This is a genomic window from Veillonella parvula (genome assembly GCF_024461875.1).
GTDB classification, from domain to species: Bacteria; Bacillota; Negativicutes; order Veillonellales; family Veillonellaceae; genus Veillonella; species Veillonella parvula_I.
Map to the genome: position 1 here is coordinate 115,344 of NZ_JANGAL010000002.1, position 115,343 is coordinate 230,686.

General features: G+C 38.7%; 100 protein-coding genes, 1 pseudogene and 1 riboswitch (2 of these 102 cut by a window edge). Of the genes and pseudogenes, 23 read left to right on the forward strand and 78 right to left on the reverse strand.

Annotated elements, in window-relative coordinates:
* The 7 genes from NE668_RS04760 to NE668_RS04790 all read right to left on the reverse strand — a co-directional run.
* A protein-coding gene (locus NE668_RS04760) for an O-acetylhomoserine aminocarboxypropyltransferase/cysteine synthase family protein (protein ID WP_227037723.1) crosses the window boundary here: on the reverse strand, positions 1-429 show its beginning. The gene continues 843 nt to the left of window position 1, outside the view; only the first 429 of its 1,272 coding nucleotides appear in the window; it begins with the start codon at positions 427-429; the stop codon falls past the left edge of the window.
* Positions 430-718: 289 nt separating this feature from the next.
* Positions 719-1,678: a homoserine O-acetyltransferase MetA gene (gene metA / locus NE668_RS04765; protein ID WP_004697897.1), complete on the reverse strand. Its 960-nt coding sequence runs from the start codon at positions 1,676-1,678 to the stop codon at positions 719-721.
* 61 nt (positions 1,679-1,739) lie between these two features.
* Positions 1,740-2,924, reverse strand: coding sequence for a MalY/PatB family protein (locus NE668_RS04770; RefSeq protein WP_227037721.1), 1,185 nt, complete (start codon positions 2,922-2,924; stop codon positions 1,740-1,742).
* Between the two features lie 10 nt (positions 2,925-2,934).
* Entirely contained in the window at positions 2,935-4,068 is a 1,134-nt protein-coding gene (locus NE668_RS04775; protein ID WP_227037719.1) for a trans-sulfuration enzyme family protein, read from the reverse strand.
* Positions 4,069-4,220: 152 nt separating this feature from the next.
* Positions 4,221-4,724: an ECF transporter S component gene (locus NE668_RS04780; protein WP_227037718.1), complete on the reverse strand. Its 504-nt coding sequence runs from the start codon at positions 4,722-4,724 to the stop codon at positions 4,221-4,223.
* Between the two features lie 58 nt (positions 4,725-4,782).
* Positions 4,783-5,187 carry a PACE efflux transporter gene (locus NE668_RS04785; RefSeq protein ID WP_227037715.1) on the reverse strand — a complete coding sequence of 135 codons (405 nt, stop codon included), beginning with the start codon at positions 5,185-5,187 and terminating at the stop codon, positions 4,783-4,785.
* A 332-nt stretch (positions 5,188-5,519) separates the two neighbouring features.
* Positions 5,520-6,986 (reverse strand): DASS family sodium-coupled anion symporter, encoded by a 1,467-nt coding sequence (locus tag NE668_RS04790; RefSeq protein ID WP_105086923.1) that lies wholly within the window; start codon positions 6,984-6,986, stop codon positions 5,520-5,522.
* A gap of 208 nt (positions 6,987-7,194) precedes the next feature.
* On the opposite strand from NE668_RS04790, the pseudogene NE668_RS04795 reads away from it, so the two are divergent.
* A pseudogene (locus NE668_RS04795) lies at positions 7,195-7,416 on the forward strand (hypothetical protein); the annotation flags it as partial.
* A 59-nt stretch (positions 7,417-7,475) separates the two neighbouring features.
* On the opposite strand, the gene NE668_RS04800 reads toward NE668_RS04795, so the two are convergent.
* The 6 genes from NE668_RS04800 to NE668_RS04825 all read right to left on the reverse strand — a co-directional run bounded on the left by NE668_RS04800 (position 7,476) and on the right by NE668_RS04825 (position 12,884).
* Complete coding sequence (locus NE668_RS04800) at positions 7,476-7,685, reverse strand: hypothetical protein (RefSeq protein ID WP_012863840.1); 210 nt, start codon at positions 7,683-7,685, stop codon at positions 7,476-7,478.
* 312 nt (positions 7,686-7,997) lie between these two features.
* The gene (locus NE668_RS04805) at positions 7,998-8,822 is read right to left on the reverse strand and encodes a MetQ/NlpA family ABC transporter substrate-binding protein (protein ID WP_227037712.1); all 825 of its coding nucleotides are present in this window, start codon (positions 8,820-8,822) and stop codon (positions 7,998-8,000) included.
* A gap of 54 nt (positions 8,823-8,876) precedes the next feature.
* Entirely contained in the window at positions 8,877-9,548 is a 672-nt protein-coding gene (locus NE668_RS04810) for a methionine ABC transporter permease (protein ID WP_227037704.1), read from the reverse strand.
* A complete protein-coding gene (locus NE668_RS04815) occupies positions 9,548-10,570 on the reverse strand; it encodes a methionine ABC transporter ATP-binding protein (protein WP_227037701.1) in 1,023 nt (340 codons plus the stop codon). Before NE668_RS04815 ends, NE668_RS04810 begins: the two co-directional genes overlap by 1 nt.
* 255 nt (positions 10,571-10,825) lie before the next feature.
* Positions 10,826-11,692, reverse strand: a complete 867-nt coding sequence (locus tag NE668_RS04820; protein ID WP_227037700.1) for a DMT family transporter — start codon at positions 11,690-11,692, stop codon at positions 10,826-10,828.
* A gap of 319 nt (positions 11,693-12,011) precedes the next feature.
* Positions 12,012-12,884, reverse strand: coding sequence for a helix-turn-helix domain-containing protein (locus NE668_RS04825; RefSeq protein ID WP_227037698.1), 873 nt, complete (start codon positions 12,882-12,884; stop codon positions 12,012-12,014).
* 519 nt (positions 12,885-13,403) lie between these two features.
* On the opposite strand from NE668_RS04825, the gene pflB reads away from it, so the two are divergent.
* The 3 genes from pflB (at position 13,404) to pflA (ending at position 16,622) form a co-directional block, all read left to right on the forward strand.
* Positions 13,404-15,521 (forward strand): formate C-acetyltransferase, encoded by a 2,118-nt coding sequence (pflB, locus tag NE668_RS04830; RefSeq protein WP_227037696.1) that lies wholly within the window; start codon positions 13,404-13,406, stop codon positions 15,519-15,521.
* A gap of 75 nt (positions 15,522-15,596) precedes the next feature.
* A complete protein-coding gene (grcA3, locus tag NE668_RS04835) occupies positions 15,597-15,833 on the forward strand; it encodes an autonomous glycyl radical cofactor GrcA3 (RefSeq protein ID WP_004693956.1) in 237 nt (78 codons plus the stop codon).
* A gap of 12 nt (positions 15,834-15,845) precedes the next feature.
* Positions 15,846-16,622 (forward strand): pyruvate formate-lyase-activating protein, encoded by a 777-nt coding sequence (gene pflA, locus NE668_RS04840; protein WP_205112840.1) that lies wholly within the window; start codon positions 15,846-15,848, stop codon positions 16,620-16,622.
* Between the two features lie 121 nt (positions 16,623-16,743).
* On the opposite strand, the gene NE668_RS04845 is transcribed toward pflA, so the two are convergent.
* The gene (locus NE668_RS04845) at positions 16,744-18,639 is read right to left on the reverse strand and encodes a heavy metal translocating P-type ATPase (RefSeq protein ID WP_227037694.1); all 1,896 of its coding nucleotides are present in this window, start codon (positions 18,637-18,639) and stop codon (positions 16,744-16,746) included.
* A gap of 200 nt (positions 18,640-18,839) precedes the next feature.
* On the opposite strand from NE668_RS04845, the gene NE668_RS04850 reads away from it, so the two are divergent.
* Positions 18,840-19,403, forward strand: coding sequence for a TetR/AcrR family transcriptional regulator (locus NE668_RS04850; RefSeq protein WP_227037692.1), 564 nt, complete (start codon positions 18,840-18,842; stop codon positions 19,401-19,403).
* Between the two features lie 114 nt (positions 19,404-19,517).
* Here NE668_RS04850 and NE668_RS04855 read toward each other — a convergent pair whose 3' ends face one another.
* Positions 19,518-20,468, reverse strand: coding sequence for a 2-hydroxyacid dehydrogenase (locus NE668_RS04855; RefSeq protein ID WP_227037691.1), 951 nt, complete (start codon positions 20,466-20,468; stop codon positions 19,518-19,520).
* 385 nt (positions 20,469-20,853) lie between these two features.
* Here NE668_RS04855 and alr point away from each other — a divergent pair, with 385 nt between their 5' ends.
* A complete protein-coding gene (alr, locus tag NE668_RS04860) occupies positions 20,854-21,966 on the forward strand; it encodes an alanine racemase (protein WP_227037689.1) in 1,113 nt (370 codons plus the stop codon).
* Positions 21,967-22,367: 401 nt separating this feature from the next.
* Here the strand turns inward: alr and NE668_RS04865 are convergent, their stop codons facing one another.
* The 3 genes from NE668_RS04865 to NE668_RS04875 form a co-directional block, all read right to left on the reverse strand.
* Positions 22,368-22,646: a PepSY domain-containing protein gene (locus tag NE668_RS04865; RefSeq protein ID WP_004693966.1), complete on the reverse strand. Its 279-nt coding sequence runs from the start codon at positions 22,644-22,646 to the stop codon at positions 22,368-22,370.
* A 158-nt stretch (positions 22,647-22,804) separates the two neighbouring features.
* Entirely contained in the window at positions 22,805-23,425 is a 621-nt protein-coding gene (locus tag NE668_RS04870) for a hypothetical protein (protein WP_004693968.1), read from the reverse strand.
* Positions 23,426-23,941: 516 nt separating this feature from the next.
* On the reverse strand, positions 23,942-24,505 hold the full coding sequence (locus NE668_RS04875; protein ID WP_012863831.1) for a PepSY domain-containing protein: 564 nt from the start codon (positions 24,503-24,505) through the stop codon (positions 23,942-23,944).
* A 160-nt stretch (positions 24,506-24,665) separates the two neighbouring features.
* Between NE668_RS04875 and fliB the strand changes: the two genes are divergently transcribed.
* A complete protein-coding gene (gene fliB, locus NE668_RS04880) occupies positions 24,666-25,574 on the forward strand; it encodes a flagellin lysine-N-methylase (protein ID WP_012863830.1) in 909 nt (302 codons plus the stop codon).
* 51 nt (positions 25,575-25,625) lie between these two features.
* Here fliB and NE668_RS04885 read toward each other — a convergent pair whose 3' ends face one another.
* The 4 genes from NE668_RS04885 to NE668_RS04900 all read right to left on the reverse strand — a co-directional run bounded on the left by NE668_RS04885 (position 25,626) and on the right by NE668_RS04900 (position 29,188).
* Positions 25,626-26,255: a hypothetical protein gene (locus tag NE668_RS04885; protein WP_227037687.1), complete on the reverse strand. Its 630-nt coding sequence runs from the start codon at positions 26,253-26,255 to the stop codon at positions 25,626-25,628.
* Between the two features lie 72 nt (positions 26,256-26,327).
* Complete coding sequence (locus tag NE668_RS04890; protein ID WP_012863828.1) at positions 26,328-27,011, reverse strand: hypothetical protein; 684 nt, start codon at positions 27,009-27,011, stop codon at positions 26,328-26,330.
* A 238-nt stretch (positions 27,012-27,249) separates the two neighbouring features.
* Positions 27,250-27,921 (reverse strand): hypothetical protein, encoded by a 672-nt coding sequence (locus NE668_RS04895; protein ID WP_227037683.1) that lies wholly within the window; start codon positions 27,919-27,921, stop codon positions 27,250-27,252.
* 352 nt (positions 27,922-28,273) lie between these two features.
* Positions 28,274-29,188, reverse strand: a complete 915-nt coding sequence (locus tag NE668_RS04900; RefSeq protein ID WP_008603023.1) for a metal ABC transporter substrate-binding protein — start codon at positions 29,186-29,188, stop codon at positions 28,274-28,276.
* 147 nt (positions 29,189-29,335) lie between these two features.
* Between NE668_RS04900 and NE668_RS04905 the strand changes: the two genes are divergently transcribed.
* The 3 genes from NE668_RS04905 (at position 29,336) to NE668_RS04915 (ending at position 31,567) form a co-directional block, all read left to right on the forward strand.
* Positions 29,336-30,139 carry a metal ABC transporter ATP-binding protein gene (locus NE668_RS04905; RefSeq protein ID WP_256196013.1) on the forward strand — a complete coding sequence of 268 codons (804 nt, stop codon included), beginning with the start codon at positions 29,336-29,338 and terminating at the stop codon, positions 30,137-30,139.
* Positions 30,132-30,950: a metal ABC transporter permease gene (locus tag NE668_RS04910; RefSeq protein WP_195213494.1), complete on the forward strand. Its 819-nt coding sequence runs from the start codon at positions 30,132-30,134 to the stop codon at positions 30,948-30,950. Before NE668_RS04905 ends, NE668_RS04910 begins: the two co-directional genes overlap by 8 nt.
* 209 nt (positions 30,951-31,159) lie before the next feature.
* Positions 31,160-31,567 carry a Fur family transcriptional regulator gene (locus NE668_RS04915; RefSeq protein WP_227037671.1) on the forward strand — a complete coding sequence of 136 codons (408 nt, stop codon included), beginning with the start codon at positions 31,160-31,162 and terminating at the stop codon, positions 31,565-31,567.
* A gap of 105 nt (positions 31,568-31,672) precedes the next feature.
* On the opposite strand, the gene NE668_RS04920 is transcribed toward NE668_RS04915, so the two are convergent.
* From NE668_RS04920 to NE668_RS04935, 4 genes are all read right to left on the reverse strand, one after another.
* Positions 31,673-33,013, reverse strand: a complete 1,341-nt coding sequence (locus NE668_RS04920) for an anaerobic C4-dicarboxylate transporter (RefSeq protein WP_118091054.1) — start codon at positions 33,011-33,013, stop codon at positions 31,673-31,675.
* A gap of 188 nt (positions 33,014-33,201) precedes the next feature.
* Positions 33,202-34,590, reverse strand: coding sequence for an adenosylmethionine--8-amino-7-oxononanoate transaminase (gene bioA / locus NE668_RS04925; RefSeq protein ID WP_227037669.1), 1,389 nt, complete (start codon positions 34,588-34,590; stop codon positions 33,202-33,204).
* A gap of 184 nt (positions 34,591-34,774) precedes the next feature.
* A complete protein-coding gene (bioD, locus tag NE668_RS04930) occupies positions 34,775-35,527 on the reverse strand; it encodes a dethiobiotin synthase (RefSeq protein WP_227037667.1) in 753 nt (250 codons plus the stop codon).
* A 551-nt stretch (positions 35,528-36,078) separates the two neighbouring features.
* Positions 36,079-36,624: a beta-class carbonic anhydrase gene (locus NE668_RS04935; protein WP_004694000.1), complete on the reverse strand. Its 546-nt coding sequence runs from the start codon at positions 36,622-36,624 to the stop codon at positions 36,079-36,081.
* A gap of 347 nt (positions 36,625-36,971) precedes the next feature.
* Between NE668_RS04935 and NE668_RS04940 the strand changes: the two genes are divergently transcribed.
* On the forward strand, positions 36,972-38,012 hold the full coding sequence (locus tag NE668_RS04940) for a YeiH family protein (protein ID WP_004694002.1): 1,041 nt from the start codon (positions 36,972-36,974) through the stop codon (positions 38,010-38,012).
* Between the two features lie 135 nt (positions 38,013-38,147).
* Positions 38,148-38,762 (forward strand): LysE/ArgO family amino acid transporter, encoded by a 615-nt coding sequence (locus NE668_RS04945; RefSeq protein WP_004694005.1) that lies wholly within the window; start codon positions 38,148-38,150, stop codon positions 38,760-38,762.
* Between the two features lie 130 nt (positions 38,763-38,892).
* Here NE668_RS04945 and NE668_RS04950 read toward each other — a convergent pair whose 3' ends face one another.
* The 10 genes from NE668_RS04950 to NE668_RS04995 all read right to left on the reverse strand — a co-directional run bounded on the left by NE668_RS04950 (position 38,893) and on the right by NE668_RS04995 (position 51,705).
* Entirely contained in the window at positions 38,893-39,777 is an 885-nt protein-coding gene (locus NE668_RS04950) for a LysR family transcriptional regulator (protein WP_227037664.1), read from the reverse strand.
* A 204-nt stretch (positions 39,778-39,981) separates the two neighbouring features.
* Positions 39,982-41,178 carry an MFS transporter gene (locus NE668_RS04955; RefSeq protein ID WP_227037662.1) on the reverse strand — a complete coding sequence of 399 codons (1,197 nt, stop codon included), beginning with the start codon at positions 41,176-41,178 and terminating at the stop codon, positions 39,982-39,984.
* Positions 41,179-41,468: 290 nt separating this feature from the next.
* Positions 41,469-42,074, reverse strand: coding sequence for a hypothetical protein (locus NE668_RS04960; protein ID WP_012863818.1), 606 nt, complete (start codon positions 42,072-42,074; stop codon positions 41,469-41,471).
* Positions 42,075-42,212: 138 nt separating this feature from the next.
* Positions 42,213-43,484, reverse strand: coding sequence for a putative porin (locus NE668_RS04965; protein ID WP_227037658.1), 1,272 nt, complete (start codon positions 43,482-43,484; stop codon positions 42,213-42,215).
* A 251-nt stretch (positions 43,485-43,735) separates the two neighbouring features.
* Complete coding sequence (locus NE668_RS04970; protein WP_038125765.1) at positions 43,736-44,338, reverse strand: ferric reductase-like transmembrane domain-containing protein; 603 nt, start codon at positions 44,336-44,338, stop codon at positions 43,736-43,738.
* 323 nt (positions 44,339-44,661) lie between these two features.
* Positions 44,662-45,333: a respiratory nitrate reductase subunit gamma gene (gene narI, locus NE668_RS04975; protein WP_227037651.1), complete on the reverse strand. Its 672-nt coding sequence runs from the start codon at positions 45,331-45,333 to the stop codon at positions 44,662-44,664.
* Positions 45,330-45,854: a nitrate reductase molybdenum cofactor assembly chaperone gene (gene narJ, locus NE668_RS04980; protein WP_038125764.1), complete on the reverse strand. Its 525-nt coding sequence runs from the start codon at positions 45,852-45,854 to the stop codon at positions 45,330-45,332. The genes narI and narJ overlap by 4 nt, the downstream gene beginning before the upstream one ends.
* Positions 45,847-47,280, reverse strand: a complete 1,434-nt coding sequence (narH, locus tag NE668_RS04985; protein WP_012863815.1) for a nitrate reductase subunit beta — start codon at positions 47,278-47,280, stop codon at positions 45,847-45,849. The genes narJ and narH overlap by 8 nt, the downstream gene beginning before the upstream one ends.
* Positions 47,270-50,947, reverse strand: a complete 3,678-nt coding sequence (locus tag NE668_RS04990) for a nitrate reductase subunit alpha (protein WP_021147668.1) — start codon at positions 50,945-50,947, stop codon at positions 47,270-47,272. Before NE668_RS04990 ends, narH begins: the two co-directional genes overlap by 11 nt.
* Positions 50,948-51,018: 71 nt before the next feature.
* Positions 51,019-51,705, reverse strand: coding sequence for a Crp/Fnr family transcriptional regulator (locus tag NE668_RS04995; protein ID WP_227037888.1), 687 nt, complete (start codon positions 51,703-51,705; stop codon positions 51,019-51,021).
* 385 nt (positions 51,706-52,090) lie between these two features.
* Between NE668_RS04995 and NE668_RS05000 the strand changes: the two genes are divergently transcribed.
* Entirely contained in the window at positions 52,091-53,428 is a 1,338-nt protein-coding gene (locus NE668_RS05000) for an MFS transporter (RefSeq protein WP_077708020.1), read from the forward strand.
* A gap of 589 nt (positions 53,429-54,017) precedes the next feature.
* On the opposite strand, the gene hemQ is transcribed toward NE668_RS05000, so the two are convergent.
* From hemQ to NE668_RS05030, 6 genes are all read right to left on the reverse strand, one after another.
* Positions 54,018-54,749 carry a hydrogen peroxide-dependent heme synthase gene (gene hemQ / locus NE668_RS05005; RefSeq protein ID WP_077708019.1) on the reverse strand — a complete coding sequence of 244 codons (732 nt, stop codon included), beginning with the start codon at positions 54,747-54,749 and terminating at the stop codon, positions 54,018-54,020.
* 229 nt (positions 54,750-54,978) lie between these two features.
* Complete coding sequence (gene hemG, locus NE668_RS05010; protein ID WP_173014558.1) at positions 54,979-56,595, reverse strand: protoporphyrinogen oxidase; 1,617 nt, start codon at positions 56,593-56,595, stop codon at positions 54,979-54,981.
* The gene (locus NE668_RS05015; RefSeq protein ID WP_173014559.1) at positions 56,592-57,596 is read right to left on the reverse strand and encodes a ferrochelatase; all 1,005 of its coding nucleotides are present in this window, start codon (positions 57,594-57,596) and stop codon (positions 56,592-56,594) included. Before NE668_RS05015 ends, hemG begins: the two co-directional genes overlap by 4 nt.
* Before the next feature lie 4 nt (positions 57,597-57,600).
* Positions 57,601-58,644: a uroporphyrinogen decarboxylase gene (gene hemE, locus NE668_RS05020; protein WP_155086423.1), complete on the reverse strand. Its 1,044-nt coding sequence runs from the start codon at positions 58,642-58,644 to the stop codon at positions 57,601-57,603.
* 196 nt (positions 58,645-58,840) lie between these two features.
* On the reverse strand, positions 58,841-61,735 hold the full coding sequence (locus tag NE668_RS05025; RefSeq protein WP_155086424.1) for an ATP-binding protein: 2,895 nt from the start codon (positions 61,733-61,735) through the stop codon (positions 58,841-58,843).
* Positions 61,725-62,996, reverse strand: a complete 1,272-nt coding sequence (locus tag NE668_RS05030; RefSeq protein ID WP_155086425.1) for a metallophosphoesterase family protein — start codon at positions 62,994-62,996, stop codon at positions 61,725-61,727. Before NE668_RS05030 ends, NE668_RS05025 begins: the two co-directional genes overlap by 11 nt.
* Positions 62,997-63,323: 327 nt before the next feature.
* Here NE668_RS05030 and bioB point away from each other — a divergent pair, with 327 nt between their 5' ends.
* Positions 63,324-64,352 carry a biotin synthase BioB gene (gene bioB, locus NE668_RS05035; protein WP_060919357.1) on the forward strand — a complete coding sequence of 343 codons (1,029 nt, stop codon included), beginning with the start codon at positions 63,324-63,326 and terminating at the stop codon, positions 64,350-64,352.
* A 120-nt stretch (positions 64,353-64,472) separates the two neighbouring features.
* On the opposite strand, the gene NE668_RS05040 is transcribed toward bioB, so the two are convergent.
* Together NE668_RS05040 and NE668_RS05045 are read right to left on the reverse strand one after the other, a co-directional pair.
* A complete protein-coding gene (locus NE668_RS05040) occupies positions 64,473-64,835 on the reverse strand; it encodes a hypothetical protein (RefSeq protein ID WP_008603073.1) in 363 nt (120 codons plus the stop codon).
* Positions 64,836-65,277: 442 nt separating this feature from the next.
* A complete protein-coding gene (locus NE668_RS05045; protein ID WP_256196044.1) occupies positions 65,278-65,877 on the reverse strand; it encodes a TetR/AcrR family transcriptional regulator in 600 nt (199 codons plus the stop codon).
* Positions 65,878-66,038: 161 nt separating this feature from the next.
* Here NE668_RS05045 and NE668_RS05050 point away from each other — a divergent pair, with 161 nt between their 5' ends.
* A complete protein-coding gene (locus NE668_RS05050; protein WP_227037646.1) occupies positions 66,039-66,824 on the forward strand; it encodes an MBL fold metallo-hydrolase in 786 nt (261 codons plus the stop codon).
* Between the two features lie 167 nt (positions 66,825-66,991).
* On the opposite strand, the gene cooS is transcribed toward NE668_RS05050, so the two are convergent.
* The 6 genes from cooS to NE668_RS05080 all read right to left on the reverse strand — a co-directional run bounded on the left by cooS (position 66,992) and on the right by NE668_RS05080 (position 75,201).
* Positions 66,992-69,175, reverse strand: coding sequence for an anaerobic carbon-monoxide dehydrogenase catalytic subunit (cooS, locus tag NE668_RS05055; protein WP_227037645.1), 2,184 nt, complete (start codon positions 69,173-69,175; stop codon positions 66,992-66,994).
* Positions 69,176-69,591: 416 nt separating this feature from the next.
* Positions 69,592-70,497 carry a LysR family transcriptional regulator gene (locus tag NE668_RS05060; RefSeq protein WP_227037643.1) on the reverse strand — a complete coding sequence of 302 codons (906 nt, stop codon included), beginning with the start codon at positions 70,495-70,497 and terminating at the stop codon, positions 69,592-69,594.
* A gap of 242 nt (positions 70,498-70,739) precedes the next feature.
* On the reverse strand, positions 70,740-72,368 hold the full coding sequence (locus tag NE668_RS05065) for a phosphoenolpyruvate carboxykinase (ATP) (protein ID WP_105086888.1): 1,629 nt from the start codon (positions 72,366-72,368) through the stop codon (positions 70,740-70,742).
* A 251-nt stretch (positions 72,369-72,619) separates the two neighbouring features.
* The gene (locus NE668_RS05070) at positions 72,620-74,236 is read right to left on the reverse strand and encodes a PAS domain-containing protein (protein ID WP_227037641.1); all 1,617 of its coding nucleotides are present in this window, start codon (positions 74,234-74,236) and stop codon (positions 72,620-72,622) included.
* Between the two features lie 229 nt (positions 74,237-74,465).
* Complete coding sequence (locus tag NE668_RS05075; protein ID WP_004694054.1) at positions 74,466-74,813, reverse strand: energy transducer TonB; 348 nt, start codon at positions 74,811-74,813, stop codon at positions 74,466-74,468.
* A 10-nt stretch (positions 74,814-74,823) separates the two neighbouring features.
* The gene (locus tag NE668_RS05080) at positions 74,824-75,201 is read right to left on the reverse strand and encodes an energy transducer TonB (protein WP_120055772.1); all 378 of its coding nucleotides are present in this window, start codon (positions 75,199-75,201) and stop codon (positions 74,824-74,826) included.
* 463 nt (positions 75,202-75,664) lie between these two features.
* Here NE668_RS05080 and NE668_RS05085 point away from each other — a divergent pair, with 463 nt between their 5' ends.
* The 4 genes from NE668_RS05085 (at position 75,665) to NE668_RS05100 (ending at position 79,543) form a co-directional block, all read left to right on the forward strand.
* On the forward strand, positions 75,665-76,606 hold the full coding sequence (locus tag NE668_RS05085) for a metal ABC transporter solute-binding protein, Zn/Mn family (protein WP_227037639.1): 942 nt from the start codon (positions 75,665-75,667) through the stop codon (positions 76,604-76,606).
* Positions 76,607-76,752: 146 nt separating this feature from the next.
* Positions 76,753-77,484: a metal ABC transporter ATP-binding protein gene (locus tag NE668_RS05090; RefSeq protein WP_227037637.1), complete on the forward strand. Its 732-nt coding sequence runs from the start codon at positions 76,753-76,755 to the stop codon at positions 77,482-77,484.
* Entirely contained in the window at positions 77,481-78,446 is a 966-nt protein-coding gene (locus NE668_RS05095; protein WP_227037636.1) for a metal ABC transporter permease, read from the forward strand. Before NE668_RS05090 ends, NE668_RS05095 begins: the two co-directional genes overlap by 4 nt.
* Positions 78,443-79,543, forward strand: a complete 1,101-nt coding sequence (locus tag NE668_RS05100) for a metal ABC transporter permease (protein WP_227037634.1) — start codon at positions 78,443-78,445, stop codon at positions 79,541-79,543. Before NE668_RS05095 ends, NE668_RS05100 begins: the two co-directional genes overlap by 4 nt.
* Before the next feature lie 187 nt (positions 79,544-79,730).
* Here the strand turns inward: NE668_RS05100 and NE668_RS05105 are convergent, their stop codons facing one another.
* From NE668_RS05105 to xerA, 17 genes are all read right to left on the reverse strand, one after another.
* On the reverse strand, positions 79,731-80,510 hold the full coding sequence (locus NE668_RS05105; protein ID WP_227037632.1) for an ABC transporter ATP-binding protein: 780 nt from the start codon (positions 80,508-80,510) through the stop codon (positions 79,731-79,733).
* Positions 80,507-81,556, reverse strand: a complete 1,050-nt coding sequence (locus NE668_RS05110) for a FecCD family ABC transporter permease (protein WP_227037629.1) — start codon at positions 81,554-81,556, stop codon at positions 80,507-80,509. The genes NE668_RS05105 and NE668_RS05110 overlap by 4 nt, the downstream gene beginning before the upstream one ends.
* A 16-nt stretch (positions 81,557-81,572) precedes the next feature.
* A complete protein-coding gene (locus NE668_RS05115) occupies positions 81,573-82,745 on the reverse strand; it encodes an ABC transporter substrate-binding protein (protein ID WP_227037627.1) in 1,173 nt (390 codons plus the stop codon).
* Between the two features lie 103 nt (positions 82,746-82,848).
* Positions 82,849-84,021 (reverse strand): ABC transporter substrate-binding protein, encoded by a 1,173-nt coding sequence (locus NE668_RS05120; RefSeq protein ID WP_227037625.1) that lies wholly within the window; start codon positions 84,019-84,021, stop codon positions 82,849-82,851.
* A 202-nt stretch (positions 84,022-84,223) separates the two neighbouring features.
* Positions 84,224-84,412: riboswitch (cobalamin riboswitch) on the reverse strand.
* A gap of 198 nt (positions 84,413-84,610) precedes the next feature.
* Positions 84,611-85,099 (reverse strand): GNAT family N-acetyltransferase, encoded by a 489-nt coding sequence (locus NE668_RS05125; protein ID WP_227037622.1) that lies wholly within the window; start codon positions 85,097-85,099, stop codon positions 84,611-84,613.
* 101 nt (positions 85,100-85,200) lie between these two features.
* Complete coding sequence (locus tag NE668_RS05130) at positions 85,201-85,941, reverse strand: suppressor of fused domain protein (protein WP_227037620.1); 741 nt, start codon at positions 85,939-85,941, stop codon at positions 85,201-85,203.
* Positions 85,942-86,112: 171 nt separating this feature from the next.
* Positions 86,113-86,556 carry a GNAT family N-acetyltransferase gene (locus NE668_RS05135; protein ID WP_227037618.1) on the reverse strand — a complete coding sequence of 148 codons (444 nt, stop codon included), beginning with the start codon at positions 86,554-86,556 and terminating at the stop codon, positions 86,113-86,115.
* A 36-nt stretch (positions 86,557-86,592) separates the two neighbouring features.
* Positions 86,593-87,423 (reverse strand): class I SAM-dependent methyltransferase, encoded by an 831-nt coding sequence (locus NE668_RS05140; protein WP_227037617.1) that lies wholly within the window; start codon positions 87,421-87,423, stop codon positions 86,593-86,595.
* Positions 87,424-87,438: 15 nt separating this feature from the next.
* Positions 87,439-87,741, reverse strand: coding sequence for a hypothetical protein (locus NE668_RS05145; RefSeq protein ID WP_077707997.1), 303 nt, complete (start codon positions 87,739-87,741; stop codon positions 87,439-87,441).
* Between the two features lie 2 nt (positions 87,742-87,743).
* Entirely contained in the window at positions 87,744-88,067 is a 324-nt protein-coding gene (locus NE668_RS05150) for a hypothetical protein (RefSeq protein ID WP_227037615.1), read from the reverse strand.
* A gap of 8 nt (positions 88,068-88,075) precedes the next feature.
* A complete protein-coding gene (locus NE668_RS05155; RefSeq protein ID WP_227037614.1) occupies positions 88,076-88,486 on the reverse strand; it encodes a hypothetical protein in 411 nt (136 codons plus the stop codon).
* Between the two features lie 269 nt (positions 88,487-88,755).
* Positions 88,756-89,265, reverse strand: a complete 510-nt coding sequence (locus NE668_RS05160) for a hypothetical protein (RefSeq protein WP_227037612.1) — start codon at positions 89,263-89,265, stop codon at positions 88,756-88,758.
* 440 nt (positions 89,266-89,705) lie between these two features.
* Positions 89,706-90,809, reverse strand: a complete 1,104-nt coding sequence (locus tag NE668_RS05165; RefSeq protein ID WP_227037611.1) for a DUF3644 domain-containing protein — start codon at positions 90,807-90,809, stop codon at positions 89,706-89,708.
* A gap of 141 nt (positions 90,810-90,950) precedes the next feature.
* Positions 90,951-94,097 (reverse strand): type I restriction endonuclease subunit R, encoded by a 3,147-nt coding sequence (locus NE668_RS10405; RefSeq protein WP_227037609.1) that lies wholly within the window; start codon positions 94,095-94,097, stop codon positions 90,951-90,953.
* A 2-nt stretch (positions 94,098-94,099) separates the two neighbouring features.
* Positions 94,100-95,413 carry an FRG domain-containing protein gene (locus NE668_RS05175; protein ID WP_227037606.1) on the reverse strand — a complete coding sequence of 438 codons (1,314 nt, stop codon included), beginning with the start codon at positions 95,411-95,413 and terminating at the stop codon, positions 94,100-94,102.
* A gap of 41 nt (positions 95,414-95,454) precedes the next feature.
* Positions 95,455-96,591 (reverse strand): restriction endonuclease subunit S, encoded by a 1,137-nt coding sequence (locus NE668_RS05180; RefSeq protein WP_227037604.1) that lies wholly within the window; start codon positions 96,589-96,591, stop codon positions 95,455-95,457.
* 14 nt (positions 96,592-96,605) lie between these two features.
* Positions 96,606-97,589 carry a site-specific tyrosine recombinase/integron integrase gene (xerA, locus tag NE668_RS05185; protein WP_079653051.1) on the reverse strand — a complete coding sequence of 328 codons (984 nt, stop codon included), beginning with the start codon at positions 97,587-97,589 and terminating at the stop codon, positions 96,606-96,608.
* Positions 97,590-97,685: 96 nt separating this feature from the next.
* On the opposite strand from xerA, the gene NE668_RS05190 reads away from it, so the two are divergent.
* Positions 97,686-98,327, forward strand: a complete 642-nt coding sequence (locus tag NE668_RS05190) for a restriction endonuclease subunit S (protein WP_256196073.1) — start codon at positions 97,686-97,688, stop codon at positions 98,325-98,327.
* On the opposite strand, the gene NE668_RS05195 is transcribed toward NE668_RS05190, so the two are convergent.
* The 6 genes from NE668_RS05195 to NE668_RS05220 all read right to left on the reverse strand — a co-directional run bounded on the left by NE668_RS05195 (position 98,324) and on the right by NE668_RS05220 (position 105,003).
* On the reverse strand, positions 98,324-98,794 hold the full coding sequence (locus tag NE668_RS05195; protein ID WP_227037600.1) for a restriction endonuclease subunit S: 471 nt from the start codon (positions 98,792-98,794) through the stop codon (positions 98,324-98,326). The genes NE668_RS05190 and NE668_RS05195 overlap by 4 nt on opposite strands.
* Entirely contained in the window at positions 98,784-100,316 is a 1,533-nt protein-coding gene (locus NE668_RS05200; protein ID WP_227037598.1) for a type I restriction-modification system subunit M, read from the reverse strand. Before NE668_RS05200 ends, NE668_RS05195 begins: the two co-directional genes overlap by 11 nt.
* Before the next feature lie 323 nt (positions 100,317-100,639).
* A complete protein-coding gene (gene guaA / locus NE668_RS05205) occupies positions 100,640-102,175 on the reverse strand; it encodes a glutamine-hydrolyzing GMP synthase (RefSeq protein ID WP_227037597.1) in 1,536 nt (511 codons plus the stop codon).
* A gap of 195 nt (positions 102,176-102,370) precedes the next feature.
* Positions 102,371-102,568 (reverse strand): DUF362 domain-containing protein, encoded by a 198-nt coding sequence (locus NE668_RS05210; RefSeq protein WP_227037595.1) that lies wholly within the window; start codon positions 102,566-102,568, stop codon positions 102,371-102,373.
* 49 nt (positions 102,569-102,617) lie between these two features.
* Positions 102,618-103,775 (reverse strand): HAD hydrolase family protein, encoded by a 1,158-nt coding sequence (locus NE668_RS05215; protein WP_227037593.1) that lies wholly within the window; start codon positions 103,773-103,775, stop codon positions 102,618-102,620.
* A 43-nt stretch (positions 103,776-103,818) separates the two neighbouring features.
* The gene (locus NE668_RS05220; RefSeq protein WP_227037591.1) at positions 103,819-105,003 is read right to left on the reverse strand and encodes an amidohydrolase; all 1,185 of its coding nucleotides are present in this window, start codon (positions 105,001-105,003) and stop codon (positions 103,819-103,821) included.
* 191 nt (positions 105,004-105,194) lie between these two features.
* Between NE668_RS05220 and NE668_RS05225 the strand changes: the two genes are divergently transcribed.
* Both NE668_RS05225 and NE668_RS05230 read left to right on the forward strand, forming a co-directional pair.
* Complete coding sequence (locus NE668_RS05225) at positions 105,195-105,977, forward strand: basic amino acid ABC transporter substrate-binding protein (protein WP_004694101.1); 783 nt, start codon at positions 105,195-105,197, stop codon at positions 105,975-105,977.
* 311 nt (positions 105,978-106,288) lie between these two features.
* A complete protein-coding gene (locus NE668_RS05230) occupies positions 106,289-108,661 on the forward strand; it encodes a tetratricopeptide repeat protein (RefSeq protein ID WP_227037589.1) in 2,373 nt (790 codons plus the stop codon).
* Positions 108,662-108,743: 82 nt separating this feature from the next.
* On the opposite strand, the gene ileS is transcribed toward NE668_RS05230, so the two are convergent.
* The 5 genes from ileS to NE668_RS05255 form a co-directional block, all read right to left on the reverse strand.
* Positions 108,744-111,578: an isoleucine--tRNA ligase gene (gene ileS, locus NE668_RS05235; protein ID WP_227037587.1), complete on the reverse strand. Its 2,835-nt coding sequence runs from the start codon at positions 111,576-111,578 to the stop codon at positions 108,744-108,746.
* Between the two features lie 466 nt (positions 111,579-112,044).
* A complete protein-coding gene (locus NE668_RS05240) occupies positions 112,045-112,569 on the reverse strand; it encodes a DUF805 domain-containing protein (protein ID WP_024061335.1) in 525 nt (174 codons plus the stop codon).
* 139 nt (positions 112,570-112,708) lie between these two features.
* On the reverse strand, positions 112,709-113,344 hold the full coding sequence (locus tag NE668_RS05245) for a DUF805 domain-containing protein (protein WP_004697807.1): 636 nt from the start codon (positions 113,342-113,344) through the stop codon (positions 112,709-112,711).
* Positions 113,345-113,562: 218 nt separating this feature from the next.
* Entirely contained in the window at positions 113,563-114,132 is a 570-nt protein-coding gene (locus NE668_RS05250; protein ID WP_024061336.1) for a DUF805 domain-containing protein, read from the reverse strand.
* Positions 114,133-114,135: 3 nt separating this feature from the next.
* The gene (locus NE668_RS05255) at positions 114,136-115,023 is read right to left on the reverse strand and encodes a DUF805 domain-containing protein (protein ID WP_227037585.1); all 888 of its coding nucleotides are present in this window, start codon (positions 115,021-115,023) and stop codon (positions 114,136-114,138) included.
* Positions 115,024-115,186: 163 nt separating this feature from the next.
* Here NE668_RS05255 and NE668_RS05260 point away from each other — a divergent pair, with 163 nt between their 5' ends.
* Positions 115,187-115,343, forward strand: partial view of a hypothetical protein gene (locus tag NE668_RS05260; protein ID WP_221741456.1) — the 5' portion only. Its footprint extends 134 nt past the window's final position; the window shows 157 of its 291 coding nt (coding positions 1-157); its start codon is at positions 115,187-115,189; its stop codon lies off the right edge, out of view.

Sequence of the window (115,343 nt, forward strand, 5' to 3'; positions counted from 1 at the left end):
GATAGCTGCTTCAAATTCTTCCAAATGATCCGGATTTACGAATTTAGTTTGAATCCCCAAACGAGGCAATGTAGCAGTAAACAAATTATAAGTACCACCATACAATGTGGATGCAGCAACAATATTATCACCAGCATCTGCTACATTTAAAATAGAGTACGTAACCGCTGCAGAACCAGATGCTACTGCAATACCAGCAGCACCGCCTTCAAGTTGTGCAACACGAGCATCCAACACATCTGTAGTAGGATTACCAAGGCGAGAGTAAATACTACCAGGATTAGTCAATGCAAAACGACCCGCTGCTTCCTCAGCATCTTTAAATACGAAAGATGTAGTTTGATAAATCGGTACTGCACGAGAACCTGTTGGATCCACCGTATGACCAGCGTGTAATTGTAATGTTTCAAATCTGTATTGTTTACTCATTATAATAACTCCTTTATATTAACTATATTTTAAGTTCGTTCTTTATGCCTAGTATATTACTATGCTTTAAAAGTTATGTCTACTATTTTTTATATTCTTTTCTCCATAACTTTAAACTATGGTGGACAAAGGAGGATAAAAGCTTTTACCAAAACCGCTAAAGCGAACTAAGTCATTTATGAGAAATAAAATCCCCTAATTACTTTCAAAGAACTAGCTCCCTTGAGAGATGTTAGAAGTAATTAGGGGTACATAGTACTAACAATAGATTAGAAATAAGTACTTACGTTTAGATGTAAGCGCCTAAATTTTTATCCCGTTCAAATTTCATTTTTTGGATTTGTTCAATGATGTACGGTGTTTCTTGGTATACATAGTAGTTTAACCAGTTTGTAAATAAAAGTGTACTTACAGAGCGCCAGCGCACGATTGGACGTTGTTTCGGATCATTATCTGGGAAGTAGTTTTCAGGAACCGCAATATCCATACCTTTTTTGATATCCCGCACGTACTCACGGTTAAGTGTATCCCAATCGTATTCGGCATGACCAAATACAAAGATATGTTTATTATCTAAACTACGAACGATAGCGGCTCCTGTTGGTTCAGACCCAGCCAAGAGTTCCAAGTCACGATTTTCCTTAATTTGTTGCAACGAAACTGTGGTATGCCGTGAGTGTGGCATCCAAAACTTTTCATCAAATCCACGCATGAGCACTGGTCGATCATTATAAATATCGTGTTCGTAAACACCAAATAATTTCTCATCCATAATGGATTTATTAATACCAAAGTGATGATATAAGCCAGCTTGAGCACCCCAACAGATATAAAACGTAGAGTAAACGTGCTCTTCACCCCAATTCATGATTTCTACGAGTTCAGACCAATAGTCTACCTCTTCAAAAGGCATTAGCTCAACAGGAGCACCGGTAATAATCATACCATCAAAGAACTGGTCTTTTACTTCATCAAAGGTGCGGTAGAAGGTTTCTAAATATTGTTCATCTGTATTTTTAGCCTTACGAGATGCAGTATGCAACAATGTTAAATTAACTTGCAATGGGCTATTACTGAGAGCACGCAAAATTTGCGTTTCCGTCACTTCTTTAGTAGGCATCAAATTGACTAGCAAAATTTGCAAAGGTCGGATCTGTTGATTCTCCGCCCGTTCAGTATCCATAACGAAAATATTCTCTTGAGCTAATTTCGTAATGGCCGGTAAATTTTTTATTACTTTAATAGGCATAATATCACCTCTACACACTAAACAATTTGATAACCTAATCTAAATAATTTAACTAAGCTAGTTAAAAACCTCTCGCCTCATAGGCACGGCGCCAAGATTCGAGCCCTTCTTCTAATATTTTACGAGGACAAGCAACATTAATGCGTTCAAAGTCCTCCCCATCGATGCCAAACATAGAACCCGTATCGAGCCATAGCTTGGCATCATTAACGATCCATTCATCTCGCTCTTTAGGGCTCAGAGGCAATTGAGAACAATCTAGCCACATGAGATATGTCCCTTCAGGCCGATACACATGGATTTTTGGCATATATTTTGCTATATAGTCGATGGTGAATTGAATATTATCTTGAATATATTCTTTCAATTCATCAAGCCAAGGAGCCCCTACTTTGTAGGCCCCTTCACAGCCCACAATCCCCATCGTGTTCAATTGGCTATAACCAGCACGGTCGATTTCTTTGATGAAACGGCGGCGTAAGGAATCATTAGGAATGAAAATATTACTTACTTGTAAGCCTGCAATGTTAAAAGTCTTACTAGGCGCTGTACATACAACACAGTGTTCTGCATAACTTTCACCAAGGTCCGCAAATACCTTGTGCGTATGCCCTTTCCATACAAAATCCGCATGAATTTCATCGCTCACAATGAGCACATTATATTTAATACAAATATCGCCGAGGCGTTTCAGCTCGTCCTCAGTCCACACGCGTCCTACCGGATTATGGGGGTTACACAAGAGGAATAATGTTATATTCTCCTCAATGATTGCTCGCTCAATGCCTTCAAAGTCGATAGTATATCTCTCTTCGTCTTTGATGAGTGGCACATTGATAAGACGCCGATTGTTGTCATCAATAACCATACTAAATGGGTAGTACACTGGTTGGTTGATGAGCACGCCCTCACCTTCCTTGGTGAAAGCTCGAACCGCCATCGCCAAGGCAAATACTATACCTGGCGTTTTAACGAGCCATTTTTGTTCTGGAGTCCAATTGAAACGTGTAGCAAACCAATTTTTCAACACATCGAAATACTCATCATCAGACTCGGTATAACCAAATACGCCATGGTTTACGCGGTCTAATAAGATTTGCTTCAATTCAGGGGGAATTTCAAAATCCATATCCGCTACCCAGAATGGCAACACATCAGCTGGTTTACCGCGCTTAACAGCAAAATCATATTTTAAAGATTTCGTGTGCGTTCTATCTAAAATTTGATCAAAGTTATATTGTCCCATAGGAACTCCTTTATTTATTGAAAGCTTGTTCCAAGTCTGCAATCAAGTCTTCTGTATCTTCGATGCCTACAGATAAACGTAATAAACGACGTGTAATGCCTTTGCGTTCTGCATCTTCCGGTTTTAAGTCTGGATGTGTTTGCGTTACAGGGTATGTCAACAAGGATTCTGTACCACCAAGACTTTCAGCGAATTGAATAAGCTCAATCCCTTCTAATACTTGTTTAGCTGTTTCTTCGCTATCTACTTCAAAGGATAGCATGCCGCCAAAGCCAGTTGTTTGGGCCTTATTGATTTCATAACCAGGATGTTCTGGAAGGCCTGGGAACAAAACTTTAGTTACTTTTGGTTGTTCTTTTAGCCATTCAGCAAGAGCAATGGCATTCTTTTGATGTTGCTCCATGCGTAGAGCCAATGTTTTTACACCGCGAATGACGAGCCAGCTATCCATAGCAGATAAACATGCACCTACGGTTTTGTACGTTAAACGCAATTTTGCCGCGATTTCTTCGTCTTTTACAATAGTAAAACCAGAGATTACATCGTGATGACCACCAATAAATTTTGTACCACTATGAACGACAATATCGGCACCCAAGGTCAATGGCTTTTGGAAATATGGGCTCAAGAAGGTATTGTCGATGATCACTAGCGCATTACGTTCATGCGCCAACGCACAGAGTGCACGAATATCGGTTATTTCCATCATAGGATTTGTTGGAGTTTCAATATATACAGCCTTTGTATTCGGTTTGAAAGCCGCTTTCACTGCATCAAGATCAGAGGTACCTACATAAGTGAACTCGATGCCGTTTTGTTCGTAAATATTTGTGAACATACGGATAGAGCCACCATATAAATCATCGCCCAAGATGGTATGATCTCCAGGAGAGAATAGATGGAATATTGCGTCCACAGCTGCCATACCGGAGGAAAACGCCAATGCATCTATCCCCTCTTCAAGGTCCGCAATTAGTTGCTCCAAACGGTCGCGCGTTGGATTAGACTCGCGCGAATATTGATAACCTGTTGTATCACCCAACTTTGGATGAGAGAACGTACTAGACATATAAATTGCAGGGGAAATCGCGCCGGTATCATCCGGTTTACCACTGCCATGAACGCATTTTGTATTAAACTTCATTCCAATCAACTCCTCATATTTGTATACAATATGTTAATTATAAGAGTAGACAATGATTACGGTCAACAAAAATGGGCACTCATACGTCTTGAGTGCCCTTAAAAGGTCATATATATTTTGAATGGGTTGTCATAACTATAAGTTAAGTTCACCTAATATTTAGTGCGTTTTGTAATAAGTAATGCCAAAATTATACCTAATGATGAAGTTACCAATTGTGGCCAACTAGATACAAACAACATGGTATTTACAATCTTTGGTGGAAATTGGAATAAGGAGAAGAACAAGGAATACCCACCAAAGAGTACGCCGGCTTTTACCAAAGCCGCCACAATAATAAGTATAAGCTTTGGCTTATGTTGTAACCAATGTGCCACAAATACATACGCTGTCGTGCCAAGAGCCGTAATCAAAATGAACGGCGGTAGCGGTAACATACCTTGTAAATGCGCTACTACCGGAGCAATCCAAGCGATAACAAGACCATTCTTCCAACCATAGCGCCACGTCGCTAAAACAAATGTAGCAGATGTAATGGAACCGATGAGGAACATGCTCACTTGGTTTGGAATAAATGGAAACATAAGGCGCAAGCTTTGCGCCAATAAGGCAACGGCCAACAAGAGACCTGTGCCCGTAATAGATTTTGTAGACATAAGAACCTCCTACTATACGATATAGATTTTACAAGAGGTACCTACCTCACATTTAAAATTAAGCCTCTACAAAGTATAGACGTGCTCGATCATATACCCAATTATAAATATAAGTATAACCTAATATGACTAATGTCATCGTTATATCTGTAGCGAAGGCCATCCAAAAACTCATATGCATCATGTACATAATAATAGGCACTGTGGCAAGCATAAACAAACCTTCAAACAACACTGCATGAATTGTGCGGATTACAGGCCCTCGCGCTAATCGGTCACCTGGTACTAGTTTATCAAATATCCAGTTAAACACAAAATTCCAAACCATCGCCAACAAGGAAAAAATAATCATCAAGACCAAAGGCTGCCCCTCATGCGGAACAAACTGCATCACCAAACAGCCAATCAAAACACAGCCCAGCTCATATAAAACCGACTGTACAACACGCTCTGTAGCAGACATAATAATAAACTACCTCCATCAGAAAACTCAAAAAAAGATATTTACTATCATATCAATATTATATTATATTTATTTTCTTAGATTTGTCGAGTTCTGTCGAGTTTTGCCATTTTCGGATATAAAGGAAGCTACTCGTAGTGTTCTTTAAACTCGACTTGCTACTCCCGAAGTGACTATTGCCATTTTAAGATAAAAAGAAGCCGCATTGTATCTACTAAGCAACTTACCCACTTGAAGTGAGTATTGCCATTTTAAGATAGAAGAAGCCGCCATATGTCTGTCCAGCGACTTGCAGCGAATGGAGCGCAGAGAGACATATGGCGGCGGAAAGCCTATCCTAAAAGTGGCATTACGAACTGAATCCATGGAATCCCCACCACGATAAATATCGCAAGGTAGATAATCCCAAAGATAGCGCCTAATTTCCAGAATTCAGGCCCTTTGTTATAGCCACTAGCAAACCAGATTGGACTGTGACCAGTACCATATGGTGTAAGGATACCCATAATACCCATTGGTACTAAAAGAATTAACATAACTTGAGCTGGATCAACACCAGGAATTTGAAGAATTAGAGTAGCAAACAAGCCTACCATAGCTGTTACATAAGCAGTGCCAGAAGCAAAGAAGTAACGAAGTAAGCAAAATGCTAATAACAAGCCAAGAACTGCCATTGTAGGATCTAAAGAAACCAAAGAATCACCAGCAGATTTAGCAAGCCAGTCTAAGAAACCTACATTTTTAAGGCCAGAAGCCATAGGTACGAGTGTAGCAAACCAAGTCAAAACATTCCATGCTGGTTTGTTAGCAAGGAAGTCTTGCCATGTCATAATCTTAGTGAAAATCATCAAGATAATAACAATCAAAGCTGTTGTTGTAGGGTTTACTTTGAATGTAGAAGCACCAATCCACAACACAAGAGCCAACACGGAAATCAAGGCCATGAAAATTTCACTGCGTGTCATGGAACCTAATTTCTTATATTCATCCCTTGCCCATGCTGCAATTTCAGGGGACCCTTTTACCTCCGGTTTACAGAATACATAGGTCAATAATGGTGTGATGATAAATAGTATAATACCCACTGGCAAGAATGCTAGGAACCATGTGCCCCAGTTGGCAGCTACGATACCCGACTTTGCAGACAATTCAAGAGCCAATGGATTTGGCGCCGCACCAGTCAAGAAAATAGAGCTAGATACACAAGTTGTTGCCAATGCTACCCAGTTCAAATAGGAACCAATTTTACGAGGATTCTTATCGGGGTAAGAATCGAACATCGGACAAATACTAGATACAATTGGATAAATCGTACCACCAGAACGAGCCGCATTACTTGGAATAAATGGAGCCAACACAAGGTCAGTAATAGCAATAGCATACCCAAGGCCTAAAGAGGACTTTCCAAGCTTGGCTACGAGGAACAATGCAATACGTCGACCAAGACCAGAATTTTCATAACCGATACCGATCATAAATGCTGCGAATATCAACCACACGATAGCATTAGAGAAACCGCTAAGTCCCCAGCTGATAGCTTGGGCATCCGTAATAGCCTTTGCTACACCAGTTGCTTTGTCTATAATAGGTGCTGGACCAACCTTAAATAACATAGATACGGTAACAGCAATGATACCGATGAAAGCTGGTGGCATTGGTTCTAAAATCAACCCCACCACAAGGCCTGCAAAAATACTTACATAAATCCAAGAATTTGCGCTAAGACCTTCAGGAGCACCGATGAGCCATACAAGAATAGCTACTACAAGCGGTGCAAATAATTTCCAATTCAACTTCATTAAGAACACTCCTTACTAAAAATAAAACTGCAAAATTGCTAATACAGTATAGCAGAATTTTTTTAGTGAGAATATAATATTCGTCATAATACTTATTGATTAATACTAAACTTTTAGTAATAGTTTTTACTAGATATTTTTGGTTTTATACAATACAATATAAATATCGAAAATTATTAATTTAACTAAAATTACTGAAAGGATTTAAATGAAACCTTTTATACGCTATATAAAATCTTTATGGTTTCCAGTCATTATCGTATCAATTCTTTCGTTACTCACCGTGGCAGGCATATTATATATACCAACCTTAACGGCCACAATCATCAACGATGGCGTAGATATTCGCGACGTATCTCGTGAAAGCTTACACAACACGGTAGGCATGGTACTGCAAGATACTTGGATTTTTACCGGCACTATCACAGAACAAGGAACACACCACGAACTCATCAAACGCGGTGGTCACTATAAAGAACTATACGAAAACTATGTGGCAGGAATAAGTATATAAAATTCAGGATTGCCATTAACATCAATGTGAAGGGTTCCATATCCATCATTGATATCTTTCGTCATTTCATATATAGTAACCATAGAAGCAGAATTACTGGTCTGACTACCTGTACCTTTATGTACAGCAGCAGCAGTAATTCTGCTTTTTATTATAATATATAATTTCATATAAATTAAAATCATTAGGTGAAACCCTTATTTTATTCAAACCTTGTTCCGTAGTTAACCTAATAGCACCTAAATCAAACAAATCAAAATCATGTGACGACCCATGACACGCAGCTTGATAGTACTGATAATTATATTGTTTTTGAAGCTTGTCTAAATCTTTTTCGTTTAGTATACTATTGTTAATCATAAACTGATTAACACTCATTTGTCCGCTTGATTGGACGTTATTGACTGTTAATTGGTTTATTTTTTGTATTACCATACAATAGAATTATAGGAAAAAAGAACCACCGATAAGCTGCAACTTATCGGTGGTTCTCTTATTTATTCACCTTTTGGTACGAACCATAGGCCGTTATTATTTTTCTCCATGTAGTCTTTGAATTCTTGAGATTGGTAAGCTGCTACAATGTCTTTTGCCCATTGTGCATCTTTATTTTTCTCGTTAACTACTACTTGTAACAACCATTGTGGCAATACATCTTCGTTAGCCAACGCTGATTTTGGATCAATTTTTGCATTATAAATGATAGCACCGGTAATAACAATATAGTCGAAATCAGTACGTACAGAAGGAATTGTAAGAGATTTCATTTCAGTAAATTTAAGATGTTTAGGATTTTCAATGATATCAGCTTGTGTTACTGTTGCTAAATCTTTGTTAGGATCAAGTTTAATCCAACCGATTTTTTGCAACAATGCATAGGCACGAGCCATGTTAGATGCATCATTTGGTACTGCAATAGTATCACCATCTGCCACTTGGTCTAAAGAGGTTTTAGAACCGCTAAAGATACCTGCTGGCACCGTTGGAATTGGAGTCAACGCTACAAGATGACCATTTTGTTTTTCGTTGAAGTTTTTCATGTATGCTGTATGTTGTTCAACGTTGAAATCTACTTCACCATCGCTCAACACTTGGTCCGCTTGTACCAAATCAGACATATCTACACCTTTAAAGGTATAGCCTTGTTTTTCCAAAATTGGTTTTACACCTTTTTCAAATAGTTCAGAGTAAGGGCCTTGAGACTTACTATAGGATAATTCCTTTTTAGCACCATTATCGCTATTATTGGAACCGCAGCCTGCGATAAAAGCTACGCTAAATACTAATGCCGCGCCAAGGGCAAGAAGTTTTTTAAATTTCATAGTACATTCTCCTATACTTTCACAATCAATATAACCAAAATCTATTTCATCAAATTAGGAACGACGTGCACGACGTGCAAAGTAGTTACCTATTGTTTGAATAATTTGAACAAAAATAATTAAAATAAAAACGGTAAATAACATCAATGGGAAGTTCAACCGCTCATAACCATAGGTGAGAGCCAAATCGCCTACACCACCTGCACCAATAGCACCAGCCATAGCAGTAGCACCGATCAGACCTATGGTACCGGTCGTAATAGATAGAATAAGTGAGCCCTTTGCCTCTGGTAAAAGGAAATGCCAAATCACTTCAAAATGAGAAGCCCCCATCGATTGCGCAGCCTCGATAATGCCTTTATTAACCTCTAAAATAGAGTTTTCAAAGAGTCGAGCCAGATACGGCGCAATGAATATAACAAGCGGTACGATAGCCGCCGTTGTACCAACCCGAGTACCAACAATCATCTTAGTCAACGGTAAGATAAACACCATCAAGATGATAAATGGGACGGAACGCACAATATTAACAATTGTATTTGTAATGGTGTAAACAATGCTATTTTTAACAATACCATTAGGATTTGTTACCACTAGTGTAACTGCGATAATCAGCCCTAGTACGGTGCCAATGAATAGAGATAGGAACACCATGTATAATGTTTGTTCTGCAGCTAGTAATAACTGCGAACCTGGAACACCAAGTTCTTGCATGAAGAAGTCCATTATAGTGTCACCTCCTGCCATTCAATGCCTTGTGCTACAAGATACTCTTTCACCTTGCCTACTTCAATATCGTCGCCAATAAACTGAACAATAAAAATACCAAGTACTGTATGCTCTAGCTCTGTTACGGTAGCAAATAATACACTCGTTTCCAAATCAAAGGTTTTATTAATATGATATAAAACATTATCGGTCGTATTATTCCCTAAGAAATGCATCTTAAGAATCGTATATGGCCTTTTATCACAAGCCAATGTATGTTTCACTGTTGATGGAATTTCATCAGGAATAACGGTCCTAACAAATCGCTTCGTTGTTTCATGTTTAGGTTTACTAAACACCTCAAGTACAGAGCCACTCTCTATGAGCTTGCCATGCTCCATAACCACAACGCGATTACAAATTTTTTGAATTACATCAATCTCATGAGTGACGATAACCACCGTTACCCCTAGTTCCCGATTGACGCGCTCTAATAATTGAAGAATAGACTCTGTCGTATCTGGATCAAGAGCACTTGTTGCTTCATCACAAAGAAGAATTGAAGGATCTGTAGCCAACGCACGGGCAATACCAACACGTTGCTTTTGACCACCAGATAATTCGCCTGGATAGGCATTTGCTTTATCCCCTAAATCAACAAAGTCTAACAATGTTTTAACCTTGTTATCAATCTCTGATTTAGGGACCTTATTTAGAATCAAAGGAATCGCCACATTATCATATACAGACTTAGCATTCAACAAATTGAATTGTTGAAACACCATGCCGATGCGCTTACGCACCTTTCTGAGCTCGTTGAAACTTAAGCCATTGATATTCACACCATCTATTTCAACATGACCAGAGGTAGGTACCTCTAAAGCGTTAATCATGCGTAACAGTGTAGATTTACCAGCTCCACTGAAGCCAATTATGCCAAATATGTCGCCTTTTTCTATGGTAAAGTTTACATCGGATAATGCAGTAACCTTTTGCTTATTAACGTCAAACTCTTTCGTTACATTTCGTATAGCAATCACTGTACCGCCTCTTCCCCAATAATTAAGTAGGAATTAATTTTTGTTTAAAGCATATCTTTAAGGTATGTTTTAATTATGTATTTAGATTACTACAATTTATAAGGACTGTCAAACCAAAAAGAACCTCACCAATTAAAAGGTTGAGGTTCTTTTATTATATAGCTCTTATCTTATAAGTAAGGGTTTACATCCCTATTCATCTAATTATATATTTTTTACATCAAACCAAAGCGATTCAGACACTAACAAAATAACTTATCTATATTGATTAAAAAGGTATAAAGATCCTAGTATAATAGGCGCCCCTATATAGAGCCCCATATTAGGTATTTCTCCCAATAAAAATGCTGCTACAATAGCTGCCACTATGGGAGAGATATACATAAAATTAGTTACATCAGAAACCTTTTCAGCATGTTCCAAAGCAAAGCTCCAGAATACAAAGCCTAACGCACTAGATAGGAATGCTAAATAGGCCATGGCAAATTTTGCACTAATCGGTGCCACCACAATCATCTTAATAGCATGTTCCGCAAATGGCAATGCCATAATGGCACCTGTAAACATAGACCACATGGCGATAGTGATAGGCTTATAGCCTTTTAAACTAAGTCCACGATTAAGGATATTGTAAACCGCAAAGAGTGTCATTCCTAGCAAGGTCCATAATGCACCTGTAGGAATTGTAAGGGCTGAATTCCAAAGAATGATTATGGCTACACCTATAAATGCAGTTATGGTAAATAACCATCCTATGGGCCGTATTGTATCTTTATAAACAATCATGGCCATCAGTGCCGTCGTCATCGGAGTCAAGGCCATAATAATACTGGATGTGGCCGCTGGAATTGTGCGCAAACCTTCATTAAAAACAACTTGGTAAAGAAAATTCCCTGTAGCACCTAACAGAATATATAGTCCCCACTCACGCCATGTTGTCGGTATATGTAGCCCTTTTACAACACCGATTACCAGCATAAGTAAAGCGCCACCCATGACCCTTGCCACAGACAATGTCAACGAATCTACTGACTGTAATGCGATTTTACTGAAAGGAAATGCAGTAGCCCACACCGCAATTGTAGCAGAAGCACCTAAAAGTGCTTTCTTTCGATTTGTCATTAACATCCACCTTTCAATAGCATTCGCCTATACAATCTTATAATCCACTTTGATCCACGTATATTCTATCCAGATTATTTTTTATCTTGATTCATTCTACCAAGATCATGTTATCTACATGTATTATAGCTTAATAACACTACCTAATAGTACCATAATATACCCCTAACACTACAATAAATTAAATCATACTTTTTACTCCTATGAAGGGGATGATTTCTTCCTTATTGGTCCTACAAACTGTGTAACAAAGTCGTTGGAACAAGTAATAACGCTTTATGAAAACTATGTAGCAGATATGTCTATGTAGTTAATGCAACTATTCACTTAACTTGACTATTGTGAGTTCACTATTGATTCCATTAATTTCAATTTGATTTTCTGATTCAGACACAGAAAAATCATCTACAAGATTTCCACGATCTTCAAAGAGCAGTTTAGTGCGAATACCTTTTTTCACCGCTTTGAAAGCATACTCATGAGGGACATGCAGCCGAGATTTCGCCGATATCTGATTCACATCAATTCGCCCCGTATAATCCGCTACATATATCTCCATTGGGGAGTTGTTATCCAGCTCTATATGACTGTTACCGCCGGCAATATAAATTTTTTTAGCCGCTCCGTCTAGCTCAAACTTTTCACTAATAATATCAAATAGCTCTAGTTTTTCACAATGGGTCGCTAGCTCCGTATCTCCCATATATTTTTCAGGCAAATTTATAAAAATCGACAAATGTTCTTTTACAAGCTCTTCAGATAAGGATTTGGAACGATTTACATCCACATCGATACGCCTTTTGATATCATCGATTTTTACTTTCACCAGTTCCGTCAAATTTTCAATAGTATCACTGACCAGTTGAACCTTTATCTTCTCACCCTCTCCAGCTCTCATTTTTACACGATTAACAGATCCCAGTTTAATGTCGAAATGTTTTATCTCATCGATATCGTATTCTACGATGCTTTCATAAGGATATCGAGGTTTAACCGCTTCTTCTGAAAGCAATTCATCCACAGAGACATTGAATACAGCTGAAAGGGCCTTTAAATTTGAAATATCCGGCATTCCATTGCCCGATTCCCACTTTGTTATGGCCTGTCTCGACACATTAAGTGTTTCTGCTAATTTCCCCTGAGATAATTCAGATTGTTTTCTATACTCCCGTAATTTTTCATTAAAATTCATAATGTGACCTCCTATTTTAGGCAATATCAGTTACTCTTCAACAAGAGCTGCTCAGAGTATAGTATATGATGTCAGTGAAGAAAAGAAACGCTTGTTTTCCTGGCTGGCAACGTTCCGTAGCATTCCAATATGCGTGCATTTATAAAGACTTACAGGCTAATTCTGTACAAGATGTAAACGGCCTCCGAACAATACACAAATATAAACTATCCAATCATACTATTGAATAATCCGCCTTCATCCTCTTTAATGAAATTTTTATTTCCTTTATTAATATTGATATGCAATTTCATATTATTATATATACATTAAATGAAATCGTAAAAAGCAAAATCCCATATAAGCCTATATATACTGGTGTATTTAAACAATTTAGCTTATGGAAATTTATGAGATACTTCACAAAATTGCATAGTATGTATTGAAAATCTATATCATCTATTCATTGTAGAATTGCTACAAACATTGTACACTATAGGCATAGAAATCTATAGTTATATCCTTTTATGGAGGTGCAAAATGCAACATACTGCATGGAAAGATTTTAACACAGGTGTGTGGGATAAAGCCGTTGATGTACGCGACTTTATTCAAAGAAACTATATCCCCTATGAAGGGGACGATTCCTTCCTTGCTGGTCCTACAGAACGAACAACAAAATTGTGGGAACAAGTAATGAAGCTTTATGAAGAAGAACGTGAAAAAGGCGGCATGCTCGATGCTGATACTTCCGTGGCCACACACATTACTGCCCATGCGCCAGGATATATCGACAAAGAACTTGAAACAATCGTTGGTTTGCAAACTGACAAACCTTTAAAACGCGCTATGTTCCCATATGGTGGCTTGCGCACAGCAAAATCCGCTATTGAAGAATACGGCTTCAAAATGGATCCGCAAACAGAGGACTTTTTTAAGAAACATCGCAAAACTCATAATGATGGCGTATTTGATGTATATACTCCAGAAATGCGTGCTGCACGTACAGCTCACATTGTAACTGGTTTACCAGATGCGTATAGCCGTGGTCGTATTATCGGTGACTATCGTCGTATCGCTCTTTACGGTGTTGATTATCTTATTGAAGATAAAAAAGAACAATTTAGCATTACAATGGGTGACATGCTAGAAGATGTTATTCGCGACCGTGAGGAAATACAAGATCAAATTCGCTCTTTGAAAGAATTGAAAGAGATGGCAGCATCCTATGGCTATGATATTTCCAAACCAGCTAAAGATGTTCGTGAAGCTATGCAATGGATTTACTTCGGCTATCTTGGTGCTATTAAAGAGCAAAACGGTGCTGCTATGTCCATTGGTCGTAACTCCACATTCCTCGATATCTATGCGGAACGAGACCTTCGCAACGGCACATACACAGAGGAACAAATCCAAGAATTCGTAGACCATTTCATTATGAAATTGCGCATGGTTCGTTTCGCACGTATCCATGAATACAACAATTTATTCACAGGTGACCCTGTTTGGACCACTGAATCCATCGGTGGTATGGGTACTGACGGCCGTACATTGGTTTCCAAGATGTCCTTCCGTTACCTACATACATTGACTAATCTTGGTCCTGCTCCAGAACCAAACCTCACTGTATTGTGGTCCCCTCGTATGCCAATCGGCTTCCGCCGTTTCTGTGCGAAATTATCCATTGAAACATCTTCCATTCAATACGAAAATGACGAATTAATGCGTCCTAACTCTGGTGATGACTACGCCATCGCATGTTGCGTATCCCCAATGCGTATCGGTAAAGAAATGCAATTCTTTGGTGCTCGTTCCAACTTGGCGAAATGCTTGCTTTACGCTATCAACGGTGGCGTTGACGAAAAGTTGAAGAAACAAATTGGTCCTAAATACCGCCCTATCACTTCCGAATACTTAGAATTTGACGAAGTATGGGAAAAATTCGACGACATGATGGAATGGTTGGCAGGCGTATATGTAAATGCATTGAACATCATTCACTACATGCACGATAAATATGCTTATGAAAAACTAGAAATGGCATTGCATGACCGCAAGGTAACTCGTTGGTTTGCAACTGGTATCGCTGGTTTATCCGTAGTAGCAGACTCCTTATCCGCTATTAAATATGCTAAGGTAAAACCTATCCGTGACGAAAATGGCATCGCTGTTGATTTCGAAATCGAAGGTGACTTCCCTAAATATGGTAACGATGATGACCGTGTAGATAGCTTGGCAGCAAAGGTTGTTTCCACATTTATGAACAAGATTCGTAAACATCCTACATATCGTCAATCCATTCCTACTATGAGCTTGTTAACAATTACTTCCAACGTAGTATATGGTACAGCTACAGGTTCTACTCCAGATGGCCGTAAAGCTGGCGAAGCTTTCGCTCCTGGCGCGAACCCAATGCACGGTCGTGATTCTCACGGTGCCGTATCCTCGTTGGCATCCGTAGCTAAAATGCCATGGCGTGATTGCTCCGATGGTATTTCTAATACCTTCTCTATCATTCCGGACGCATTAGGTAAATCTGGTGAAACATTTGTTTCCGTCAGCGATTTTGATATTGAGTTAGATCCATCTCAATTACCTAACAGCAATACAAACTTCGCATGTAGCGAACCAAATGTTACTATAGAGGAAGATAAATAAAATCTTCCACAGTATCGAACTGCTTTCACCGGCACCGATACGAGTGTTAGTCTTGGTTGAAAGGAGGTTATACCCATGAGCAACCAACAAGTTGATAACTTGGTAGAGTTATTGGATGGTTATTCCCAAAAGGGCGGCCATCATTTGAACGTTAACGTGTTTACTCGTGAAACATTGTTAGACGCTCAAAAACATCCTGAGTTGTACCCTCAATTGACGATTCGTGTATCCGGTTATGCGGTGCACTTCAACAAATTGACAAAACAACAACAGGACGAAGTTATTTCCCGTACATTCCATCAACGTATCTAATCGAGGTTTCCTATGACTGGACGTATTCATTCGGTTGAAACGATGGGTACGGTTGATGGTCCAGGCATGCGCATGGTGGTATTTCTTCAAGGATGCCCCATGCGCTGTGCTTATTGCCATAATCCTGATACATGGGATGAAACTAGCGATAATGCTAAATTCATGACCGTAAAGGAATTATGGGACCAGTACGAACGTAACCGCCAATTTTATACTAATGGTGGTATCACCGTCACAGGTGGGGAAGCTCTTATGCAAATCGACTTTGTTATTGAGCTTTTCACATATTTCCGTGAAAGAAACGTCCATACCTGTTTAGATACAAGTGGAATTTGTTTTGACCCCCACCAAGAGGTGGCATACCGTAAATTACTCAGTGTAACTAGTCTCGTCATCCTAGACATTAAGGAAATCGATCCAGCCAAGCATTTATGGTTAACCGGTAAACCGTTAGAACCCATTCTCGGGTTTGCTCGATTGACGGCAGACGTGGAAGTTCCGATTTGGGTTCGTCACGTAGTAGTCCCTACGATTACAGATAATGCCGATCGTCACTATCGTCTAGGCTTTTTTCTAGGATCTCTGAAAAATTTACAAGCCGTTGATTGCTTACCTTATCACGTTATGGGTATTGCTAAATATAAGGAGTTAGGTATTCCCTATCGCCTAGAGGGCATCCCGGCTGCAACGAAAGATATTGCAGCTAAAGCGACAAGAACCGTGGTGGAAGGCATCAAGGCCTATAGACGCCATTGGTGGAGTCCCATCAAAACACAACAACAATCATAATCAAGTTTGAGGATAACTACCTCCCTTGATATATATAAATATATATACCAAGACTTGATCTATGATAGCCCTAATCAATAGAGAGCCGCCCCCATACAACCGGGGACGGCTCTTATTGCGTTTAAATAAACTTTCTATCATACAAACGGGCTGCAATGAGGACAACCAAACAGGACCCCACATTATGAACTAACGCACCGGTAGTAGGTGTCAAAACCTCAAGTAATGAGAGAATAATAGCGATACAGTTAATGGCCATTGATAAAGCAATACTAAATTTGATAGTTCTAATCGTAGCATCTGATAGTCGCTTAATATAAGGAATTTTGCTAAGATCTTCACTCATCAATGCAATATCAGCTGTTTCTATGGCAATATCACTACCGATACTCCCCATTGCAATACTCACATCAGCAGTCTTCATAGCCGGTGCATCATTAATTCCATCACCAACCATACAAACCTTGTGGTGTTTCCCTTGCAACGTTTCAATAATACTCACTTTTTCTCCAGGTAAAAGCTCCGCATGTATTTCAGAAATACCTGCTTTTTTTCCAATATATGTAGCCGTTTCTTTACTATCCCCCGTGAGAAGTACTGTTTTCATAGCTAGACGAGATACTGCAGACAACATATCTGCCGTATCTCGTCGCATTGTATCAGATAAAGCAATAACACCTATAATATGATCTTTATCTGCAATAATAATAGATACCTTTCCTTCACTTCGATATGTATTAACGTTTTGTTGAATCCTTTCATCAACAATAATATTATGTTCCTCAAGAAAACGTTCATGACCACAATATAATTTAACACCTTTTATTACGGCAATAATGCCCCTTCCTACGGACATTGTAAACAAAGTAGTATCAAGTATTTCTAAATCTTGATGTATGGCATGAGAAACGATAGCCTTGCCAATAGGATGCTCGCTCTTAGCCTCTGCAGATGCAGCTAATTGAAGAATATCGACCTCACTATAATCTGTATCAACGACCAAAATAGATTGAACCGATAACTGACCACGTGTTAATGTGCCGGTTTTATCAAATGCCATGGTATCTACTTTTCCCATAGTTTCAAGAATTTCACCAGATTTAATAATAACGCCATGTTTAGTAGCTTGACCAATAGCGGCCATAACCGCAGTAGGTGTAGCAAGCACCAATGCACAAGGACAAAATACTACCAACACAGTAACACCGACGATGATATTTCCAGTTACTAGATAGCCTATACATGCAATCATCAATGCAATAGGAACCAATCGACTAGCAACAATATCAGCTATACGCTGAATCGGAGCCTGTTTCTGTTCCGCATTTCTAATAAGCTGAATCATTTTTTGAATAGAACTATCTTCGCCCACTTTAGTAGCTATAATATCTATGGTACCAAAACAGTTAATAGTTCCACCAAATACATCATCATCAATTGTTTTATCAACAGGTATAGACTCTCCTGTCATAATGGATTGATCTACCGTTGTTTCACCGTTAATGATTCGCCCATCTACAGGTATTGTTTCGCCCGGAAGGATTCGCAAGTAATCACCACTTTGTATAGACTCTACGGAAATCATTATTTCTTTGTTATCTTTTATTTTACGACCCTTAACAGGTGCTAATGAAATTAACTTTTTTAACCCCTTTTTTGCTCGCTCGGTAGTTGCTTCTTCAAGGAGAGCGCCTAAAGCCATAATAAACGCTACCTCACCAGCCGCAAATATATCTCCGATGGCAATGGCTGCAAACATAGCCATGGAAATCAATAGAGCCGATGAGATTTTACTAATTCCCTTATTATATACGATCCTTCGAATAGATAAATACACAAGGGGAAAACCACAAATAATAACGGTAACCCAAGAAGGCTCAAAAGGGAATATATTTTGAAACGGACTCTGTCCACCAAACTCCTCTATCAAATGCGGAATCCCATCAAGCAGTAAAAATAGCCCTGCTAAAATCGTCATATATAAACCAGATAATATATCATGTATTCGATGTACCATACAGCAATCCCCTTATCAAACTTTCACTATCAATATGAATTGAATTATGACTATACTTACAGTACAATAATTACGATAGCGAACACTTTGTTCACTTTAATTGTATCAACCTATGGTTTTAATACAATATATAAAACATCATATATGTTCATTACGGAACATATATGATGTTTTGTACTAAAAGTATGACAGGAGTTAATATGGATCGTAGACAGAAAAGGACTCGTAAAGCTATATTTATAGCTTTTAACGAATTATTATCTAATAAAGCATATGACAAAATCACCGTTCAGGAAATCATTAGTGCCGCAGATATTGGACGCACCACATTTTATGCTCATTTCGACACAAAAGAGGCATTACTAGAAGCCCTCTGCGAAGACTTATTTTTACATATAAAAGATAGTATTAATCATTTACCTCATGCTCATGGGCTTTATCAACAAAATATTTCCCCAGTCTCAGTATTTGGTCATTTATTACAACATTTACAGCAAAATGAAAATAAAATCCTTGAACTACTAGCTAGTGATAATAACGAAATCTTTTTGCGCTATTTTAGAGATCATTTAAATGAGTTGGTACAAAGATATTTCATCAATCAAGACCGTAAAGCAAATACAAATCTACCGGATGACTTTATTATCAATCATATTTCAGGTAGTTTTGTTGAAATGGTGTTATGGTGGGTAAAAAACGGCATGAAAGAATCGCCTACAAAATTAGACAATTACTTCCATGCCGTTATAGAACCTATTATGTAATATTATAAACTACACTATATTGTAGATGTTCAAACACCGCTATAATATAGACCTTTATATTAAACCAAGGTGTAATAGTATAAATTATACTGTTATAAATCTTTATCGTAACTATTATGACACCACATTAATTGGTTCACCCTTAAAAAAAGCTTGTACATTATCTCGAATAATGCCTACCAAGCGTTGACGTGTTTCAAGGCCTTTCCAACCCATGTGCGGAGTAATGATGACATTATCTAACGTATATAAAGGGCTATCCTCTGCTGGAGGTTCTACCTCTTGTACATCAAGACCTGCCCCAGCGATACGTTTAGCTGCTAATGCTTCACAAAGGTCTGCTTCATTAATGAGAGGGCCACGACCAGTATTCACGATGACTGCATTAGGTTTCATCTTATTGATTTTTTCTTTATTAATAAGATGTTTAGTTTGATCATTCAATGGGCAATGCAATGTAATATAATCACTATTAGCCAATAATTCATCAAGGCTTACATAACGAATACCATCGCCATCAGCCTTTGGTGTGCGTGTATGAATCAAGATATTCATGCCAAGTGCTTTTGCTACTTTGATAACTTCCATTCCGATGTGACCAGCACCAACAACACCTAAGGTTTTGCCATTCACTTCTGTATGGCTCACTTGTAAATGTTTTGTAAAATTACTACGGTCACCCTTAGCAAGCATGCCAATTTGTTGCTGCATAGTAGATGCAAAATTGAGGATCATCATGATTACTGTATGTGCTACACGTTCCGTACTATAGGCTGGGATATTACATACGGTGATACCCTTAGCTTTCGCCGCGTTAAGGTCGATATTATTATAGCCTGTGCCGGCTTCTACGATGAGCTTTACTGTATCTGGGAATTGTGAAAGCAACTCAGCAGTAACAGGAATCTCTTTTGTAACTACCACGCGAGCCCCTTGAATGCGTTCGATAATCTCAGCATTTGTGCTATCATCATAAACCTGTACATCATTAGATAATATAGAGAAATCTAATGCATGGTCATAATTCATTTTACTTGCGTTTACCACTACTACACGTTCACTCATGAGAACCTCCTACATACATGTTGTATTCCATGTATCTTGTTTAATACATACCAACAACTCACAACCCTTTGCCTGTAAATTTATTTCTTACTTTCTAGTAAAGGTAAATAGCATATGAATTGAATAGCCTCAAATATATGTAATACTACTTCTATATAAATTATACTATTTTTTATATAATTTAATATTATGAATTAGTACTGTAAGTAACATATCTATTCATATCAATTAGTATACTTTCACAATTATTGTATATAATATATTCATAAATCCTATAAGATTCAAAGTAAAAATCATTTTTTTGTATATAACTTTCACAAAAGTATTGTGTAATTCCCCAAAAGTTATAAAATAAGAGTAATGTTATATAGAATTGAGGAATACCATGAGACCTACCTATTTGACCATAAATACAAGTCTCGTTCGCGAGAATTTGCGTAAAATTAAAGATAGTTTACCTGAATGGAGCACGTCCACTGCTGTCATCAAGGCAAATGGCTACGGCCACGGTAGCGTTATGATGGGCCGTATTGCTGTGGAGGAAGGTTACGAATCCTTAGCCGTTGCTATTCCAGAAGAATCCGTACCGCTTCGCAACGCAGGTATTATGGTACCTATTTATCTATTAGGACTCACAAGACCACAATCCTTTGAACTTGTAGCAGACACTAATTCGATTCCTGCCGTTTGTGAATCTACCGACTTAGAAGCACTCAATAAAGTAGCCGATAATCACGACATGATTATTCGCGTTGCTGTTGCCGTTGATACAGGCATGCATCGCATCGGTATCAAGCCTGAGGATGCCATTGAGTTTATCAAACGCATTGAGTCCTACGAAAATTTGGAAATAGACGGATTCTTCTCCCACATGAGCAATGCTGATGCGGCGGATCAATCACACGCCCATAGCCAAACGCAAAAATTTCATCGCATGGTAGATGAAATACGAGCATTCCGTCCAGAAGCAGATTACCGTTTCTCCCTCGCCAACAGTGCAGGTCTTTTATCTGTCAAAGATAGTCTATTTACAGATGCTCGTCCTGGTATTATTCAATACGGTATCATGCCATCTCTTGATGTGCCAAATCGATTGGGCTTAAAACCTGTTTTATCTTTCCATAGTGAAGTTGTTCATGTACAACATATCCCTGCTGGCGAAGGCATTGGATATGGATCTACCTATATCACAGCTGAGCCAATGACAATTGCTACTATCCCTGTAGGCTATGCGGATGGCTATCCTCGTAGTTTATCCAATCGGGGCACCGTACTGATTCATGGCACTCGTTGTCCCGTAGTAGGTCGTATTTGTATGGATCAATTCATGGTTTCTGTTCCAGATACAATCACGGTAAAGCCTGGCGATAAGGTGGTACTTCTAGGGTCTCAAGGTCATGAAAGCATTTCTGCTCTAGAAATTGCAGCCCTTGCTTCTACAATACCTTATGAAATCTTTTGTGGATTCTCAGAGCGCGTACCACGACAATATATTTAACCTATGTAAAATAAAGAAAGCCCGTATCACATGTAGAAGTCTACATGTGATACGGGCTTTCTTGCTCTCCTATACCCAGCGTGCTGTAAAGCAGTTACGTTCTTATTGTGAGAGAGAGTATATATACCAAGTATATAATCTTATGATTCGGAGGGAACCACAATTCATAAGGGGCCCTCTGAATGATAGACGGCATAGGAGAGAGTCAATGTTTATCTATCCAATCCAGAGGGCTGTGTGTAATTGTTTAATGTGTGTGTTGTTTATTGTGTGTTTTTGTGTGTTTTATGTGTTGTGTATGTGTGTGTAAGTGTACTTATGTTATGTGTGTATAGTTTTGAGTGCTTAGTGTTCGTTTTTGAAAGGGTTTACTTTACAGCGCTATAGAATAGGAGATCAACTTATTTTGCTACCGTCCCTGTTTTAGCATCCAATACAACGGATATCGGTTTATTTTGTGCATCATGGAACTCTATGGTATATAGTGATTTTCCATTTTGATTAGCAAGAGACCACGCATTAATACCAGTCGCTACCTTGCCAGACTGTACGAAAGCTGCATTAATTGCCACATGTGGAGGTATTACTGTTCCGGCATCAATAGCACTAGCTTCCATAGATGCATCATATGCTTTAGGAGTACCATCAGTTACATTACCAGTAGCCACATCTAGAGTCATAGAATGAGCACCACTAGTATTAAAACCAGCTACTTCATAGATGGCAGTTTTACCTTGAGTTTTGAAGGATACATTAGTGATTTTGGAGTTTCCAAATTTACTTTCGAATTGGTCAATTAAATAATTAGCACCAACTACGAAAATACTATTTTGGTCTACTACGCCTTCTTGCTGGTTGGTTGTGCTAGGTTGTGATTTTCTACTTTTAGAGTTTTTTTTTCCTCTTTAGTAGGCTCTTCTTTATCAGCTTTTTTTTCGTCTTTCACAACTTTTACTTTAGGCGCTTTATCTACTGCAGCTTTTTTAGTATTTTTAACTTCTTTACCATGCTTCGCTACAGAATCAGATTTTTTATCACCACTGCGTACTACTCTTGGTTCACTAGGAGCTTTAGCTACAGATGCGGTTTCAATAGAAGGGACCGCTGCTGCAGGATTTTCTGTACTAGGCACTACAGTTTCTTGAGCTACTGGTGTTTTAACATCTTGTGTAGCTGTTGGAACTGGTGTAGTATTACGAACTGCTGTACCTACTTGATTAGCTTCTGCTACAGGAGCTACCGGAGTTTTAGGTGCAACTGCAGTAGTAGCCACATCTGGAGCCACCGCTACAGTAGGAACTACTGGATCAGTAACTGGTTGTGCTGGAGTCGCTGTACTCGCTGTTTCTTGCGTAACAGGCATTGGAGTTACTGGTTCAGCTGCTGTTACAGCTACAGTGGCACCAAATACGCCAGCCACTGCTAAAGCAATACTACTTTTTAAAATAGATTTTTTCATATTGTCCTCCTTATTAATTCATATACATGCAACTTTACGCATGTATATTTCCAGTCAACTCAATATCATCATGTAAGTTCCAAAACATATATCTAGCATGGACTTGTAGATATATAGTTTGGAAATTTCAGATATAGTTGAGTTTGTCTTTCGACTGGTACACATACTATCGATAGTCTATGAAGTCAAAATGTAGAAGAACCATTAAATGCTTATTTTATAGTGAGTTTAGAATGAATTTATATATAATTCCTATGAAATCCTATGGGATTTACTTTATACTTAAAAATTCCATGAATAACATGTCAAAAGCCGTTTACCCCATATATAAGGGATAAACGGCTTTCAAAATACACGTATTGATATCTAAAAATTCACATTCATGAGCAAACTTTCACAAAAAATACTTCAATACTAGTTATTTTTTTAAGAAAAACAGTATTAATGTATTTAATTATTATATTCAGAATAAAATAACTAAGCACTATTAAGATATAATAACTAGTCAATCATATATTAGTCGTCAAATTTAACAGATAGCAATTTACCGTTCATTGCATCCATACGTACATGTACCTCTTTATTATCTTCTGTACCAAAGCTAACTTTGTACACGATTTTACCTTTATCATAGCGCACAGCCCATTCGTTGAGACTCACAGCTTTGCCTTTTGTTTGGGCATAAGCAAAGTTCACCACTGCTGCAGGAGGTAAAATTTCTCGTGGATCAAAAGATTTTTTCTTTAACGATTTATGGAAGTCCCCTTCGCGTTTTTCAAAGATTTGATTAGTAGCATAGATATACGTTAACTCATATTTGCCAGTTTCATCAAAACCTTCTACATCATACTTAATTTGACCTCCATCCGCATCAAAGGCGATTTCCGTAATTCCAGCATTTGGATGATTTTGGATAAAGGCATTTAATAAACCATTAGCACCTACAATTGCCGCATGGTTGCCATCAACAACTGCCACAGTTGGCTCTACAGCTACTAAAGGGGCTGCACTTGCATTTGGCATGCCAAATGCCGCTGCCAAGGCCAATACAAGGCTACCTTTTACAAAAAATGATCTCATTGGTTCCTCCATATCTCAAACAGTTATCATAACAATATATATACAATTATACACTAAATCAACACGGTTTATAATCTTTATTTATATAATTAGTGCATGTACCTGCACCCTATGATACAATGCACATAGATTCATTTTTGTAACTACATGTGAGCTAACTATGATTTCAATTTACCCCACTATATATCACGAATTTCAATGCAAGGCCAATCGATGCGAAAATACATGTTGTCAGCTGTGGACCATCGATATAGATGAACATACTGCTGAACGTTATCATTCCATGACAGGTTCTCTTGGTGAAAGTTTACAACAAGCCATCACGGTTGATGACGAAGGTAGTCATTTCGTATTTTCCAAAACACAACCTATGTGCCCCTTACTCAATGAAAATGGACTGTGTAAGGTTGTACTCGAATTGGGCGAAGAAGGACTTTGCGACACCTGCCATATGCATCCGCGCTTTTATAAATATATTGAAGACTTAGAGCTATGTGGAGTCGGTTTATCTTGTGAAGCCTCTGTTGAGTTATTAGCCCAAAATAAAACGGTAGACTCCCTCCTCTTTACAATTGAGGATGACGATAACGAATTTACTTCTGAGGAGCGATTAACACTTCAGAATGTATTTGAATTATTGGCCCTTGATCTAGATTCTAATCTATTCCAATATGCGCCAAATCCCACAAAACAGTCTTTCAAAGAATTATTAGACCTATATAAAAAAACGGAACCCATCGATGAAAATTGGACTGCACAGGTTAATACATTATCTAGTAAACTAGACCAACTCGCCGCATCCGTACAGACCTATATACAGCAAGAGGATATGAGCCTATTTAACAAAGTGTACCAATATATATTGTATCGCCAAATTGATATGCTATCAGACCATTCCTTGGAATCTATCTTAGCTTATGCAAAGGATGGTACTGACTATATACTTATGGCTAGCGCCTTAGAGGGGCAGCCCTTAAAGCAAATTGCAAGATGGTCACAACAAATCGAATACGACGAAGATAATGTGGCGCTATTATTACAATACTATGAAGCCCAACTTATAGAGTGAAAAAAACCGCAAGAATTTTATCTTGCGGTTTTTAGGTCTTATCACAATACATCATTTGATTAGGGTGTGAACAAAGCGGATCCATTGAGGTAATATGGAGACAGATAATAATGCTACAATAAACATAACAATATAGGTTTTAACGATACCTAATTCAACATAACGTCTCATTAATTGGGCTACAATAAATACAGCATAATATTGACTAAACATCGTAATAAGATACGCCATATCTCCAACATATTTTTGAAGGGATAGCGAGAAGAAAATAATCCCTAGTATATGAACTAATACTAAGACAACCGTGCGAAGTGCATTTGTATAAGCTATGCCATATATATAATTGCGCAGCACGCCGCTATACGTACCATGTCCACCCACTAAAATAAGTAAGCGCCATATGACGAATGAACCGATGATAATTTGAAAAATCAAGAATGTAGAACTTGCTAGAGTGCTAACTAAATCAAAATGAGTTAACCCAGTAATCCGTTTAATCCCAAGCAATGGAGATATAACTTTTACCATAAACGGTAAGCTATAGGTCATTATATATAATACAATAGTAGATACAACTAGATTCAGAATGGCTCTCGTATGAGATCCGTAATTGATAATATTTTGAAATGATTGTTCGCTAAGTTTGGTAAATAAATGTAATATATCCTTATACCATGTCATAAATGCTCCTTTTAGTTTAAAACTAGTAAAAAAGGACGAGTCATAGCTCATCCTAGATATATCATATGTATTTTATCGAGTCAACATATAAACCCATTCAAACACGTGTGCTACCAAAAGAGCAATCAACATTAGAATCAGACCTTCATAAGGGGTCCCATTAATACATGCTCCCGCAATACGTCCCATAGTTTGTAACAATAATACGGTACTTAAAATACATAGCACAATCATACAGAAGCCAATGATCGCTTGCAGTATTAATGGTACCGAAGTTAGAATCAGCATAATCCCTGCTGTAAAAGTAATCAGTGCCACAACAAGTTGAGCAAATGACATGATATGCAAAATACCGGTTGTAACAGTTCGAACATAGAATTTACGCTGTTGAGCAACCGCATAGACTATAATGATACATGCCATGAGAATTACTTTTCCGATTACCCATGCAAAGCGACCTATATTCCAAAATTCTCTAGGACTACCCATCTGTTCCAAAAAAAGTTGTATTTCATGTTGACCGACTGGAAGAGATAGCGATTCCCACCTTACCAATAACGAAGAATTACGTATAAACGCACGTATAGCATCTAAATATACGCCTTCACCTACAATAGTAAATTGATAGCATATAAGTGTTAATAGCAACATTCCTATGAGTTGCCCATAGGCAATATCAAAGTGATACATACGAGGATTATTCTCTTCAATAGGGTTTAATAAACGATAGATAAACTGCATTAAACCTACCATCATAAGTATCACCACCTTTTACACAATATACATACATAACATTCAAGTTTAAATACTATAACATACAACACACCAAAAGGAACTATAAAAAATAGTTCTTTTTCATTTTCCGTTCATCATTATAGCACAAAAGAGCCTATAAAAGAATGTGGTTTTACCATATTCTAATTGCGATTCCTTTAAAATATAAAAAAGGGGCTGTTTTGTTACAGCCCCCTTTCATATTTTTCATGTTATGTAATTATCTGGAAGTAGCAAGTGCTATCATTCCAATCAAGATACCTAAAACGATTATGGGAATTAAACTCGTAATAATAGAAATGCCAAAAGTTGCTAAACGGGATTTATTAATTTGGCGACTTAACAATGTTAAACATACCCAGAATGTATAGACTGCAAAAGCTATCGTTGCGAATATAATAATAATTATCCATACGATACCACCTACTGTAGAATCAGGATTAGATCCTAGTAGCAACAAAAATGGCAATGATAGTAATAGGAATCCAATGAAATATACTAGGCCCATAATCTGATTATAAGCTTGTTCATACCACATAATTTTTAACACAGACTCATATGTAGTATTGGCATCAAATTTATTAGCGACCCAAGAAAAAATAGCAGAATAAATAGCAATACCAATAAAAGCAAATAGCAAGCCAACCGCTAGACCTAATAAGCCGACCCCAGAAAGAGCAGCTGCACCAGTAAGTGCAACATTAAGTTTATCCACAAATATCATACTCAGAAGAGACGGTAGAATATTTGAAAATACGAATGACGTCAATGCCAAAGCTACTGTAGCATAGAACCCTTTGCGACAAGATCCATGCTCTACAATCTGTGGAATACCACGTTTAAAGGGAGCTACTATAAGCTGCCAAATATCTGAATACCATTTTGTTTCCATAAAACCTCCAAAACACCTATATTTCTCTAATTGTAACACAAACTATATTTAAACCGTCATGGACAACATTATACCTCCCACACCAAAGATGAAGGATACTATGTAAAAAGAAATACCCGTTATCCAAAGATTTAGACCAAATTGCTTATAGGTAACTTGCCCCTTCAAAATAATAATTATGGTCAAGCCCTTTCATCAGCAACCCCTGATTTATTAATGATAACCATATTAGGTCTCCTTTTTATTTAATCTGATAATATATATTATACTATATAATTCAAATTTTAAGACATTATTCTAACCTATTATAACGCAAAAAAGCAGCCCACTAGGGGCTGCCTTTTCGTTTATCTTATTGCAAAGATGCTGCAATTTTTGTAAGGTTTTCATCCATACGTTCTAAGTATGTTTTATTATCTTCGTTACTTTCGATAGTGTAAATTGTTTCTACCTTAGCTCCTACTTCTTGTGCCAAAGTTTTGGATACTTCTGGACTAGCCATTTCTTCTGCAAAGATAGTAGTGATATGGTTTTCTTTAGCGTATTCGATGAGTTTAGCCAATTGCGCTGCATTTGGTTCGCCTTCAGCAAATACATCTTCCACACTATTTTGTTCTAAACCAAAGTCACGGCATAGGTACGCAAACGCTGCATGGCCTGTAACAAAGTTTTTATGCGGAGCTTTAGCGAATTGCTCTTCATATTTTTTAATCATTGCATCTAATTTAGCAACGTATTCAGTATAATTCTTTTCATAATAATCCTTGTTTGCTGGGTCAACTTTTACAAGGGCATCCTTGATATTTTTCACTTCAATTTTAGCATTTTTCAAAGATAACCATGCATGAGGATCTTCTGCACCATGTTCTTTAATTTCTTCTGGATCAGTATTTTTAATAGCTTCAACGCCTTCAGTAGCTACAACAGATACGAGTTTATCATTCTTAGCTGCTTCGATAGCTTGTTTTGCCCAAGGCTCCATACCAAAACCGTTATACACAAACACTTGAGCTGTTGCCAATTGTTTCATATTTTCAGGTTTCAACTCGAAATCATGTGGTTCCACGCCATCTGGTATAATAGTAGATACCTCTACCTTGTCACCACCAATAGCCTTTGTAAACTCAGCCATTGCATTAAAGCTTGTTACCACTTGGATTTTTTTACCTGCTTGTTCCTTCTGTGCATTCGGTGCATCGTTGCCACAACCTGCAAATAAAGCAGCCATCATAATACCTACAACTAACAAAATCAGTTTCTTGATCATCGTAGTCCTCCTTTGTAAAAACCTGATCGCTATGCCTATACAGAATATAAACCATTCTTTAGTTGCAGTTGCGACTCAGTTGCATTTGTAATATAGTTATAGTATAAACTTACTTAGAATTTTGTCAATCAGAAATGTGGTTTTCATATGTTATCAATAGAACATCTTTATTTTTCCTATCAAGGTCAACCGCCTTATGTGTTAAATGACCTTAATTTACATATTCACAGTGGTGATTATATATCCATCGTTGGGGATAATGGGTGTGGTAAAAGTACCTTGCTCCGTCTCATTTTAGGTTTTCTTACCCCTGTAAAAGGCTCTATCAAGCGAAGCACCAATAATATTCGGTATGTGTCTCAAAAAAATGACTTCTCTCACGCAGGCTTTCCTATTACGGTAAAAGAAATCCTCGATTCCTACCGTAAACTTTTAAAGATTAAGGATAAACAGGAAGTCAATCGCGTATTAGAGCTTACCCATATGACGGAATTTAAAGACCGTCTCATCAGCAAACTTTCAGGTGGACAAGCTCAGCGTGTATCTATCGCCCGCGCCCTCATCGGTAAGCCTGACCTCATCATCCTCGATGAGCCTTCAACAGGTATCGATAGAAAAAGCCAAGAGGGCATCTATGCTCTACTTCGAAATTTGAACCAAGAGCACCATATTACGATTATCTCTGTTGAGCACAATATCGAAATGGCTCTCGCCAACTCTACCAATATCTACCATATTGCAAATGGTCAAGGTCACCTTTGCTCCCCTGAGCAATATGCTAGTGAAATCATGCACAGTACAGGTCGCAATCCAATAGATCACAAAAACTGCTCCTGTTTCACAGATGTAACAATAGAAGCTCAGGCTCAGGCTCAGGCTCAGGCTCAGGCTCAGGCTCAGGCTCAGGCTCAGGCCGATGATACCACAATTGAGGAGGTGCACCATGTTTAGTTATGATTTCATGCAAAATGCCTTCTTCGTAGCGATTTGTATTTCTCTTTTATGTCCATGTATTGGTATCTTCATGGTGCTACGCCGTTCCAGTATGATTGGGGACACCATGAGTCATGCATCTCTAGCAGGTATTACGCTAGGTTTATTGACGAATACTAATCCAATTTTAGGGGCTTTTATCTTTACTGCTATCTGTGGTGCACTCATCGAGTTCTTGCGAAAATATTTTTCACACCATCTCGATTTGATTCTTACTATAATCTTATCCCTCAGCATTGGTACAGCTATTACGCTTATTAGCTCAGGCAAACTAAAGGCTAACGCAAATGTATTCTTTTTTGGTAGCATCCTAACGGTAAACGCAACTGATATGATTAGTATTGCTGTGCTTACAATCTTATCTGTACTCACCTTATATTTCCTATACAACTCACTTCTTTACATCGCCTATGACGAAGAGGCCGCTCGTGTAGCAGGTGTTAAGGTAGATTTTATTAACTATATCTTTGCCATCTTAATGGCTGCAGCCGTATCAATTTCTATTAAAATTGTTGGTGTCCTCGTATTGAGTGCCATGATTGCGTTACCTGTAGCATCTGCATTACAATTAGAAAAAGGATTTAAAATAACTTTATTATGCTCCATTGGATTTAGCTTGCTCGCTATGATCATTGGACTCTTTGGATCCTACTTCCTTAACGTAGCTCCTGGTGGCTTCGTATCTCTAACATCGGTAGGTATTTTACTAGTAGTATTAGTCATTAAGAATATTCGAGCTATCATACGACGCATGCAGTTTAGCAAATAAACTAAAACAATCATTAATATGTTTAGATATAAACAACATAGCTAGTTAGAATAATATAGCTAGTTAGAATTGAATAATATAATTAGTTAAATAAAAAAATACAGCTAACTAAATCCGATAGTATATTTGATATATTATTAGCCATATAAATCATCTAACTATACAAGTGTATAACAGTTTTAGTATTAAAACAGAATCGAAAAAGAGTTATGAATACAACAGCTTGGCCGGAAGGCATAAAAAAGACCAAACAGCGCGAAGCCATTTGGTCTGTATTAACAACTACAGATAAACCTATTACAGCCCTTGAAATCGCAGAACGCTTAGGTAATGGTAGCACTACTTGGATGTCTACTATCTACCGTACACTTGAACTATTAGAAACTAAGGGTATCGTTACACGTACCACGCTCATGGGTAGTGAGATGGCATATTATGAAATTACCCCTCATACACATCGACACTATGCTGTATGTACGAGCTGTGGTGCCATGATACCGCTCCATACCTGTCCCGTCGTAGAAATGCCACAAGAACTTAACGATGCAGGATTTACTGTAACGGAACATCACCTTGAGATCGCAGGGATTTGTAAGAAGTGCAAAAACAAGAAGTAGAAAATAGACAACTAATGTTTAAACAACAAAAAGGACGCAACTGATAGTTACGTCCTTTTTAGTTTTAAAATATATTTTGTATTAACCTTATTTAGCTTTCACCAATTACAGCATCAACGGAGCCACTACGAAACCGAGTGCTACAGAAATGGCGATGGCAAGTACGCCTGGAATAAAGAACGGATGGTTAAATACAAGCTTACCGATTCGCGTAGAGCCCGTATCGTCCATTTGTACAGCCCCCAAAAGTGTTGGATATGTAGGCAATACGAAGAGTGCAGATACAGCTGCGAAGGATGCGATAATAATATAAACAGATCCTGTGTTCTCTGGTGTAATACCGAGAGCTAGAATTACAGCTGGTACCAAAGCTTGTGTAGTTGCCGCTTGGCTATACAACAATGTACTTGCAAAGAAGAAGGCTACCGCCAATAGGAACGGATATGCTGTTACCATGCTAGAAGCGAGTGCTTTAATTTCAGGAATATGACCTTTTACAAAGGTATCGCCCAACCATGCTACACCTAGTACGCAAACACAAGCAGATAAGCCAGATTTGAATGTACTTGTATTAACAAGTTCTGCTGTATCAAGCTTACAGAAGAATGTTATAGCAGCCGCAATAATCATCATAAATCCGATGATAGCATCGTTTCGACCAAAAATAACTGGTTTAATAATACCAATATTTTTGGAAATTGCTGTTGCGTAGAATACGATACAAATGATACCAATCAAGAAGATTAATACAGAAGTTTTTGCGCCTGGTTTTAAATGGAAATCAGTGCTTTTTTCACGAGGTGGCGTCACATGACCTGCCGCCAAACGTTCTTGATATACTGGATCAGAAGATAAATCATTATTCGCAAAGGTAGACATGATAAATGCCGTAATCATAACCCCTACGAATGTTGTGGAAATACAGATGGCAAGCAATGTAGGATAGTTAACACCATATGGTTCAAGGAACCCACTCATAGCAACTACTGCTGCCGATACAGGACTCGCTGTAATACCAATTTGGCTTGCTACAACGGCGATGGATAATGGCACAGATGGCTTAATGTTTTCACTTTTCGCCACCTCTACAATTACTGGAATCATAGAGAATGCTGTATGACCAGTACCCGCTAAAATAGTTAAGAAATACGTAACAGTTGGTGCTAAGTAGTTGATATGCTTAGGATTTTTACGCAAAATACTTTCAGCAATGCGCACTAAATAATCAAGACCGCCGGCTAACTGTAAAGCACAGATGGCTGCGATAGCAGACATGATAATCAGAATTACATCCCATGGAATCTGTCCCGGAAACATCCCCATACCAAGGCTTAACAACACAACCCCAAGGCCGCCAGCGTAACCGATGCCCATGCCGCCTAGGCGAACACCGAGGAAGATGGCACCAAATAAAATAATAACTTGCATAATTACATAAATGTCCATACGATGACCTCCTTTATACATATATAGTATCATAGATATGCTAAATAATCATCGAATTTTGGCAATGTATAGTCTATAGTTTAAAATATGACGAAATTTCGATATGCTATACCAAAAAAACTACACCCCATTGTCTTAAACTACTAACAAAAGACAATAGGTGTAGCTTTCCAATAATTAATTTAGCATTATAAAATAATTGGGCGCATATCTTCAAGTATCCCCTCTTCCTCAGTTGCACGTTGGATACTTTCACCCACAATATGAACCATATCCTCTAATTGTTCCACAGTGGATGCCAATGGAGGCATGAGAATAACCACGTCACCGATAGGACGACAGATAAGTCCTTGCTCACGGGCGAGGATTGCCACCTTAGCACCGACCGCATCATTCGGGCGATACGCTTCGTGAGTTGCCACATTTTTTTCAAGTTCAATACCTACGATGAGGCCTCGCTGACGAACCTCTTTAACATGCTTCAATGACTTAATAGGTTCTAAAGCCTTTGTGAAAGCTTCTACTTTAACAGGCAATTGTTCAATTACCTTTTCATCACGGAATACTTTCAAAGAAGCCAACGCAACGGCACAGGCCAAGGCATTACCGGTATAAGAGTGACCATGATAGAAGGTTTTCTTTTCTTCAAAAGTGCCGAGGAATGCATCGAATACGCGTTTTGTAGTCAATGTTGCTGCTAATGGAAGGTACCCACCAGTGATGCCTTTGGATAAGGTCATAAAATCTGGAGATACGCCTTCATGCTCGCAGGCAAAGAATTTACCAGTCCGACCAAAGCCTGTAGCCACTTCGTCGACGATGAGGAATACATCGTGTTGTTCTGTTAACTCACGAACACGTTTCAAATAGCCGTGAGGCATTACGAGCATACCCGCTGCTGCTTGCACCAATGGTTCCATAACAAGAGCTGTAATTTCATCGCCTTCTTCGTTAAGGATACGTTCCAATTCAGTCAACGACTCTTCAAAAGCTTTATCTCGATCTGCCAAATCTCTATACACACCAGGGCTTGGCAATGTTAATGGTTTAAATAATAGATTATGGAATACTTGGTGAAATAATTGAATACCACCTACGGATACCGTGCCTAATGTATCCCCATGATAGCCTGCATTGAGGGCGATAAACTTAGTTTTCTTAGTTTGGCCCACTTGCTGACGATATTGATATGCCATCTTAATGGCAACTTCGATAGCCGTACTACCATCATCGGACAAAAATACTTTATCGAGGCCTTCTGGAGCAAGTTCTACCAGTTCTTTACACAATTGTGCCGACGGAGGACTTACGAGGCCTAATAATGTGCTATGTGCAATTTTATCGATTTGATCCTTCAATGCTTGATTCAATACAGGATGGTTGTGACCGTGAATATTAACCCACAAGGAGGATACGCCATCGTAATACTTTTTACCGTTCTCATCGATGAGGTATACCCCCTCACCGCGCTCGATTACTACTGGCTCTTGCGCTAGCCAATCTTGCATTTGTGTAAATGGATGCCACACAAACTCGTGGTCCCATTGTGCTGCTTGTGAAAGCTGTTTTTCTGCCATTTCGTCACCTCATACTTACTAAGTTTTACAAACTATAACTCTCTATGACTATAATTAATGTAAGTTAAATTACTATATATAATGTAAGTTATATAACTATACATATCTAACTACGCTAAATTGATGTATATAATTTATGCTAAGTTTCTACCACTAATAAATAACGAATTATTCAATCTAAGCTTTATAGCCCTAAGACGATGTTCCATAATTCCTTAGAATCAATAAAAGAGCGAGCCCAACCAAGTTGAACCTTGTGAATATCCGGGCCTTGGTATGGCGGTACTACAGCTACTACAGGAACACCTGTGTAACGCTCCATATCTGCCACATTTGTTTTCAACAAGAACAGATCTACAGCTGTCGTATCATTTACGATAATAGCTTTCACCTCGATACCATGCAATTTAGCATATTCGCAAGTCAAAACGGCACGATTAATAGAACCAAGACGACCATCTGCTACGATAATAGCAGGTAATTTGATATCTTTCATAAAATCCGTGAAAGTTTTATCTCCATAAAGAGGGGTCGTAATACCGCCAGCACCTTCTACAAAGGTTATGTCATAGCGACTCACTACATCTAATGTATGTTCTACAAGGCCATCATAGTCAATCTCGATACCAGCCAATTCCGCTGCAAGGCGAGGAGAAAAATCACCGGCAATAGCATAAGGATTCACTTCATGACGACGAGATTCAGGAATACCTGCCGAGCGCATCAAATGTGTCGCATCTTTACTCTCAAGGCCGATATTATAATTATCCTCATCCATCGTCACACATTCAGGGAAAGGCACTGCACTAGAAGACACAGGTTTCACCATCCCAACAGCAAAGCCATCGTCTACAGCCATCGCCCCCAATAACCCGGTCACAAACGTCTTACCTACATCTGTATCTGTACCAATTATAGAAATACCTAACTGCTTCATACAAAGCTCCTCTCAAGCGAATACTTACTGCCGCATAGGTTAACTAATTTATATGATTAAGTTTACAATCTAATTACAATATACAGCGAAAAGGAATATATAGTCAACCTATTATTACGCTTAAGGTTTACCATAATAGGACTATATGGGACCCGAATACATTAGTGAGAGCCTAGTTAAAAATCACAGAACCTAGCTCATCGCTCCAAAGCGAGCTAAGTCGCTCTTTACTAGGTTCTGTGATTTTTATAGCTGTACTTATGTAATAGTCCCATATAGTCCTACCATCAACCTTAAATGCAAAAATAATAGGTTGGCTATATAGAGAGCGAGAAAAGGGAATGGCTAAGCCATTCCCTTTCTCTTTTGATACAGTGAATTTTGTTTTATTGATTTATGGATAGACTCGATGGGACGAGTTCACAAATACAGTTATAAAAAGAGTGATGATTAACCGATTAGCGACTTAGCTCGCTTCGGAGCGTAGAGGTTAGTCATCACTCTTTTTTACCTAAATGTAGTTATCTAACGGGGCTCCATCAAGGCCACCACTAAATCTCAATATAACGGAATTCGCCTGTATCAGGATCCATCATACCTCCATAGAAGCCCATTCCTTTTGGAAATAGTGGATGGTGGCGTAGGAAGTTAACTGTATAAATTACATTGTCTTCAGAGATATGGAATCGATCCATCCAGTCGATAAGGCCCGGTTCAATCATGCGAATAGCATCTTCACTGATACCTTTTGCTTTCATAGATTCCATGAATGTAGTAGCAGAAAAATCAATCATACCACAGTTTTCATGACCGATAATTAGCACATCTTCAATTTCCATACCATAGGTAGCAACGAGCAAGCTTTGCACGATGTTATCGATAGGTTGTGTTACACTATTGCCTGCAGTTTTGATGACAATTATCTCGCCTCGATTAAAGCCTAGTGCTTCTTCAAGCATACCTACTAAGCGGGTATCCATACAAGTTACGATGCCTAACTTTTTTGTAGGATGGCTTGTTAGCCCCGCCTTTGGTAGCTCAGGGTGTTGTTTCACATATTCTTTATTGGTTTCAATTATTTTTGTAATATCAATCATAAGGATCCTCACTTTATATACTCTATTTCCACCTGAAATAGATTCTATTCATTATATACACCTTATTCATCACAAAACAAGTTTAAATTTCAACTTATAAATTATTATTATGAATTTTACGATTATACAAAATCTTTAACTCAATAATATTAACTTTTATCTTATAATTTGTTTTTATTTATATCAATCATATAAAAACTTCAAAAATGCGATGAATATTCTGTATAATTCTGACATATATAGTAGATTTAAAAACCCTTCCTATGGTACTATTAACACTATAGAAAGCAAACGCCACATGATACCGCATATGACGTGAACTGTATGTACAGTAAGGAGGTTTTATAATGGGTATCAATCAAAAAACGTTGCCAGGCATTTTGCTCTGTGCCATTCTCGCTATTCCTTGTTGGCTACTAGGACAGCAATTTCATCTAGTAGGTAGTCCAATCTTTGCCATCATTTTAGGTATAATTATTGGTTCTATCTTTACCTCTTGGAAACGGGAAAAAACAGGTGCTGGCATTGGATTTACATCCAAAAAGATTTTACAGTGGGCCGTTATTTTGTTGGGCTTTGGTCTTAACATTACACAGATTCTACATGTAGGTTGGATTTCTTTACCTGTCATCATTTCTACCATCGCTACATCGTTAATCGTATCCTATGTTATTTATCGATTAACCCATATTGACTCTAACTCAGCTGTTCTCATCGGTGTTGGTTCATCCATTTGTGGTGGTTCCGCTATTGCTGCAGCGGCACCAGTTATTAAAGCAGAGGATCATGATATTGCACAAGCAATCTCTGTTGTATTCTTCTTCAATGTGGTAGCCGCCTTCGTATTCCCTCAATTAGGCGACGCCATTGGGCTCTCTAACATGGGCTTTGGATTGTTCGCTGGTACTGCAGTTAACGATACTTCTTCTGTAACAGCAACAGCTGCTGTATGGGATAGTATGAAAGGTACGGGCACTCAAGTTTTGGAATATGCTACTATCGTAAAGCTAACACGTACCCTAGCTATTATTCCTATATGTTTAGGCCTCGCTAGTTATCAAGTATACAAAGCCAAGAAAAATGCCTCTCAGACAGATGGTGCAAACGTTAGTATTGCTAAGATTTTCCCAAGATTCGTTTTATACTTTGTACTTTGCTCCCTTATTACAACAGCATTATCCTATGCTAATGTAGATATTCAATTCTTGAGTATCTTCAAAACAATTTCCAAATACTTTATTACAATGGCCATGGTAGCAATCGGCCTTAATACAAATATTGTAAAATTATTAAAATCCGGCGGCTCTGCCCTAGCCTTAGGCGCTTGTTGCTGGATTGCTATCTCCGCCGTAAGCCTTATGGCACAACATATGATAGGTTTATGGTAGAAAATATACATATATTGTATATTATGTTATAATTATATATGAATAGAATAGTAAGGACCCCTCCAGTAATGGAGGGGTTTCGTGCTACTATTCACCTTATTAGTACTTTATCATACCATAGTCAGGAGGGTTAATATGTACTTCTTACAAGGACTTCTTGTCGGTCTCGCTACGTTTGCCCCTGTTGGCATGCAAAACCTCTTCATTATTAATACGGCCTTGGTGCAACCTGTCCGTCGCATTATATTGACGCTAATCATACTAGCGTTTTTTGACATGAGTTTAAGTGCTGCCGCCTTCTATGGTATTGGTGCCGTTCTTGAAATGTGGCCACTCACAAAGCTCATAGTTCTCCTCTTTGGGGGCCTCCTCATTGTTTATATGGGCTTTAATATATTTAAAACTGAACCAGACATGCGCAATGTGGACACACATATTCCAATTAGAAAAATTATTGTCTCAGCCATTGCGGTATCATGGGGCAATCCTCAAGCCATTCTAGATGCGACAATGATGCTCGGTGCTTTTCAAGCTAATATTCCAAAAGAAAGCATCTACCACTTCTTCGCTGGTTTCTTAGTTATGACACCTATTTGGTTTGGTTCTCTAGCTACTACAATGCATCTACTAGCTAAAAAAATTAAAATTACTCATATGGCATGGATTAACCGTTTCTGTGGTTCGGTTCTCGTCATTTATGGTATCAAATTATGTATTGATGGCTTCATGATGTTAAGAGACTTTTTGTGAGGTTATACAAAGAAAAGTCTAAATCACTAATACCATCATAACTATATAAGAAAAATACAAATAGATGATGTACAGAAAAAGAAAAAAGTCGTTAGCAAGTTGCTAACGGCTTTTTCATTTATAATCTCATTTATAATTCTTCAAGTACTTGCCGGAACATATCTCTAAGAGCTACAATATACGAATTATTTTGATTTCGTTGCGATATAAAGTAGTAGTGGCGTTCCATAGGTTTACTATGATTCGTCAATACCTTACGTTCAATACCTGGCATAGGATCTGTTAAGTATTTAAAACAATCTAATAGTAATAGCCCTTGCTGCCCTGCAACCAAGTATCGTGCTTCTTCTAACGTGCGAGCATAAGCGAAAGCACCATTATAACCTATAGCTTTGCGATAATGTTCCTCTTCAGACAAGGTATATTTCCCGCGACACAATAAAATAAGTGGTAAATCATCGATATGCTTTAGTTCTACACAATCTTCATTAGTATATCCTTGTGGTACCTCTATAAATGTAGTGGATTTATCAATTAAATGACTTTCAAAATCATCAGATAAAATTTGCCATTGATCATTAAATACTACATCTACACGACGATCACTAAGCATGCCATATAGCTCTTCATGGCTGCCGCTGTACATACGAATATCTAAATTTTTATAACGCTTTGCCATGTGAATCACAGTTTGCTGCATAGCAATCCCACTATAACGGTTCAAATAGCCAATGCGCAAACTCACCCGTGCATCTGTACCAATGCGCGTCGTTTCTACCTTAATATCATGGAACCGTTCTAATAACTTCTTACCAGATCGATATAAATATTGTCCTGCTGGTGTTAGATGAAAGCTTCGTTTCTCTCGAACCATTAATTCAACACCAAGGCTATTTTCAAGAGCCTTGATTTGCTGAGATATAGCAGATTGAGATACATATTGCTCTGTTGCAGCTTGTGTAAAACTGTTATTATCTACTACACATACAAAATACTCTAATTGTTTTAATAACATAACGATGCACTCTCATCTCTCTTACGGATTAGACAAATCAATACCTTTGAAACATTTCGCAACATATAGCCCCATATTGGAGTTTGCTATACGTTTTCTCTACATAGTATCTTACATAGAATCTATAGTATCTATCGATTCTCTACATAGTACTAAATATATTTAACTATGTCTAAAACGGTGAAAGCAGATCAGCTATGATGATTAACTTTCACTGGGAATAACTAAACTACGATAAATAAACAGGGCCGCTACAAAGAATATAGCTGCTGTAGACCAAAAGACCGCCCCATACCCAAAGGCATGAGCAATCATGCCACTAAGGACAGGCCCCAATACATTTCCCATCATGGCTACACTGGACACTGCACCAAACACGATACCTCGGCGCTCAATAGGAACAGCCTTGGATATGAGCGTATTCGCAATCGGTGTAATAAAGCCCATGAAGAATCCTGCAATGGCACGGAATATACCAAGTCCCCATATGCTAGGCATTATATATTGAAGTATAAACAAAGTCCCTACAGCCCATGTAGCAGTAAAAACAATACGAGGCATGGTTAAACGTTCTGTTATCTTACCAATGGAGATTGAAGCTAAAGCACTAAACAAACCGGCGCCAAAGATGATTATACCAACAATAGTGGCTATAAACTCATCATTCATATGCATATAGTGCTTAATGTATAGTGGTAAAATGGGGCCAATGCCGGTAATACCAAAATTACATAGAAACAATAGCCCTACCAAGAGGCGAACACGAGGTATGACCAAAAAGGATTTAATTAGAGACAGCTGCGACTCTCTAGCATCTACCTTATGCTCAAACTGTAGATTAGGCATGAATAGATAAATCCCCAACATACAAAGCCCTGTTAAGGATGAGAACATAACAAATGGAGCGCGATAACCTAATAAGTCCGCTGCCAAACCACCCATGAGTGGTCCAAATACGAGGCCCATAACCATGGAAGCTTGGTATAAGCCCATTGCCCAAGGTACCTTATCCTCAGGGGTTACGAGAATAATAATAGCCAATCCTATTGGAACATAGCCCCCTACCACGCCTTGCAAGATACGTAACATCAATAACTGCCATGGTGTTTGTGTAAAAGCACAGGCGCCAACAGTCACCATCAGGGTAAACAAGATGAACATCATTACCTTACGCGGACCAAGCTGATTTGCCTTACGCGACCAATATGGTGCACTCAGTGCCACCATACAAGGCGTTACACCTGATACAAGGCCTGCCCACATGGCCGCTTCCCCTGGATCATGCAGGCCTAGCTCAGCTAAAAATAACGGAAGGAAGGATAATACACCGATAATTGTTATACCCCCACCAACCTGTATAGTACAGATTAGGTATATAATTCGTTTCCAAGAAGAATCCATAATATCCTTCTTTCCTATTTGAAATTACCTATAAAGGTAGTAATATACATATCGATATGAGCTAAAGTATACTATAATACAAAAAAATGTTTATAGAACAGATTTTTACTCTTACCTCAAAAGAATGCAATAGCATATATTTACATAAATCCATAGAATATATACTTATGATTCTATTGTATCGCAAACGACAAAAAAAGACCATCGCTTATACCCATAAGGGCCAGAGATGGTCTCTTTTATCATGTGGTTCCCCTACTTTTACTAAAGAAAGAGATGCCTACAATATATTATTTTTGTTTGAACATCCAATAAATATAGTAAATAACAAGCGCATAAGTTACTACGTCAAATACAGGCAAGAATGGTACCATTTTAGATAAACGGCCAAATCCATGAACATGGATATTTGCCGCAATAATGGCAATTAGATTCAAGCGATGAATCCAGATTGCTTTTTTACGGGATACAGATTTTGCCATATTGCCTACCCAAGGTGTTAAGTATAATACCGCAAAGATAAGAGCAATAAACATAGCCACAAGGGAGATATAACCGCCCCAGAAGCCTAAGAAGGATTTCAAAGCTTTCAAGAAGTATACATACCAGTGTGCACATACGAGAACAACACTAACAATACCTACAATGCGATGAACTTCAAACATTTCTTTTGGATTATATCGTTTGATAAACCATTTTGGTTTTGTTGCAATGTATGTTAATACAAGCCATGCCACATAAGGAATAAGTCCTAAGTGAACCTTCCAGTTGCCGAATGGTCTACCACCTGTTACATAACCATATTCCACCATACCCATAAATATTAGGGATAAAACTGCAATCCAAATTAAAATATGGTATTTACTCTTAAACTGTTTTTTTACAACTTCTGCCATAATAAACCTCTCTACGTCCTATACGATCTACAAGTATACATCTAGTTTGGCCTAATGTAGCATGCTAATAAAACACTCTCACCCTATAGCATTCTACTTAGAACTAATTACTGATTAAATTAGAATCCAATTATTACATTAGAATTTGAAGTTAAGATCCGCACGATAGTAATCATTTACGCGATTGCCTTCTTGTGTTTTAGCATTGAAACCGTAGTATGCATTAATGCCAATATTTTTCTCTGGTGCATAAGATGCGCCCAACTCCCACGCCTTATAACCTTCAAAACGCGTTGTTTTTTGTAAATCATTAGATTCGTATTTTTGTGTTTTGAAAATCGGTGCATTTTTAGCTTGATCGTAGTAATCTAAGCCTACTGCCCAAGAATTCTTTTTATCAATTTTGTAGTTGCCCCATTTAGCGCCTACATTCCAAATATCAGAATCACTCAAGCCTGATGCTTTAACCCACTCACCGTGAACATCAAGTTTACCTACATTATATTTCGCATTGAAGCCATATACATTATCAAAGTCATTATTTTTCTTGCCATTACCCATGCGTACATTCGCTGTACCTACATGAGCAAGCATACCACCAAAGCTAAAGTGATCATTTACAGCCACATTAGCATTCACAATGCCCACATCACCGTTATTTTCCTTGGAAACTTTTGCAAAACGGCCTGCTGTCATATAACCATAGCCACCATTTAATGTCACTTTTTTACCAAGCTTAGCTGTAGCACCAACACCATCAAAGTTGGAGTTATAAATGAGACCACCGCCAAATTTTTGAGTATAGCGCCCCGCATCGACCACAACATTTTTATCGAACTTGTGCTCTACGTATGCCAAATCCCAATTAGCTTGTGCCTCTTTAGAGCTATCACCTAGCTCGATAGAACCTGTAGTAATACGCGCTTTAACAGAGGTATTTTTATTAACCTTTGCATCGAGACCTAGACGTACACGAGCTGTGATCTTATCTTCGTAATCATAACCATCGCCACCCTCTTTACCGATGTAGTTGATACGAGCATCACCAGTAACTTTTACATTGCCTACGCGGTCTTCCAATTTAGCTACACGCACACCAAGTGTATTCAATTCATTGGAAAATTCATCCGCCAAGCGATTTAACATAGCTTGTTGTTCCGCATTTGCCCGATCTTGATTAGCCATGCCTTTCGCAATCATTTGGGCCATTTCATAACGCGTAATATTATTTTGCCCTTTGAAAGTACCATCAGGATATCCATTGATAATACCAGCTGTAGCCAATTGATCTACTGCTTGATAAGCCCAACTATCAGAAGGAACATCAGAAAATGGGTTAACAGCAAAAGCTGTAGCCACACCCATCATGGCAGCCACTGCAAAAGCACTGGTCATTTTACGTTTAATCATACTAAACCTCACACAATAAAAATAACAAGAATAAAAATGAATAGATAATGAATTTATGAACCTAATTATCATTATCATGTTTAACATACAGATAATAACAATTTTCATTATACGAGTAAAGGGAAAATGTATATCAATCTCATAATCATTTATGACTCAAACTGATAATATCCTATGTTAATTTACTAGAAACTATAAATGTAACGAAAAATCCCTTCTGCATGATACAGAAGGGATTCTAGTAATTCATATTATTTCTTTTTAAACATCAAGTAAATGCAGTAAAGAACGAGACCGTATGTAATGATATCAAACACTTGTAAGAATGGTACCATTTTAGAAATACGATTAAAACCATGAATATGGATATCTGCAGCAACAAGTGCTACAAGATTTAATCGATGTAACCAAATACCTACATTACGACCAGATGGTGTAACCTTTCTAAGTTTTGGAGTTAAGAACGCAAGGCCAGAGATTGTAGCAATACCAAAGGAGGTAAGAGCCACATATCCGCCCCACCAACCAAGGATGGATTTAGCCGCTTTACCAAAATAGAGATATAAATGGAATGCAATAACAGCTACAGTGGCAATACCTAATGCACGGTGTACCTTATACATGTCACCTAAATTATAGCGACTTGTAAACCATTTAGGGCGAGTCGCTAAATAGGTCATGATGATCCATACACACCATGGCACAAGACCCGTATACACTTTATAATTACCAAAGGCACGACCACCGGCCATGTAGCCCCACTCTAATAAACCGATCATAACTAAGGAGAAAATAGCAATCCATACAAAGATATGGTAAATACTTTTTTTCTGTTTTGTTTCAACTTGATTCATCATATACCTCTCGAAAATAATACCTAAAAAATTCAATCTATACGATATAGTTTATCATTTAAATCGAATTTTGTAGATTACTTATATTAGATACATAGTATATATTATAAGAATAATTCTAAATTAAAATACCTATTATAGTCATTCTAAGCTTATTACAATGAATAAATTTCTTCTCTACAGAGAATACATTGTAATCTACTAATATAGAATCGGTAAATAAAAGCCCCTCATAGTTGTGAGCATATGCTTTCACCACTACAAGGGGCCATAGATTAATGAATCCTATTATATATAGGCATACAAATTAATCATCATCCTAATTATTTTTGATCCCGTTTACGATATACGATGAACGGACGTGTTAAGTAGTTGAGTGGAACACTCAAGCAGTGTACCAAACGGCTGAATGGGAAAATAATAGCAACCACCATCCATGCCAACATGTGGAATTTAAACATGAATGGTACGCCTTCCATCAAGGATGGATCAGGCATAAAGGATAGTAAGCTACGGAACCATGGACCGATGGATACACGGTAATCAAAGAAGCCAGATGCATTAAGCAATGTACCAGCCATACCACTAAAGATAGCTAATGTTAAGAATAAATATAACCATTTATCAAGGCCAGATGTATTTACTTTCATAGCAGGTACAGTAAAGCGACGTTTCATCAAGAGCAAGAAACCAACGATGAAAATGATACCCGCTACAGCACCCATATATAATGCACCTTCATGGTACATATGGTCATTGATACCCATAGCTGCAGTCCAAGCTTTAGGTACTAATACACCTACTACGTGACCGCCGATAACGCATAGCAAACCAAAGTGAAACAATGGATTGGCAATACGCAATTGTTTTTTCTCTAAAAATTCACTTGATTTTGTAGTCCAGTTTCTTTCAAAGTAGAAGAAACGAACAAGTGTGCCTACGATTAAGAAGGTAAACGCAATATATGGCAAAGCGCCCCATAAAAATAGATTCATCGTGCACCGTCCTCCAATCCATTTGCAACCGACAATATGATATCAAATAAGAATGCATAGGTCAGTTTTGCTTCGATCAATCGATCCCTAATATATTCTAGCTTTGGTTTACAATAATCATATACTTCACGAGCCTTTTCAGGTTCGATAACTGCACATAACTCTAAAATAGCTGGAATATAGTCAGGCATCTCCTTTGGTAAATCATAGCCATTTTCTAGGAAGAAGGCTTTATATTTAACGAGTTCCTCTGCTTGTTCCCCTGTACCTTGCAATTCGTAAGTCGATAAGTACATCGTCGTATTACGGCTGAAGTCAAAGATACGTACGTATTGGTCTTCAAAGGCCTTACGATCCGTTTCTTCAATGTAATCAAAGAACTCTAGCAATCCTTGGCGAAGCTGAGGATGCTCAACAGAGTAAGTATCCTCTTTCCATTCACCAAGTTCATTGTACCAAGATTCATCTGGATACCGAAGCAAAAAAGAAGCAATGAGAGCTATTTTTTGTGCATCATCCATTATGGCAACCCCCTGTCGGGCATGCAAAACCACGATTGTGTTGCATTTCTAAGCGACCTTCGCGAGATACATTAACATCGGATGGGATAACAAAACGATCATTATATTTAGACAAGGCTAACAATTTGTACATAGCATACATTTGCTCTTCTGTAAGATCTACTTCATGAGCGATTGCTTCATCACCTGTTTCACGGCGACGCATGTATTCACGCATATCGAGAATGCGTTGTAATACACGAGCTAAAATATCTGTATTACCAGCAGTAAACATATTAGCTAAGTATTGTACAGGCACGCGCATTTCATGTGCATCTGGCAAGTATACATCAGATGTAACACGTTGTAAAATTGGGCTGAGCGGTGGCACATACCAAACCATTGGCAATGTGCGATACTCTGGATGCAATGGCAATGCAACGCCCCATTCTTTTACAAGCTTGTAAACAGGAGATTTTTTAGCTGCTTTCAAGAATGCTTCAGAGATACCTGCTTCGCGAGCGGCTTTAATAACCTCTGGATCATTAGGGTCCAAGATTAAATCTACTGTATTTTGGTAGATGTCTTGTTCATCCTTCGTAGCTGCCATTTCTTGAACTTTGTCCATATCGTATAAGACTACACCAACATAGCGCATACGACCTACACATGTTTCAGCGCATATTTGAGGCAGACCATTTTCCAAACGAGGATAACAGAATACACATTTTTCAGCTTTATTCGTTTCCCAGTTATAGAAGATTTTTTTGTATGGGCAAGATGGAACGCAATGTCTCCAACCGCGGCATACATCTTGGGAAACAAGTACAACACCATCTTCATCACGCTTGTAGATGGCACCGGATGGACATGCCGCTACACATGCAGGATTTAAACAGTGGTTACAAAGACGTGGTAAATAACGCATGAATACTTCTTCGTAGTCAAATACGATATCGTCACCCATCTTAGCCAAGTTCACATCTTCTCGTGCATGATGACCTCCAGCCAAATCATCATCCCAGTTAGGGCCCCATGTTACTTCCATTTTTTGCTTTGTTAGCAAGGAACGAGGACGTGCTACAGGTTGATTATTTTTACGACCGGTATGAATCAATGTTTCATAATCGTATGTCCAAGGTTCAAAGTAATCCGTAATTTCTGGTTGTTCTGGATGATAGAACAACTTCATCAATCGAGAGCCTTTAGAGCCTGTTGAAAGCGCCAAATTACCGCTTTTATCGAGAGTCCAGCCACCCTTCCATTTCTCTTGGTTTTCCCAATTACGTGGGTAACCCACGCCAGGGCGGGTTTCCACGTTATTAAAGTACATATATTCCGCGCCTTCGCGGTTCGTCCATGTATTTTTACAAGTAATAGAGCATGTATGACAGCCTAAACACTTGTCCAAATTTAGGACCATGGATACTTGAGCTTTAATCTTCAAGCCAATCCACCTCCTTCAATTTACGAGCCACAATTGTCATATCACGTTGGTTACCAGTTGGGCCATAGTAGTTAAAGCCATAGCTCAATTGACCATAACCGCCGATCATGTGTGTCGGCTTCATGTGAATATGAGTTGGCGCATTGTGTGTACCACCGCGACGATCTTTCTTAACTTGCGTACCAGGAACGTTGATGTGACGGTCTTGGGAGTGATGCATATAAGAAATGCCACGAGGAATACGTGGAGATACAACTGCACGAGCTGCAACTACACCATTTTTATTGAAAGCTTCTACCCAGTCGTTATCTTTAACACCAATTTCTGCTGCATCATCTTCGTTGAGCCAAATTGTTTGGCCACCACGGAATAATGTTAACATTTGTTGGCTATCAAAATACATACTATGTGTAGACCACTTATTATGTGGTGTTAAGTATTTCAATGTAATTTCTGGAATACCTTCTTGTTTATAATCACCTTGTACTGGTTTATATGATAATACAGGTTTATACAATGCCATAGCTTCGCCATAGTCGCGCATCATTTCATGATCACAATAGAACGATTGACGACCTGTTACAGTACGGAATGGTACCTTATCTTCTGTAGATGTTGTAAATGGAGAATAACGACGATTTTTATCGTTCTTACCAGTACTTGTTACAGAGCTAATGATAAAGCGTGGTTGACGAACCATGTCATCGAAAGTAATCTTTTCTTGTTCGCGACCTTTTGCATTCTTTTCAAGCCCAGAAAGACCTGTTTTTTCTTCCATCGCTTTCCAAGAACGAACCGCTAATTTACCATTTGTACAAGAAGATAATGTTAATACAACATTACAAGCTTCCTTACATTCGTAAATGCTTGGACGGCCATGAGAAATGAAGTCTGGATTATCAATCGTACCATTTTGACCATACAATGTTTGATATTCGTCAGATACATCCCACGCCAAACCGTGAGCACCCATTTTATTTTCGATATTAGGTCCTAAAGCAATGTATTTTTCAAAGATCTGACTGTAATCGCGTTTTACATGAACGAGGTTCGGCATTGTTTTACCAGGGATTGGTTCACATTCGCCTTTACTCCAATCAAGAACTTTACCTTCTGGTTGCGCTACTTCGCCTGGGCTATCATGGCCAAGTGGAGTAGCTACAATATCTTCATATTCTGTAAAGCCAGATTCTTTTGCTACGCGAGATACTGTTTCTGCAAGAGTGCGGAATGTATCCCAGTCAGATTTAGTTTCCCATGCGCAATCAACAGCTGCTTGGAATACATGTACATATGGATGCATGTCCGTAGAAGACAAGTCTTCTTTTTCATACCATGTAGCTGCGGGGAACACGATATCAGAATATAAACCTGTAGACGCCATACGGAAGTCGATATCAATTAAGAGATCAAGCTTACCCGCACCATCTGCTTCACGCCATTTAATTTCTTCTGGGCGTGTAGGAGCATCATCATCTTCCAATACGGCATTTTTTGTGCCTAATAAATGTTTCAAGAAGTATTCGTGGCCTTTAGAAGAAGAACCGATAAGGTTCGCACGCCATACAAACAAGTTACGTGGATGGTTTTCTTTAGCTGCTGGATCCTCTACACAGAATTGTAAATCTTTATTTTTCAAGGCTTGTGCCACATATTGGTTGATTTCCGCTTCTGTACTAGCACCGGCTGCACGAGCATCATTAATCAATTCTTGGCTACCTTTATTGAAAGTAGGATAGGATGGCAACCAACCTAAACGAGCTGCTAAGACGTTGTAATCCCCAGGATGACGATAGCGAGGTTTAGCCAATTTAGATACGCGGTCTGCCAAGTCGATGCAGTCAGAACGATATTGTTCTGTAGCAAAGTAGAACCAAGATGTACCATTTTGCAAACGAGGAGCCTTACTCCAGTCATTGGCAGTCATGATACCACCCCAACCTTCAACAGGACGAAGCTTTTCTTGACCTACGTAGTGGGCCCAACCACCGCCGTTAACACCTTCTGTACCACAGAACATGATAAGGTTCAAAATAGTACGGTAAATAACATCGGCATGGTACCAGTGGTTGATGCCACCGCCCATGATAATCATGGAACGACCTTTGGTTTTTTCAGCATTATCTGCAAATTCACGTGCTGTAGCAATAGCAATGTCCGCTTTTACGCCAGTGATTTTTTCTTGCCATGTAGGTGTATAAGGTGTGTCGTCAGTGTAAGCTGTCGCTACCTCACCACCGATACCGCGGTCAATACCGTAGTTAGCAAGAATGAGATCGTATACAGTAGTCACTTTCACAGGACCATCAACAGTTTGTACTGTAATAGTTGGAATAGCGCGTTCAATAATACCTTCGTGTTCTTCATCACCAAAGTACGGTAACTTAACAACAGTCACGTCTTCACGTTGATCAAATACGGACAAGCGAGGATCAATTTTAGCTCCTGTATCACGATTTTCAAGTCGTAAATTCCATTTTTGTGGGTTCGTGTGACGTTCACCCATTGTACCATTAGGTACAACGATTTCATTTGTTAATTCATCAATCAATACCATTTGGAAGTCAGCGCCTTCCTCTTGGCGACCTAAGTCCTTAGCATTCAAGAAACGGCCTGGTTGAACTGTGCCGTTGATATCTTCAACGCGTACAAGGAATGGCATATCTGTGAACTCTTTTGCATACTCTTTGAAGTATGGAGTTTCTTTGTCGATGTAATATTCTTTTAGGATAACGTGACCCATTGCCATTGCAAGAGCCGCATCGGTACCAGCTTTTACATTGAGCCATGCATCGGAAGAAGTTGTAGATTCCGCATAGTCAGGAGACACGGATACTACTTTAGTACCTTTATAACGAACCTCTGTCAAGAAGTGAGCATCTGGCGTACGGGTCAACGGTACATTAGAACCCCACGTCATGATGTAACCAGCATTATACCAGTCACCAGATTCAGGTGTATCAGTTTGTTCACCCCAAACTTGAGGGCTGGAAGGTGGCAAATCGGCATACCAGTCATAGAAGGACAATGGTGTGCCACCCATCAAGTTAAGGAAACGAGCCCCTGCTGCATAGGACAACATGGACATCGCAGGAATTACAGAGAAGCCTGCGTTGCGGTCAGGGCCATATGTTTTTGCTGTATATAGTAAGGATGCTGCAGTAATTTCTGTTGCTTCATCCCATGTGGAGCGCACAAAGCCACCCATACCACGGGCTGACTTATATTTTTTCGCTTTTTCAGGATCTTCTACGATAGATTTCCAAGCTTCGATTGGATTCTTAGCATGCTTCTTCGCTTCTCTCCAAAGCTCGACCAATTCGCCACGTACATAAGGATATTTTACGCGCAAAGGGCTATAAAGATACCAAGAGAATGTTGCACCACGAGGGCACCCACGTGGTTCATAATCTGGCATATCATCTGGTGTTTCAGGGTAGTCAATTGCTTGATTCTCCCAGGCTACAACACCGTTTTTAACATAAATATTCCAGCTACAAGAACCAGTACAGTTTACGCCATGCGTTGTGCGGACAACTTTATCGTAAGACCAACGGTCACGATAATAATTTTCCCATTCACGACCTCCATCTTCTGTGATTTGATGGCCGTTTGGAGATACTTCCTTCTTGCGAAGAAACTTAAACTTTTGAGACAACAAGCTCATCTCGTGTCCTCCTTCAAAACTACAAAAAAATCCCTTGTGCTAGATGTGCTAACACAAGGGAGAAAATCCTGTTATTCGATATTACTAATATTAGGGTCAATACTATCAACCTCTAAATCAAGTAATCCGATTAAAGCGTCAAAATCACAGATTACTAGATGGTGTTTGTCATAGGCTACATAGCCTAACTTACGTAACTCACTTAACATGCGATTTAAACTTTCTCTTGATGTGGCAGCAAACTCAGCCAATTCTTGATTTGTTAGGGCAATATCAATAAAGATACCATCCTCGCGCTTTACACCATAACTATTGGCTAAGCGCAACAAGGTAGAATAGAATGCTCCCTTCTTGCCGTAAAGTAGCAAGTCCCGGTATTTTGCCTGTTGACGACGCATATGTAAAGTGTAGATTTTCATCATTGCAATAGCCAATGAATGGTCTTTTGCAATAGCCCCTTCCAACACATCATAGCGTATACAATAAACAGAGCAATCCTCCCGAGCAATGGCGTTGAACACATATGTTCTAGTGTTCTCCTCATACAACGGAACCTCACCAATTACATTATTCGGCCCTACTAAACGCAACGCAAAAATGTGTCCGCTAGCTTCGAACTTCTTAATGCTCATTCTACCTTTTACTACTACGTAAAAGTATTCTGCCTTGTCCCCCTCACGGAAGAGAAAATCACCTTTTTTAAGATGTAGTTCCTCACCCGGCAAAGCAAGCAATTGGTTAATTAATTCTTGATCCATACCATTATCACTCCACAGTACTTTTATAACAAAATCCATTAGTTATACTAATCTATTTATAGTAAAAGTACGTATACTATATACTTTTTCGTATATATATGATTATTATAACTTATTAATTTCAGAATATGTGTGTTTTACATCACATTCACAAAAAAAAATACACTATATAATATATCTGTGATGTAAGACATTGAAAAATATTAATGCTACAATAATTATAACGCAGTTTTGTAAGTAAATCGAATGCTTTCTATGGAAATTCTTTAGATTTTACTATATATATATATATATATATATATATATATATATATATATATTATATATAATCTTATATATTTTTCTTGTCTACGTGTATAGTTGTTACAGTAAGGAGAAGTTCAAAATGAGCGAACTAAAAATGCCTCAAGTAGGGGCAAGCCGTAGCGAAATTGTGGCTAATTGGCAACCAGAAAATCCAGAATTTTGGGAAAAGTTTGGTAAAAAAATTGCTAAACAAAACCTGGTTATATCCACAATTGCATTAACCCTTTCATTCTGTGTATGGTATTTATGGGCAACCATTGCAGCACAACTAAATGGCGCTGGCTTTAACTTTACAACAGATCAATTATTTACATTAGCCGCATTACCAGGTCTTGTAGGTGCTACATTACGTTTCGTATATACCTACATGCCGGCCTTAATCGGTGGTAAGAACTGGACATTTATTTCCACACTTATTCTATTAGTTCCTGTTGTATGGCTTGGCTTTGCCGTTCAAGATACAACAACTTCTTATACGACATTCATGATCTTAACTGTCCTCATCGGTTTAGCGGGCGGCAACTTCTCGTCCTCCATGGCGTACATTGGCAACTTCTTCCCTAAATCCGAAAAAGGTACTGCTCTTGGTATCAACGGCGGCGTTGGTAACCTTGGTGTTTCTGTAATCTACTTCTTGGCTCCATTTGCTATGGGTTCTACTGCACTAGGTAGTGTATTTGGTGTAACACCAGCTATCATCAAAGGTAACGCAGTATACCTTGCCAATGCAGCTTTCATGTGGATCGTACCACTCGTTGTTATCCTTGCACTTATGACACGTTTCATGGATAACTTACCACTAGAAAAACCAAATCCTAAAAATCTTGTACAAATCTTTGGGAACAAACACACTTGGGCGTTTACATTACTTTATACATGTTCCTTCGGTGCTTTCTCTGGTTATGCAGCAGCACTTGGTCTATTAGTAGGTAAAGAATTCCCAGAAGTACCATTTGCTTCTATCGCATTCGTAGGTCCACTTGTAGCAGGTGCACTTCGCCCTGTAGGTGGTTGGTTAGCAGACAAAATTAACAGCGGTACAAAAGTTACCTTTGTAAGCCTTCTCGGTCTATGTGCAACAACAGCGCTAATTGCGGTTGGCGTAGATATGCACAACTTCCCATTCTTCTTTGCTATGTCCGTGTTGACATTCGTATGCTGTGGCTTCGCAACTGGTGCTACATTCCGTATGATTCCTCACGTATTTGGCAATCCATTGCTTTCCTCTTTAATTACAGGTTTCGTTGCTGCCGTAGCTGCATACGGTGCCTTCATTACACCTAAAATCTTCGGTTTTGTATATTCCATGTTTGGCAATATTCACCCAGCCTTTGCTGTATTACTTGCGTTCAACCTTGTAACTGTATCTGTGTGCTACTGGTTCTATGTGCGTAAAGGTGCAAACATGAACGTATAATTTTCTGGAACAGAAAATTTACGTTCACTGAACAGTACAACAAAATATAATTCACTTTTCTATACTAAGTGATAAAAGAAACCCCGCATCTCTCCTCCATACTTATCAGTTCTACGGCCTAGGGCCTTGACCTCGTAAGTCGGATCGATGCGGGGTTCTCTTTTATGAGAATATAGTTGCGAATGCGATACTCATATATTGTGAATTATATTTTACGAAGTATAGTGCGTATATTAACTTTTCTGTTCAAAATTATAGCCTTCATTTTGAGGGGAGAAAAATGGACTGTTAAGCAGTCCATTCATTCTAATTTGACGATATATATCTTTATCTCTATAATATAAATAGATAGTCAGACGAGTAGGAACGTCAGGCGCATCTCAAAAACAAAACATATAGGAAATGGCCTTTCTGTTTATCTAATTACACTGGGTAACGGAGGGCTATTTGCTTTTTGAGAGACCCAACCTCGCCGACTACCTTAAGAACATTATAAATCGAACGAATATACGATACAATAAGCAGTTATTTATCGATATATATGAATTAAATAATAACAAAAAGGGACTGCAACGCAGTCCCTTTTTTATTATCCAAAGATTTCTTCTAGTAGTGCATCATCGATGATGGTACCAACGTAGAAGTCGCTGAAGATACCATATTTTGCACTGGCAACTTCAAAGCGCATATCATATACAATTTTTTTGAATTGGATGTCGTCGTTGCTGAAAATGGTAATGCCCCATTCCCAGTCGTCTAGGCCACAGCCCCCAGTAGTGAATTCAGATAATACATCCAAGTATGTTTTACCAAGTTCACCATGAGCTTTCATCAAAGCACCGCGTTCTTGCGGTGGTAACATGAACCAATTGTCATCACCTTCGCGTTTTTTACTCATATTATAAAAACAGATATATTTATCGCGAGGTACATGAGGATATAATTTTTGATTAACCTCCTCTGTATCTAACTTGGCCTTAACATAGGTGCTTACTTCTGTTACAGAAGTATAAGAATAAGTTTGCACCAACACGCTTGCAATAGCTAAACGACGGAATTTACGTTCTACTTGAGCCAAGTATTCAAGGGATGGACCGAGAATCCATAAGATTAAATCCCCTTTTGCTCCATTACAATCATAGAATGCATAGCTACCTTCTTTAGCTTGATGTTTAGCTTCAAGGTCGGCTAAGAATGCTTTTAATTCATTGCGCGCTGCTGCTTTTTCATCCTCTGTGAAGCAGTTCCATGCGCTGAAATCCATGGCGAATACCATGTGTTGGCTATGCCAACCTTCTACTGTAGGGATTGCTTTTCCCATTATGATCACTCCTATCTATGGTGATTATATCAAAATAATAATGTATATCTATAATTACGGAAATCAAAAGACTCCACTTACTATTATAGCATATAGAGTCTTTTCAATTTAGTTTCTATTGAGATTTTTTATTAGTATATTCTTTAGTTAAGACTAAACTACTGCTTTTAGGCTGAGATAATCCTATGCCTCTTAATACTATACTAACTCTTTTAAGCAAGTCACTATCTTACTTGTCATTCACAAGTTTTTCTACGAGTTCTTTTGCTTGCTTTACACCATCAGGAATACCAATGCCATCAAATGGCGTACCGATGAGGTGTAAATTTGGATAATGTTCCGCCACATGTTCACGGACTGCTTTAATCCCTGCACGATGGCCTACATTATATTGCGGCATGCAGTGAATGAGACGATTTATACGTACCCATTCAGGTTTGACAGAAAAGCCCATGATATGTTGAATTTCTTTGACTGCCAATTCTGAAAGTTCCTCTTCGCTGAGTCGTTCTACCACATCATTACCAGGCTTACCGATGAAGACGCGCAACACTACCTTATCATCAGGCGTAGTTTGTGGCCATTTTTGATTAAGAATAGTACACGCTGTAAGAGGTGTATCTGTATTACGGGTAATAAGCAGACCCGATCCTTTTAAATCACCATCAAAAGTACTTTTATCAAAGGCCATAATAGCAATGGCGCAACTAGATTGCTCCATGGATCGCAAGAAATCAAAACCCGCATCATCCTTGAACCATTGAGTATATGTTGCCGGTGGTGTAGTGATAATCACATGATCTGCCGTAGATTGACAGCCACAAGAATCGTTACACGACTTCACTACATCGATTGCATATACACCATCAATATATCGAATATCAGAAACTAGCGCACCTGTATGCAAGTGTACATTACTAGGCATAGCCTTGACGATAGCAGTAATCACGCTTTCAAGTCCACCTGTCAATTGACGGAACATGCCGGATTGAGCAGCAGTACCCTTTCGACTTTCCATATCCGCTTGTGCCTTAGCAGACCGATGATTAGAACTAGTCTTTGTCACATGGCTAGAGCCGTTTACACTATTACTAGCAGCACTATCTTGACTAGTCTTAGCTTCGTGACTTTCAAATTGACGATCCGTCATGGTTCCTTTACCAGCTCGAGGCACATCACCTTCAGTAACAGCCCCTTTGGCGGCCTTAGAGACACCTGCTTTGGAGTGACTCATCTTAGCAGCCATCATACCTTTTACCATGTTCCCATATTTTTGTTCTACTTGAATAAAATGAGGGAATGTCGACAATAGGCTAATTTTATAAATATCGCCACCATAGATACCAGCTAATAGGGGTTCGATGAGTTTATCCATCATCTCTTGTCCTAAGTGGTATTTGAAGAAATGACCAATGGATACATCCCCATTTTCATCGAGTTGGTATGGTTTCTTAAAATAATCTAAGCCTGCACGCAATTTACCAGGCCAGGAAATGAGCGTTGCTTTCACAAAGGGCATCATTTCCGTAGGAATGCCCATGATGGAGCCGCCCGGAATTGGATGGATAGAGCCCTTATCATACACAAAGGCTTGACCTGTTTCATTAGACACAAGGGTATCCCCTAGCCCAAGATCATGCACGAGATCTGTCATTTCTGTTTTACGACCCAAATAGGAGTCAGGACCGAGTTCCACTACGAAGTCATCCACACATTGCGTTTGTATTTTCCCACCAAATCGTGGTGCTTGTTCGTAAAGAGTAATGGTCCATTCCGGCTTTGCATGACCTAAATAATAAGCCGCTGTTAGCCCTGTTAAGCCACCGCCCACAATTGTTACGTTCACGAATGAATCCTTTCTGTTATTGCACTCGCCATTGCTTGTAAAAATGTTTCATTACAATTTGGCATGGGTGCACGCATATATGTTGCGCCCTTTGCTTCAACGAGTTCTTTACACTCCACATCATTATCGTACAGTACCTCAACATGATTGCTTACAAATCCAAATGGTACAAAAGCAATGCGAGTAGCACCAGTTTGTAAAGCTTCATTGATTGCATCCTCTACAGTAGGGCCCAACCATTGGCCATGAGGAGCCGCACTTTGCCATGCCACAGTCCAGTTCGGTAATTTACAATATTCAGCAATCTCTTTAGCGCTTTCTTCTAACGCTAACGCGTACGAATCGCCACCATGATTATTAATGAGCGGTATACTGTGAGCACTAAAAATAGCGAATACATTTTTACCGTCCGCATCTAAGACTGTGCACTCTGATTTAGCACTATCTACATACGCTGATTTAACACTTTTCACACAATCAGCGTTAATACTATCTACACATTCTGATTTATCATTATTCACACACTTTGAAACTGCTTTTACCCAGTATTCCTTAAAAGTTGGTTGGTCCCACCAGGAACGAATAAAGTCGAATGTCACATTATCATAGTTTGAAATGGCTGCTTGCACTTGTTTTTCATAAGCTCCAGTACCGAGAGCGGTGAAGAATGGAGCTGTTACAATAGCGATAATATGCTCCACTCCTTGCTGGACTAAGCAGTCAACCGCATCTGCAATGGATGGTTTCATGTGTAAAAAACCAATAGCGGAAGGCATAGTTGGCAACAGAGTAAGCAATGCTTTATATTGGCACTCTGCCATAGTTTGAAGCTTAATATTTTCCCATTGACCGATTGTATCATAACGCTTAGTAAGATTTGTAATCTCTGCTTCCGTTGGTACACGGCCACGACGAATGCTCGTCATATAGGGTACTAAATCATCCTTACTTAAAGGGCTACCATAAGACAGGAATAATAATCCTTTTTTTTCTACTTTCACTAATTTACCTCTCTTGAGTCCAAATCTCACGACTACGTTCATGCACATAGTCCGTTAGCCAATGGAGTTTTTGAGGATCTGCCTCTGGGAATACGCCATGACCTAAATTAAAGATATGGCGCCCATAGCGAACGCCGTCGAGCAAGATGCGATCCACTTCGCGAGCCAATGTTTTTTCGTCCCCGAACAAATACGCCGGATCTAAGTTACCTTGTACCGTTTGTGTTACGCCGCGCTCGTTTGCCATAACGATGGAACTACGCCAATCAAGGGCAATGACATCTAAAGGCAAGTGAGACCAAATAGACACCAAATGATCCGTACCAACACCATTCATGGCCATTGGCAAATGAGGATATTTAGCTTTCACAGTCTTTATGATTCGTTCCATATGAGGGTAAATTCCTTGTTTATACTGGTCTGCATTAACAGCACCTACCCAAGAGTCAAAGATTTGAAGTGCATTAGCACCCGCTTCGGCTTGCATGGACAAGTACGCAATGGACATGTCCGCTAGTTTTGTCATCAATGCATTCCACATATCTGGAGCACCGATGAGCATACCGCGAGTCTTATTGTAATTCTTTGTTGGGCCCCCTTCGATAAGGTAGGACGCAATAGTAAACGGTGCCCCGCAGAAACCAATGAGCGGCACGTCGAGCATACCAGAAGTTAATAATGTAATCGTTTTCGCAATATAATCTACCTTTGTAGGATCAAAGGTTTCTAATTTATCCACATCAGCCATAGAGCGGATAGGCGTGCTAAATACAGGCCCCACACCAGCCTTGAGCTCTACATTTACATTCATAGCCACCATGGGGCTCATAATATCTTTGTAGAGAATCGCCGCATCGACGCCATATTCCTTAACAGGTAATTCCGTAACGCGAGCACATAGCTCAGGCTCTTTTGTAATTTCAAATAATGTATATTTTTCTTTGATTTTGCGATATTCCGCTTGGCTACGGCCAGCTTGACGCATATACCACACAGGCGTTACACCTGGGTTCTTCCCCTGGATCATGTCCAAATAAGCTGTGTTCAAGTACTCAACCCCTTTCATTCTAAATGTATACTAACACACTATGGTAACCAAAACAGTTACTTTAGTTACAATCACTTACATTATATATTCTTTAATAATCCCTAATAATCCCTGTGAAAGCATATGCCTCCACAGGGATTATTATTTCATTACCACTTTAATTTGACTGAGTCTTTAATTCAAGTCTGAAATTCATTTAGCTACGACTCAATCTATGGCAATCGATGCCCATAATAGATTGAGCCATATCATATACGGAGCGTTGACAAGTAAAGAGCCAAATCTGTTGATTTTTCCCAAGCTCAGCCAATAATTCTAAAGCACTACGTTGACGATTTTCGTCAAAGCGCACAAGAATATCGTCCAAGATAATCGGTAAGGACTCCACTTGATAAGAGAATACCTTAGCTAGGGCGAGACGCAAGGCCAAGTACACTTGATCAGCTAAGCCACTAGACCAAAATTTAAGTTCTAGTCGTTCCCCATTATTGTTGATAAGTGCTACCCCTTTATTGATGCCTAGAATATCAAGCGTATACCTCTCATCAGTTAGTCTTTCAACATAAGAGGATGCAAGTTCTAACATATGAGGTTGTTTTTCTTGTTCATATGATTGTTGAGCCTTATCCATACAATGGCTTATCAATACTTGCGTAGCCCAATCTTCGAGAGCAGACTCTAATTCACTTTGTAAAGCCTCTCGTTCTTGCAACATTTGGTGTTGTTCCTGGTCAGAACCAAGTGTACGCATGGCTTCAACGATTTGGCCGCGACGCTCGTACAAGGTAGCCAATTTATCTTCGATAGAGGCTATTTCACGCTCAGAATGAGCCAATTCATCCAACCAGTTATCCTTGTTGCCTTCACGCAAACGACGGTAGAACAAGTCTTTATTCTCCGCATCAGGAGCAAGCAAATCAAGCTGCACTTGACTTTGCTTGTAGATGGTTTGCCACTGTTTATATTGGTCCTCATCGATAAGATGTTGACGATACTCGTTGGAACTTTCCATACCCGCTTTATGGAGCAGTTCTTGTTGACGAAGGAGTAGCTCTTTTTCCTTACGATGCCAATTATCGTATTCATTGCGGAAGCTTTTACGTTGTGCTTCCTTTTGTTCCCATACAATCTTATTTTGTTGGAAGTTCTTATATTGGTTATAAATGCGTTTTAGCTCTGTTGGAGATACTGGCGCCTCTATCCCAAGGTTATACCACAAAGCCATCGCTTGGTCTTCAATAATACGTAGACCTTCTTTATGCTCCGCCAAACGCTTTTCATAGCCTTCTATGGTACGTAGTTGCTCATGATATTGATCATATTCATGTTTGAGGCCAAAGAAATCATCTTCATCGAGACTCTTAGCCGCCCCTTGTGGTAACCAGTTTTGCCATGCTGCGAGAGCTTCATCGTAAATGCCTTGTAATGTATGACCTTCTTGAATCCAACGTTCAAGATGTGCCACCCCTTCTAAGGATGGTACAGGACTCGCTGTAGGCGTAGCAGCCTTGATCAAAGCCTCTAGCTGATGCTCTACATCGGATTTACGGGAGGATAAAATTTGTAACTCATAGTTTAATTTAGACACTTCAGAGTTACCATTATGAAGCCTCCAGGTAGCATACCAGAATAGCCCCATAGATAGAATCAAGAAAATAAAACCACCTATAGTATATAATGCAGATTCAAGAACCAACAGGCCTGCTAATACTACCAATACAGCAATAACAGCACCTATACCACTAATGCGTTGTAGCCATTTTGGCAGAATTGTGGGCTGTGCGTCTGAACCATAACTATTCCGTCTAGCCTCTAGTCTAGCCTCTACTTGATCTATATCCATTAAAATACGATCTAATTCACGTTCTAAATATTCTTTTTTAGCTAATTCTTCTTCACTAAAGTTAGGTAAAGTTGCACCTTCAAGGTTCGCCGTCGGCACCTCATCGGTAGCCTCTGCAGGTTTGCGGTCTTGCCAATGTAAAAGTTGTTCTTTTGCGGTGCGCAAACGACTTGCCAAACGTTCTCCATCAAACCAATTGATGTCTTCTGCCATTGGCTCATCGTGACGCCACGCAGAATGTAAGGTGCGTGAAAACTCTAATTGTTCTCTAACCTTACGGATGTACGCATCGCCTTCTTCGCACTCACGGCGTAATTGCTCCCATTTAGCACCTTGTTGAATAAGGTCTTCAATATCTTGGCCGTAAGTTCCAAATGGGCTATCAGGACTAAAGTTGGCGGGCATCAATGCCGCTTCCTTTTCCTGCCATAATTGCATATTGTCACGAGCCCGTTTTATTTCTTCATCAAGACGTAGGAACTCATCACGACTCAAGGCGAGCTCACTATTATACTGCTGCATGTGCATACGCGCCTCTTCACTGCGACGATACGTATCCCACGCACGCAATACTACATCGATACCATCCCGATATTCCTTCCATTCTTTCAACTGATTTTGCAATTCCATTTCGGTTTGCTCCGTACTGTGAAAGACGGTTTGTAATTCCACATATTGCGCTTCATGCTCCGCCAACTGACTCAACTTTTGACGGTTTTCTTTAAGCTCATCCATCAATACATTGATGCGACGTTTACCATTCGAGGATGCTACAAGTAGGTCTGTAGCCCCTTTTTCAACATCCTTAACAGCTCCACCTAAGTGTTCTCCCCCTTCGGCGCCAAAGAATCGAGAACGAACCTCTACCTCTTGTAATACATCAAGGCCTTGTAGATCGTCTAATGTTAACGCAAATATGCGGTTATATGTTTTTTTATCGATGCCATGCCACCAATGTTGAGCCGGCTCTTCATGGATGGCAGGATGACCAGGGCTGTAAAAGTCTAACTGCTTACCCTTACGACCGATATAGTAACTTTCACCATTACGGTCCACATCAAGGGCCCCCGTCATAGGGCCATAAGCCTTATGAGTACCGCCAAATAACAAGGTGCGCATCCCTTCGAGCAAGGATGTTTTACCACTTTCATTAGGGCCATACATGAGTTGAACCCCATTGTCACCCGTGGTGAAAGACCAGTCGCGATACGGGCCAAATTCATCAAATCGTATACGTTTAATGTTCATCATTAGCCCCCATCAACACAGTAACACCTTCAATTTCACAACGTTTCAAAGCTCGTGCCAATAATTCATCACTCAATAAATCGGCATATGCGCCTAAGCGCTTAAATTCAGGACGATCAGCCATGATTTGACGCGCAATCTGTATCGCATCTCCATCTACCATATCGTCATAAGCACGCAAGTAATCACCTACTACATCTGTTAATAAACGTCGTTCAACTAGATTAATACTAGGTCGTGTATTAGAAATAATACGGTAAGGCATAACGAATATAGATTTGCCTTTCTCTTCATTTTGAGACTCTTGCAACCATAGTTTTCGAATCCCCTCTTGCGTACATAGGCGATGTAGAGGTCCCGTTCCTGACAAAACGAGGGATAGCAAGATATTTTTCTTATGTTGCTTTCGCAAGTTTTCTTTTTTACGCCGCAAAATCTCTAAGAAATCTGTTTCATTTTGCATGCCAGTAATATCGATTTTGATTTCCTCAAATCGAACAGCACAGGTGTCGATAAATCGCAAATCACAATGACCATTATGAGATACGGATACAAGATAACATCCTTTAGGTCCATGTTCTTTACGATGCAATCCTTGCGAATTACCCGCATAAACTACGAGAGGTTCCTCGCTAAGAACTTGAGATTTATGAATATGGCCCAATGCCCAATAATCCATGGCAGCCTCTGTTAAATCAGTTAAGTTACAAGGTCCTGTTACATTATGATTTTCAGAGCCTACACTAGAACCTACAGTACCATGCATGACAGCAAGGGAAAACTCATCCCGTTCAAAAGCTCTATATTGACGAGCATAGTTGTCGCTTTCATTACCATGACCACAACTAATGCCATATACGCCACCAATTTCTATATTATTAACGATGAGCGGGAAACGCTGTACCTGTTCGCTAGAAAATATATGGACATTATCTGGCATCTGCAGTTGCGCTTTCCAGCTTTCAGCAGGATCATGATTACCTTGTACCATATAAACATCAATACGATGCTCAGCCAAACGATACATGGCGCGCACAAAACGGACTTGAGCCTCTAAATTATGGTCTTCGCTATTATAAATATCCCCAGCTATTACGACAGCATGCACATGTTCTGTAATAGCAGTATCAATAATTTTATCTAAGGCTACATAGGTTGCTTCACTTACGGCGCGATCAACAGCATTGCTAATACCTGTAGCATATTGAAAGGGTGCCCCTAAATGCAGATCACCACAGTGTATAAATCGAAACGGCTGCATCTATATCCACTCCTCCATTAATATTTTTATTATAGTTATATATAGTAATTACAATAGTTTATTATACTACAAAACCTTAAAGATAAGTTAAAAATAACTATCATTTAGCATCAAAAAGATATAGTTAAACTAAACTTCTCTTAACTATTAATAAATATAAATTATAAGATAAGCTCAGATTCTTTCATCATAAGATATGAACCATAACATGTTATTATTTTTGTTAACCAATTCATGTATTAAGTTGACAATTTATACGTGAACGTTTACAATCAAATTGTCAATATATTATGTTTTTATTAAGTTAACAATTTACCGGAGGCTATTATGGCTTTGCCTATAGATCAACAACCATCCCAAGTGGGTACATACGAAAAAATTCTTACCATTGCAAACCGCATCATGAACGGCGGCGAAATTACAAAAGAAGAAGCAATCGAGCTGATTCATACTTCAGATGATGATACCATGATTCTACTCGCTATGGCTGATAAAATTCGCCAACATTTCAATGATAATTCTGTGGATGTATGTGCCATTGTTAATGCTCGGTCCGGCAAATGTCCTGAAAACTGTAAATTCTGTGCTCAATCCGCACACCATAACACAGGCGTTCAGGAGTATCCTTTCATGGATGAAGAAAGCATTCTCCAAGCAGCACGTAAAGCTAAAGAGGCTGGTGCAATTCGTTTTTCCATCGTAACAAGCGGTCGTAATACTAATAACCCTGATGAATTTAATCAAATCATCCATGTATTAGGCCGTATCAAAAATGAAATTGGCCTTGAAATCTGCTGTTCCCTTGGGTTGTTAACTTACGAACAAGCACTCAAATTAAAAGAAGTTGGCGTTACTCGATACCACTCCAATATCGAAACGGCACCTAGTCACTTCCCAGATATTTGTACTACACATTCCTACGAAGACAAAATGTTTACCATAGATAATGCACAAAAAGCAGGCATCCGTGTTTGCTCTGGCGGCATTCTTGGTCTTAACGAAACATTAGAACAACGCGTTGAAATGGCGTTCGAACTTAAACGTTTACATATTGACTCCGTGCCATTAAACATTTTGAATCCTGTTAAAGGGACTCCATTTGAAAGCAACGAAGCTTTACGTCCATTGGATATCTTACGTACCTTCGCTGTATTCCGTTTCATCTTGCCAAACGCATTGATACGGACTGCAGGTGGCCGCGAAGTAAATCTACGAGACTTACAAGCTTATGCTCTAAAAGGTGGCCTAAACGGTATCATGGTTGGTGGCTACTTAACTACTGGCGGTCGTTCACCTCAAGACGATCTCCAAATGATTCAAGACTTGGAGTTGACTCGCAATACAGCTCAAGTCTAAAAACCTCATATATACCATTCTCTACATCTAGAGGATGTAGTATATAAAATATTCCCTAATGCTTTATAAATATTTTACACATAAAAAGAACCATCTAGTTTGCTGTACTAGATGGTTCTTTTATTTCCATAATAAAATGTAAATGGCTTGACCATTTGTATTCCCTGCAATGGGCTCAGGATTCTCATTAAATTCTACATTCTCATACGGCGTCCCGTCTGACATGTACGCATCTACCTTCAATGTTTCCATGGTTCGATTATATCTACTGATATAAACTTTATATCGCAATTCGTCGCCACCCAGTTCATTAACTCGCAGCCACAAAAGCGCATCGTAATCACTCTTCTGTACACTGTCATTGTCAATAAATAATTGGTTTCCTGATGCATCTGGTCCAACATAGTACCAGTCCGTTGCGTTAGTAGTCCCCCCTATACTGAGTAGCCACAAAAGTGTTAATATGGTGAATATTTTACTCATATGACTGCCCCTCTCATGCTATCGAGCTGTATATTTTATAAAAGCTTAATGTAGATAAACCTTTATAAAATATACAACTTCTCCTTTATATAATACCAAAATTGTCCCATATTTATCAACAATAATTAAAATTAATTACCATGTTTTTTACAAATATAAGAAATTTAAAGAAATTTATTAAATTTCTTCATTTTTAACTCATTTACCATTCCTATAATGATAATGTCAAATGATAGATAGAGGTAACAATTCCCTGGTTGCCGTACGTGTATTTATCTCCCGACAAGTAATACTAACCCCAAACCTACTACTTGTTTAAATACATGTTTCATTTGATATTAATACTAACACTCCCCTTACATGAAAAAAGGACTCCCAATGGAGTCCTTTTTTCGTTGTCTAAAAAATTCATAGAATACTAAAACATAAGCGAGTTTGAATACTATTTACTTTGTAAACCACGATAAACGAGTTCAAAAATAATTTTCTGAGCTTCTAACCACTTATCGCTCTGAGACCACTTGTATTCTTTATTAATAGCGTATAGTCCATGTACTAAAAATACAAAAACGGATACACCCACATCAAATGAAATCCCAAGTGCTTCTGCCATAACGAGCCCTTGCCGATCTTTTTCACGCCGTATAATGCGTTGTAATACATATTCTGCAATTTGCTCATCTAGAAATAAAGGTAAATACTTTTTATGTCGTATAATACGCTGACATAACGGCAGTCTATCAAAAATAGAATCGTATGCTTCTCTCAATGACACAGAATCAGAAGCAGCTGATAAGGTTTTAGCTATAGTTTGTAAATTATTATTATCTACCATTCCCGGGTTTGAATAAGCGATTGCATCATCCACTAAATCATCAACAATTTCCATAATATTACTATAGTGTAAATAAAAAGTAGAACGAGTTATACCTGACGTTTTACACAACAATGTTACTGTTACAGACTCAAAAGAATGGTTCTCTAAACAACTAAGCAACCCTTCTTTTAACAACCTACGTGTCATTTCTTTTCGAGTTATCATAAAACCTCCAATATAGACACTTTTATACAATGTGTCTATTAATAAACATAGTGTTAATTATTGTTGAGACTAGTATAACAAAACAAGGTACACTAATTCTAGAGATTACAAATAATAATCTATTCAATTAAATCAATAATAATTCAATTAAGGAGATAACTATGACACAATATACTCACATTCGAAATGCAACGGGAAAACTAACAATAAAAAACACAACATTTCTTATTGATCCATTCTTAGCACCAAAAGATACTTATCCTGGCTTTGAAGGTACATTTAACTACCAACAGAGAATGCCTATGGTTGATTTACCTCTATCAATAGATGATCTATTAAGCGATATAACTGCAGTAGTAGTTACACATACACATCTCGATCATTGGGATGATACGGCAATTAATTCTATTCCAAAATCACTTCCTATTTTTGTACAAAATACAGCGGACAAAGAACTTATTACGTCACAAGGCTTTAATGATGTACGCATCATTTTTGAAAGTCTAGAGTTTAATGGTATCACATTGAGAAAAACAGGTGGCTCTCACGGCACTGTAGAAATGTATGCAAATCCAATTCTCGCACCATTAGCAGGCGATGCGATGGGAGTTATTTTTGAAGCACAGGACGAACCAACAGTTTACCTTGTAGGCGATACGGTGTGGACAAGCGATGTAGAGAAGGCCCTCCTTCGCTTCGACCCTAACGTTATTATTATGAATACAGGATATGCTCAAATTTTAGGCTTTGAAGATAGTATTATTATGGGTACAAAAGATATTGGCCGCATGGTGGTACGCAAACCAGAGGCTAAAATCATCGCTGTTCACATGGATACAGTTAATCATACAGCAATAAGCCGTAAGGATGTGCACAAATTTATCAAAGGCAACAACATTGAAAGCCATGTAGCAGTGCCTGAAGATGGTGAAACCATCACACTTTAATAGGTCTAAAACAATTAGTACATTATACTACGGCTAATACAAGACTAGTAAAAAATCTATCTACAAACAATAAAAAACACCCTCTTATTCTAATAGTCATAATAACTATAAGATCTATAGAGGGTGTTTTTATACTTAACTACAAATTATTTTTATCAAAAGATAAACTATTTTACTTCAGCCCAACCTAAAGCAGCACGTTTAGCATCGATATCAGCTAAGATTTTCTCAGCTACTTTAGCAGGATCAGTATTTACATACATAACAGAACCTAAGATATCCTTAGTGTCTTCTTTAAGCCATTTTGTAACGGCATCAGAGCCTTGTGTAGGTGGCTCAACACAGTGGTAAGAGTTAATCCCCATCAAGCGGAAGCCAAGGGATGCATCAATCCCCTTTTCATTAGACCATTCAGGGCTAGACATAGCAAATGGCAATTGTGGTAAATTAAGGCCGAGCTCTGCAGCAATACCACCGAAGATGCCGGAGGAACGTGCATTATCTACACATTCGCCCACATGCCATACTGGTGGTTGATCATCACCCAAGAACTCTTGCAATGCAGGGCTACATTTTTTGTTAGCATCTGTATTGCAATAGCCAAGCTTCATCAATGGGAAGGATGCACAACCGTTTGTAAGGATGATACAGCCATTTTTAATAAGTGTATCAACGATATCTACAGTTGCTTTTTCGTAGATAACGCGAGGGTTGGAACAACCTACTACGTTAACGATACCGCGAACTTTACCAGATTTTAATGCCTCTGCCAATGGTTTGAAGGAACCATAATGTTTAACAGTAGATTCTGGAGAGAAACCAACTTCTGCAGTAATTTCATATGGCGGAATGAATACAGGCATACCCTTGCGCAATTCATGAGCTTCAAGAGCACGATCCAAGATTTTACGAGCCAATTCTTTTGTTTCAGCCAAGTTAGTGTGATGATGGTCGTAGCCGATATGTTCTGCACCTGGTAAACGAGCTGCATCAGATGTAGTGATAACTTTTGTGTTGAAGCAACGTGCTACGTCCATAATAGCAGGGTAAACGTCTTGAACGTCAGCTACCCAGCAATCGAGTGCGCCAGTACCAAGTACAAGTTCTGCACCAATAGCATTACACAATGGAATAACATTTTCATAACGGTACATACTGGACAAACCAGAACAACAGATACCATAGAATTGGATACCTTTAGCGCCGATAGCTTTTGCTTTTTCTAAATATTCTTCAGATGCACCAATTGTACAAATTTGAGATACTAATGTTGGCAAGTGACCATGAACAGCAATGTTAACATACCCTTTTTTCAAGGCACCAATGTTAACTTTGGAAGTACGACGACCACCTTGCCCGAACAATGCGTCTGTTGCGATATCCGCTGCCACTACGCCAGTGAATGTGAAAGCAAGGCCACAACGTAAGAATTGCTTCATGTTGCTTTCCCAATCGCCATCTGTACCTACGCATGTACGATGATATGCATCGAAGGCTTCATTGTATGCAGAAATAGGTAAGATATCCAAGTTTTTCCAAACTTCGCGGCGTTCAGCAGGAGCCATCGCAGTAATTGTTTTATATTCACCAGGTAATGCACGGCTCAAATCTTCTAATAGAACATCTGCCAAGTCATTTGCCACTTCTTTTAAGGAACGGCCTTCTTCAGGGATATTGAAAGCTTTACATACAGTACGGATTTTTTCTTCCCCCAAAATTGGAATATCCAATTGATCATTAGCAGCCGCTTTCAAAGAAATCAAGATTTCACGAGCATGCGCACCATGTTGAGTCAAACCACCTGCAGCAGCACGTGTCATATTACGAGCTACGATAAGATCAGCATCGGCACCACAGACACCACGAGGACTCTTAGGTGTAATTTTACATGGACCCATGAAGCAGATACGGCAACATACACCGGCAATACCAAATGTACATTGTGGTTGTTGTTTATCAAAACGGTCAAATACTGTATCACAACCGATTTGCTCCATGCGAAGAATCATTTCGCGTACCGCAGGATCTGGTGTTTGTTCAATAACATCTTGTTTTGTAGGCCATGTTTTACGATACTCAGCAACGGCTTTCATATAGTCATTTACGCCATGTTCATGAGGTACCCCTGGTTCATGAGTGTGTGGCACCCATTTATCCGTCGGAAGAGCCTTTGCATGACTATGGTCGTGACCATGGTCATGATCGTGGTCATGTTGATGGTCGTGGTCGTGACCATGATGATCATGACCGCCACAGTGGCAATGATGTTCATGATTATGATTGTGACCATGTTCATGTTGTTCACCATAATTATGGTCATGGGTATTTTTGTTTTCCACATCTTTACTCATTTGAAACCTCCTAGGGACCTACATAGGCCAACCAATAATAACAAAAACATATGCTACTTTTAATTATATTTAAATCCACTACAATGATGGGTTTTAAATCCTATCTCCTAAATATGTTTTAAACTACTATAAGTATATTTTCTGAAAGGACATTTGTCAATTAAAATTTGAGAAATTTTTGACGCATATATATCAAAAAATACGATAAATACTATATTCATTAAATTCGATTCTTTCAGTTTCTTTTCATAAATAAAAAGAGACTAATGCCCGAACCTTACAGGAATTAGCCTCTATAATTTATTGATTAATTGATGTTGATGGATTTACGTATTAATTTATATATTAATTATTAATTCATTAAAATGCCCCGCCCTCCTCAGGATACGCCACCTAACTATCTTTATACCTATACATTACAAAAATTGCTGCATAATATGTGCTACTTCAGATAAATGGAAACGTTTTGCCCTATCAGACCTCGCCACAAGAACTAATTGGCGGAAGCAAAGTTTCGATGCAAGAGGATAGAATTTAACCTTATCGTCATCCCCCTTGCTATTGAGCGTGCTCGGCAAGAAGGTAATACCATAATCATCCTCTACCAAGGACCGGCATGAATCTAACGTTTCAGAGCCAATGACGGCTTTTGGCACAAAGGACTCTGCTTGGCATAGACGGTTAACCAACGTCCGCAATTTGAGACCTTCTCTTAGCAAAATAAATGGAAATGCTCCAAAGGGTGCAATTTTTCGAATTCCATCACTGGTCATGAGAGAATCTGCAATATCTATGGCCTTCTTGTTTTCCACACTAATGGCCAATAAAATCTGCTCATCTAAAACGGGATAACTTTCAAGGTCCTGAGAATAAATCGGCGTTGGGAATAATCCTACATCTACTAAACCATCACAAATTTGCTGTTCCAAGAAGTGAGATTCGCCCTCTACAACATGGAACTCCCAAGAAGGCTCTATCTGTTGAAAGCTTTTCAATGTTTTCCCGAGCATATGGTGTCCATAGAATTGAGACAAGCCGATACGCACATGATAGGCTACATCTGTGCCTTGATTAATGATAGATTGCGTTAAAGCCTCCGCCTTTAAAACTAACGGCATGCCCTCTTTTGCAATTTGTAACGCCGCAGCAGTTGGCACGACTTTTGTACGATCACGAACAAATAACGTAACTCCTAGCTCTGCTTCAATACGACGAATCCCCTGACTCAACGCTGGCTGAGAAATATATAATTTTTTAGATGCCTTTGAAAATGATGCCATCTCAACGATGGTACTAATATATTTAATATCTTTTATGTCCATATACGAGTCCTTATAACTATGTACATATACAAGTCTTATAATAAAACATTATTTCTATTATAACTATATATTACTAAAATATACGTTACATATACATGGGGAAAAATAAAAAATACCAAGAAATTTAGTGTCTTACAAACCTAAATTTCTTGGTATATCTTATAAGTTAAACGAACTATAGGATGCGGTAAAACCGCATGCTATTACAGCCCCATTCTATTACAGCCTTTTTAATTTTTAGATTACATTAAGGATTTAAGTACATCCAATACTTCTTGAGGTAATTCATTTTTATGACCTTTAAGTTTTTCTACATAATCATAACGGAACTCAAAAGCTTGGTGCAATTGGTGATGATACTCGCGCACTTCGAATGGAGGTTCAAAGCCAGGAACCTCTACATAGGAAAGATTTTCGTATTCACAGAATGGTTTAAATTCTAATGTACCTTCTACCAAACGCTCTAATAAATCAAGCGTAACTTCTTTAGGAATTTTATTTTCCAAGAAGAAGCCGGTGTTCATGATGTAGCATTCTACGCCACATTTGGAGAATAATTTTTTGTAGCTTTCATAATCACGAACCAATGGATATGTACGGAATGGATTTGCGTATGGTTCGATAACAAGCGCATTTGGATCGACGTGAGCATCAAGTTTTTCTGCTGTAGAACGACGAGTCGCAAGGGTTGCACCCATTGTAGAAGCCAATACAGGATCGGAAATCTTAAGGATTGGTGGCAATGTTTTATCTTTCATAAGCCATACAATCGCATTAACAGGTTCACCTACGTAGTTTACGCGGTTATCTGTCCAGAATTGAGATTTAATAGCACGTCCATTGCTGTTTCGCACATCTTCGGCCAGTACAACCTTACGGCCATCCTCATCCATCGTTACACCTACATTTTGTAGCGTCAACAAGAATTCGTTAGCAGGATGTTCCACAGGATAATCTTGCATTTTGTCAAAGTACGTAGGTTCAAGAGCAATAGAACTCAAATCCTCAGTATTGATGATATATGCATCGTCATGCAAGATAGAAATATCATAACGACCATCATGTTTTTCATGAGTCAATGTGGATTTACCGGAACCGGACAAACCGAATACACCAATAGTGTAAGATTTACCATCTTCAAGGTTGTAACGTTTCATGCCACCGTGGCAAGCAACATAGTCGAAGCGATTTGCCAAGGACCACGCAAGTGTAAGCGTACCTTTTTTATGCTCTCCAAAGTAGCGCATACCAAGAATCATAGCACAGTTATGAGCAGGGTCGAAAATAGCAAGACCGCCTGGATGACCTGGTACAACATAGTCAGGATCAGAGTAAATATAGATGTCGCCTTCTGGAATCTCTACACTGTCATTGTAGAATTCTTTTACAGCTGCATCAAAGAACTTGAAGTTCATGAGCCAAGAATACAAAATGGACGCGTGATCTTTTGGAATCATCAAATGAGCACGAGCTGTGAATTTTTTATCAAGACCAACGATAGATTCTGCAGAAATCCACTCTTTATTGCGGCTATCATACACAGCATCACGTGCAATATTCGCGAGTTCAACTTCATCGATGCCCTCGTCTCCAATAATACGACGAGCTTTAGCATAACGACCTGTAGTTTTACCATCATTTGTAACAAGGACCTTTGCATCAGCTGGCAAACCTTGTTCTAATGGTTTAAATACCGGCATATCGAGGACGATAACACCTGGCTCTTCAGAGGCTAGTTGATACGCTTGTGCCACAGATGTTACAGGAGTTACATTGTTCCCATAGAATGCAGTTTCAATTGTACTGCGCATCATAGAAAATAATGGGTTTGTTTTGATTTCACTTTGCTTCCAAACGCGTCTTGTCGACATAGTATCTAGATCCTCACCTTTTAATATTTAAGCAATTTCTCTTGTAAAAGTAATGTTGTATACGAAAACACTGCTTACGCAAATACTTTCATTATTTTCTATTTTACCCTGTTCAATCAAATTTGTATACATAAAACAGATGATTTATAGAAAATTAATGTATGTTTATTTTGAATTAGTGCAACACATTTGACTAGACAAAAGAGACGAGGTCCAAAGCCCTCGCCTCTTTTCAAGTTTTAAAAGTACAATTATTTCTTATCTTTATTGATAAATGCATCAATTTTACTAATTAGATCATCTACCTCAAAATCGCCGCGTTCTGCCATCATCTTGATTGTTGCCACCTTAGCCATTACTTTTACCATAGGTGTTTTTAATTTCTCAAACTTAGGATTTAAAGAAATCAAATGATCTACAATTTCTGGGCATTGTTTAATTAGATTAGATAATGTCGTTTTAGCATCGATATGGAATCGACCATCCGCATCAGTTGTTAATGGTTCTTCTTCTACCTCTTCTGCAGCCTCTTGAGCCAAGGATTTTTCTGTACCACCATCGCCTACAAAATCAGTTTTATCCCAAGTCAACAATGTACGGGAACCTTCGAGCTCACGGATATGAGTGCAGTCTTGCATCATTTCCAATACGCCACGGAATTTACCATTTTCATCGCGTACGGCTGTGTAAATAACATAGATGAACAAGCCTGGTTTATTGATCCAGAATTCTGCTTGGCTTTGCTCGCCAGAACGGAACTTCTCTACAATTTCCTCTACTATATGAACAGATTTCGCTGGGTGACAATTCTTCACCTCACGACCGATAACGTTCGCACTGCGAGGGAAAATACGATGTGGTGTATCACTATAGAACTTAACTAGTTCATTTTCATCTACATAGGATAAATCTACAGGAAGATGACGGAACAACAAATTAATTTGCTCTAATGTTAATTTGCCGGTGGCTACATCGAGAACTGCATCCTTACCAACGGGCGCACCTCCAACAGGGCCTACATATTTAGATAGCAAACCTGCTAAATCATTTAAGAATTCGTTAGATACAGCACCACCTTGAGCTGAATTATTACCATTCAATTGCGCCGCAGAATCATTAATACCTGGCACTACATATAAGCCTGGCGCATTGATGATGGCATAACCAATTTCATGGTCATTTTTACTCATCCGAACAAACTCTTCGTCACTCAACAATTTATAAGACGTTGGCAATAAGACTTCTAACTCTTTAGAATTCAAATCCCGTAATTTCGCCAAAGTTTCTGGCACAGACGCTAGGAATTCTTCATACTTATCTTCCCGAAGCAATGCATAGGATGCAGAGATAGCATCGCGCACAGCATCATCAAAGGTCCACATAATGCGCGTTGGGCGGTCAAAACCGTGGTCCTCAAGCATTGGATACAGTTGATTTTGCTTACGAGACAGATGTGTTCTCCACTCTGCTAAGGAATCAAAAACACCAAGCCACGGATTTTTGATAAACTTCTCTTGCTTTAATAATTCATCCGCTTCTAGAGCAACCTTCTCAACAGCGTTGATTTCTTCCAAGTATGCCCACAACGGATGGTTTTCAGGGTATTCATTTTCGGCACGTACTAAAACGCCGTCAAATAAATCTAAGAGATCATCCATTTTCTCTAGGATTTCTTCGTCCTTGTAAACACCTTTCAAGCTTTGCTCTGCATAGGCAAACTCATCAGGTGTACAAGTACCTAGTTTCTCTTTTAAAATGCGATTGCCCTCTTCTAAGGACAATTTACCATCTAAATAATCTTCTTTAATGGACACAATAATTCTGTAACGTTCATTGTTAATATCTAGCTTTTGTTTTAATGGATTCATATGCTTATACCTCCACGGGCTAATCTATAATTATATTTTTATTATACCATTTTGAAAGTAATTTTCAGTTGCTACAGATACAATTTTGATTTATTTTTAAAATTTACGAATCCAATGTTATGAAAGTGAATAACCTTACTTTATTTTTTAGAATATTTTAGCATACAAAAACTGCACTTCAAAAATTGTGTCCAATTTTTGGAGTGCAGTTCTGTATGAGTGCCTTTGATTAGTTTTTAAAATCAATATATTCAGTTTTAGAAGATGCTACAGGTTTACCATTAGAATCTGTGGCAGGACTAAATCTCCATTTAGAAATAGTATCAACAATGGCTGCATCAAGAGTACTAGAACCACTAGATGAGACAACTTCAACGTCTCCTACAGAACCATCTTCCTTGATGGTAAAACGTATATCTGCACCATGAGCAGCTTCACCATAGGCAGCGAGCAATGCTCGGTCAATAGGTGGTGTAGCTATAGCTACTGGTGGATCATATGGAGCTGCCAACACAGAAGCTACCATACTCATTACAAACAATGAGCTTAAGATAATACAACGCAACACTTTATTCATCATTTTCTCCTTATTTAGCTTTCACAGCTTGCTTAGGCAGAGTAATTGTCATCCCAATAATGGATTCGTGTGCCTTTTGATCTGTGCCAATAGCAGGGGTAAACTTCCACTGCAAAATTGCTTTTTTTACTGCTTCATCAACAGGAGCATATCCAGAAGAGCGCTCTACGAAAACATTTTTAACATTACCTTTTTTATCAATCAAGAAGCGTACGCGCATATCAGGCGCTACCGTAGCGGTTTGAGGGATTTCAGGCAACTCAGGTTTTACAATAGTAACCTCCCTTGGAGATTCTAAAAACTTCGCTGCATCAGCTGTATAATCACCTAACATGCCAAAAGATGCAACGAGTACTGCTGCAGCAGCGTATCGGAATAATTTATTCATAAGAAGCCTCCTTATTAACCTTTTATCTATGCATAATATCATACTAAATAAAGATGAATATTAAAAGAATAAATTCTTATTGATAAAATTTCTCATTTATGATATATTGAATTCAAGATAACTGTTCGAACTCACATATCTAGTTGATATGACAAAAAACTACACAAAGGAGGTTCATCATGAGACGTAGAAAGCGTATTCAAATGAAGGTCATGATGGTACTTGGTATCGTTGCCCTCATTGGGCCTAGCCATCTACAAGCACTTATTCCCTAGATTATTTTGACCTTAGCAGAAGACCGTATAACTGCCACTAGCCGCTACGTTAGTAGCGGCTATTTTTCCGTTTAGATTCAGAGAGATATTTTCCTTCTTCAAATTATTTCATTATTAGAACAAAATATTTCCCTCAAACAAAGTCATTAATGTTTTTAAATTTAGTATCTATAAAAAGGAGGCTTATTATGAAATTTAATCGAATTTTATTAGTCGTCGTATCATTAGCACTTATAGTATTTGCCCTTGCAGGCTGCGGAAAAGACACCGCGCAAGATAGTCAGAAAAAACTTAATGTCGTAGCTACAACGACGATGTTAACGGATTTAGTAAAAGAAATCGGCGGAGACCATGTAACCGTACAAGGTCTCATGGGACCTGGTGTAGACCCTCACCTATATCAAGCTAGTGCAGGCGATGTAACAGCTATGTCTAAGGCGGATGTTGTAGTATACAACGGCATTCACTTGGAAGGTAAAATGGGCTCCATTTTCGATAATCTAACAAAGCAAAATAAAGCGACCATCCGCGTATCTGATGCCATTGATCCAGCTACATTGCTCGACTTTGACGAAGAAGATGGTGTAAAAACAAAAGACCCTCATATTTGGTTTGACGTTGCTAACTGGAAACTGGCAGCAAAAGCAGTATACGAAGGTCTTGCTAAAGCCGATCCGGCTCATAAAGAAGATTACAAAAAACGCTATGACGCATATCTTACTAAATTAGATGAAACTGATGCGTACGTTAAAGCTCAAGCAGAGTCTATTCCGAAAGAATCTCGCGTACTCGTAACAGCTCACGATGCGTTCCAATACTTCGCTCGCGCGTACGGCTTTGAAGTAAAAGGTTTACAAGGTGTAAGTACTGCCACAGAAGCAGGTACACAAGATGTGAATAATCTAGTTCAATTCATTGTTGACCACAAAATCAAAGCTATCTTCGTAGAATCTTCTGTTCCGCATAAAACTATCGAGGCTGTTCAAGAAGCAGCTAAAGCTAAAGGCTGGAACGTTTCCATTGGTGGTGAATTATATTCTGACTCCCTCGGCTCCGAAGGAACTGAAGGTGGCACATATATCGGTATGGTAAAAGCTAATATCGATACAATTACCAAAGCACTTAAATAATCAATTGCTAGATTTTCTTAATTAAATAAGACAAATTAAATTTACGTATACTAACTTAAATTGACTTAAATTTACTTTGTTATTGTAAGTACATGTGCTACTAGCAATTCACAGCTAGTAGCACTCATTAATACAAGGAGGTTTCCATGGAATGGGCCGTTGAAGTTGAAGATATGACCGTAGCATATACGACAAAACCCGTATTATGGGACGTAGATATGAAGGTACCCATCGGTTCCTTAGCGGCCATTGTCGGCCCTAATGGCGCCGGTAAATCCACATTATTAAAGGCCATGCTCGGCCTACTAACAGTTATCTCAGGAAGTGTAAAATTTTATATTGATCACCACTTGGCAATGGACAAAAAGGATTACAAGAAAATCGCCTACGTCCCGCAAAGTGGTAGCGTAGACTGGGACTTTCCCACTACCGTACTAGATGTAGTACTCATGGGCCGTTATGGTCATCTAGGTTGGTTTAAGCGTCCTAGCAAAAAGGATAAGGAACTCGCCCTCTCCATGATTGAAAAAATGGGCATGAGCGACTATGTGGACAGACAAATTCGCCAGCTTTCAGGGGGACAACAACAACGCGTCTTCCTCGCAAGAGCTCTCGTCCAAGAGGCAGATATTTACCTCATGGACGAACCCTTTAAGGGCGTCGATAAAACCACAGAGCATGCTATTATTTCGCTTTTACAAGAAATGAAAGCTCGCGGCAAAACGGTTATCGTCGTCCACCACGATTTAAATACGGTGCCCCAATATTTCGATTGGGTAACGATGGTAAACAAACAAACTGTCGCCTATGGCCCTGTAGCAGATACGTTTACAGACGAAGCTATTGAGCGCACCTACGGCAAAGGGAGGATTGTATGACCATATTCCAATCCTATACGACGCAGATGGTACTGCTCGGCACGGCTCTATTAGGCCTCGCTAGCGGTATCGCTGGTACCTTTGCGGTACTTCGCAAAGAAAGCCTCATCGGTGATGGCCTATCTCATGCGGCACTACCCGGTGTGGTCATCGCCTTCTTGCTGACAGGCATCAAGGACATCGAAGTTCTCATCACAGGTGCTGCCCTATCCTCTATCACTGCGGCTTGGCTCATTACCATCACCGTAGAAAACAGCAAAATCAAATTTGATGGTGCTTTAGCCACTATACTCTCCGCCTTCTTTGGGCTCGGTATGGTATTGCTCACCTATGTACAAAGCTTAAACAATGCTGGTCAAGCGGGACTTTCAAAATTTATATTTGGACAGGCAGCCACCATATTAGCGCGCGACGTGTACATCACATCTGCAGCAGCGCTCATCATCATCGTGTTAACCGCATTATTCTGGAAGGAGTTAAAGCTTATCTCCTTCGATGTGGAATACGCCAAAACACTACAAATTCCCGTCACTTTCACCCTTATTTTATATCGTTCATTATTGATCATGACCATCATTATCGGAATTCAATCGGTAGGGGCTATCTTGATTAGCTCTCTCCTCATTGCACCCGCCGTTGGGGCAAGACAGTGGACGAATAAACTGGGCACCATGTGTATATTAGCAGGATTTTTCGGCATGATATCTGCCATCGGCGGTACTATCTGGAGTACATCGATTCCAAAATTACCGACAGGCCCAGCTATCATCGTCATTTTATCGATTCTCGTATTACTGAGTCTCATCTTTGCTCCTAACAGAGGTATGCTCTGGCAGTTCCGCAAAAATAGACAGTCAAAGCACGCATTATTGTTAGAAACCACAAGGGCTCCCAAATCCAAGGCACAGCAAAGTATTTACGTAGCAGAGGACGCACAACCTCGCATAGGAGGTGCCCCATGACAGTTCATACAGAGATATTGCTCATTGCCATTGCGGTATCCATCGCATGTGCCATCCCTGGGGTCTTCCTCGTATTGCGTCGCATGTCCATGATGGCCGATGCCATTACACACACCGTATTCCTCGGCATCGTGCTTGCTTTCTTTATGACGGAAGATTTAAACTCTCCATTTCTACTCGTCGGGGCTACCTTGGTTGGTGTAGGCACCGTATGGCTTACGGAAATGATACACAATACGGGGCTTGTCAACGAAGATGCGTCTATCGGCATCATCTTCCCTCTTCTATTCTCTATCGCCATCATTCTAGTCAGCCTATACAGTGGTAACGCTCATCTCGATGTAGATACCGCATTACTCGGCGAAATAGCCTTTGCCCCCTTTGATCGATGGATTGTGAACGGCACCGACTTGGGGCCTGTATCGCTATGGATTTCTCTAGGCGTGGCGCTCATCAATTTAATTTTAGTCATGCTGTTCTACAAAGAATTGCAATTATCTACCTTTGATCCCCTACTAGCGGGACTCTTCGGCTTTATGCCAGCCCTCATCCACTATGTACTCATGACCATGGTATCCCTCACCGTTGTGGCCTCGTTCCAAGCGGTAGGCGCCATTCTCGTTATCGGCCTCATGATTGGGCCTGCGGTCATCGCTTATTTATGGACGGACTCTGTGAAAGCCATGCTTACTAGCAGTATCATCATCGGTATTATCTGTGCCGTCGTCGGTACGGAAGTAGCTTTCACCATGGATGTATCCATCGCTGGTTCCATTGCAACCACCATCGGTATCGCACTAATTATCGCTGTTATTGCAACACCGAAGACAGGCTATATCGCCACATACCGCCGTCAACGTCACTTACGCCGCCATTATCGGGAAACGATGATGCTATGCCATATTTATACACATATGGATACACCTATCGCGCACGTTGAAAACGGCATTGGCACTATTCATGAGCATTTGAACTGGAGGCCTGATTATACTCATCAAGCTGCTTCACAGCTAAAGAAACAAGGTCTATTATATGTGACAAATGGACACTACGTGCTTACTGATAAGGGTATAGCACAGGTTAAAGAGATTATTTAAATACAATACCAATACTTTTCCCAACAAAAAGAAGCTGAAATCAATGCTGCTCTGCAAAGATTTCAGCCTCTTTTATTTTTAACTAATTATTTTATAGCCTATTAATATAACTGGATTCACGTCAATGACTATCTATAATAAATAGTTCCAACACTATAATAGATCAGTGCAATCACAAAGAATCCTATTAATTAATAATAGCTTCTAATGGAATTACATGAGGTAGCCCATTGTCATCCATATAAATTTTCGTTTTAACACGGTATACATCTTCCATCATGGCTTCTGTAAAGATGTCTTTCGGCGCCCCTTGAGCGTATACTGTACCCTCTTTAAGCACGATGATTTCATCTGCGAACATAGCCGCCAGATCAAGATGATGCAATGTTACGAGCGTTGTAAAATCATTTTCTTGAGTCAGATTTCTTAGCAATGTTAACAAGTCAAATTGCTTGTGCAAATCTAAAGCACTTGTCGGTTCATCAAGAATTAGGATTTTAGGTTCTTTTACAAGGGCTTGCGCCATGAACACAAGTTGGCGTTGACCACCGCTGAGCTCCATGATGCTGCGCGATGCAAAGCGCTGTAAGTTCAACCGTTCCAATACCTCTTGTGTGGCTGCAATATCCTCATCACTTACGCGGAAGGACATGGACCCCATGCGCCCTAGCATAACGACTTCAAAAACAGATAGATTGACTTTACAGTCATTATCTTGAGACAAATAGCTCACTGTACTACTAAAATCCTTTGTAGAATATTGAGATACAGGTTTACCATTAACGGAAATCTCGCCCTTGCCTTTCAAGATACCCATAATTGTTTTTAAAAGTGTAGATTTACCAGCACCGTTAGTACCAATGAGAGCCGTTAGTTTACCAGTTTGAGCAGTAAAATCAACGCTCTTTAGTATTTGTCCGTCTTCCGTGGAGGAATAGCCAAAGGTTAGATTATGAACTTCAATCATTTGAAATAGCTCCTTTTCCTAGTTAATACCAACGAGAAGAAGAACGGTACGCCGATGATTGCCGTCACAATACCGATTGGGAACATCGCCCCTGGAACTAGCATCTTACTAACGATAGATGCTAGTGACAAAATCGCCATGCCACACACTGCTGACAGTGGTAAGAAATAACGTTGATCCTCACCAACGAGCATACGTGCAATATGTGGACCTACAATACCAATAAAACCAATGGTTCCCACGAAGGAAACGGCAACGGCAGTGATAATAGAAATGAAAACAAACACTTTTACCCGTAAACTTTCAACATTAACACCTAAACCAGAAGCCTTTTCATCGCCTAATTTCAGCGCCGTCAAACGCCAAGACTCACGCATCATAAGAGGAAGCATGATAGCTAGTACGATGAGAACGATAGAGATATTTATCCAGTTAGCCTTCGCTAAACTACCCATCGTCCAGAATACGATGTTTTGAAGTGCCTCAGGAGATGCCATGTATTGCATCAAAGATTGAAGCGCTTGGAACAAGAACATCATGCCGATACCAGCGAGAATCATCGTTTCAGAGGAAAAATTCTTAATCTTATTGATGGAATAGATAAAGAAACTCGTCAAACTAGCAAATACAAAGGCGCCAAATGGAACCATAAAGACACCTAAAAACTCTAATGCACTAGCGCCTACAACAACCATAAGAGATGCACCGAAGCCAGCCCCTGCGGATATACCAAGTGTATACGGGCTAGATAACGGGTTATCAAGGATAGTCTGCATGCCAGCGCCAGCAATGCCCAAAGAAGCACCCACGAGCAATGCCATAATGGCCGTCGGTAAGCGAATCGACCAAATGATGACATAAGCGTTTTTGGAAACCTCTGCTGGGTCTGTCAAGGCGAGCCACACATCACTCAAGGTGAGTGATGCAGGGCCCACAATAATATCGGTAACAAAACTTACCGTACAAATGATCAGACCGATGATAATAAACAACAGCTTTTTATAACTTTGCTTCTTATAATCGTACTGATTGTTAACTTCAGTCACTATGCAAAACCCCTTTTTAATTCATATGCATAAACCAAACGCCACCGTAAGAGAACGGAAGGAATTTTTCATAGAATTCCTTAAGTGTGCCTTCTGGATCTACATCTGCAAACTCTTCAGGATAGAATGTTTTAGCTAAATATTCGAATACCGCCACATCATATACTTCACGAGGTAAACCATGATGAGTAGAGTACACTTTTTTGTCTTGTACTGCTTTCAATTCAGGCCAGCCTTGACGTTCTGTGGTGAAAGCTTTCAACAACTCTTGAGATTTGGCTTCGTTTGTATCGAAACCTAAACGCATGGAAGTTGGTTTCTTAGGCCAGTACGAGCCAATAATCATGATGATATCTGGGTTTTTATCCAAAATAAACTCTGGGTTAACTGGACCGGCCTTTTGAACTACATCTTTTGTAATAAGGTCGCCACCAACTTGAGTTGCTAATGCGCCCCATGCTACGTTTGCACTATACGCAAAACCTAAACCTTCTGGACCTTCGTTGCCTGTTTCAATATAAACAGTTGGTTTTGGTTTATTGATTTTACTAATGCGATCCATAACTCTATTTAAGCGATCAGTGTAGAACTTACTGATTTCTGCAGCACGTTCTTCTTTCCCCAATGCTTTACCGATAGCTTCGATAGATTTTTGGTGATTCTCAAGCTTTTCAGCATGGTAGTCGATATAGATAGTAGGAATACCAGCTGCATCGATTTTAGGTTTGTAATCAGCTTCGTATTGCTCTTTAAAGAACAATGGCATGAAGATAACATCTGGGTTCAAAGAGATAACCTTTTCAACATCAAATGTTTTGTCATTTACATTACCGATGAGAGGAATTTTTTCCAATTCTGGAACATCCGCTTTGTAGTGATCCCACATATCTGTACGCAATTTGCTCAAATATGGGTCCATACCAACAATGGTCTTAGCTACATCTTTGCCTTGCAACGCAGCCATAGTCAAGAAAGCACCACCGGAAGCACTCAATTGTACTACTACGCGTTCAGCCGGTTTTTTCAATGTCACCTTTTGACCAGTTACATCTGTAATCTCAATTTGTTTGCCAGATTGTGCCGCATCCTTTTTCGTATCTGCTGGACCACCACAAGCTGTCATAATCATGCTCACAACTAGCAGCAGCACCGTGGCAAGATAGGCCATAAACTTCTTTTTCTTAACCATAGAATACCTCGATTCAAAATTCAAAACTCAATACATTCTAATAAACACAATGTACGACAGCATTTATATAGTTTTACTCCATCAACTCCTTCTACACACACTCTTAATTCATATGCATAAACCAGATACCACTATAAGAGTATGGCAAGAATTTGTCATAGAACTCTTTCAGTGTAGCTTCTGGATCTACATCTTTAAACTCTTCAGGATAGAAGGTTTTTGCTAAATATTCAAAGACGGCTGCATCAAAGACTTCACGTGGAAGACCGTGGTGCGCAGAGTAAACTTGTTTATTTTCAACAGCTTTTAATTCGCTCCAACCTTGACGTTCTGTGGTGAAAGCTTTCAACAACGCTTGAGACGATGCTTCGGTTGCTTCAAAACCTAAACGCATAGAGGTTGGTTTCTTAGGCCAGTAAGAACCCATAATCATGATGATATCCGGATTCTTTTCAAGTATAAACTCTGGATTAATAGGAGATGTTTTCTTAATAACATCCTTGGTGATTACATCACCACCAGCCATAGTAGCTAATGCCCCCCAAGAGTAATTACTACTAAAAGAATTACCAAATTCTTCCGGGCCATTGATACCAACTTCAATATAAACAGTTGGTTTTGGCTTGTTAATTTTACTAACACGGTCAAGAACTCTTGTCACGCGATCCGTATAGAACTTGCTAATTTCTGCAGCTCGTTCTTCTTTACCCAAAGCCTTACCGATGGCTTCAATGGATTTCTGATGACTTTCCAATTTTTCTGCATGGTAGTCTATGTAAATAGTCTGGATACCAGCAGCATCCATTTTTGGTTTTGCATCAGACTCGTACTGATCTTTCAAATCTACAGGAATAAAAATAACATCTGGATTTAATGCCACAACTTGCTCAGCATTAAATGTTTTATCACCGATAGTACCAACTACTGGAATCTTAGCTAACTCAGGCATTTCAGCAGTAAAGTGCTTCCACATATCCGCTCTGTAATCCTGTAAGGATGTATCCATACCGGCAATAACCTTCGGCGTATCCTTACCCATAAGTGCAGAAATCGTAAAGAATGGACCACCGGCACCACTCCATTGTAAGACAACTCTCTCTGCTGGCTTTTTCAGTGTTACCGTACGACCTGTTACGTCTGTGATTTCGATTGGCTTATTCATCTGAGACGCATCTTTCTTCGTCTCACTAGGACCTCCACATGCAGCGATGAGCATACTAACAATTAGGAGGAAAACCGTGGCTAAATACGCCATAAACTTCTTTTGTTTGAACATAAGTACCTCTCTTCTCTCAACTAAAACTATCACTATAAGTGCACATAAAAAGCCCGTTTCCCCACGAGGAGGAAACGGGCTGTCATCTCAGTTAGACTAACTACCACGCCTAATAAGCTAGCATATAGTATGAGCTTTCAACTATGCATAGCTAGTATAAATTCATCTATATCAATCCCCATCCCTGTCTCTCGCAGGTCAATTGGCAATTGTTAATTAGGCAGTTCTCCTGGCTCCAGTTTAACGTTACTTTGCGCCTTCCCAAAAACTTCAGTGACCGAGAGCATTTCACCCTCTATGCAAAGTACCTCGCTGTTACAGTGGCGTGACCGCTTTGGCTTGTACCAAATTCTCTATTAAGTCAATAGACACCTAACCCAATCATATGTGATTTTTCTCATCGTAGCATGAGGGGTATACAGTGTCAATAAACATATAGGGGTACGGCTATTCTTGTAAAATCTACACGTTTCAGCAAAAAAAAGCTAAAACTCAACCACTAAGCGGAGTTTTAGCTTCTCATTAGGACAATCTGTAGAAATGTCCTTCAAATTCTATAATTTCTTTTTATCGATTAATAACTTTTCCTCTACAATTCAAGGCGCATTTGGTACCATTTGGCACCGCCATGATCCGATGTAGACGCCCCTTCATTTACAAAACCAAACTTGGCATAATAGTGAATCTTTTCTTCCTTACAGGTTAGAATTACGCCCTTTCGGTTTTCCTCTCTAGCCAGTTCTATGAAAGCCTCTATCAACTGACCACCAACACCACGATTGCGGTATTCAGGTATCGTATTTAGACCAAAAATCATTTGCCATGCACCATTAGGGTTATGCAAAGAAGCATCGCTAAACATCTCATCTGTTAAGATTTCATCATCCGTTACGAAACCATCGATAAAACCAATAGGTGTATCGCCGTCAAAGGCAATTAAAAACTGACTCGCATAATGGTCTAATCGTTCCTTAAAAGCCTCACGAGGCGCAGCCTCTGCCGGAGGGAAACAAGTTTCTTCTATATGTGTCACTAAATCTAAATCAGCGGTTGTCGCTTTTCGTATTAATATCTTCATGTCCTTATTATCTTTCTTTATCTCTCTACTATTTACTCGTATATTTCGGAACATTCCGATACCGCTTTATCAATTTATTTCAATAATATTACTACTAGTTACTATTCAGCACCATTATACTCAAGAACTGGACTTCTATTATAAGACGTCACATCAGTACCCAACAGCTTATATAATTCTTGTACTGTCATCTTTTTGTCTTTTACAGCAAGTAATTCTTCGTTAGTCACACCGATGAACTCTACAAATTCTAATTTCCCATTAGGAGTGTCAAGAGGCTGCAATTTAGTATCAGGAATCGTAATAAAGCCAACGATATTAGATCTATTATTAGAATCTATCCCCTCTGTTTGGCCACTGTAAATATATTCATAAGGTTTAAAAATTTCTCCAGCGGTAAAAGTAAATTTTGCAATTTGTTGTAATAAACCACAAACACTTCTGATTTCATCATCGTTGGCACTGGCTTTATCTAAGCGATAAGTAAACTCCATACCGTAACCGCTGATTGTAGGATCTTCGCTATCCTTTTCATACAACTCCGACAAACCATATGTTACAAAGTGCCAATTATCTTTATCATCATACACACTGATTCCATCAAGAGGGCTATCACCACCAAGCCGCCAGCTAATCAATGTTCCAAAATGCATGGGATCTGTTTGACCAGGATATACACGTTCACATTCTGCAGTAATTGCATCCCACCCAATAGTACAAGGATCCAGTTCATCATCCAATAAATCAGAATTTTGCTCGACAGACTTTGCAGCATCTACGCTCGTATGAGAATCAAGAGATTCTTTATTAGAAGAAAAAAGATTTTTTAACCAGGAAAACATACTTATAATACCTCTCACTCTATACAATAGACACACAATGTATTAATTTACTCATTTAAGTATATAATATATAAATAACAAAGGCTACACATTGATTACTAATGTCCCCATTTAATTCATAAACTATATCATTAAATCGGCACCTTAATCATGTGTAGCCTTTGTCTCTATTTACTTTTTCGTATATTTAGGTACATTACGATATTGCATTGGTAAGGAATTTTCCTTTACCTTAAATCCATGCTTCTCGTAAAATGCTGCATTCTTGCTATCACCAATCATAACATTGATGTACAAATACGATTTGTAAGCGTCTTTCACCATTTCAAGCAAGTGCCCTGCAATACCTCGGCCCCGATAATCAGGATGAACTAGCACATAATTGATGAAACACACAAGTTCACTATCGTCCATGACACGAATAAGACCTATTAAACGATCGCCATCCCAAGCAGAAATCACACGAGATGAATTCATCAAAGCCTTGTACAGTCGGTCTGGATACTTGCCTACCACCCAGCGAACAGAAAGAAATAACTCTGCTACCTGCTGAGGGGTAAAGTTTTTTTCTTCGGTATAGGTAATCGCCCTATCGCCCTTAACGATATTAATCATGCTACTGCCTTTTCTAATCTATTTATCAACTATATCTTAGGTGTGTGACACAACTTCCTTAGGATTCCACCAGATTATAGCAGACCGAGAGGAAATCAAGCATTTATTGTCCTTAGATTTGGCTATGATTTCTTTCTTGATTTGTTTCTCTGCTGCTGGCGTTAAATCTCCATAGTACTGTTCGTATATGATTTTTCGGCACTCGATTTCGTCATCTACAGTACGTTCACATCTATAATCAATGATGCTTACATTAGGTGAGCGCCCTTGTGAAAGCAACATATTATACAGAATTTGAAACTCTTGTACATCAGATTTACTAGCTTCCCGAGGATTCTTCCAATCAGGAATGCCAGCCACGATTGCACAATAGCCTTTAGAATATTGTTCCATTTGTAAAAGCCGAGGCCACACATCAGGGAACATCCAAAGCACAAGAGATATGGTTACCAGATCAAATCGAAAATCTGGAGAGCCATCTTGGGGTAAGTCCTGCACCAATTCTTCAATGATGTTAATGTTCTCAACGTTTACTTCTTTGGCATTTTCTTTAAGGACTGCCACCATGCCCTTTGATGGCTCAATAGCAGTAACAGATTTAATATGTTGAGCAAAAGGAATTGTGAAAGAACCTGGACCAGCACCTATGTCTAACATGCTAGAATCAGGTGTTAAGACACTACTTAAAGCCGCATACACTTTCCGTCCAAAGTCGTAGTCATTGCTTTTACGCATAAGAGAAAAATCATTAGCCCGCTTGTCCCAATACTCTAATAATGGATTCGCCCGAATCCCTTTCTCACGATCATAATAACTTTGTTTCCACATTTCATTCCAGAACGAAAAATCTGTAACCTGCGGTGCCATACGAAACCTCCTGACTTAGTCTAAATTCCTCATTTCTCGGATAAACTCTTCTGCCTCTTGCAGATTCTTAGGGAACTCAAAATAAATACATTGCTCATGTCCACAATAAGGATTACGGAAATCATATCCACTTAATAATAAATACTCTATAATCTTCCACTCTTTGTCATTAGATTTTTTAGGGGCTTTGAACTTCTCGTTCACAAAGTACATCTTGCCTTTGCATGTAGGGCAGGTTTTATTCCTGTTAAATAGTTCATAATTTGTGCCCTCCGACAAGGAGATCCGACAATTTACACATACATTTTTATAACCCATAGTTATTTACTCCCATACGATTTATGTTGAAAGATTTCTTTTACAATCCCTTCACCAACAATATTTCCGCCTTCCATGATAAAGAATTCAGTACCTGCTTGTATAGCAGAATAATCTACAGTTTCATATACTGGTAAAGCGTTAGCTTGAATTGGTTTATCAAAGATGACATCTTCACCATCAATAAAATTGATACCAAGATATTCCTCAGTACCTTTTATAACAAAATGAGGATAGTACATTCCATTATTTAAATTCGGTGGAGTTCTCCTCTTCTTGCTGAAGAAAGTAACTGTACAGCAAATCGTAAAATCTAAATCGCTCATTTCAGGCCTCATTCAACTACATATACCATATCACCTTTAAAGTATATGTTCATTATACAATGTACGGGATTTCCTTCGGTCCATAACCATCCCTGGAATACAGCGTGTCCCCAATTATAGGTCTCCGTAATGACCTCAAATTCACTATCACTATAATCCTGTTGATACTGAGGTAACTCAATTCTTTTACCTGTGAAAGCATCTAATATTGTAGTATTAAATACGAAAATTTCAAAAAAATCTATATCGCACGTCTCAAACACAACTTGAGCCTTATGAGTTTGCTCAATACCGTTTTCGTAGGAAAAAATATAATCAAATGTAAAGATTAAATCATCGTCTACGTATTCTATTTTCTGTACCCTTGCATCGTGAAGAGAATATTTGGAATGATTGCCAAAAGATTTTGTCGTTTTCATAGGACCTCTATTTTCAAACAACTATTTAAGCCAAAATCTATAACTTAAAATCAGTATACCAATTTTGGGTGACAATATGAAAGCTAATAAATATCATAATCTATTGGCTTAATTATTAAACTAGGCAATAACAATTTCTTTTGGATTCCACCAGATTATGGCCTCCCGAGAGGAAACCAAACATTTATTATCCTTTGTTCATTCCAAGAAGTAAAATCAAGTGATTGTTGTGCCATGGGAAACCTCCTGATTTAGTATATCTAAATATCTTAGCTAAAAACCTCTTTATATAATGCTATCACATTTTTTGCATATTTCGTTGCCTTAGGAATATATATTCTTTTATAGTAATCAGCTAATATGTCTTGATGATTCTTCAAGAGGTCAAATTCAATTATATACAAACCAATACTCGTTATAGAGTATTTTCCTATTTCAATTACAGTTGATTCATCATCTTCAGACAGTTCTTCACCTATAGAAAACTCACCATCAGGTTGTTCCTCAATAGTATCATCGTTATATTGCCAAAACTTCTTAGTCCAAACGATAATATCTTTTCTATGTTCTTCTATCATTTGATTGTAAAACTGCAACATCGCTTTTTCTGAAAGCACCTTACAATTAAACCCTTCTAGTAAGAAATATCTCTGTTTCAATCGATATTTTAGTTCTTCTACTTCAACACTTTGTAAATCTTGATTAAAGTTGTCGACACCTAGTTCTTTTATAATATCTAAATATATATCACTATCTAAAAATTCTTTGATGGTTTTCATACATTTATTTCCTTAACAATACTGTCAGTTTCCATGATATGTAACTCTGTATTTTTTATACTAAACAAAGACAGCACACTTCATTATTTAAATTATGTGGAGTCCTTTTCTTTTTACAAAAAAAGATAATTATGCAACTAATAATTAAATATAGAGCTCAATTAATGCGAGCCAATTTCATTAATCAATACTCCTTTTTAATTTCTATTGTATCACGTGATGCATAACCCATATAAAAAATCGAGGTGATACCATATGGTATCACCCCAATAACTCATAGAGATAATATATATTTCATATAATTCCACTTAAATTATTAATGAAGAATAACTCCTTAGTAGACAAATTATATATTACTTTATTAACACATCCTAAAAACTAACAAATATTTGACCTAGCAACATACTAGTAATTCTAAAATAATTAACTAAATCTTATAATTATGATTCCACAATATAATCTGAAATGTTAATCCCACTCTTACACTTACTATGTATATTCTCCTTATTAAATCCATGATTTTCAATTAGGTCAGAAAGCAACTCTACCCACTCAATTGTATATAGATAATCATTATGTGGCTCATCGTAGATACAATATTCTATTCTTGTATCAAACTTTGATTTTGAATCAGAATCAGGCCTAACATTAAATGCCTTCCATAAAGACGTATGATTATTCAAATTAATCTCGATTCCCGTTTTGTCTTTAATAGCATGTATAACAGCTTTGGGTCTCAACAGATTAGCATTTGACACAGGTTGCTTTATTATTTTATCTTTTATTATTGCCGTTAATTTTTCATACTTTTCTCGATCCTCTTCCATAAGACTATTCCAATTAACAAATTCAATTGATAGCTCAGAACGATTCGTATTACTCACCTTAGGTATTTGTAATAGTTTTACACTATATTCTTGACTATTATAAATTTCATCCGAGAGATGTGTCTTGTATTTATCAATATATTTTTTAATATCCTTCATATCTTTAGAAAGTAATTCTCTTTGTGCTTTTAATTGCTCTGAAGCTCTAAGATGAGAAAACTGAAGCGCATATGCTAAACTTGTATTCAAAGAATATTCTTCTCCAAAAAGAGAAACTATTAAATTTTCATAATTATAAAGCAAAGATTGGCACTCACCAAAAAGTAATATATCAAGAGTAGTAGAATCCCAATGACGATGCTCTATTTTATTTCTTATCCCTATAAAAAATTTTAAATTTGCAATAGTTGCCTTTGTTAATTTATTTCTCCTAGATATACTTTGATATTTTTTTATACATTCTGTTAACTCCCAAGCCTTTTTCTCACCATCAACCAGCTTATATCTTCCATTTCTTTCTTTATAGAAATAGCGTTCTCCGATTATAACTTGAAAATATGCATGAAATAATTTTGTCCAAGCTATGATCATTAAAATAATATAGTTTTCAATTCTAAACTGAGTGCGTGGCCTATTATATGTTTCCACCGCAGTAAAAGCGCTATTTAAAGAACTTTCTAAAATCGTCTTTGCTTTTCCTTGTCTAAGAGTAATCATAGAATAACTCCCACTCTAATTAATGAACTATTACAGTAAACGGTTTACTCACTTACTATAGATGCGTTTTGTCAAAAATATAAAGCCTTAGAATTACAACATCCACTCCATAAATATTCTCTCTATTATCACAGTGCATCCTTAATTATATTTCCCTATATCATCAGCAACCATAGATAGTCGTTCGTCTGTGGGCATTGGATAGGAATAAACCTTATGTTCTTCTTCCATATCATAATTATCCGTCCATAGCTCGCATTGTGTTATTACAGTCTGAACCGCATCATCCATACCTTCTGGAGGGTATTTGTGCTTTTTCAAAAGTTTTTTAATGATCATACGCATTTTGGCTCTTGCTGATTCACGTTTTTGCCAATCTATGGTTCTATTTTTACGCAGAGTCTCAGCCAATTCTTTCGTTATCGAGATTAACTCTTCATTTTCGTAGAAATCTTTAATAGCCTGTGGTTTTACCAATGCATCATAAAAGGCTAACTCATCTGCAGTTAGGCCAAGTTTTTTCCCTTCTTCTCTATCAGCTGCGATTTGTTTTGCTAGTTTTAGCATCTCTGCAATAACTTCTTCATTTGTTAACATCCCATTTAAATAAGCATTGAGAGAGCGTTGCATAATTTCACTAAATTTCTCAGACTTAACTACATTTGTTCTACGATAAACAGAGACTTGATTAGAAATTAATCTCTTCAACAATTCAATTGCAAGATTCTTTTCCTTCATATTAGCAACATCTTGTAAGAATTTAGGATCAAATAAAGAGAACTCTTCTTTAATGTCAGAGAATAAATTAATTACACCATCACTCTTAATACTATGTTTTAAAAGTTCGTTTATTCTTGCATTCATCTCTGGTAATGAAATCTTTTTACCAACACCAGTATTAGTAAGTCTCAAAATAAGTACACGAACGGCTTCAAAAAATGCTGCTTCAAATCTATCATCTTCATTAACTAACGAAGAACAAAGAGAGAGTGCTTGATGAAGCATAAGGGCTTCTTTTACAAATACCTCCTTATCCTCTGACCGCTCTTTATCCATAATGAAATTCACTGCACCACTAATAGTTTTAGCTCTTTCAAGATCCGTACCACTTTTAAATTTAGAATAATCATATCCATGGAATATATCACGGCATATAGACAATTTCTCTAAGAATTTAGGATATGCCACCATAGAAACATCCGTATCACCATAATTTTTTTTATCACGAGATGTATAATCGTTCATCGCCTGCTTCAAAGCAGTAGCAATACCCACATAATCAACAATAAGCCCGCCTTCTTTATCTCGGAATACACGATTAACACGAGCAATTGCTTGCATTAGATTATGTCCAGTCATAGGCTTGTAAATATACATAGTCGCAAGAGAAGGAACATCAAAACCTGTCAGCCACATATCAACAACTATAGCAATCTTTAAAGGACTTTTATTATCCTTAAATTTCTTAGCGAGCTCGTTTTTATGATGCTTATTGCCAATAATTTGTCGCCACTCTTCTGGATCATTATTACCAGAAGTCATAACTACAGCAACTTTTTCGTCCCAATTTGGTCGAAGCTCTAAAATACGTTTATAGATTTTCATAGCAATAGAGCGAGAATATGCAACAATCATTGCCTTACCGGTAAGTAAATATTCCCTATTATTTTCATAGTGATCAAGAATATCATGCACAAGAGAATCTAGAGTATTATCATTACCAAGAATGGCTTCCATCTGTCCTAGCTCATGTTTGCTTTTCTCTATAACTTCACTATCTGCATTCAAAGACATCAAATCATATTCAGCGTCAATCAACCTCAATGTAGCTTGATCAAGATTCAATCTGATAACACGACTTTCATAGTAAACAGGTCGTGTTGCACCATCTTCAACAGACTGCGTCATATCATAGATATCGATATAATCACCAAAGACCTCCCGCGTACTACGGTCTTTTGAAGAAATAGGTGTTCCTGTAAAACCAATATATGTAGCATTAGGCAATGTATTACGAATAAGTCTGGCTGTACCAATAACACGTTTTGCTACTTCCTCACCATATTCATTCTTTGTAATCTTAATTTTTTCAGCAAGTCCATATTGCCCTCTATGTGCTTCATCCGCCATAACTATAATATTATGACGCTCAGATAGAGGTTCATCCGATTCCTCAAACTTTTGCATCGTAGTGAAAATAATACCGTTTGCCTGTCTCCCAGCAAGTAAGGTTTTAAGATTTTCTCTACTTTCTGCTTGTAACGGCTCTTGTCGTAAAAAGTCTTTACACTTTACAAACTGACTATAGAGTTGATCATCAAGATCATTTCGGTCAGTAAGCACAACAATAGTAGGGCTATCTAGGGCCTCCTGCAACAAATGGGCATAGAATACCATTGAAAGAGACTTACCACTACCTTGAGTATGCCAAAAAACTCCACCCTTACCATCAGTAACAGTAGCGTGCTTAGTCGATTCAATAGCCTTTTTTACTGCAAAATATTGATGATATCCAGCAAGGATTTTGTAGCTATTTACTCCTTCATTCGAGAAACAAATAAAGTTCTTAATAATATCAAGTAATCGTTCTTTTGGGAATATTCCCTCAAAGAATGTATCAAACTGTGCATATTGGGTATTCTCATAATTACCATCTTTTGTTTTCCACTCCATAAAACGGTCTTCACCTGAAGTAATTGTACCCGCTTTAGAAATCAACTGATCACTCATAACACAAATAGCATTATAAATGAACATTGATGGAATCTCTTGCATATAGTTGCGAAGTTGTCTATATGCCTCGGAAGCATCTGTTTCTTCACGCGAAGGAGACTTAAGTTCCATTAATACTATTGGCAGACCATTTAGAAATAGAATAAGATCAGGGCGTTTATTGCTGTTCTCAATGAAAGTCCATTGGTTAGCTACAACAAATGAATTATTTTCAGGGTTCTTATAATCCACAAGATAAACAATTGAAGAACGTTCTTCTCCATCAACAAAATATCTTACAGGAATACCATTCTGTAAGTAGTCCATAAAGATTGCATTCTTCTGTACAAGCTCCCCATTTTCAAAGTTTTTAAGTTTAAATAATGCATCCTGAATCGCATCATTAGTTGCACCATGATTTATACGATATAAAGACTCAATTAAAACTTCTTCATAGAAAGGACTATAAAAATCTCTTTCTATATCTGGGCCATATACATATTCATACTCTAAATCATTTTGAAATAATTCAATTAATGATTTTTCATAATCTTCCTCTCGGAAAAAATTTAGCACTACTAATCACTCCCTTTTAATAGTTTAATCCCCGTTTCTATTACATTGTTACATATATAATCAGCATCCTTCTTAGCCTGTTCTTTATTTAAACCATTATCTATCAATACTCTTTGAATTCGTATTTTAAATTTACTTATTATTGATCCTTGACAGTTCCAATCAACAATCGACGTCCACAACTCAATCACTTTCCAAAGTTCATCTATATCAAAGCTATACATCTCATTCAGCGCTTTAATTACTTCAAGCTTAAATTCTTCATTATCCAATATATTCTCAATTATATTACCACCACTTATTTTTGAGTTCTCTAGTATATCATGATAGTTAAACTTTATAAACTCCGATGAAGGTATTTTTAGTGCATTCTTCTTATTTTTTATATAACTTAAATGATGTTCTAACTCAGGAAATAACGTTGCCTCATTTATATTATAAGTATCCAGTTCATCTAATATCCTAGCTTTATTCTCCCCTAAAATATAAAAAAAACGTCTATCAAACTCATCTCTTAAATCTTTATAACCTTTTTCTATTGTAGATGTTTTGATAGACTCGGTATAACTAAAATTGAAACAACTTACTAATAGAAATAGCCCACATTGTCTAGTTAATCTTTCATTCGTATATGGAGGGATAACCACATAATTATTCTGAACAATATCTATAAACTCTTTATAATAATCTTCTGACCGCCATTTTTCACCTAGACTTTTGGATATAACATTATTTTCTTCAAGCTTTCCCAATACAGACTCAACTGTATTATCCTTTGATAAATCCATTTTAGACAACGCTGATATTACTTTTATCTCTACTCCATTTGTGTGTGTAGGATAGCTTTTGTTAAAAAATACGACACCATTCGCCTCTTGTACCTTGCTATCTTGCTCCTTATCATCTTCTTTACTCAAATCGTCTAATAGACCTTTATAGTACACCTCACCGTATGGTTCACAAGCAAAAAATAAGGCTACCAATGGATTAGTAGTTAAATCCAATAGTCTTGTACACATACCATAATGCTGATATTTGGTCATGATTTCAAAGTCATTATTTATAGATTTAAATTCATGCGGTACTTTTAGCAAAGGGACCTGCATTAACGTATGCTCAACACTTAAAGAATAATCCCTAAATATACTAGGTTTAATATCCCAAAAATCAGTCTTTTGACCTCTAAAGAATAATTCCTCATTACTTCCAGATAAATCATCTTTTATCTTATTTACTTCATCAATAAAAGAACTTACAGAAGTTATCTCTATTCCATAGTTTTCCATTTCATCTTTATTAAATATTCTTTCTTCCATATTTACGACTCCTTCTGTAATATAAACAATAATTTAGCGGCTTAGAGGTCGATATCGGATACATCAAGTTCGCCGGACATAAGCTGTGGTAGCAGACTATCTCGGGTATTTGCAAGAGTCTCGTTTTCAAACTCATTAGCTTGTATTGTTTCGGTAAGTGTCTTGAAAATTGGCATGTATTGAGCAAAAGTTTCGTTGTTATATATGAATTCGAATTTTGCAAGATCATTCATTACGATATAAGGAATTGCAGATCCTCGTGTTCCGCCCATAATTTTCTTACTTAATTCTAACTTGACGAACCAATAAAGCGGGAAGATATAGTCTGGATTGATATTATCAAGCAATGTACAAGCATATGTTCGCTGGTAGAGATCAAACCTTCCGCTATAAAAACGCGTGCGACCTGCGTATGCTCCATTACCTGAAACTATTATGGCATTGCCGTCATATATGTAACTATCAATCTGCAGAGCATCAGGAGCGCAAGTAAAAAATTTATACTGGCCGCCGTCAACAGATGCATTGGCATTCTTCTTTCCGGTAAAGATTGAGCAATACTCATCAAGGGTAGCTATTTTCCCTTGTGTCCCTGATTTAGGAGAAAAGAATTCCTGATAAAGAGCATCCGCTTGTTGCTCTAAATTATTGTTTATTCTCTCATTTTCTTCGATTTTATCATCAATAGAGCCAAGCATAGATGATATTCTCTCTTGTACTTTCTTATCTGTTGGAACAGAAACAACAATATTTTTCATTGTGTTTCCTGATACTTCTTTGAATGTTGTTCCGCTTCCCATACCTTCGATTTTGTCTTTGTTATATTTGAGCAAATAATACAAGAACAACGGATTAGTATTTTCATTTGAAATAACACTCTTAAATCCCTGATTGGTACATACATCATTTGCAGCAATAGCCACATATCCTATTGGTGCCCTTGAAGAAAACAACACCGTATTCTTCGGTAACAACTGTGTAGAACAGCTTCTCAATCCTGCTTCGGTAATGTTTCTTTCGCCATGCTGAATATATCGACCACTGAATGTAGATAAATCTTTAGGTGTTATCCAAGCAATAGTTCCATTTTCATAATTCTCAGGTTTCTTCGTCGAAGGAGTTGCACCACCAACAACCGTTCCAATGTCAGATATTTTACATTCAATCCATTCAGCCATAATCGCTATCCTCTCTATCCAATATATTTTCGATGAGCAATCTTAACATTGCTCTGTTTGACCATTGCGTACTGCAAGGTCGTATCTATTTTCCTATGCCCCAAGAGCTGTTGCAATTGCTCAATAGGCATTCCTTTATCTATTGCCATTGTTGCAAGCGTACGCCTGAACTTATGCGGATGCACTTTTTGTAACCCTAATTGCTTTCCAAATTCACGCAAACGAACCTCAACTCCACCAATTTTCAGCCTTTCGTGTGGCGATTTCAACGACACAAACAGAGCCGGATTATCGTCCGTTCTGCTTCCTAAGTAATTCTGCAAATGTATCTTTGTTCTTGCATCAAAGTAAACAACCCTTTCTTTACTGCCCTTACCGAAAACAATACATTCTCTCTCATTGAAATCAATATCATTGCGGTTAAGTAGCACCATTTCTCCTACACGCATACCAGTAGAAGCAAGCATATCTATCATTGCCAAGTCCCTCGGCTCGGTACAGTTATCTCTCATAAGTTCCAATGCTTCGTCAGAGTATGTTTCTTTAATATTCGTGCCTGTTTTGACCTTATGTATTCGCCTGACAGGACTTTTCAGTATATAGTCCTCATCTTCCAACCACGAGAAGAAACTTGAAAGAATACGGCGTATATTGTCTATTGTAACTTTACTTGACTTTTTCTTTTCCTGATACTCTGTCAGGTATCCTCTTATATCATCTGTAACTATATGTTTGACATCTTTTTGGAGTTCATTAAGCATAGCTTCAATAGTAGCTTTGTAGTACTTAAGAGATTTTTCAGAACAGCCCTCTATTCGCTTTGCCGATAAGAACAGTTCTACAAAGTTCTGCTCCGAAATTTTTTCTTGTTGCTTGTTTTCTGTTACCTCGTACCTTACGAGGGTGTATTGTAACACCTCTTGCAACCTTTCGCTTTGTGCATTGTTCAAGTACGGTAACATTCCTTGAACAACATCTTTGATTAAATCTTGTTTCACAGTCAATCCTCCTTTATTTATTCTTAGAGAACGACTATGGGGCGGAAGTCCCCCGATATTAACTTCTGCCACCCACAGAAGTTATGGGTATGTTATATGCTAAACAATAATTTACAGGAGCAGGCACAAACACTTTACACCAACATGTTTATTCATAATGCCTCCGATCAGTGGGCTGAAGGAGCCCTTTCTGATGTAGCAGACATAACGATGGGACAGTCTCCTAAAGGCGATACCTATAATGAGGATGGCATCGGTACCGTTTTCTTCCAAGGAAGAGGAGAATTCGGATTCAGATTCCCGACACGGCGTCTATTCACAACTGATCCCAAGCGCATAGCTCAATCAAACGATGTTCTTATGAGTGTTCGCGCGCCTGTCGGTGATCTTAATGTTGCTTATGAACCTTGTTGCATAGGTCGTGGTCTTGGCGCAATCCGTTCGAAGGACAATCATCAGTCTTTCGTGTTATATACAGTTTTCTCTCTGAGAGAGAAACTGGATATGTTTAATGGCGAGGGTACCGTTTTCGGCTCCATCAACCGGGATGCACTTAATTCGATGCCGATTATCATTCCTACAAAGGGTGAAATGGATCGGTTTGAAGAAATTGTAGCACCTATGGATGCCGCCATACGCAATAACTATGAGGAAATATGCCGTCTTGAAGCTATCCGTGACAGTTTACTTCCTCGGCTGATGTCCGGCGAATTGGATGTCTCCGACCTTGACCTTTAGGCTGCTAAATTATTGTTTATCGCATTGTTCAATTCGATTTTTCTATCTATCGGATTAAGACAAGAAAGCACTATCTCCTGTTCTTCTATAGACGGAATATCAAATTCAAGCCTGTTAAGAGTTTCTGTCCTCAGACTTGGAATGGTTGTTCCCTCATTATAGTTGTTTAAGTCTATAAGGGACATAACATAATATAGGTATTTGGGAATTACAATGTCCACATCGATAATAGTATAAAAAAGCGTATCAACTGTCCAAAATGGATGCTCCACATATTTAACCTTTCCGATTGTCCCTTTTCTTCCAATTAAAACGGATGGCTTATCATAAAGCGCTGTTGTCGCATATCCCATTAATCCTCCCGTACCATAAATAGGAATATTTCCATCCTCCGAAAGAACTTTTTTCTGATTTTTCCCATATTTAATTGTCGCCAATTTTGAAAGAGCGTACCTTTTAAATTTCATAACCAATCGCCCCCAATTTCTTCCTGATCTCCTCTTCCAGTTCATGAGATTTCTCAAACATATCCGAAAGCTCTGAAGTCAGTCTTGTCATCTTTTCCTCAAAAGGCTCTCCGTCATCTTCTTGTTCCTCAATACCTACATATCGTCCTGGAGTTAAGATATAATCTTGCTTTGCAATATCTTCTATTGTGGCAATCGCCGAAAATCCTTTTTTTTCTTCCAGTATTCCATTTTGGAAATCCTCAAAGGTTTTTGCTAATAAGTCAATATCTCCAAGACTTCCATCTTCCTGTATCCCTTCTGTAAAATCTCTATGTTTTCTATCAACCATATATCCCATTTTTCTAGCATCAATAAATAGAGTCTTTCCCTTTTGCTTTTTATTTTTAGTAATGAACCACAAGGTTACAGGAATTGTTACACTATAAAATAACTGTGTAGGCAAAGCTACTATACCTTCAACAAGATCATCTTCTATAATCTTTCTCCTTATTTCTCCTTCTCCGGAAGATTGAGAAGATAAGGCTCCATTAGCAAGCACCAATCCAATTTTTCCATTTGGTGCTAAATGATGTATCATATGCTGTATCCATGCATAGTTTGCATTCCCAGATGGTGGTGTTCCATATTTCCACCTTACATCATCTTTTAATTTATCCGCTCCCCAATTTGAAAGATTAAATGGTGGATTCGCCATAATAAAATCTGATTTTAATGTTTTATGAATATCGTTGAAAAATGTATCTGCATGATAGGAACCAAAATTGGCATCAATTCCTCTTATAGCCATATTCATTTTCGCCATCTTCCATGTATCTGCATTAGATTCCTGTCCATAAACAGAAATATTACCTCTATTGTCACTATGAGATTGTACAAACTTTTCACTTTGCACAAACATACCGCCACTGCCACAGCAAGGATCATATACACGGCAATTATTAAACGGCTTTAAAATAGCAACAATAGTCTTAACAATACTTGATGGTGTATAAAATTCACCACCTTTAGTTCCCTCATAGGCTGCAAACTGAGCGATACAATATTCATAAGTTCTTCCAAGTAAATCTTTACTTGCCTCAGTTCCATCCATTTTTACTTCGTTAGTAAATAAGTCAACGACTTCCCCCAATACTCTTTTATCCAAATCAGGGCTGGCATAGTTCTTAGGCAAAACATTTTTTAAACTCGCATTTTCTTTTTCGATTGCCCTCATTGCTTCATCAATTACTGTACCAATTTCAGGTGTGTGTGCAGCAGAAGAAATCTTGCTCCAACGAGCTTCTTCTGGAACAAAGAAAATATTTTCTTCTGCATATGCATCTCTATCATTTTCAAATCCGTCGCCTTCTTTTATAAGCTCTTCATAGCGTTTCTCAAAAGCAGTTGATATATAACGAAGAAATATTAACCCTACAATTACTTTTCGATATTCTGCAGCAGGAATATGCCCCCAAAGGACACAAGCCGCATCCCATATTTGTTTTTCAAACCCAATATCTGTATTATTTTTTGCTGCCATAACTTATATACCATCCTCATTAAAACTTACAAATCAAGATTATTTACATGAAATCCGTATAATCTAGTAAATATAATATAAATCCTAATATTTTTTATTATAACATCTTAGATAATTAGAACACATCATTAATTCATTTATTTTTCATAGTAATAACAAATAAATATATTGCTTTTACCATTTTAATCACTAATACAAAATTTCTATTATCATATAAAATACATATTTTGAAGACCTATAAAAAAATCATCCAAAGAAAGACTCTTTGGATGACTAAATTATATTATGTATTTTTATATATTACCTATATTAAGCAAATCATCTTATTCCCACTCAATTGTAGCAGGTGGTTTAGATGTAATATCGTACACGATACGGTTGATGTGTTGTACTTCGTTTACGATACGACGGGAGATTGTGTCCAATACATCGTAAGGGATGCGCGCCCAGTCAGCAGTCATGAAGTCTGTTGTCGTTACGCCACGCAATGCCAATGTGTAGTCGTATGTACGGAAGTCACCCATAACGCCTACGGTACGTGTAGATGTTAATACTGCAAAATATTGGTTGATGCTGCGATCAAGGCCAGCTTTTGCAATTTCATCACGGAAGATGTAGTCCGCATCACGCAAGATGTCGAGTTTGTCTTTCGTAATTTCGCCCATTACGCGAATAGCAAGACCAGGACCTGGGAATGGTTGACGCCATACGAGGTAGTCAGCCAAACCTAATTCAGAACCAAGTTCACGTACTTCGTCTTTGAAGAGATTGCGCAATGGTTCGATAAGGCCTTTGAAGTCTACCACTGCTGGCAGGCCGCCAACATTATGGTGAGATTTGATAACTTCTGCTTCGCCAGTACCGGACTCGATAACGTCAGGATAGATTGTACCTTGTGCCAAGAAGTCAACGGAACCGATTTTACGGCCTTCATCTTCGAATACGCGGATGAATTCTTCACCAATAGCTTTACGTTTCGCTTCTGGATCTTCAAGACCAGCCAATTTATCTAAGAAACGTTTTTCCGCATCGACGCGGATGAAATGCATGCCGGAATCTTTGAAAGCTGCCTCAACTTCGTCACCTTCGTTTTTACGCATTAAACCATGGTCAACGAAAATACAAGTCAATTGGTCGCCTACAGCTTTAGAGATAAGAGCTGCCGCAACGGAGCTGTCTACACCGCCGGACAAAGCCAATAATACTTTGCCGTCACCAACGGTTTTGCGGATGTCTTCAATAGCAGATTTCGCATAGTTTGCCATTGTCCATCTGCCTGTGAAGCCACACACTTCGTACAGGAAGTTGTGAAGCATTTCTTTGCCATGTTCAGTGTGCAACACTTCTGCATGGTATTGCATAGCATATAGTTTACGTTCTTTATTTTGCATGGATGCAACAGGGCAATCCTTAGTATGTGCTACGATTTCAAAGCCTTCAGGAACTTTTGCTACATAGTCAACATGGGACATCCAAACAACTTGGTCTTCTTCCAAGCCTTTGAACAATGGAGATGTGGTGTCCACTTTAGTAGGTGTTTTACCAAATTCACGGTTGTCCGCAGATTTAACTTCGCCACCCAATGTATGCGCCATAAATTGCATACCATAGCACATGCCAAGAATAGGAATACCAAGTTCAAAAATCTCTTTCTCAATTTTGGGGGAATTTTCTTCATACACGCTGTTAGGACCACCTGTGAAGATGATACCTTGCGGTTTTAATTCCTTAATTTTCTCCAGCGCTTTGTTGTATGGATATACTTCGCAGTATACGTGATTTTCACGAACACGGCGCGCGATCAATTGGTTATATTGACCACCAAAGTCAACAACAATTACAAATTCCTTGTTTTCCATGCCTTCCTCCATATGCATCTATTTGTGAAAGTATATTCACTATTTGTTATGCCCATACATTTCTGTACTGGGACGCGTTTTTCCGAGCCAAACGCTAATTTTTCATTACATTTTATTATACCATAGGAAGTATAACGACTCCATATATTCCGTATGTAAGTTATAAATAACTTTTTAATGTTCGGATTTTAGTTGTCACTCTTTAGGGGCCTCGCGTTTATGCATTTTCACGGCCCCTACAGGACAGATCGAATAACAATCACCACAGCCAATACAGCCTTTCCCGATATTAAATCGAGTCTTACCTTCGGTGATGCATTGAACAGGACAATCCTCAGCGCAAGCGCCACATTTAACACAAGTGTCATCAATATTAAATTTTAGATTTCCCATTATACATCACCTCCTATGTACTGTTTATCTATGCCAAACTTAACATTATCTACTTTGACTTTTTCTTATTTAACTCATTATTATATGCAATAGCCGAGTAAATAGCTTTTGCCACGCCTTGGTGGTTATTATCTGTCGTTTCGTATCGTGCCGCTTCTTTAATGTTCGGCTTGCTATTGCCCATCGCTACGCCTGCACCCGCAAAGCGTAACATAGATAGATCATTTTCGCTATCCCCCAGTGTCATCACCTCATCAGGACTTAAACCCCAGTGTTTTGCCAAGGCTTCTACGGCAGTGCCTTTTGTAGTATGAGGCAATACAAATTCTAGATTGCCTTCACTAGAGAGCAATACATCATAGAAACGTTCACGGCCTGTACCGTCGTGAGATAGCCCTTGGTATTCATCTCGTAAGTCTTGCAAGATGCGCTGACGCATCGGTTCATCTCCGTAGAAGATTTGAATCTTCTCAGGCCCTTCGTCTAAGGATTCCATATGAGCTAGCAAATCACATACCATTGTCCGCGTAGCCAAGATAAATGGACGAATATTAGGTCTAAAGAAGAAATTAGACTGCTCTATTTCACATTCAGACATGTTTATTTTTACTGCTTCGTTGCCTTCCGCTAATGCATAGTGAGCATAAGTTGCTCCTGGCAGACGAGTGTCCCCTATACTAGAAATCTGATTTTTAGTATTAGACAGATGATTATCCATTATGCCATGTAACGTCTTTTTATTACTGTTACTTCGTTCACAAGCGCACGCCCCTAAACGTTCAGGTGTAATACATCTAGACGGCGGATACATACCAAAGATTTGGTCTTTCACATAGGCCTCTACATACACGCCGTAGGTTAATAGTTTGCGCAACAAATGTAGTGCTTGTTCTTTATCAAAATTTACGTGGAATAGACTGCGGTTTTCATCCTTGTCCATCACGTAAGCACCATTGGTGCACATAAAATAGCGCAAGCAAGGCAGTTTTTCGATGACATCATTCATCTCATTCCAAGCACGGCCAGAAGCAATGGCTACCCGAATCCCACTTTCACGAGCTGCACGAATCGCCTCAATGGCATCCTCAGGAATCGCCTTTGCATCGTTTACCAATGTGCCGTCTACATCAGATGCGATGAATCGAATGCGCTTATCTCCAACTAGACCTATATAATTTTTTATAGTTAATGTTTCTTTTGAGGTCATACTGCCTCCCTTATGGTATCTAACAAATCAATAAGCTCAAGCATTACCCTATGGATGCGTTAAATTCGGCTACAATTTCTTCTAAGACTGTTGGGTCCTCAACTAATCGCAATAAGGAGCCCCCTATAATAGTAGCACCATCAATGATAGTTTGTTCAATGGTAGGCTCTAACATGGCAGCGGCAAATTCTTTAGAATGGCACACCTTTGGCTCGCCAGCGAGGCGCAATTTAGGATGGAGTGCCGCACATTGATAGCTTACATTACCAATATCTGAACTACCTCCGAGGGCTGCCGGACCAGGTTCAAAATCGAGACCCATGTCGGCCATTACCTCTTCGATAAGCTTTGTGCCACGGTGGTTTTGGTTCATATCATCATACGGATTGCCATAAAACTCTACATCCACAGTTGTACCTGTACAAAGGGCAGCCCCTTCAAAGATTTTTTTGATCTGCTCAGATAAACGATTTAAGTAATCCCGCTCTGTGTGACGCACGGTGACCTCTAATTCACCGAAGGCAGGAATCACATTGGATGCGGTACCTCCAGCAATGATCCACGTGCCTATGCGCGTTTCAGGGCGTACTTGTTGACGCATCATATCCATAGCATGGATAGCGAGTTGCACACCATTTACCGCGTTGATGCCATTCCAAGGCTCGCCGGCTGCATGAGCCGGTTTACCGTAATACTTAGCACGGAAACAATCGAGTGCCAAGAATTGTGAGTTAGGGCGTGTTTCCTCGCCGTCGAGATGAACCATTATGGCAAAATCGTATTCTTTGAATACCCCTGTATTGCACATATCTACCTTACACCCCATCGCTTCTTCGTCTGGTGTGCCGATAATATCGATGTCCATGTTGAAAGCTACGCCCTCTTCTTGCATTTTATGCAGTGTCAATGCAGCCAATACACTCATAGAACCACTGGCGGAATGACCACACGCATGGCCTACCTCAGGGAGTGCATCATATTCACAAAGTATCGCTAAGCGACCTTTTGGATGATCTACTTTTACGGCAGACGCCTTGAAGGCAGTCGGCAAATTACAGAATTCATAGGTTACGTCCATACCATATTTTTCGAGAACAGCACCAATGGTTTTGACAGACTCGAATTCTTGACTGGAAATCTCAGGGTTTTTAGCTAATGTATAATTCACCGCAAAAGCATCTGGGGCGAAGCTTTTACAAAGATCGGAAAATGTATGCATAAGGTTCATAGCGCCTCCAATAGATATAATCAAAAATGTGTGCAAATCGATGGATTTAAACAATGTTAAATGAAATCCATTTTTAAATATGAAACTCATGTACTCTTAATTATACAATGTTATTGCCTATTGGTGTAAAATTCCGTACAATATAAACAGAAATGTATAAATCATGTATATGGATGTTTAAGGAGGATACTATGTTTAAGTTCAAAAAATTGACAGCCATCGCCCTCGTAGCGGTAGCAGCAATGGGTTTATTGGCTGGTTGTGGCAACGACAAACCTAAAATGACACAACAAGAAGGTGTATTGCGTGTAGGTTCTGAAACTACATTCCCACCATTCGAATTCACTGAAGGCGACAAATACGTTGGTTTCGACGTTGATTTGTCCGAAGCAATTGCTAAAAAACTTGGTTTAAAAATGGAATTCAAATCCATGGGCTTCGATGCTTTGATTCCAGCAGTTCAATCTGGTGATATCGACATGATCGCAGCAGGCATCAATGCTACACCTGAACGTGAAAAAGCATTGGACTTCTCCGATGTATACTTCGACCAAGGCGGTTTCATCACAGTTGTTCGTAAAGACAACACAACAATCCACAACATGGATGAATTAGCAGGTAAAACTGTAGGCGCTCAAATCGGTACAATCCCGGTTGAAATGGCTCAAAAAATTCCTGGTACAACAGTAAAACAAATCGATTCTAATGCTAATATCTTCATGGAATTGAAAGCTGGTACAATCGACGGTGCTATCATCGATAATGCAGTTGCTATGTACTACCTCAAACAAGGTGCTGATCAAGACCTTAAACTTGTAGGCGAACCTACTAAAGCTGAAGGTACAGTTCTTGGCGTGAAAAAAGGCAACAAAGCTTTACAAGAAGCTGTTAACAAAGCTCTTAAAGAACTTAAAGAAGACGGCACTTACCAAAAAATCTACAACAAATGGTTCGGCGATTACAACAAAAAATAATATGTATTCCTAAGAACTAGGATACATAATAACCCCTCTGAAAGATTGCAGACATCACATAAAATTTGTGACAGCAGATTTTCTTCAGAGGGGATTTTTTTATCATTTGAATCCAATACATGCTGAAGGCTCTGTATTATGCATAGATATAAATTAGAAATAGGCTAGTATATTGTGAGAACAGGTAATCGATAGCAGTATGATATCAATAGAGAACATGCAGATATACTAGTATTTTCTCTTTTACGGTACCTCGCGTTCGTTATATAATAAATATGTATTTACTGTATACATGTATAAAAGGAGGCCTAATGGCACAGTACTTTACGGAACGCCTGCAAAAGGTCTTCCACATGATTTTTACATCCTACAATCAAAAAATGGCTCAAGAAGGCTTACGTCAATTGGAGCTCATCGTCAATAATCAGCAAAATCCAAGTCAACTAAAAGATAGAGCCTTACGAAACGACAAGACAAGCCGTCTTGAAAGTGATATAGACACTAAAGAGGACGCTCTCAAGATAGCCAATGACCCAGAGGCTCGAGAGCTAGGTGACGCCTATGCACTCTTGGCACGCGTCTATGCAGGGCCTCGCTTTACCTGGGAAGAGTCTAACTTTCCAGAGGATAATATGCGCACCTATCAGTGCTTGCATGATAGCATTCGCCGCTGTAGCCCTATCGGCACATTACAAGCTTTGCGCATTAAAGGCTCCATTACGCCTACCGTAGAGAAGGATATGCAAATTTCCTTCGACGAAGCATTTCGCATTGTCTATGATTACGCAAACCAAGGCGATGCCTATTGCCAATATGTTATAGGCAATGTCTTTTTCTGGCGTGATGATAATCGCATCAGCTCCGCTGAGACTATGCTAACACCTCCGCCTATGAGTTGGACTAAACGCATTCAAAGAAGCCTTACAGCAAACTCTGTGCAGGATCGCATCGCCGCTTTGCAAGGCACTGTGCCAGATGAAACATTACAAGAAAATGCATCTAACCTTGCGAAAGAGTGGTTTAACAAGGCCCTCGACAACGGTCTTGCTATGTTCCAAGGGAACTTGCGCAATATCTATATCGATGAAGCCGATTTCAGCAATGCGCGCCGTGTCGCTAGGACTGCGGCCGAACTTGGCAACCCTGCCATGATGTTATATACAGGCCTCGACTGCCATGAAAATGGTAAATTCGAGGATGCTTTCACATGGTTCACTAAAGGTGCCGCCTTAGGTCAATCTGAAAGTATCGCAGAATTAGCGGATTATTACTATCATTTCTATGATGCTAAAGTGTTACGTTCTACGATTCCCTACGATCCGGTAAAGGCTATTGGCCTCTACCGCCGTGCGGCAACAAAACAGTTTAGTGATGCAGGATATACCGCCTTACAGGCAGCCTTTGGCTACATCTTTCACATAGGCCACCTGCCTCTCGACTGGGGACTCATTGCAGATTTAACACATATGGCGGCTACAAAAGATCGCTTCATATTTGCCTTGCCCTATATCGGATACATGCGAATCCACGGTTTAGGGGTAACGAAAAACATACGCTTTGGTGTGCAATCATTACTACGTGTCTTAGACGAGGAACAACGAGCCTTTGAAGAGGAGAATCGCGTTCTTTTCTACGATATTACACGCGCTTTAACACGCGTTGCCTTAGGTTATGCCTACGAAAAAGGCTATGTAACTGGCAAACCAGATTTAGATCAAGCCGTATCCTATTACGAGCAATCCCATCAATATATCTTATCTCATAAAACCAATTTAGATCCGGAGCTAAAAGATATTCCTATCGATGATGAAGCAGAAGAACGCTTAGCCGCCTTTGAGGAGATCGATGGTCATTGGCAGTACAAAGAAGGTATTACTGAGTCAACTACTACGGTGCGTCCTGCACCTACCAACTGGCCTCAAAATGCGGCCCGCTTATCTGTAATCATGGACGACTTCCTATGGGATACAACCTTGTACGACTGGCAAACCATTGAAACCGCCTTAGAGTCACAGGAAGAAATGAAGCTCAGCTTTTACAATCATTTCCTATCCGTTCCAGATACATTGCGCAATATCTTTAAGGTCGATGTAAAACGGATGCTACGAGATCACTATCAAATAAGGCTACATGGTTATGATCCATCAGAAGGACACGAAATTATCTACAAGTCCATTTACGACAAAGAGAATACCATAAGCCTATTGAAAGAGCTTTACGATAATCATCAAGTGCCTAGCATCGAGGGTAATTGGACTATCGAAAAGAACGAAGAAAAGCCAACCTGGCATTACGTGCTCGATGTGGATCAACAGCCGTTTTTGCTAGAGGAATACGATGATGCAAACGCTATGATTCAAGCTGCATTACAAGGATTAAAAGAGAAAAAGTACGAACAAATTAATATTCGTACCCATGACTTTGTGGGCCCATCCTATTTCATTTTCAAAGGCAATCAGTCGGCCCCATTTAGGGTGCAGCTCTATCTAAAAGAGTCCGCCCGTCATACCATCGATGACGATGGAAACCAACAAGACATGCCTGGTAAGACCTACTTATTTGAACAATATGTGGGAAACGAAGTGTCCTTAAACTATTGGATTCAAAAAACGATAAATACCTTGGAAATCCCTGAACTAGATAATTGGAAACAGTTAACAGTGCCAAAGGATTTACAAACATAAAAAAGACCATCCCCAGTGAACTGTACCCCAAAAATTGGACACAATTTTTGGAAGCGAAGTTCAACAGGATGGTCTTTTTTTATTATAATGTTTTTACAACGTCGGCACAGCGTGCACAAAGTGTAGGATGTGCACTATCTTGGCCGACTGTATCGCGATGAATCCAGCAGCGTTCGCATTTTTCGAGACCAGAGGCAACAACAACTGTTGCAACGCCTGTTTCTTCGTCTTTTACAGCCTCTGCCGGTGCAGCGCCGTTTACGATGTGCGCTTCGGATACGATAACAAGTTTAGCCAAGCCTTCTTCACCAAGGGCATTCAATGCATCGAATGCAGCACCTTCAGCATATACTGTAACGGATGCATCCAATGGATGACCGATTGTTTTATCTTGACGAGCAAGTTCCAATGCTTTTTGTACGGATGTACGCAAGTCTAACAATTGGTTCCATTTGTCAGCCAATTCTTGGTTGAAGTGTTCTGGATGACCTTGTGGCCAATCTTGAAGCATAACGGATTCGCGCATGCCCTCTTCTTTAGGCATATATTTCCAAACTTCTTCCGCTGTGAAAGAAAGTACTGGAGATACCATGGCTACCAATGTTTTCAAGATTTCGTACATCGCTGTTTGAGCAGAACGACGAGCTACATTGTCTTTGCTTTCAGCATACATAGTATCTTTCATTACATCAAGGTAGATGGAACTCAAGTCTACTGTACAGAAGTTATGAATTGCATGGTACAACATGTGGAATTCATAGTTTTCGTACGCATCAGTAACCTTTTGACGCACTTCTTCTAAGCGTAGCAAAGCCCATTTATCGAATTCGGACATATCTGCGTAAGCCACTTTATCGGTGTTTGGATTGAAGTCATCCAAGTTGCCGAGTAAGAAGCGGAATGTATTGCGGATCTTACGGTATACTTCTGATAATTGTTTTACGATGTCTTTGGACAAACGTACGTCTGCTTGGTAATCCGCAGAAGATACCCACAGACGCATAACGTCAGCGCCGTATACGTCGATGATATCACTTGGAGCCACTGTATTACCTACAGATTTAGACATTTTGCGACCTTCACCGTCCACAACAAAACCGTGAGTCAATACGGAGTTGTACGGTGCTTTACCTGTTGTGGCTACTGCAGTCAGCAAGGAAGAGTTGAACCAACCGCGATGTTGGTCAGAACCTTCAAGGTACATAGCACATGGTACATCAAGATCGTTTACTTCGAGCACGCCAGCCCAAGAAGAACCAGAGTCGAACCATACGTCCATGATGTCTGTTTCTTTTTTGAACTCATCATGACCGCAATGAGGACATTTGAAACCTTCTGGTAACAATTCTTTTGCACTATGAGCCCACCAAGCATCAGAGCCCTCTACAGCTACTTTTTCTTGTAATGCTTTGATAGTATCATCGTTGATGATGTGCTCGCCGCAGCTTTCACAATAGTAAATAGGAATTGGCACGCCCCAAATACGTTGACGAGAAATTACCCAGTCACCGCGGTCGCGAACCATGTTGAAAATGCGGTCGTGGCCCCATTTAGGAATCCATTGCACTTGGTTATCGATTGCATCAAGCGCTTGTTGACGGTACCCATCTACAGAGGAGAACCATTGTTCTGTAGCGCGATAGATGACAGGATTTTTACAACGCCAGCAGTGAGCGTATTGGTGACGCAAGCTGGATTTGTGAAGCAATGCATTATTATGCGCCAAGATTTTGATTACAGGCACTTCTGCATCGTGAATTTCTACGCCAGCCAATGGGAATTCAGTATCGCCATAACGGTTGTCGTCTACTTGTTTAGTGTAGTTACCAGTTTCGTTAACAAGAGAAATGATAGGAAGATTAGTTTTACCTTCCTTGTTATAACGCATAACGATGTTAAAGTCGTCTTCACCGTGTGCAGGCGCTGTATGTACGCAACCAGTACCAGCTTCAAGTGTTACATGGTCACCGCATAATACAGTGGATGTACGTTCTACGAATGGATGTTTAAATTCAGCTAATTCTAAGTCTGCCCCAGAGAAGCGGTTTACGATTTCGTAGTTTTCGATACCAATATCTTTCATAGCTGCGTCAACAAGTTCAGTAGCCATCAAGTAGTATTCGTCGCCTACTTTTACCCAGCCATATTCAAGCTCAGGGTTAACGGAAATAGCTACGTTGGCAGGCATTGTCCAAGGAGTAGTTGTCCAAATAACAGAGTATGCTTGTTTTGAATCTACGCCAGCTGGCAATGTGACCTTTTTCTCGGATACGTAAGGGAATTTTACGTAAATGGAGAAGGATTTTTTCTCAGCATATTCGATTTCTGCCTCTGCCAATGCAGTTTCGCAGTGCGTACACCAGTATACAGTTTTAAGACCTTTATAGATGTGACCGCGTTTTGCCATTTCGCCGAAGATGCCAAGTTGTTTAACTTCGAACTCAGGACGCAATGTCAAATACGGACGGTCCCATTCGCCTAATACACCAAAACGAATGAAATCTTGTTTTTGTGTTTCTACGCATTCTAATGCATATTCCTTACATTTATTGCGCAAGTCCAATGGAGCCATTTCATGACGGTTAAGACCAGTGTTTTTAATAACCGCATGCTCGATTGGTAAACCATGTGTATCCCAACCAGGGATGTAGCGAGTATAATGACCAGTCATTGTTTTATATTTCATGATGATGTCCTTCAACGTTTTGTTGAGGGCATGACCGATATGCAATTTACCGTTCGCATATGGAGGGCCATCATGCAAAATGAAAGGTTTTGCGTCTTTACGCAACTCCAAACGTTTTTGATAAATCTTGTTATCTTCCCAGAATTTTAAGATTTCTGGTTCGCGCTTAGGCAAATTGCCGCGCATTGGGAATTCTGTTTCAGGCAAATGTAACGTCTTACCGTAATCCATGCTGTTGCTCCTTTTACATAAAAAAATCGCCCGCCCCCGAAGGGACGGACGTCATATCCGTGGTACCACCCTACTGACTCTCGTTACTTGTGAAAGCTAGCGCCACCGCATTTCTGCGATTGTCACACCATGCTAGCACATGATTGTAACACATAAGACGCAACTCATCTCTCATATTGTGAAAGCCACTTAAACATATAACGGTGTTCACCGGCAGGGTTCCTGCTTGCTCCAAAGTGATCCGCAAATCTCTAGATTTCCAAACCTTTCAGCCCATGAGTTTGGTCTCTACTAAATCCGTCTGAGACATGCCGTCTTTTTCAACGCAATATTCATATAATAGATAATTATAGGACTCAAACGGGGAAATTGTCAAATACTTCATTTCTAAATTTAACAGAACCTACATCCCCTATTAAGCAAAAGAAAAAGCCTACTTACGTAGGCTTTATTGTATATACAATTATTAGATGGCACTCATGAGAATTAATTCAAGAATAATAATTGCAATGCACACGTACATGAATTTACGATCCATGTCGTCAGTTGGAGTTTCTTTAAGACCAGTGCGAGCAGCTTCTTCAGCAGTAATTACTTCATAGCTCATTGGAGATCCATATTGGTTATCACCTTCATCACCCTTTTGAGCGAGTAGATAAATAACATAGATAATACCAAATGGAATCAAGCTAATCAAAAGCATCCAACCACTTTTACCAATGTCATGTAAACGACGCGCAGCAAGACCAATGGAAGGCAATAGAATTGCAAGATTATATACTATGGAAATAAGACCTACAACACTTGCTAGCGCAGTATCCATTACAAGAGCACTCAATACATTGAAGATACCAGCAATAACAATTGTGATACCATAGAAACGCCAATATTCACTGCGGCTTGCACGACCTTTGAAATTAGCATAATTACCCATAATCGTATGTTTAAAATTATCTACATACGAAAGATTTTTGATAGACAAATCAGTCATAATCTTCTCTCCTCTAGAAATAACAAATAAATTCTTCTTGAAAATATTATATCATTACTGTTGACGATTTTGAAAATGAATGTCTATATGTTTTGGGAATAACTTATGCTTTATATTTCATTATAGGATACATCATAAACTACATCGCACTGGTCATAAGTAGTTTATCTACCAAGAACCAGAGTACAAAGATAGCGCAGAATAGTCCTGCAGTTAGTCCCATAGATGGCGTAGTATCAATAAGACCTAATTCACGGGCCATTTGTTTTGTTACAACTACTTGACCGTTAGGGGGACCAAAGCGATTTGGTTGGCTTTCACCAGGCAGAGCCATAAGGATTAACAGGATAATAGTCCCTATTACAGGGATGAATCCAATAAATACGAGGCCCCCTGAGCGGCCTTGATCGTGTAAACGTCGCACTGAAACAGCCACGCCAGGGATAACCATAATCACGGACAAGAGGACAAGGATGACCAAACCAAAACCTACGCCTACTACGCTAGATAGTGGACTAATATAGCTCAAAAAAGCACAAGTAAATAGAATGGCCACAAACAACAATTGATAAACTAACAAGAAATGCCAATATTCACTACGACTTGCACGACCATCAAAATCAGCATATTTATAAACCAAACATTGTTTAAAGTTTTCAATCAAGCCTAGATTGTATTTATCTAACGAGATTTGTGGTCTACTAACATGCCCACACTCTGGGCAGTAACAATCTGTTTTCAACACTGCATGTCCACAATAGGGACAAGATTTCATAATAAACTCCTTCTAGCTACAAACAGAAATCAGCAAAGATTACGATGTCCTGCTGTACTTAACACATATAACAACTAAGATATTCTTTATTTATTAATATCTAAGTTTTTAAATTCATCTGAAATTCATTTTACTATAAAGTGTTATATTGTCTATAAAGGAGATGTTAAACTTTTATAAAATAAAATAATGAGATTGTTAATAAATACAGGTGATTATTATATGTATCCATTCCCATTAATACCATACCATAATATCTCTCTAATGATATCGGCAATAATAATAGATTGGATAATAAAGATGGCAATCCCCATCGCCCAATCTTGACGACGGGATGGAGTCTCTTCTAGTCCTGTAGCCTTGCTAACCTCAGGAGTAATAGGTGTATAGCCGGTTCTTTCACCATATGAATTCTCTCTTTCATCGCCACGACGCAATTCGTAAACGAGGAATATAAAGAAGCCTATAACAGGAATAAATGAGATTAGCTGTGTCCAACCGCTCCGACCAATATCATGCATACGCCGCGCTGTGATAGCTATATTGGGAATTATAAAGAAAAGAGATACCCCTACAGCAACATTATCAATAAGTGTTTCATAATTAGGAAAGCCCAAGGTACTACAAAGTAAAGCTAAAATCCCAAGTAATCCTTGTATCAAGGTAACGCCTGCCACGAATCGCCAATATTCACTACGGCTAACACGGCCGTTAAAATTAGCATAATTTCTAATGCCTAATTTGAAGGCATCAGTATAATTCAAATCATATATATTTATGGTTGACATAACCTAATCCTCCTCCGCGGCTTCAATAGCAACAATGCCCCAGCCTTTGCCTTCATTATGCAAACGAACTAATAGAGGCTCTAGATTATCTTCAAAGGTAACGGTAAAGCCCATATAATTTACAACAATATCATCATCTTGGTCTTGGGAAACATAGTCAAGCTGTATCGCTTTCACCTTATGAACCTCGTCCTTAGCCATGGCTTGTTCCCATAGTTCAAAGGTACCATATCGTTCCATAGCACGAGCGCTCAAATAACGATATGCACCATGATAATCCTTTTTGTTGAGGGCTTCATAATAATTACTTACCACAGTACGCCCCTCTGTTGTAGCCGTTTCACTTTGTAAAAGACGATTTGCTTGTTTCGTTAACGAACTAGGTTCCAAATTGCCATAAGCAGTCTCTTCTACCATAAAATTATGATTAATCATTGTACTACCTGCACTAGTGGCTAGGCATCCTAATACTAATATGGCCACAATAAAAAGGCCCGATACGGAACGTTTTTCCTCTAATTCATTAGATATAGGTGATGTGCGCTTACAGAATAGATACAATAATGCAAGCCAGCCTAAAAAAGGAACCAATAGTAAAATCATCAACATTGGATCATTATTAGAGTCTCGTAGCCGTCTTGCCATTAGCATAATCTTCGGCAAGCATAACAGGATGGACAATACAACTAATACGCCGCCACCGATAGAGACAGCATAGAGAAATCCGTACGGTATGTAGGTTGCAAGACCTGTAATACATATAATTAAGCCATATACAAAGGATATAGCACTTATGGTGAGCCAAAAATCGGCTGTATTTGTACGTCCTTTACTGTTTGCATAGTTTTCCACTAGCTCACGATAGAGGATTTCGTATACTCTCTGTTTCATAAAACTCCTACCATAATCTTAGATAATAAATATATATAGATATTCCTATTATACTATGATTTATCAACTTAGTTGATTCATTTTTTGTTCATGAAATATGCCTATACTACAGATATATTTCTTACAACTAAAATTCGTACAATCAATCATACAGGAGATAATTATGAAAGCTAAATTAATGAAAGCAGTAGCCTTGGCTAGCTTAGGTGCCTTCTTAACAGTTGGTATTGGTGCCAATGTAGCCCAAGCCAAAGATTACCACTTCAAAATCGGTGAAAATCATCGCATGGTAAAAAATGATGATGGCACAGTAGATAGCA

What these genes read in the sequence shown, in the direction of transcription:
- bioD (WP_227037667.1), bottom strand. Translation starts at nt 35,527, where the DNA reads ATGAAGCAGTTAGGTATTTCTATAATTGGTACAGATACAGATGTAGGT.
- NE668_RS04895 (WP_227037683.1), bottom strand. Translation starts at nt 27,921, where the DNA reads ATGGAAACAAAATGGTATTCAGATATTTGGCAGCTTATAGTAGCTCCC.
- NE668_RS04845 (WP_227037694.1), bottom strand. Translation starts at nt 18,639, where the DNA reads ATGGTACATCGAATACATGATATATTATCTGGTTTATATATGACGATT.
- NE668_RS05175 (WP_227037606.1), bottom strand. Translation starts at nt 95,413, where the DNA reads ATGGAAGAAAGAATATTTAATAAAGATGAAATGGAAAACTATGGAATA.
- NE668_RS04955 (WP_227037662.1), bottom strand. Translation starts at nt 41,178, where the DNA reads ATGGATTCTTCTTGGAAACGAATTATATACCTAATCTGTACTATACAG.
- NE668_RS05090 (WP_227037637.1), top strand. Translation starts at nt 76,753, where the DNA reads ATGGAATGGGCCGTTGAAGTTGAAGATATGACCGTAGCATATACGACA.
- NE668_RS04780 (WP_227037718.1), bottom strand. Translation starts at nt 4,724, where the DNA reads ATGTCTACAAAATCTATTACGGGCACAGGTCTCTTGTTGGCCGTTGCC.
- NE668_RS04890 (WP_012863828.1), bottom strand. Translation starts at nt 27,011, where the DNA reads ATGATGGTAGGTTTAATGCAGTTTATCTATCGTTTATTAAACCCTATT.
- NE668_RS05130 (WP_227037620.1), bottom strand. Translation starts at nt 85,941, where the DNA reads ATGTTTTCCTGGTTAAAAAATCTTTTTTCTTCTAATAAAGAATCTCTT.
- NE668_RS05040 (WP_008603073.1), bottom strand. Translation starts at nt 64,835, where the DNA reads ATGAGTAAAATATTCACCATATTAACACTTTTGTGGCTACTCAGTATA.
- NE668_RS04785 (WP_227037715.1), bottom strand. Translation starts at nt 5,187, where the DNA reads ATGTCTGCTACAGAGCGTGTTGTACAGTCGGTTTTATATGAGCTGGGC.
- pflA (WP_205112840.1), top strand. Translation starts at nt 15,846, where the DNA reads ATGACTGGACGTATTCATTCGGTTGAAACGATGGGTACGGTTGATGGT.
- NE668_RS04870 (WP_004693968.1), bottom strand. Translation starts at nt 23,425, where the DNA reads ATGAAAAAATCTATTTTAAAAAGTAGTATTGCTTTAGCAGTGGCTGGC.
- NE668_RS05115 (WP_227037627.1), bottom strand. Translation starts at nt 82,745, where the DNA reads ATGGTTAAGAAAAAGAAGTTTATGGCCTATCTTGCCACGGTGCTGCTG.
- NE668_RS05145 (WP_077707997.1), bottom strand. Translation starts at nt 87,741, where the DNA reads ATGGGTTATAAAAATGTATGTGTAAATTGTCGGATCTCCTTGTCGGAG.
- NE668_RS04875 (WP_012863831.1), bottom strand. Translation starts at nt 24,505, where the DNA reads ATGAGATCATTTTTTGTAAAAGGTAGCCTTGTATTGGCCTTGGCAGCG.
- metA (WP_004697897.1), bottom strand. Translation starts at nt 1,678, where the DNA reads ATGCCTATTAAAGTAATAAAAAATTTACCGGCCATTACGAAATTAGCT.
- NE668_RS04940 (WP_004694002.1), top strand. Translation starts at nt 36,972, where the DNA reads ATGGGTATCAATCAAAAAACGTTGCCAGGCATTTTGCTCTGTGCCATT.
- NE668_RS05160 (WP_227037612.1), bottom strand. Translation starts at nt 89,265, where the DNA reads ATGAAAACCATCAAAGAATTTTTAGATAGTGATATATATTTAGATATT.
- NE668_RS05030 (WP_155086425.1), bottom strand. Translation starts at nt 62,996, where the DNA reads ATGCAGCCGTTTCGATTTATACACTGTGGTGATCTGCATTTAGGGGCA.
- NE668_RS04770 (WP_227037721.1), bottom strand. Translation starts at nt 2,924, where the DNA reads ATGGGACAATATAACTTTGATCAAATTTTAGATAGAACGCACACGAAA.
- NE668_RS05225 (WP_004694101.1), top strand. Translation starts at nt 105,195, where the DNA reads ATGTTTAAGTTCAAAAAATTGACAGCCATCGCCCTCGTAGCGGTAGCA.
- alr (WP_227037689.1), top strand. Translation starts at nt 20,854, where the DNA reads ATGAGACCTACCTATTTGACCATAAATACAAGTCTCGTTCGCGAGAAT.
- bioA (WP_227037669.1), bottom strand. Translation starts at nt 34,590, where the DNA reads ATGGCAGAAAAACAGCTTTCACAAGCAGCACAATGGGACCACGAGTTT.
- NE668_RS04910 (WP_195213494.1), top strand. Translation starts at nt 30,132, where the DNA reads ATGTTTAGTTATGATTTCATGCAAAATGCCTTCTTCGTAGCGATTTGT.
- NE668_RS05210 (WP_227037595.1), bottom strand. Translation starts at nt 102,568, where the DNA reads ATGGGAAATCTAAAATTTAATATTGATGACACTTGTGTTAAATGTGGC.
- NE668_RS04965 (WP_227037658.1), bottom strand. Translation starts at nt 43,484, where the DNA reads ATGATTAAACGTAAAATGACCAGTGCTTTTGCAGTGGCTGCCATGATG.
- pflB (WP_227037696.1), top strand. Translation starts at nt 13,404, where the DNA reads ATGCAACATACTGCATGGAAAGATTTTAACACAGGTGTGTGGGATAAA.
- NE668_RS04990 (WP_021147668.1), bottom strand. Translation starts at nt 50,947, where the DNA reads ATGAGCTTGTTGTCTCAAAAGTTTAAGTTTCTTCGCAAGAAGGAAGTA.
- NE668_RS05165 (WP_227037611.1), bottom strand. Translation starts at nt 90,809, where the DNA reads ATGATTACTCTTAGACAAGGAAAAGCAAAGACGATTTTAGAAAGTTCT.
- NE668_RS05085 (WP_227037639.1), top strand. Translation starts at nt 75,665, where the DNA reads ATGAAATTTAATCGAATTTTATTAGTCGTCGTATCATTAGCACTTATA.
- NE668_RS05255 (WP_227037585.1), bottom strand. Translation starts at nt 115,023, where the DNA reads ATGAAACAGAGAGTATACGAAATCCTCTATCGTGAGCTAGTGGAAAAC.
- NE668_RS04970 (WP_038125765.1), bottom strand. Translation starts at nt 44,338, where the DNA reads ATGAATCAAGTTGAAACAAAACAGAAAAAAAGTATTTACCATATCTTT.
- NE668_RS05195 (WP_227037600.1), bottom strand. Translation starts at nt 98,794, where the DNA reads ATGAAATTTAAAAGGTACGCTCTTTCAAAATTGGCGACAATTAAATAT.
- NE668_RS05080 (WP_120055772.1), bottom strand. Translation starts at nt 75,201, where the DNA reads ATGAATAAATTATTCCGATACGCTGCTGCAGCAGTACTCGTTGCATCT.
- NE668_RS04820 (WP_227037700.1), bottom strand. Translation starts at nt 11,692, where the DNA reads ATGACAAATCGAAAGAAAGCACTTTTAGGTGCTTCTGCTACAATTGCG.
- NE668_RS04810 (WP_227037704.1), bottom strand. Translation starts at nt 9,548, where the DNA reads ATGGACTTCTTCATGCAAGAACTTGGTGTTCCAGGTTCGCAGTTATTA.
- bioB (WP_060919357.1), top strand. Translation starts at nt 63,324, where the DNA reads ATGGCTTTGCCTATAGATCAACAACCATCCCAAGTGGGTACATACGAA.
- NE668_RS04865 (WP_004693966.1), bottom strand. Translation starts at nt 22,646, where the DNA reads ATGACTCTAGATGTGGCTACTGGTAATGTAACTGATGGTACTCCTAAA.
- NE668_RS05060 (WP_227037643.1), bottom strand. Translation starts at nt 70,497, where the DNA reads ATGGACATAAAAGATATTAAATATATTAGTACCATCGTTGAGATGGCA.
- NE668_RS05190 (WP_256196073.1), top strand. Translation starts at nt 97,686, where the DNA reads ATGCTAAACAATAATTTACAGGAGCAGGCACAAACACTTTACACCAAC.
- NE668_RS05050 (WP_227037646.1), top strand. Translation starts at nt 66,039, where the DNA reads ATGACACAATATACTCACATTCGAAATGCAACGGGAAAACTAACAATA.
- ileS (WP_227037587.1), bottom strand. Translation starts at nt 111,578, where the DNA reads ATGGATTACGGTAAGACGTTACATTTGCCTGAAACAGAATTCCCAATG.
- NE668_RS04855 (WP_227037691.1), bottom strand. Translation starts at nt 20,468, where the DNA reads ATGAGTGAACGTGTAGTAGTGGTAAACGCAAGTAAAATGAATTATGAC.
- NE668_RS04945 (WP_004694005.1), top strand. Translation starts at nt 38,148, where the DNA reads ATGTACTTCTTACAAGGACTTCTTGTCGGTCTCGCTACGTTTGCCCCT.
- guaA (WP_227037597.1), bottom strand. Translation starts at nt 102,175, where the DNA reads ATGGAAAACAAGGAATTTGTAATTGTTGTTGACTTTGGTGGTCAATAT.
- NE668_RS05155 (WP_227037614.1), bottom strand. Translation starts at nt 88,486, where the DNA reads ATGAAAACGACAAAATCTTTTGGCAATCATTCCAAATATTCTCTTCAC.
- NE668_RS04885 (WP_227037687.1), bottom strand. Translation starts at nt 26,255, where the DNA reads ATGACATGGTATAAGGATATATTACATTTATTTACCAAACTTAGCGAA.
- NE668_RS04900 (WP_008603023.1), bottom strand. Translation starts at nt 29,188, where the DNA reads ATGATCAAGAAACTGATTTTGTTAGTTGTAGGTATTATGATGGCTGCT.
- NE668_RS04790 (WP_105086923.1), bottom strand. Translation starts at nt 6,986, where the DNA reads ATGAAGTTGAATTGGAAATTATTTGCACCGCTTGTAGTAGCTATTCTT.
- NE668_RS05075 (WP_004694054.1), bottom strand. Translation starts at nt 74,813, where the DNA reads ATGAATAAAGTGTTGCGTTGTATTATCTTAAGCTCATTGTTTGTAATG.
- NE668_RS04935 (WP_004694000.1), bottom strand. Translation starts at nt 36,624, where the DNA reads ATGATTGATATTACAAAAATAATTGAAACCAATAAAGAATATGTGAAA.
- NE668_RS05180 (WP_227037604.1), bottom strand. Translation starts at nt 96,591, where the DNA reads ATGGCTGAATGGATTGAATGTAAAATATCTGACATTGGAACGGTTGTT.
- NE668_RS04850 (WP_227037692.1), top strand. Translation starts at nt 18,840, where the DNA reads ATGGATCGTAGACAGAAAAGGACTCGTAAAGCTATATTTATAGCTTTT.
- NE668_RS04775 (WP_227037719.1), bottom strand. Translation starts at nt 4,068, where the DNA reads ATGAAGTTTAATACAAAATGCGTTCATGGCAGTGGTAAACCGGATGAT.
- NE668_RS05215 (WP_227037593.1), bottom strand. Translation starts at nt 103,775, where the DNA reads ATGACCTCAAAAGAAACATTAACTATAAAAAATTATATAGGTCTAGTT.
- NE668_RS05000 (WP_077708020.1), top strand. Translation starts at nt 52,091, where the DNA reads ATGAGCGAACTAAAAATGCCTCAAGTAGGGGCAAGCCGTAGCGAAATT.
- fliB (WP_012863830.1), top strand. Translation starts at nt 24,666, where the DNA reads ATGATTTCAATTTACCCCACTATATATCACGAATTTCAATGCAAGGCC.
- NE668_RS05200 (WP_227037598.1), bottom strand. Translation starts at nt 100,316, where the DNA reads ATGGCAGCAAAAAATAATACAGATATTGGGTTTGAAAAACAAATATGG.
- narJ (WP_038125764.1), bottom strand. Translation starts at nt 45,854, where the DNA reads ATGGATGATGCACAAAAAATAGCTCTCATTGCTTCTTTTTTGCTTCGG.
- NE668_RS05100 (WP_227037634.1), top strand. Translation starts at nt 78,443, where the DNA reads ATGACAGTTCATACAGAGATATTGCTCATTGCCATTGCGGTATCCATC.
- NE668_RS05135 (WP_227037618.1), bottom strand. Translation starts at nt 86,556, where the DNA reads ATGATTAATATCGTTAAGGGCGATAGGGCGATTACCTATACCGAAGAA.
- NE668_RS04825 (WP_227037698.1), bottom strand. Translation starts at nt 12,884, where the DNA reads ATGAATTTTAATGAAAAATTACGGGAGTATAGAAAACAATCTGAATTA.
- NE668_RS05240 (WP_024061335.1), bottom strand. Translation starts at nt 112,569, where the DNA reads ATGACTGATTTGTCTATCAAAAATCTTTCGTATGTAGATAATTTTAAA.
- NE668_RS04905 (WP_256196013.1), top strand. Translation starts at nt 29,336, where the DNA reads ATGTTATCAATAGAACATCTTTATTTTTCCTATCAAGGTCAACCGCCT.
- NE668_RS05125 (WP_227037622.1), bottom strand. Translation starts at nt 85,099, where the DNA reads ATGAAGATATTAATACGAAAAGCGACAACCGCTGATTTAGATTTAGTG.
- grcA3 (WP_004693956.1), top strand. Translation starts at nt 15,597, where the DNA reads ATGAGCAACCAACAAGTTGATAACTTGGTAGAGTTATTGGATGGTTAT.
- NE668_RS04915 (WP_227037671.1), top strand. Translation starts at nt 31,160, where the DNA reads ATGAATACAACAGCTTGGCCGGAAGGCATAAAAAAGACCAAACAGCGC.
- NE668_RS04960 (WP_012863818.1), bottom strand. Translation starts at nt 42,074, where the DNA reads ATGGCAGAAGTTGTAAAAAAACAGTTTAAGAGTAAATACCATATTTTA.
- NE668_RS04800 (WP_012863840.1), bottom strand. Translation starts at nt 7,685, where the DNA reads ATGATTTTAATTTATATGAAATTATATATTATAATAAAAAGCAGAATT.
- NE668_RS05045 (WP_256196044.1), bottom strand. Translation starts at nt 65,877, where the DNA reads ATGATAACTCGAAAAGAAATGACACGTAGGTTGTTAAAAGAAGGGTTG.
- narI (WP_227037651.1), bottom strand. Translation starts at nt 45,333, where the DNA reads ATGAATCTATTTTTATGGGGCGCTTTGCCATATATTGCGTTTACCTTC.
- NE668_RS05230 (WP_227037589.1), top strand. Translation starts at nt 106,289, where the DNA reads ATGGCACAGTACTTTACGGAACGCCTGCAAAAGGTCTTCCACATGATT.
- NE668_RS05245 (WP_004697807.1), bottom strand. Translation starts at nt 113,344, where the DNA reads ATGAAATCTTGTCCCTATTGTGGACATGCAGTGTTGAAAACAGATTGT.
- NE668_RS04950 (WP_227037664.1), bottom strand. Translation starts at nt 39,777, where the DNA reads ATGTTATTAAAACAATTAGAGTATTTTGTATGTGTAGTAGATAATAAC.
- NE668_RS05070 (WP_227037641.1), bottom strand. Translation starts at nt 74,236, where the DNA reads ATGAATCCATTAAAACAAAAGCTAGATATTAACAATGAACGTTACAGA.
- NE668_RS04920 (WP_118091054.1), bottom strand. Translation starts at nt 33,013, where the DNA reads ATGGACATTTATGTAATTATGCAAGTTATTATTTTATTTGGTGCCATC.
- NE668_RS05120 (WP_227037625.1), bottom strand. Translation starts at nt 84,021, where the DNA reads ATGTTCAAACAAAAGAAGTTTATGGCGTATTTAGCCACGGTTTTCCTC.
- NE668_RS04995 (WP_227037888.1), bottom strand. Translation starts at nt 51,705, where the DNA reads ATGGATCAAGAATTAATTAACCAATTGCTTGCTTTGCCGGGTGAGGAA.
- NE668_RS05220 (WP_227037591.1), bottom strand. Translation starts at nt 105,003, where the DNA reads ATGAACCTTATGCATACATTTTCCGATCTTTGTAAAAGCTTCGCCCCA.
- NE668_RS05250 (WP_024061336.1), bottom strand. Translation starts at nt 114,132, where the DNA reads ATGTCAACCATAAATATATATGATTTGAATTATACTGATGCCTTCAAA.
- NE668_RS04805 (WP_227037712.1), bottom strand. Translation starts at nt 8,822, where the DNA reads ATGAAATTTAAAAAACTTCTTGCCCTTGGCGCGGCATTAGTATTTAGC.
- NE668_RS05140 (WP_227037617.1), bottom strand. Translation starts at nt 87,423, where the DNA reads ATGGCACCGCAGGTTACAGATTTTTCGTTCTGGAATGAAATGTGGAAA.
- NE668_RS05150 (WP_227037615.1), bottom strand. Translation starts at nt 88,067, where the DNA reads ATGAGCGATTTAGATTTTACGATTTGCTGTACAGTTACTTTCTTCAGC.
- hemQ (WP_077708019.1), bottom strand. Translation starts at nt 54,749, where the DNA reads ATGGGAAAAGCAATCCCTACAGTAGAAGGTTGGCATAGCCAACACATG.
- NE668_RS05095 (WP_227037636.1), top strand. Translation starts at nt 77,481, where the DNA reads ATGACCATATTCCAATCCTATACGACGCAGATGGTACTGCTCGGCACG.
- NE668_RS05065 (WP_105086888.1), bottom strand. Translation starts at nt 72,368, where the DNA reads ATGTCGACAAGACGCGTTTGGAAGCAAAGTGAAATCAAAACAAACCCA.
- cooS (WP_227037645.1), bottom strand. Translation starts at nt 69,175, where the DNA reads ATGAGTAAAGATGTGGAAAACAAAAATACCCATGACCATAATTATGGT.
- NE668_RS05105 (WP_227037632.1), bottom strand. Translation starts at nt 80,510, where the DNA reads ATGATTGAAGTTCATAATCTAACCTTTGGCTATTCCTCCACGGAAGAC.
- NE668_RS05025 (WP_155086424.1), bottom strand. Translation starts at nt 61,735, where the DNA reads ATGAACATTAAACGTATACGATTTGATGAATTTGGCCCGTATCGCGAC.